This is a genomic window from Mesorhizobium sp. LMG 17147, assembly GCF_024297145.1.
Classification (GTDB): domain Bacteria; phylum Pseudomonadota; class Alphaproteobacteria; order Rhizobiales; family Rhizobiaceae; genus Mesorhizobium.
This window is the reverse complement of record NZ_JANCTC010000002.1, coordinates 111,673-219,365: the sequence shown is the minus strand read 5'-3', so window position 1 is coordinate 219,365 and position 107,693 is coordinate 111,673. Positions and strand designations below refer to the sequence as shown.

General features: G+C 62.6%; 124 protein-coding genes, 1 tRNA gene and 2 pseudogenes (1 of these 127 running past the window's edge). 58 read left to right on the top strand and 69 right to left on the bottom strand.

What is annotated here, in order from left to right:
- The first annotated feature begins 112 nt into the window (after positions 1 to 112).
- Complete coding sequence (locus NMG46_RS04915; protein WP_254816603.1) at positions 113 to 1,105, top strand: hypothetical protein; 993 nt, start codon at positions 113 to 115, stop codon at positions 1,103 to 1,105.
- A 1-nt stretch (position 1,106) separates the two neighbouring features.
- Positions 1,107 to 2,582 (top strand): FAD-dependent oxidoreductase, encoded by a 1,476-nt coding sequence (locus NMG46_RS04910; RefSeq protein WP_254816602.1) that lies wholly within the window; start codon positions 1,107 to 1,109, stop codon positions 2,580 to 2,582.
- Positions 2,583 to 2,606: 24 nt separating this feature from the next.
- Here the strand turns inward: NMG46_RS04910 and NMG46_RS04905 are convergent, their stop codons facing one another.
- Together NMG46_RS04905 and NMG46_RS04900 are read right to left on the bottom strand one after the other, a co-directional pair.
- Complete coding sequence (locus NMG46_RS04905; RefSeq protein ID WP_254816601.1) at positions 2,607 to 3,077, bottom strand: YbhB/YbcL family Raf kinase inhibitor-like protein; 471 nt, start codon at positions 3,075 to 3,077, stop codon at positions 2,607 to 2,609.
- A 49-nt stretch (positions 3,078 to 3,126) separates the two neighbouring features.
- Entirely contained in the window at positions 3,127 to 3,564 is a 438-nt protein-coding gene (locus NMG46_RS04900; protein WP_254816600.1) for a DUF2267 domain-containing protein, read from the bottom strand.
- Between the two features lie 207 nt (positions 3,565 to 3,771).
- Here NMG46_RS04900 and NMG46_RS04895 point away from each other — a divergent pair, with 207 nt between their 5' ends.
- The 4 genes from NMG46_RS04895 (at position 3,772) to NMG46_RS04880 (ending at position 6,488) form a co-directional block, all read left to right on the top strand.
- Positions 3,772 to 4,251, top strand: coding sequence for an Hsp20/alpha crystallin family protein (locus tag NMG46_RS04895; protein ID WP_254816599.1), 480 nt, complete (start codon positions 3,772 to 3,774; stop codon positions 4,249 to 4,251).
- A gap of 190 nt (positions 4,252 to 4,441) precedes the next feature.
- Positions 4,442 to 5,176: a phosphoribosyltransferase gene (locus NMG46_RS04890; RefSeq protein WP_254816598.1), complete on the top strand. Its 735-nt coding sequence runs from the start codon at positions 4,442 to 4,444 to the stop codon at positions 5,174 to 5,176.
- An 11-nt stretch (positions 5,177 to 5,187) separates the two neighbouring features.
- Complete coding sequence (locus tag NMG46_RS04885; RefSeq protein WP_254816597.1) at positions 5,188 to 5,865, top strand: dienelactone hydrolase family protein; 678 nt, start codon at positions 5,188 to 5,190, stop codon at positions 5,863 to 5,865.
- Positions 5,866 to 5,987: 122 nt separating this feature from the next.
- Positions 5,988 to 6,488: a DUF6496 domain-containing protein gene (locus NMG46_RS04880; protein WP_254816596.1), complete on the top strand. Its 501-nt coding sequence runs from the start codon at positions 5,988 to 5,990 to the stop codon at positions 6,486 to 6,488.
- A 74-nt stretch (positions 6,489 to 6,562) separates the two neighbouring features.
- On the opposite strand, the pseudogene NMG46_RS04875 reads toward NMG46_RS04880, so the two are convergent.
- The 3 genes and pseudogenes from NMG46_RS04875 to betI all read right to left on the bottom strand — a co-directional run.
- A pseudogene (locus NMG46_RS04875) lies at positions 6,563 to 6,735 on the bottom strand (aspartate aminotransferase family protein); the annotation flags it as partial.
- A gap of 27 nt (positions 6,736 to 6,762) precedes the next feature.
- Positions 6,763 to 8,064 (bottom strand): flavin monoamine oxidase family protein, encoded by a 1,302-nt coding sequence (locus NMG46_RS04870; protein WP_254816595.1) that lies wholly within the window; start codon positions 8,062 to 8,064, stop codon positions 6,763 to 6,765.
- Positions 8,065 to 8,140: 76 nt separating this feature from the next.
- Complete coding sequence (gene betI / locus NMG46_RS04865) at positions 8,141 to 8,836, bottom strand: transcriptional regulator BetI (RefSeq protein ID WP_254816594.1); 696 nt, start codon at positions 8,834 to 8,836, stop codon at positions 8,141 to 8,143.
- On the opposite strand from betI, the gene NMG46_RS04860 reads away from it, so the two are divergent.
- Together NMG46_RS04860 and NMG46_RS04855 are read left to right on the top strand one after the other, a co-directional pair.
- Positions 8,827 to 9,183, top strand: a complete 357-nt coding sequence (locus NMG46_RS04860; RefSeq protein ID WP_254817085.1) for a hypothetical protein — start codon at positions 8,827 to 8,829, stop codon at positions 9,181 to 9,183. The genes betI and NMG46_RS04860 overlap by 10 nt on opposite strands.
- A 2-nt stretch (positions 9,184 to 9,185) precedes the next feature.
- A complete protein-coding gene (locus tag NMG46_RS04855; RefSeq protein ID WP_254816593.1) occupies positions 9,186 to 9,446 on the top strand; it encodes a hypothetical protein in 261 nt (86 codons plus the stop codon).
- A gap of 42 nt (positions 9,447 to 9,488) precedes the next feature.
- Here the strand turns inward: NMG46_RS04855 and NMG46_RS04850 are convergent, their stop codons facing one another.
- The 4 genes from NMG46_RS04850 to NMG46_RS04835 all read right to left on the bottom strand — a co-directional run bounded on the left by NMG46_RS04850 (position 9,489) and on the right by NMG46_RS04835 (position 12,604).
- Positions 9,489 to 10,547 carry a dipeptidase gene (locus tag NMG46_RS04850; RefSeq protein ID WP_254816592.1) on the bottom strand — a complete coding sequence of 353 codons (1,059 nt, stop codon included), beginning with the start codon at positions 10,545 to 10,547 and terminating at the stop codon, positions 9,489 to 9,491.
- Between the two features lie 186 nt (positions 10,548 to 10,733).
- The gene (locus NMG46_RS04845) at positions 10,734 to 11,033 is read right to left on the bottom strand and encodes a GNAT family N-acetyltransferase (protein WP_254816591.1); all 300 of its coding nucleotides are present in this window, start codon (positions 11,031 to 11,033) and stop codon (positions 10,734 to 10,736) included.
- On the bottom strand, positions 11,026 to 11,661 hold the full coding sequence (locus tag NMG46_RS04840) for an alpha/beta hydrolase (RefSeq protein WP_254816590.1): 636 nt from the start codon (positions 11,659 to 11,661) through the stop codon (positions 11,026 to 11,028). The genes NMG46_RS04845 and NMG46_RS04840 overlap by 8 nt, the downstream gene beginning before the upstream one ends.
- 10 nt (positions 11,662 to 11,671) lie before the next feature.
- Complete coding sequence (locus NMG46_RS04835; RefSeq protein WP_254816589.1) at positions 11,672 to 12,604, bottom strand: VOC family protein; 933 nt, start codon at positions 12,602 to 12,604, stop codon at positions 11,672 to 11,674.
- Between the two features lie 209 nt (positions 12,605 to 12,813).
- Here NMG46_RS04835 and NMG46_RS04830 point away from each other — a divergent pair, with 209 nt between their 5' ends.
- A complete protein-coding gene (locus tag NMG46_RS04830) occupies positions 12,814 to 14,406 on the top strand; it encodes an alkaline phosphatase family protein (RefSeq protein WP_254816588.1) in 1,593 nt (530 codons plus the stop codon).
- A gap of 51 nt (positions 14,407 to 14,457) precedes the next feature.
- Here the strand turns inward: NMG46_RS04830 and NMG46_RS04825 are convergent, their stop codons facing one another.
- Complete coding sequence (locus tag NMG46_RS04825; RefSeq protein ID WP_254816587.1) at positions 14,458 to 15,816, bottom strand: PRC-barrel domain-containing protein; 1,359 nt, start codon at positions 15,814 to 15,816, stop codon at positions 14,458 to 14,460.
- Positions 15,817 to 16,070: 254 nt separating this feature from the next.
- Here NMG46_RS04825 and NMG46_RS04820 point away from each other — a divergent pair, with 254 nt between their 5' ends.
- The gene (locus NMG46_RS04820) at positions 16,071 to 16,991 is read left to right on the top strand and encodes a diacylglycerol kinase family protein (protein WP_254816586.1); all 921 of its coding nucleotides are present in this window, start codon (positions 16,071 to 16,073) and stop codon (positions 16,989 to 16,991) included.
- 58 nt (positions 16,992 to 17,049) lie between these two features.
- Here the strand turns inward: NMG46_RS04820 and NMG46_RS04815 are convergent, their stop codons facing one another.
- Positions 17,050 to 17,223 (bottom strand): hypothetical protein, encoded by a 174-nt coding sequence (locus tag NMG46_RS04815; RefSeq protein WP_254816585.1) that lies wholly within the window; start codon positions 17,221 to 17,223, stop codon positions 17,050 to 17,052.
- A gap of 143 nt (positions 17,224 to 17,366) precedes the next feature.
- On the opposite strand from NMG46_RS04815, the gene NMG46_RS04810 reads away from it, so the two are divergent.
- On the top strand, positions 17,367 to 18,893 hold the full coding sequence (locus tag NMG46_RS04810) for an HWE histidine kinase domain-containing protein (protein WP_254816584.1): 1,527 nt from the start codon (positions 17,367 to 17,369) through the stop codon (positions 18,891 to 18,893).
- Positions 18,894 to 18,949: 56 nt separating this feature from the next.
- On the opposite strand, the gene NMG46_RS04805 is transcribed toward NMG46_RS04810, so the two are convergent.
- Positions 18,950 to 19,429, bottom strand: a complete 480-nt coding sequence (locus tag NMG46_RS04805) for a hypothetical protein (RefSeq protein ID WP_254816583.1) — start codon at positions 19,427 to 19,429, stop codon at positions 18,950 to 18,952.
- Between the two features lie 10 nt (positions 19,430 to 19,439).
- Positions 19,440 to 19,766 carry a YqjD family protein gene (locus NMG46_RS04800; RefSeq protein WP_254816582.1) on the bottom strand — a complete coding sequence of 109 codons (327 nt, stop codon included), beginning with the start codon at positions 19,764 to 19,766 and terminating at the stop codon, positions 19,440 to 19,442.
- Positions 19,767 to 19,989: 223 nt separating this feature from the next.
- Between NMG46_RS04800 and NMG46_RS04795 the strand changes: the two genes are divergently transcribed.
- Positions 19,990 to 20,367, top strand: coding sequence for a response regulator (locus NMG46_RS04795; RefSeq protein WP_254816581.1), 378 nt, complete (start codon positions 19,990 to 19,992; stop codon positions 20,365 to 20,367).
- A gap of 29 nt (positions 20,368 to 20,396) precedes the next feature.
- Here NMG46_RS04795 and NMG46_RS04790 read toward each other — a convergent pair whose 3' ends face one another.
- Both NMG46_RS04790 and NMG46_RS04785 read right to left on the bottom strand, forming a co-directional pair.
- The gene (locus NMG46_RS04790) at positions 20,397 to 20,948 is read right to left on the bottom strand and encodes a sigma-70 family RNA polymerase sigma factor (protein WP_254816580.1); all 552 of its coding nucleotides are present in this window, start codon (positions 20,946 to 20,948) and stop codon (positions 20,397 to 20,399) included.
- A gap of 3 nt (positions 20,949 to 20,951) precedes the next feature.
- Positions 20,952 to 21,155, bottom strand: a complete 204-nt coding sequence (locus NMG46_RS04785; protein WP_023678543.1) for a NepR family anti-sigma factor — start codon at positions 21,153 to 21,155, stop codon at positions 20,952 to 20,954.
- A gap of 215 nt (positions 21,156 to 21,370) precedes the next feature.
- Between NMG46_RS04785 and NMG46_RS04780 the strand changes: the two genes are divergently transcribed.
- The gene (locus NMG46_RS04780; protein ID WP_254816579.1) at positions 21,371 to 22,165 is read left to right on the top strand and encodes a response regulator; all 795 of its coding nucleotides are present in this window, start codon (positions 21,371 to 21,373) and stop codon (positions 22,163 to 22,165) included.
- Positions 22,166 to 22,401: 236 nt separating this feature from the next.
- A complete protein-coding gene (locus NMG46_RS04775) occupies positions 22,402 to 22,566 on the top strand; it encodes a DUF1328 domain-containing protein (protein ID WP_023678541.1) in 165 nt (54 codons plus the stop codon).
- A gap of 107 nt (positions 22,567 to 22,673) precedes the next feature.
- Here NMG46_RS04775 and NMG46_RS29845 read toward each other — a convergent pair whose 3' ends face one another.
- Entirely contained in the window at positions 22,674 to 22,871 is a 198-nt protein-coding gene (locus NMG46_RS29845) for a hypothetical protein (RefSeq protein WP_254817084.1), read from the bottom strand.
- On the opposite strand from NMG46_RS29845, the pseudogene NMG46_RS04765 reads away from it, so the two are divergent.
- The 3 genes and pseudogenes from NMG46_RS04765 (at position 22,779) to NMG46_RS04755 (ending at position 24,682) form a co-directional block, all read left to right on the top strand.
- Positions 22,779 to 23,791 (top strand): annotated as a pseudogene (locus NMG46_RS04765) (sensor histidine kinase). The gene NMG46_RS29845 and the pseudogene NMG46_RS04765 overlap by 93 nt on opposite strands.
- Before the next feature lie 129 nt (positions 23,792 to 23,920).
- Positions 23,921 to 24,091, top strand: a complete 171-nt coding sequence (locus tag NMG46_RS04760; RefSeq protein ID WP_254816578.1) for a hypothetical protein — start codon at positions 23,921 to 23,923, stop codon at positions 24,089 to 24,091.
- Positions 24,092 to 24,436: 345 nt separating this feature from the next.
- Positions 24,437 to 24,682, top strand: coding sequence for a YMGG-like glycine zipper-containing protein (locus NMG46_RS04755; protein WP_006328050.1), 246 nt, complete (start codon positions 24,437 to 24,439; stop codon positions 24,680 to 24,682).
- 97 nt (positions 24,683 to 24,779) lie between these two features.
- Here NMG46_RS04755 and NMG46_RS04750 read toward each other — a convergent pair whose 3' ends face one another.
- The 4 genes from NMG46_RS04750 to xylF all read right to left on the bottom strand — a co-directional run bounded on the left by NMG46_RS04750 (position 24,780) and on the right by xylF (position 29,895).
- Entirely contained in the window at positions 24,780 to 26,402 is a 1,623-nt protein-coding gene (locus tag NMG46_RS04750; RefSeq protein ID WP_254816577.1) for a CHASE domain-containing protein, read from the bottom strand.
- A gap of 129 nt (positions 26,403 to 26,531) precedes the next feature.
- The gene (locus tag NMG46_RS04745; protein WP_254816576.1) at positions 26,532 to 27,332 is read right to left on the bottom strand and encodes an ATP-binding cassette domain-containing protein; all 801 of its coding nucleotides are present in this window, start codon (positions 27,330 to 27,332) and stop codon (positions 26,532 to 26,534) included.
- A 15-nt stretch (positions 27,333 to 27,347) separates the two neighbouring features.
- Complete coding sequence (locus tag NMG46_RS04740) at positions 27,348 to 28,712, bottom strand: sugar ABC transporter permease (RefSeq protein WP_254816575.1); 1,365 nt, start codon at positions 28,710 to 28,712, stop codon at positions 27,348 to 27,350.
- Between the two features lie 142 nt (positions 28,713 to 28,854).
- Positions 28,855 to 29,895: a D-xylose ABC transporter substrate-binding protein gene (gene xylF, locus NMG46_RS04735; protein WP_254816574.1), complete on the bottom strand. Its 1,041-nt coding sequence runs from the start codon at positions 29,893 to 29,895 to the stop codon at positions 28,855 to 28,857.
- Between the two features lie 284 nt (positions 29,896 to 30,179).
- Between xylF and NMG46_RS04730 the strand changes: the two genes are divergently transcribed.
- Positions 30,180 to 31,424 carry an ROK family protein gene (locus NMG46_RS04730; RefSeq protein WP_254816573.1) on the top strand — a complete coding sequence of 415 codons (1,245 nt, stop codon included), beginning with the start codon at positions 30,180 to 30,182 and terminating at the stop codon, positions 31,422 to 31,424.
- A 9-nt stretch (positions 31,425 to 31,433) separates the two neighbouring features.
- Here NMG46_RS04730 and phoB read toward each other — a convergent pair whose 3' ends face one another.
- Genes phoB through pstS form a run of 6 tightly spaced genes read right to left on the bottom strand, consistent with a single transcriptional unit; the run spans position 31,434 to position 36,645 of the window.
- Entirely contained in the window at positions 31,434 to 32,123 is a 690-nt protein-coding gene (phoB, locus tag NMG46_RS04725) for a phosphate regulon transcriptional regulator PhoB (protein ID WP_031212149.1), read from the bottom strand.
- Positions 32,124 to 32,139: 16 nt separating this feature from the next.
- Complete coding sequence (gene phoU / locus NMG46_RS04720; protein WP_254816572.1) at positions 32,140 to 32,847, bottom strand: phosphate signaling complex protein PhoU; 708 nt, start codon at positions 32,845 to 32,847, stop codon at positions 32,140 to 32,142.
- Between the two features lie 32 nt (positions 32,848 to 32,879).
- Positions 32,880 to 33,683, bottom strand: coding sequence for a phosphate ABC transporter ATP-binding protein PstB (pstB, locus tag NMG46_RS04715; RefSeq protein ID WP_254816571.1), 804 nt, complete (start codon positions 33,681 to 33,683; stop codon positions 32,880 to 32,882).
- Complete coding sequence (pstA, locus tag NMG46_RS04710; protein WP_023720929.1) at positions 33,680 to 34,531, bottom strand: phosphate ABC transporter permease PstA; 852 nt, start codon at positions 34,529 to 34,531, stop codon at positions 33,680 to 33,682. Before pstA ends, pstB begins: the two co-directional genes overlap by 4 nt.
- A gap of 3 nt (positions 34,532 to 34,534) precedes the next feature.
- Positions 34,535 to 35,524 (bottom strand): phosphate ABC transporter permease subunit PstC, encoded by a 990-nt coding sequence (gene pstC / locus NMG46_RS04705; protein WP_254816570.1) that lies wholly within the window; start codon positions 35,522 to 35,524, stop codon positions 34,535 to 34,537.
- Positions 35,525 to 35,583: 59 nt separating this feature from the next.
- The gene (gene pstS, locus NMG46_RS04700; RefSeq protein ID WP_254816569.1) at positions 35,584 to 36,645 is read right to left on the bottom strand and encodes a phosphate ABC transporter substrate-binding protein PstS; all 1,062 of its coding nucleotides are present in this window, start codon (positions 36,643 to 36,645) and stop codon (positions 35,584 to 35,586) included.
- A gap of 673 nt (positions 36,646 to 37,318) precedes the next feature.
- Here pstS and NMG46_RS04695 point away from each other — a divergent pair.
- Positions 37,319 to 37,672: a hypothetical protein gene (locus NMG46_RS04695; RefSeq protein WP_254816568.1), complete on the top strand. Its 354-nt coding sequence runs from the start codon at positions 37,319 to 37,321 to the stop codon at positions 37,670 to 37,672.
- Positions 37,673 to 37,756: 84 nt separating this feature from the next.
- Here NMG46_RS04695 and NMG46_RS04690 read toward each other — a convergent pair whose 3' ends face one another.
- On the bottom strand, positions 37,757 to 38,728 hold the full coding sequence (locus NMG46_RS04690) for a DUF2865 domain-containing protein (RefSeq protein WP_254816567.1): 972 nt from the start codon (positions 38,726 to 38,728) through the stop codon (positions 37,757 to 37,759).
- A gap of 327 nt (positions 38,729 to 39,055) precedes the next feature.
- Between NMG46_RS04690 and NMG46_RS04685 the strand changes: the two genes are divergently transcribed.
- Entirely contained in the window at positions 39,056 to 39,271 is a 216-nt protein-coding gene (locus NMG46_RS04685) for a hypothetical protein (RefSeq protein ID WP_254816566.1), read from the top strand.
- A gap of 33 nt (positions 39,272 to 39,304) precedes the next feature.
- On the opposite strand, the gene NMG46_RS04680 is transcribed toward NMG46_RS04685, so the two are convergent.
- From NMG46_RS04680 to NMG46_RS04665, 4 genes are all read right to left on the bottom strand, one after another.
- Positions 39,305 to 39,691 (bottom strand): hypothetical protein, encoded by a 387-nt coding sequence (locus NMG46_RS04680; RefSeq protein ID WP_352704433.1) that lies wholly within the window; start codon positions 39,689 to 39,691, stop codon positions 39,305 to 39,307.
- A gap of 377 nt (positions 39,692 to 40,068) precedes the next feature.
- Positions 40,069 to 40,932, bottom strand: coding sequence for a glutathione S-transferase family protein (locus tag NMG46_RS04675; protein ID WP_254816564.1), 864 nt, complete (start codon positions 40,930 to 40,932; stop codon positions 40,069 to 40,071).
- Positions 40,933 to 40,959: 27 nt separating this feature from the next.
- Positions 40,960 to 41,541 (bottom strand): VOC family protein, encoded by a 582-nt coding sequence (locus NMG46_RS04670; RefSeq protein ID WP_254816563.1) that lies wholly within the window; start codon positions 41,539 to 41,541, stop codon positions 40,960 to 40,962.
- A gap of 406 nt (positions 41,542 to 41,947) precedes the next feature.
- A complete protein-coding gene (locus NMG46_RS04665; protein ID WP_254816562.1) occupies positions 41,948 to 42,388 on the bottom strand; it encodes an SRPBCC family protein in 441 nt (146 codons plus the stop codon).
- Positions 42,389 to 42,497: 109 nt separating this feature from the next.
- On the opposite strand from NMG46_RS04665, the gene NMG46_RS04660 reads away from it, so the two are divergent.
- Positions 42,498 to 43,565 (top strand): adenylate/guanylate cyclase domain-containing protein, encoded by a 1,068-nt coding sequence (locus tag NMG46_RS04660; RefSeq protein WP_254816561.1) that lies wholly within the window; start codon positions 42,498 to 42,500, stop codon positions 43,563 to 43,565.
- A 514-nt stretch (positions 43,566 to 44,079) separates the two neighbouring features.
- Here NMG46_RS04660 and NMG46_RS04655 read toward each other — a convergent pair.
- The 3 genes from NMG46_RS04655 to NMG46_RS04645 all read right to left on the bottom strand — a co-directional run bounded on the left by NMG46_RS04655 (position 44,080) and on the right by NMG46_RS04645 (position 45,032).
- Positions 44,080 to 44,154: transfer RNA gene (locus NMG46_RS04655), tRNA-Glu, on the bottom strand.
- Positions 44,155 to 44,244: 90 nt separating this feature from the next.
- Positions 44,245 to 44,652, bottom strand: a complete 408-nt coding sequence (locus tag NMG46_RS04650) for a VOC family protein (protein ID WP_254816560.1) — start codon at positions 44,650 to 44,652, stop codon at positions 44,245 to 44,247.
- Positions 44,649 to 45,032: a fimbrial protein gene (locus NMG46_RS04645; RefSeq protein WP_254816559.1), complete on the bottom strand. Its 384-nt coding sequence runs from the start codon at positions 45,030 to 45,032 to the stop codon at positions 44,649 to 44,651. The genes NMG46_RS04650 and NMG46_RS04645 overlap by 4 nt, the downstream gene beginning before the upstream one ends.
- Before the next feature lie 26 nt (positions 45,033 to 45,058).
- On the opposite strand from NMG46_RS04645, the gene NMG46_RS04640 reads away from it, so the two are divergent.
- The 3 genes from NMG46_RS04640 (at position 45,059) to NMG46_RS04630 (ending at position 48,065) form a co-directional block, all read left to right on the top strand.
- Positions 45,059 to 46,099 (top strand): RluA family pseudouridine synthase, encoded by a 1,041-nt coding sequence (locus NMG46_RS04640; protein WP_254816558.1) that lies wholly within the window; start codon positions 45,059 to 45,061, stop codon positions 46,097 to 46,099.
- Between the two features lie 187 nt (positions 46,100 to 46,286).
- Positions 46,287 to 47,198: an RNA polymerase sigma factor RpoH gene (gene rpoH / locus NMG46_RS04635; protein ID WP_023678514.1), complete on the top strand. Its 912-nt coding sequence runs from the start codon at positions 46,287 to 46,289 to the stop codon at positions 47,196 to 47,198.
- A 357-nt stretch (positions 47,199 to 47,555) separates the two neighbouring features.
- On the top strand, positions 47,556 to 48,065 hold the full coding sequence (locus tag NMG46_RS04630) for a hypothetical protein (RefSeq protein WP_254816557.1): 510 nt from the start codon (positions 47,556 to 47,558) through the stop codon (positions 48,063 to 48,065).
- A gap of 190 nt (positions 48,066 to 48,255) precedes the next feature.
- Here NMG46_RS04630 and NMG46_RS04625 read toward each other — a convergent pair whose 3' ends face one another.
- The 4 genes from NMG46_RS04625 to NMG46_RS04610 form a co-directional block, all read right to left on the bottom strand.
- On the bottom strand, positions 48,256 to 49,128 hold the full coding sequence (locus NMG46_RS04625; RefSeq protein ID WP_254816556.1) for an MBL fold metallo-hydrolase: 873 nt from the start codon (positions 49,126 to 49,128) through the stop codon (positions 48,256 to 48,258).
- Between the two features lie 152 nt (positions 49,129 to 49,280).
- Positions 49,281 to 49,940 carry a peroxiredoxin gene (locus NMG46_RS04620; RefSeq protein WP_254816555.1) on the bottom strand — a complete coding sequence of 220 codons (660 nt, stop codon included), beginning with the start codon at positions 49,938 to 49,940 and terminating at the stop codon, positions 49,281 to 49,283.
- Positions 49,941 to 50,228: 288 nt separating this feature from the next.
- The gene (locus NMG46_RS04615) at positions 50,229 to 50,594 is read right to left on the bottom strand and encodes a cell division protein ZapA (protein ID WP_254816554.1); all 366 of its coding nucleotides are present in this window, start codon (positions 50,592 to 50,594) and stop codon (positions 50,229 to 50,231) included.
- A gap of 4 nt (positions 50,595 to 50,598) precedes the next feature.
- Entirely contained in the window at positions 50,599 to 50,871 is a 273-nt protein-coding gene (locus NMG46_RS04610; protein ID WP_006200774.1) for a DUF4164 domain-containing protein, read from the bottom strand.
- 260 nt (positions 50,872 to 51,131) lie between these two features.
- Between NMG46_RS04610 and tkt the strand changes: the two genes are divergently transcribed.
- The 3 genes from tkt to NMG46_RS04595 all read left to right on the top strand — a co-directional run bounded on the left by tkt (position 51,132) and on the right by NMG46_RS04595 (position 56,394).
- A complete protein-coding gene (tkt, locus tag NMG46_RS04605) occupies positions 51,132 to 53,123 on the top strand; it encodes a transketolase (RefSeq protein WP_254816553.1) in 1,992 nt (663 codons plus the stop codon).
- A gap of 158 nt (positions 53,124 to 53,281) precedes the next feature.
- Positions 53,282 to 54,292 (top strand): type I glyceraldehyde-3-phosphate dehydrogenase, encoded by a 1,011-nt coding sequence (gene gap / locus NMG46_RS04600; protein ID WP_023678507.1) that lies wholly within the window; start codon positions 53,282 to 53,284, stop codon positions 54,290 to 54,292.
- A 218-nt stretch (positions 54,293 to 54,510) separates the two neighbouring features.
- The gene (locus NMG46_RS04595) at positions 54,511 to 56,394 is read left to right on the top strand and encodes a potassium/proton antiporter (protein ID WP_254816552.1); all 1,884 of its coding nucleotides are present in this window, start codon (positions 54,511 to 54,513) and stop codon (positions 56,392 to 56,394) included.
- 172 nt (positions 56,395 to 56,566) lie between these two features.
- On the opposite strand, the gene NMG46_RS04590 is transcribed toward NMG46_RS04595, so the two are convergent.
- Complete coding sequence (locus NMG46_RS04590) at positions 56,567 to 57,484, bottom strand: polyprenyl synthetase family protein (protein ID WP_254816551.1); 918 nt, start codon at positions 57,482 to 57,484, stop codon at positions 56,567 to 56,569.
- Positions 57,485 to 57,563: 79 nt separating this feature from the next.
- Here NMG46_RS04590 and NMG46_RS04585 point away from each other — a divergent pair, with 79 nt between their 5' ends.
- The 3 genes from NMG46_RS04585 to NMG46_RS04575 all read left to right on the top strand — a co-directional run bounded on the left by NMG46_RS04585 (position 57,564) and on the right by NMG46_RS04575 (position 59,245).
- A complete protein-coding gene (locus NMG46_RS04585; protein ID WP_254817061.1) occupies positions 57,564 to 58,322 on the top strand; it encodes a biosynthetic peptidoglycan transglycosylase in 759 nt (252 codons plus the stop codon).
- 139 nt (positions 58,323 to 58,461) lie between these two features.
- The gene (gene rpmF, locus NMG46_RS04580; protein ID WP_006203806.1) at positions 58,462 to 58,644 is read left to right on the top strand and encodes a 50S ribosomal protein L32; all 183 of its coding nucleotides are present in this window, start codon (positions 58,462 to 58,464) and stop codon (positions 58,642 to 58,644) included.
- 199 nt (positions 58,645 to 58,843) lie between these two features.
- Positions 58,844 to 59,245, top strand: a complete 402-nt coding sequence (locus tag NMG46_RS04575) for a hypothetical protein (protein WP_254816550.1) — start codon at positions 58,844 to 58,846, stop codon at positions 59,243 to 59,245.
- Positions 59,246 to 59,255: 10 nt separating this feature from the next.
- On the opposite strand, the gene NMG46_RS04570 is transcribed toward NMG46_RS04575, so the two are convergent.
- From NMG46_RS04570 to NMG46_RS04560, 3 genes are all read right to left on the bottom strand, one after another.
- Positions 59,256 to 59,687 (bottom strand): heme-binding protein, encoded by a 432-nt coding sequence (locus NMG46_RS04570; RefSeq protein WP_254816549.1) that lies wholly within the window; start codon positions 59,685 to 59,687, stop codon positions 59,256 to 59,258.
- Between the two features lie 98 nt (positions 59,688 to 59,785).
- The gene (locus NMG46_RS04565) at positions 59,786 to 60,016 is read right to left on the bottom strand and encodes a hypothetical protein (protein ID WP_254816548.1); all 231 of its coding nucleotides are present in this window, start codon (positions 60,014 to 60,016) and stop codon (positions 59,786 to 59,788) included.
- 76 nt (positions 60,017 to 60,092) lie between these two features.
- Complete coding sequence (locus NMG46_RS04560) at positions 60,093 to 60,617, bottom strand: helix-turn-helix domain-containing protein (protein WP_254816547.1); 525 nt, start codon at positions 60,615 to 60,617, stop codon at positions 60,093 to 60,095.
- Positions 60,618 to 60,714: 97 nt separating this feature from the next.
- Between NMG46_RS04560 and NMG46_RS04555 the strand changes: the two genes are divergently transcribed.
- Positions 60,715 to 61,566, top strand: a complete 852-nt coding sequence (locus NMG46_RS04555; protein ID WP_254816546.1) for an alpha/beta fold hydrolase — start codon at positions 60,715 to 60,717, stop codon at positions 61,564 to 61,566.
- A gap of 49 nt (positions 61,567 to 61,615) precedes the next feature.
- A complete protein-coding gene (locus NMG46_RS04550; protein ID WP_254816545.1) occupies positions 61,616 to 62,272 on the top strand; it encodes a glutathione S-transferase family protein in 657 nt (218 codons plus the stop codon).
- Between the two features lie 143 nt (positions 62,273 to 62,415).
- On the opposite strand, the gene NMG46_RS04545 is transcribed toward NMG46_RS04550, so the two are convergent.
- The 3 genes from NMG46_RS04545 to NMG46_RS04535 form a co-directional block, all read right to left on the bottom strand.
- Positions 62,416 to 62,703 carry a helix-turn-helix transcriptional regulator gene (locus NMG46_RS04545; RefSeq protein WP_254816544.1) on the bottom strand — a complete coding sequence of 96 codons (288 nt, stop codon included), beginning with the start codon at positions 62,701 to 62,703 and terminating at the stop codon, positions 62,416 to 62,418.
- Positions 62,704 to 62,734: 31 nt separating this feature from the next.
- Positions 62,735 to 63,982 carry an MFS transporter gene (locus NMG46_RS04540; protein WP_254816543.1) on the bottom strand — a complete coding sequence of 416 codons (1,248 nt, stop codon included), beginning with the start codon at positions 63,980 to 63,982 and terminating at the stop codon, positions 62,735 to 62,737.
- 94 nt (positions 63,983 to 64,076) lie between these two features.
- Positions 64,077 to 64,271: a DUF1192 domain-containing protein gene (locus tag NMG46_RS04535; RefSeq protein ID WP_254816542.1), complete on the bottom strand. Its 195-nt coding sequence runs from the start codon at positions 64,269 to 64,271 to the stop codon at positions 64,077 to 64,079.
- 124 nt (positions 64,272 to 64,395) lie between these two features.
- Here NMG46_RS04535 and NMG46_RS04530 point away from each other — a divergent pair, with 124 nt between their 5' ends.
- The 3 genes from NMG46_RS04530 to NMG46_RS04520 all read left to right on the top strand — a co-directional run bounded on the left by NMG46_RS04530 (position 64,396) and on the right by NMG46_RS04520 (position 66,717).
- Complete coding sequence (locus NMG46_RS04530; RefSeq protein ID WP_254816541.1) at positions 64,396 to 65,406, top strand: NAD(P)H-quinone oxidoreductase; 1,011 nt, start codon at positions 64,396 to 64,398, stop codon at positions 65,404 to 65,406.
- Between the two features lie 132 nt (positions 65,407 to 65,538).
- Positions 65,539 to 65,679 carry a DUF1127 domain-containing protein gene (locus NMG46_RS04525; protein ID WP_023720976.1) on the top strand — a complete coding sequence of 47 codons (141 nt, stop codon included), beginning with the start codon at positions 65,539 to 65,541 and terminating at the stop codon, positions 65,677 to 65,679.
- Between the two features lie 342 nt (positions 65,680 to 66,021).
- Entirely contained in the window at positions 66,022 to 66,717 is a 696-nt protein-coding gene (locus NMG46_RS04520) for a DUF1013 domain-containing protein (RefSeq protein ID WP_254816540.1), read from the top strand.
- A gap of 60 nt (positions 66,718 to 66,777) precedes the next feature.
- Here NMG46_RS04520 and NMG46_RS04515 read toward each other — a convergent pair whose 3' ends face one another.
- The 3 genes from NMG46_RS04515 to NMG46_RS04505 all read right to left on the bottom strand — a co-directional run bounded on the left by NMG46_RS04515 (position 66,778) and on the right by NMG46_RS04505 (position 68,229).
- On the bottom strand, positions 66,778 to 67,497 hold the full coding sequence (locus NMG46_RS04515; RefSeq protein ID WP_254816539.1) for a YafY family protein: 720 nt from the start codon (positions 67,495 to 67,497) through the stop codon (positions 66,778 to 66,780).
- A gap of 18 nt (positions 67,498 to 67,515) precedes the next feature.
- Complete coding sequence (locus tag NMG46_RS04510; protein WP_254816538.1) at positions 67,516 to 67,917, bottom strand: hypothetical protein; 402 nt, start codon at positions 67,915 to 67,917, stop codon at positions 67,516 to 67,518.
- A 144-nt stretch (positions 67,918 to 68,061) separates the two neighbouring features.
- Entirely contained in the window at positions 68,062 to 68,229 is a 168-nt protein-coding gene (locus tag NMG46_RS04505; RefSeq protein ID WP_254816537.1) for a hypothetical protein, read from the bottom strand.
- Positions 68,230 to 68,433: 204 nt separating this feature from the next.
- On the opposite strand from NMG46_RS04505, the gene NMG46_RS04500 reads away from it, so the two are divergent.
- Positions 68,434 to 68,595, top strand: coding sequence for a hypothetical protein (locus NMG46_RS04500; protein WP_008873884.1), 162 nt, complete (start codon positions 68,434 to 68,436; stop codon positions 68,593 to 68,595).
- Positions 68,596 to 68,710: 115 nt separating this feature from the next.
- On the opposite strand, the gene NMG46_RS04495 is transcribed toward NMG46_RS04500, so the two are convergent.
- The 7 genes from NMG46_RS04495 to NMG46_RS04465 all read right to left on the bottom strand — a co-directional run bounded on the left by NMG46_RS04495 (position 68,711) and on the right by NMG46_RS04465 (position 75,435).
- Positions 68,711 to 69,442: an SGNH/GDSL hydrolase family protein gene (locus tag NMG46_RS04495; RefSeq protein WP_254816536.1), complete on the bottom strand. Its 732-nt coding sequence runs from the start codon at positions 69,440 to 69,442 to the stop codon at positions 68,711 to 68,713.
- 86 nt (positions 69,443 to 69,528) lie between these two features.
- On the bottom strand, positions 69,529 to 70,266 hold the full coding sequence (locus tag NMG46_RS04490; protein WP_254816535.1) for a thioredoxin family protein: 738 nt from the start codon (positions 70,264 to 70,266) through the stop codon (positions 69,529 to 69,531).
- A gap of 150 nt (positions 70,267 to 70,416) precedes the next feature.
- On the bottom strand, positions 70,417 to 71,442 hold the full coding sequence (locus NMG46_RS04485) for a class I fructose-bisphosphate aldolase (protein WP_254816534.1): 1,026 nt from the start codon (positions 71,440 to 71,442) through the stop codon (positions 70,417 to 70,419).
- 140 nt (positions 71,443 to 71,582) lie between these two features.
- The gene (pgk, locus tag NMG46_RS04480) at positions 71,583 to 72,779 is read right to left on the bottom strand and encodes a phosphoglycerate kinase (RefSeq protein WP_254816533.1); all 1,197 of its coding nucleotides are present in this window, start codon (positions 72,777 to 72,779) and stop codon (positions 71,583 to 71,585) included.
- Between the two features lie 156 nt (positions 72,780 to 72,935).
- Positions 72,936 to 73,790, bottom strand: a complete 855-nt coding sequence (locus NMG46_RS04475) for a lytic transglycosylase domain-containing protein (RefSeq protein ID WP_254816532.1) — start codon at positions 73,788 to 73,790, stop codon at positions 72,936 to 72,938.
- Between the two features lie 4 nt (positions 73,791 to 73,794).
- Positions 73,795 to 75,048, bottom strand: coding sequence for a flavodoxin-dependent (E)-4-hydroxy-3-methylbut-2-enyl-diphosphate synthase (gene ispG, locus NMG46_RS04470; RefSeq protein WP_254816531.1), 1,254 nt, complete (start codon positions 75,046 to 75,048; stop codon positions 73,795 to 73,797).
- Between the two features lie 207 nt (positions 75,049 to 75,255).
- On the bottom strand, positions 75,256 to 75,435 hold the full coding sequence (locus tag NMG46_RS04465; protein ID WP_254816530.1) for a YdcH family protein: 180 nt from the start codon (positions 75,433 to 75,435) through the stop codon (positions 75,256 to 75,258).
- Between the two features lie 239 nt (positions 75,436 to 75,674).
- Between NMG46_RS04465 and NMG46_RS04460 the strand changes: the two genes are divergently transcribed.
- The gene (locus tag NMG46_RS04460) at positions 75,675 to 75,878 is read left to right on the top strand and encodes a YdcH family protein (RefSeq protein WP_023678480.1); all 204 of its coding nucleotides are present in this window, start codon (positions 75,675 to 75,677) and stop codon (positions 75,876 to 75,878) included.
- A gap of 32 nt (positions 75,879 to 75,910) precedes the next feature.
- Here the strand turns inward: NMG46_RS04460 and NMG46_RS04455 are convergent, their stop codons facing one another.
- Entirely contained in the window at positions 75,911 to 76,714 is an 804-nt protein-coding gene (locus NMG46_RS04455) for an IclR family transcriptional regulator (RefSeq protein WP_254816529.1), read from the bottom strand.
- 128 nt (positions 76,715 to 76,842) lie between these two features.
- Here NMG46_RS04455 and NMG46_RS04450 point away from each other — a divergent pair, with 128 nt between their 5' ends.
- The 12 genes from NMG46_RS04450 to NMG46_RS04395 all read left to right on the top strand — a co-directional run bounded on the left by NMG46_RS04450 (position 76,843) and on the right by NMG46_RS04395 (position 86,218).
- Entirely contained in the window at positions 76,843 to 77,724 is an 882-nt protein-coding gene (locus tag NMG46_RS04450) for a transporter substrate-binding domain-containing protein (RefSeq protein WP_254816528.1), read from the top strand.
- A gap of 68 nt (positions 77,725 to 77,792) precedes the next feature.
- Positions 77,793 to 78,458 carry an amino acid ABC transporter permease gene (locus NMG46_RS04445; protein ID WP_254816527.1) on the top strand — a complete coding sequence of 222 codons (666 nt, stop codon included), beginning with the start codon at positions 77,793 to 77,795 and terminating at the stop codon, positions 78,456 to 78,458.
- A gap of 1 nt (position 78,459) precedes the next feature.
- Positions 78,460 to 79,110, top strand: a complete 651-nt coding sequence (locus NMG46_RS04440) for an amino acid ABC transporter permease (RefSeq protein WP_254816526.1) — start codon at positions 78,460 to 78,462, stop codon at positions 79,108 to 79,110.
- A 4-nt stretch (positions 79,111 to 79,114) separates the two neighbouring features.
- Entirely contained in the window at positions 79,115 to 79,909 is a 795-nt protein-coding gene (locus tag NMG46_RS04435) for an amino acid ABC transporter ATP-binding protein (protein WP_254816525.1), read from the top strand.
- A gap of 34 nt (positions 79,910 to 79,943) precedes the next feature.
- Positions 79,944 to 80,402, top strand: a complete 459-nt coding sequence (locus NMG46_RS04430; protein ID WP_254816524.1) for a RidA family protein — start codon at positions 79,944 to 79,946, stop codon at positions 80,400 to 80,402.
- Between the two features lie 26 nt (positions 80,403 to 80,428).
- Positions 80,429 to 81,634 carry an aminotransferase class V-fold PLP-dependent enzyme gene (locus tag NMG46_RS04425; RefSeq protein ID WP_254816523.1) on the top strand — a complete coding sequence of 402 codons (1,206 nt, stop codon included), beginning with the start codon at positions 80,429 to 80,431 and terminating at the stop codon, positions 81,632 to 81,634.
- Positions 81,635 to 81,800: 166 nt separating this feature from the next.
- Positions 81,801 to 82,748: a metallophosphoesterase gene (locus NMG46_RS04420; RefSeq protein WP_254816522.1), complete on the top strand. Its 948-nt coding sequence runs from the start codon at positions 81,801 to 81,803 to the stop codon at positions 82,746 to 82,748.
- Positions 82,749 to 82,759: 11 nt separating this feature from the next.
- The gene (locus tag NMG46_RS04415; protein ID WP_302893660.1) at positions 82,760 to 83,107 is read left to right on the top strand and encodes a cupredoxin family copper-binding protein; all 348 of its coding nucleotides are present in this window, start codon (positions 82,760 to 82,762) and stop codon (positions 83,105 to 83,107) included.
- Positions 83,108 to 83,132: 25 nt separating this feature from the next.
- Positions 83,133 to 83,693 carry a sigma-70 family RNA polymerase sigma factor gene (locus tag NMG46_RS04410; RefSeq protein ID WP_254816521.1) on the top strand — a complete coding sequence of 187 codons (561 nt, stop codon included), beginning with the start codon at positions 83,133 to 83,135 and terminating at the stop codon, positions 83,691 to 83,693.
- Positions 83,690 to 84,523: an anti-sigma factor gene (locus NMG46_RS04405; RefSeq protein WP_254816520.1), complete on the top strand. Its 834-nt coding sequence runs from the start codon at positions 83,690 to 83,692 to the stop codon at positions 84,521 to 84,523. The genes NMG46_RS04410 and NMG46_RS04405 overlap by 4 nt, the downstream gene beginning before the upstream one ends.
- Positions 84,524 to 84,647: 124 nt before the next feature.
- On the top strand, positions 84,648 to 85,145 hold the full coding sequence (purE, locus tag NMG46_RS04400; protein WP_023678468.1) for a 5-(carboxyamino)imidazole ribonucleotide mutase: 498 nt from the start codon (positions 84,648 to 84,650) through the stop codon (positions 85,143 to 85,145).
- Positions 85,142 to 86,218, top strand: coding sequence for a 5-(carboxyamino)imidazole ribonucleotide synthase (locus tag NMG46_RS04395; protein ID WP_254816519.1), 1,077 nt, complete (start codon positions 85,142 to 85,144; stop codon positions 86,216 to 86,218). The genes purE and NMG46_RS04395 overlap by 4 nt, the downstream gene beginning before the upstream one ends.
- A gap of 93 nt (positions 86,219 to 86,311) precedes the next feature.
- On the opposite strand, the gene NMG46_RS04390 is transcribed toward NMG46_RS04395, so the two are convergent.
- On the bottom strand, positions 86,312 to 86,734 hold the full coding sequence (locus NMG46_RS04390) for a lysozyme inhibitor LprI family protein (protein WP_254816518.1): 423 nt from the start codon (positions 86,732 to 86,734) through the stop codon (positions 86,312 to 86,314).
- Positions 86,735 to 86,969: 235 nt separating this feature from the next.
- Here NMG46_RS04390 and ykgO point away from each other — a divergent pair, with 235 nt between their 5' ends.
- Together ykgO and NMG46_RS04380 are read left to right on the top strand one after the other, a co-directional pair.
- On the top strand, positions 86,970 to 87,095 hold the full coding sequence (gene ykgO, locus NMG46_RS04385; protein ID WP_006203764.1) for a type B 50S ribosomal protein L36: 126 nt from the start codon (positions 86,970 to 86,972) through the stop codon (positions 87,093 to 87,095).
- A 94-nt stretch (positions 87,096 to 87,189) separates the two neighbouring features.
- Positions 87,190 to 87,789, top strand: coding sequence for a hypothetical protein (locus NMG46_RS04380; protein ID WP_254816517.1), 600 nt, complete (start codon positions 87,190 to 87,192; stop codon positions 87,787 to 87,789).
- 102 nt (positions 87,790 to 87,891) lie between these two features.
- Here the strand turns inward: NMG46_RS04380 and NMG46_RS04375 are convergent, their stop codons facing one another.
- The 3 genes from NMG46_RS04375 to NMG46_RS04365 all read right to left on the bottom strand — a co-directional run bounded on the left by NMG46_RS04375 (position 87,892) and on the right by NMG46_RS04365 (position 91,063).
- Positions 87,892 to 88,974, bottom strand: a complete 1,083-nt coding sequence (locus tag NMG46_RS04375; protein WP_254816516.1) for a nitronate monooxygenase family protein — start codon at positions 88,972 to 88,974, stop codon at positions 87,892 to 87,894.
- A gap of 215 nt (positions 88,975 to 89,189) precedes the next feature.
- Positions 89,190 to 90,620 (bottom strand): pyruvate kinase, encoded by a 1,431-nt coding sequence (pyk, locus tag NMG46_RS04370; protein WP_254816515.1) that lies wholly within the window; start codon positions 90,618 to 90,620, stop codon positions 89,190 to 89,192.
- Entirely contained in the window at positions 90,617 to 91,063 is a 447-nt protein-coding gene (locus NMG46_RS04365; RefSeq protein ID WP_254817059.1) for a DUF1036 domain-containing protein, read from the bottom strand. The genes pyk and NMG46_RS04365 overlap by 4 nt, the downstream gene beginning before the upstream one ends.
- A 285-nt stretch (positions 91,064 to 91,348) precedes the next feature.
- Between NMG46_RS04365 and NMG46_RS04360 the strand changes: the two genes are divergently transcribed.
- The 4 genes from NMG46_RS04360 to NMG46_RS04345 all read left to right on the top strand — a co-directional run bounded on the left by NMG46_RS04360 (position 91,349) and on the right by NMG46_RS04345 (position 94,282).
- Positions 91,349 to 92,146 carry an N-formylglutamate amidohydrolase gene (locus tag NMG46_RS04360; protein WP_254816514.1) on the top strand — a complete coding sequence of 266 codons (798 nt, stop codon included), beginning with the start codon at positions 91,349 to 91,351 and terminating at the stop codon, positions 92,144 to 92,146.
- Between the two features lie 26 nt (positions 92,147 to 92,172).
- A complete protein-coding gene (locus tag NMG46_RS04355) occupies positions 92,173 to 92,481 on the top strand; it encodes a DUF1244 domain-containing protein (protein ID WP_254816513.1) in 309 nt (102 codons plus the stop codon).
- A gap of 11 nt (positions 92,482 to 92,492) precedes the next feature.
- Positions 92,493 to 92,954 (top strand): cupin domain-containing protein, encoded by a 462-nt coding sequence (locus tag NMG46_RS04350; protein ID WP_254816512.1) that lies wholly within the window; start codon positions 92,493 to 92,495, stop codon positions 92,952 to 92,954.
- A gap of 146 nt (positions 92,955 to 93,100) precedes the next feature.
- Complete coding sequence (locus NMG46_RS04345) at positions 93,101 to 94,282, top strand: MFS transporter (RefSeq protein WP_254816511.1); 1,182 nt, start codon at positions 93,101 to 93,103, stop codon at positions 94,280 to 94,282.
- Here NMG46_RS04345 and NMG46_RS04340 read toward each other — a convergent pair.
- Positions 94,240 to 95,151 carry a LysR family transcriptional regulator gene (locus NMG46_RS04340; protein WP_254816510.1) on the bottom strand — a complete coding sequence of 304 codons (912 nt, stop codon included), beginning with the start codon at positions 95,149 to 95,151 and terminating at the stop codon, positions 94,240 to 94,242. The genes NMG46_RS04345 and NMG46_RS04340 overlap by 43 nt on opposite strands.
- A 94-nt stretch (positions 95,152 to 95,245) precedes the next feature.
- On the opposite strand from NMG46_RS04340, the gene NMG46_RS04335 reads away from it, so the two are divergent.
- On the top strand, positions 95,246 to 96,208 hold the full coding sequence (locus NMG46_RS04335) for an SDR family oxidoreductase (RefSeq protein WP_254816509.1): 963 nt from the start codon (positions 95,246 to 95,248) through the stop codon (positions 96,206 to 96,208).
- A gap of 63 nt (positions 96,209 to 96,271) precedes the next feature.
- Here the strand turns inward: NMG46_RS04335 and NMG46_RS04330 are convergent, their stop codons facing one another.
- From NMG46_RS04330 to NMG46_RS04305, 6 genes are all read right to left on the bottom strand, one after another.
- Complete coding sequence (locus NMG46_RS04330) at positions 96,272 to 96,430, bottom strand: DUF3309 family protein (RefSeq protein ID WP_023678456.1); 159 nt, start codon at positions 96,428 to 96,430, stop codon at positions 96,272 to 96,274.
- A gap of 98 nt (positions 96,431 to 96,528) precedes the next feature.
- Positions 96,529 to 99,705 carry an efflux RND transporter permease subunit gene (locus NMG46_RS04325; RefSeq protein ID WP_254816508.1) on the bottom strand — a complete coding sequence of 1,059 codons (3,177 nt, stop codon included), beginning with the start codon at positions 99,703 to 99,705 and terminating at the stop codon, positions 96,529 to 96,531.
- Between the two features lie 2 nt (positions 99,706 to 99,707).
- Positions 99,708 to 100,919 carry an efflux RND transporter periplasmic adaptor subunit gene (locus NMG46_RS04320; protein WP_254816507.1) on the bottom strand — a complete coding sequence of 404 codons (1,212 nt, stop codon included), beginning with the start codon at positions 100,917 to 100,919 and terminating at the stop codon, positions 99,708 to 99,710.
- Between the two features lie 385 nt (positions 100,920 to 101,304).
- The gene (locus NMG46_RS04315) at positions 101,305 to 102,435 is read right to left on the bottom strand and encodes a patatin-like phospholipase family protein (RefSeq protein ID WP_254817058.1); all 1,131 of its coding nucleotides are present in this window, start codon (positions 102,433 to 102,435) and stop codon (positions 101,305 to 101,307) included.
- Positions 102,436 to 102,461: 26 nt separating this feature from the next.
- Positions 102,462 to 103,244, bottom strand: a complete 783-nt coding sequence (locus NMG46_RS04310) for a 3-hydroxybutyrate dehydrogenase (protein WP_254816506.1) — start codon at positions 103,242 to 103,244, stop codon at positions 102,462 to 102,464.
- A 199-nt stretch (positions 103,245 to 103,443) separates the two neighbouring features.
- Positions 103,444 to 104,532 (bottom strand): citrate synthase/methylcitrate synthase, encoded by a 1,089-nt coding sequence (locus tag NMG46_RS04305; RefSeq protein WP_254816505.1) that lies wholly within the window; start codon positions 104,530 to 104,532, stop codon positions 103,444 to 103,446.
- A gap of 92 nt (positions 104,533 to 104,624) precedes the next feature.
- Here NMG46_RS04305 and NMG46_RS04300 point away from each other — a divergent pair, with 92 nt between their 5' ends.
- Positions 104,625 to 105,773, top strand: a complete 1,149-nt coding sequence (locus tag NMG46_RS04300; RefSeq protein WP_254816504.1) for a citrate synthase — start codon at positions 104,625 to 104,627, stop codon at positions 105,771 to 105,773.
- Between the two features lie 42 nt (positions 105,774 to 105,815).
- Here the strand turns inward: NMG46_RS04300 and NMG46_RS04295 are convergent, their stop codons facing one another.
- The gene (locus NMG46_RS04295; RefSeq protein WP_254816503.1) at positions 105,816 to 106,469 is read right to left on the bottom strand and encodes a TetR/AcrR family transcriptional regulator; all 654 of its coding nucleotides are present in this window, start codon (positions 106,467 to 106,469) and stop codon (positions 105,816 to 105,818) included.
- Between the two features lie 101 nt (positions 106,470 to 106,570).
- Here NMG46_RS04295 and NMG46_RS04290 point away from each other — a divergent pair, with 101 nt between their 5' ends.
- Positions 106,571 to 107,017, top strand: a complete 447-nt coding sequence (locus NMG46_RS04290) for a hypothetical protein (protein ID WP_254816502.1) — start codon at positions 106,571 to 106,573, stop codon at positions 107,015 to 107,017.
- A gap of 109 nt (positions 107,018 to 107,126) precedes the next feature.
- Here the strand turns inward: NMG46_RS04290 and phaR are convergent, their stop codons facing one another.
- A protein-coding gene (gene phaR, locus NMG46_RS04285) for a polyhydroxyalkanoate synthesis repressor PhaR (protein ID WP_254816501.1) crosses the window boundary here: on the bottom strand, positions 107,127 to 107,693 show its 3' portion. Its footprint extends 42 nt past the window's final position; the window shows 567 of its 609 coding nt (coding positions 43-609); its start codon lies beyond the right edge, outside the window; it ends in the stop codon at positions 107,127 to 107,129.

Here is a 107,693-nt window from a genome sequence, read left to right as displayed (position 1 = left end):
AGATCGTTTGGCGATATCTGGCCAGATAAACTGAGGCAGATATGCCGCATGCTCGCAATCGCATGGAACCGAACATCGGCAAAGTCTGCCGTGGAATTCGGGGCTTGGCGCAATGCTGCGTGACGTCGATTATGTCCTGCAAAAACTCGACTGGATGCGCGCCGAAGGCATCTGGCCCAACGGCTTGCGATATCTGTGGACCGATGCATTCGGGGTCGTGCTCTACGTCTCGCTTTATACGGAACTTGGCGAAGAGCGCTGGCTGGACGAGGCCGAGCGGCTGGTGGTGGATGTCGAGCGTGTGCTCGGCCGCCGGCGCGGATTGAGGATCGGCGAAGCGGCCGATCGCGACGGCCAGTATTTCCACTATCTGGCGATGTGGCTGTTCGCCCTGGCGCGTCTCGGCGATCTGAAGCCGGAATACCGCAAGCGCGGCATTACGCTGGCGCGGGACATTCACCCGGCATTTGTGGTCCCCGGCCGCGGCGTGATCTGGAAGATGCAGGAGGATTTGAGCGGTCCTTACCCCGGCTACGGCCTCGGCAGCATGGATGCCTATGACGGCTACGTCTCTTATCGCATGCTCGACGAAGAGGAACTGGCGCCCGAGATCGCGCACATGCGTGACCTGATGGAGCGCGATTGGCGCACGCTCGACGTCGACCAGGACCTCGGCCTCGGCATGATGCTGTGGCTCGCCCATTTCTCTCCCGACGAGCCGTGGGCCGAGGCCCAGACGAGGCGTTCGCTGCGAACCCTGGAAACGATGTGGGTCGACCCGCCCGGTTATTTCAGCCGCGCGCCATGGCTGCGCGATACCAAGTTCGCCTTCACCAATTACGGCGTATCGCTCGGCCTGCAAGCCGCCGGCATCTGGCCGGGGCGTGTCGATAGGCTGAATGCCTTCTTCGAGGACTGGCGCTCCGGCGACGAATACGACCGCGAGGCGATCACCTGGGTGATGGCCTGCACCTCGCGCCTTCCCGGTGCTTTTCTGACCCGGGATGGCGGGACAATGACTGAAAGAAGCAACCAAGCTCGGGAACGTTCCCCTGCTGGCGCGGTTGTCGATGGAAGTGCATCGAGACGCAAGGAGCGCGGTTGAAATGGCCATTCTCTTGGGAAAACCGGGAAGCTGTTGGGTAGCGGCAGCCAGATCCACGAACTACCCCCAGCTCGAAGGTTCGATCCGTGCGGACGCCGTTGTCGTGGGTGCTGGAATTGTCGGGCTGACGACGGCGCTTCGCCTTTGCGAGGCAGGCCGGTCGGTGGTCGTCGTTGAAGGCCTGCGCACGGGCGGCCAGGTGACCGGCCGCTCGACGGCCAAGATCACCACGCAGCATGCACTGATCTATCGTCATCTCATCGACACTGTCGGCCGGGAGTTGGCCCAAGTCTACGCCGATGCGAATTCCGCCGGCGCCCGACAGATCCGCGATTGGGTTCGCGAGTACGCCATCGCCTGCGATCTCGAGAGCAAGGACGCCTACACCTACACCTGCGATGAAAGCCGGCGCGCGGAGGTCGCGGCCGAGGCCGAGGCCGCGTGCCAGGTCGGGCTGGAGGCCGAGATCCTCGACCACGCGCCGCTGCCTTTCGAAACGGCCGCCGCGCTACGGTTTTCTGACCAGGCGCAGTTCAATCCGGCGATGTACCTGGTTGGCCTGGCGGAAGCGGTGACGGCCCATGGTGGTCGGATCTTCGAAAACAGCCGCGCCACCTCGATCGACGAGGCAAGCCGCTGGCGCATCGTCACCGATGGCGGCGCCGTTGATGCCGGGCATGTCGTCGTCGCCACCAACATGACGGTGAAGAGCCCCATCGGCATGGCGAACCGGACGCAACCGCGCTGCCACACCGCCATGGCCTTTCGGATCGACGATCCCTTCACTGTCGACGGCATGTTCATCGGCATCGACGATCCGACGCATTCCATCCGCACGGGCCACGATGCCGAAGGGCCGCTGCTGGTCACGCTCGGTCCCAAGTTCAACACCGGCTGGGACGGCGACGTGGCCAAGCGGTTTGTCGAACTGGAAAAATGGGCAAGAAAGAACCTTTCGGTCGGCGACGTCGCGTGGCGCTGGTGCAATGAGGATTATGATACGGCCGACAGAATTCCATATGCAGGCGAGCCCGATCCCGCCAAGGCAGCCGGCTTCCACATTGCCACTGGCTTCAACGCCTGGGGCATCACCAACGGGACGGCCGTGGGCGCGATGATCGCCGACCTGATCTGCGGCCGCCCGAGCCCATGGCAAAAACTCTACGATCCGGCCCGGCCCTATCCTGAGGACTTCCACAAGAACGGCCGCAGTCAATCGATCGTCTCAAGCACCCACGACATTGCGCCTGGTATGGGGGGCGTGATCGTCAGGGGAGAGGAAAAGATTGCGGCGTGGAGAGACACCGAAGGCGCACTCCAGGCGGTTTCGGCGACTTGCACCCATAAGGGCTGCACCGTAACCTGGAACACTGCGGACCACACCTGGGATTGTCCCTGCCACGGCTCGATCTTCGCGGCCGATGGTTCGGTCATCCACGGCCCTGCCCGAAAACCGCTTGCCCAGATTACGCTGTGAAGGCGGCGACCGACGCCCTCCGCGTCACGCCGGCCGTTCGTAGGTTCCGACCAACTTCGTCTCCTCCAATGCGTGTTTCTGGGCTTGCTTCCAGACCTGATGCACGCCCGCCTGTCCCGGTACGCTGAGGCTCGGCACATCAAGCGCGGCCAGCCGGAAATGGTAATGATGGACGCCATGCCCTACGGGCGGCTGCGGGCCATCGTAATAGGCATTGCCGAAATCGTTGGTGCCTTGCCTGAGTGCCGACGGACCGGGCTTGCCGTCTGCTGCCTCGGCGAGTTCGCCGGCATCGGGCGGGATGTTGAATACCGCCCAATGCCCGAAAGTCCCGCTTGGCGCATCGGGATCCAACACGACAAGAACAAGGCTCTTGGCACCATCCGGAACACCGGACCACTTCAGTGGCGGCGAGACGTTCTGGCCGTCACGCGTATACCTTTCGGGAATTTTTCCGCCTGCCGGGAACGCCGGGCTGATAAGGGTGAGTGGCATTGCTGTTTCCCCAAGAAGATTGCGACCAAGAAACCCGCGCCGGCGCCGTTCACGCCGCTTGCTGAGCTTCGGCGACGCGACTGATCTCTCCTGGCAGGGATTCCCAGACCTTGTGCATCTGTCCTTCTCCGACATGATGGGCAAGCACCTTGGACACGGCCCTGAATGCATCCTTGGAATCGACCGGACGGGTGAATTCAAGCTCCGCCTTGATCTTGGCCAGAAATTCGTCGAGCGACCGCATCTTCTCGGGAGCCTTGGAAGGTTGATATTGGTCATAGAAGGCGCCACGCACCAGAATCGGTAGCTGCGAGCCGAGGTGGGCTGCAAGATCCGGCTGCATACGGTCGCGCAGGGCGTGTAGCACCGCTCCGAGAACGTGCCAGGCGACCTGCCGATCCGGTCCAATCTCGTCCATGATCTCGTCGAGCCAGATGTTCGTGGTCTGCAGTGTCTTGTCGAATACGTCGAGTCCGGTGGCGTTCATCGAATCCTCCTTCCGTTCAAATCCGATTACGGCGGATGTGACCAAACAGTCCTACCTGCCGGTTGTTCCCCGATGCGCATTCCGCGGTTTTTCGGACCGCCTTTCCCGGCCGGCGTGCGGAACATCCTCATGGGCGGACGAGTTTTATTTGCTGTCGCCGATCACATGGCGGCGAGCGATGCAAACAGGAAAAACAGGAGAAGAACCATGGCAAACCGTGACTTGGCGTCCCGGACGCCATCGCGAAGTCTTTATCCATCCGGACGAGATCCGCTTACGTCATTCCACCGGCAGATCGATCGCCTGTTCGACGACTTCTTTGCGCCAATGGCCGAAGCGACTACGGCCGGCGATCTTTGGCCGAGCGTCGATGTATATGAAACAGATCAAGCCTATAAGGTCACCGCCGAATTGCCGGGACTCGAGCAGAAGGACGTTGAGCTCAAGCTGCGCGACAACATCCTCTCCATTACGGGCGAGAAGCGTTCGGAGCACAAGGAAGGCGTTGGCGGCCGCACCTATAGCGAACGCAGTTATGGCCGGTTTCAGCGGACCATCGCCCTGGATGCGGAGGTCGATGCCGACAAGGTACAGGCCACTTTCAAGAACGGCGTTTTGGCCGTCGAGCTTCCTAAGAACCCCGCTGCAAAGGACAAGACACGCCGCATTGAAGTGAAAGCGCGATAGTGCCAAGCTGAAGGCTGCCTGAGCAGGCGGTGCTAAACGACGAGCGCGGTACAACCTGCGGGCAAGCGCCCTAGCGCCGAGATTGTCCGTCGCCTCGGAAACGCCGGTGCCGCAGCCATCCCACGGGATGTGGCCGCAGGTTGGTGAAAGAACATCCACCGGGAAAACAGATGCACGCGGATTGAAGATCATGGCTGTCATCTTTTCAGATCGCCGCGAGGCCGGGCGGCGACTCGCCGGGGAACTCGTTCGCTTTGCCGGCCGCGACGACGTGATCGTATTGGCGCTGCCCCGAGGCGGCGTGCCGGTCGGCTACGAGGTCGCGCAGGCACTCAAGGCACCGCTCGACGTCTTCGTCGTGCGCAAGCTCGGCGTCCCCGGCCACGAGGAACTGGCCATGGGGGCGATCGCGCCCTCCGGCGTACGTGTCCTGAACGACGAAATCGTCAGCGGTCTCGCGATCCCGCCACATGTCGTCGACGCGGTCGCTGCAAAGGAGGAAAAAGAGCTTCTGCGCCGCGAGCACCTCTATAGGGCCGGGCGACCTGGACCGCAGTTGAACGGACGGACCATTATCCTTGTGGATGACGGGCTTGCGACCGGATCGACCATGCGGGCCGGAATCAAGGCGCTGCGAAAAAACCACGCCGCCCGTATTGTCGCGGCCGTTCCCGTCGGAAGCCCCGACACTTGCGAAGCGATGCGGGCGGACGCCGACGAGGTCGTTTGCGCGACGACACCAGAGCCGCTGCTTGGTGTCGGGCGCTGGTACGTGGATTTCTCGCAGACGAGCGATGAAGAGGTCCGCGCGCTCCTCGCCAGGTCCGTGCCCAAGCCTGCAGCTTCCGACAAGCCTGCCGCTTCCGAAGAGGAGTTGGCTGGGCACGCGGGCGCGGGTCCGGCGCGCGGCACCAGATCGCCATAGCGGAGGTGGATATGGACCGGCATAGCGAGCACGTCGTTCATGTTCCCGCGGGGCCTGTCACGCTCGAGGGCAATCTTTCGTTGCCCCCGGATGCTCCTGGCCTCGTGCTCTTCGCCCATGGCAGCGGCAGCAGCCGCCACAGCCCGCGCAACCGCTACGTGGCCGCAAGGCTGAACGAGGCGAACCTCGCCACCTTCCTCGTCGACCTGTTGACGGCCGAAGAGGAGCGGATCGACCAGGTCACGGCCGAGTTGCGCTTCAATATCGGACTGCTCGCCGATCGGCTGGTTGGCGTCACGGATTGGCTCGGCGCCTCGCCGGACACGTCGGGGTTGCGTCTTGGCTATTTCGGCGCGAGCACGGGCGCCGGTGCCGCCCTCGTGGCGGCGGCCGAGCGGCCCGACCAGGCCGCGGCCGTGGTTTCGCGTGGTGGCCGGCCCGATCTCGCAGCGCTCGCCCTGCCGCGCGTCCGGGCGCCGACCTTGCTCGTCGTCGGAGGCGCGGACACGCAAGTGATCGCACTCAACCGCTCGGCGCTGGTGGCGCTCCGCGGCGAGAAGGAGCTCGCCATCGTCCCTGGCGCGACACATCTGTTCGAGGAGCCCGGCGCCCTGGACGAAGTCGCGGATCTCGCTGCTCAATGGTTCTTGCGCCATCTGATTTCGGACGGATCGGCGTCGACGTCCTGACAGCCGGGGCTTGGATCACCAGTCCCGGGATCATTTGCGTCCTCAACGCGTTATGATCCTCACAAGACCGCGCGCAGCGGCAACCCGAAAGGCTGTCGCAACCCGTATGTGGGAGAAAGACAATGCCGGACAAGAAAACCATCGAGAAGGCCCGAAAGGACAAGCGCGAGGGCAAATCGCCGAGCACCCAGGCCGGCGAGTTCGTGCACGAGGAGATCGATAAAATCCGCCGCGGCGAGCACGGCGCGCGGTCGACCCAGCAGGCTATCGCCATCGGGCTTTCCGAGGCGAGGCGCGCAGGCGTAGACCTGCCCCCGCCCAAAAAGGGCAAGGTGAAGGAGAGCACGCGCAAGAGCGCCGAATACGCCTATGAGGCCGGCCAGGGCGAACGCACGCCGAAACGCCGCCCGCGGGTCTCGAAGGCCGTTTCCAAGGTGCTCGAGCACGAGCCGAAGAGCACGGCGTCGCACGAGGCGCTCTCGCAGCAGGCCAAGCGTGCGGCCTCGCGTCGGACGGCTGAGGAGCGCTCGGCCGCCGCGAAGAAGGCCGCCGAGACGAAAGGCGCCAGCGGAAGGAAGCAGGCGGCGCAGAAGGCCGCCAGAACGCGGGCACAGCACGCATAGTTCAAGGCGGCAGTTCGCCTCCTGGAACCCGATATGGCCCAAACGGCCGGCGAGATCGCCAGTGATAAACGCCTACCCCGCCAGACCCCTTCCCGGCGCAGATCGTCCATCGTGCGCGAAATGCGTTGGCGCAGGATCGACACCATGTCGTCGATCTGCTCGCGCGTGATGATCAGCGGCGGGACATGATGCACATATTGATCAGCGGCCTGACCAGCAGGCCGAGCTCGCGGCAATGCGTGTCGATCCCGCTCGGCAGCCTGATCCGCCTCGCTTATGACCCCGAAGCTCTGCTGTCGATGGCCGACTGAATAATTTTTCGGGCAGCAATGCGGCCGGCGACGATGGCGCCCTCGACATAGCCCGGAAATGACGGCGACAGCTCCGACGAGGCGAAATGGATCGGCGACGCGCCGGCGCGGATAATGCGTTCGGCATCCGTTGCCGTCACATCGACGATCAGGTCGCTGTAACCGCCGCCGCTCCAGCAATCCCCGGTCCAGTCGCGATAACTGAGATCGATAATGCCGGCCGCCTCGATACCGAGCGCCTCTTCCAGCTTTGACGTCACCTTTGCGCGTAGCGCCGCGTCGTCCAAATCCCGCCAGCGCTGCGCCAGCGGCCCGCCGATGAAGACGACAAGTGCTGCATGATCCTCGTCCCTGCTGGCATCGCAGGCAAAAAGCCCGTGCGGGTCGCGCCACATCACCATGCCGCTCAAGCCCCTGTCGCGCCAGAAAGCCTTGGGGTAGCGCACCAGCATCTTGATCACCGCGCCGCTTTGCCAGACGCCGAGCGCTCCTTCCAGCGCAGCCGGCAGCGGCGGCACGAAATCCACTCTCGAGGCCATCATCGGCGGTACGGCGACCAGTACCGCTCGTGCCTCGATCGCGCCGGCAGGCGAAACGACGCGAACCCCTCCCGGGCCGTGCTCAATGGCCTCGACAGCTGTATTCAGCCGCAGTCGATCGCCGAGATCCCGCGCAAGATCATCCGCCAGCGAATGCATGGTTTCGCCCACGAAATACTGCAGCTCCGACACCTCGTTGGTGATGCGGCGATCATTGTCGATCAAGTACCACAGCGGCAGCCTTTCCATTGCCAGGCACCACAGACCCTCGATCATCGACCGAAAGGCGGCCTTCGCATCGTCGGGATCGGCCTGGCGATCGAGCCATGCCGCGACCGTCAAGCCGGCAATAGTCGGGTCGTCCGGTGCGATCGCGTTCATCCGCTCGCGCATTCGCATCGCGGTGACGTAAGTGCGCCCGGCTTGCGCCTCGCCCATTCGCGGCTGCGTGACGAATTCGCCTGCGACATGGGTCTCGACCAATGTCTTGTCGCGCGCTCGCACCAGCGCCATCAATTCCGGCATGTCTTCGCACAGGAACTGGCCGCCGCTGTCGATCCGCTCGCCGAGCCCGTTCTGCACGGCTTCGACGCGGCCGCCGACACGGTCGCGGGCTTCGAGCAGCACGACATCGATGCCGGCGTGGTTCAATTCACGCGCGGCCGACAGCCCGGTGAAGCCGGCGCCAACGATGGCCACATCGGCTCGTTCGATCTTGAACTTCATTAGCCGGCCTTGATCTTCTCGAATGTCAGGGGCCGGATCATTGTTTTCATTGCTGGTCCACCCTCTTTTTGATGGTTCACGCCGGCCTGGCACCGCGGGCTGCGGAGTTCGGATAGTGCTTGGGGAATGCCGCAGACAGGAACTCGTTCGCGGCCTGCAGCGCCGTCTCGCGTGTGGCGTCCTCGGTGCCCATCATCAAATGCAGCCACAGACCATCCAGCATGGCGCTGAGCGCCAGCGCCATGGCTCGCGGCTCATAGGCATAGAAGCCGCTCTGCTTGAGCGCCGCGCAAAGATCGATGAAGATGTTCTGGTAGACGGCATCGCGTGCGCTGCTCAGCGCCTGATATTTCGGTCGCGATTTGGCCTCGCCCCAGAAGGCACACCAGGCAGCCAGCTTCCGCTTGTTGCAGATCGAGCGGTCGAAATCGGCCGCCACCAATGCCTGCAGCTGGCGGGCGGGATCATCGCCGGCACTTTGCAAGGCGCTGCGCCAATGCGCCGAATACTCGTCATGCATGTACCGCAAAGTGGCGACGAGCAGCTTCTCCTTGCTCTCGAAATGGAAATTGACGATGCCGCGCGACAGGCCGGCGCCGTCGGCGACGTCGGCCATAGTCGTCTCCGAATAGCCGCGCTTGGCCAATGAATCGATAGTCGCTTCGATCAGTTGAACCTGCCTTGTCTCTTTCGACGCTTTGCGGCCGCGCTTATCGGGATCGCTTTTTCGCGCCGGTTCGAAGAGGGCTTCGCGCGCCTCTGTTGTCTTCATCGGGTGATGGTCTCCAGCATCGCCGGCTAGCCGACTTCGGCCGCGAAGATCAGTGGGACGGTGTTTGCCACTGTCAAGCACCTTCTGCATGGCTGCCCATATTCGAATGTTCTCGTCGAGACTGCACCCTTATAGAAAACGACGTCGAAGGCGCCGTCGGCGAAAGGCAACGATCCCGGCACGCGGACCAGATCAGCGCCGCCGAGTCCGCCTGCAGCGGACCTTGGGTCGAGATCTACGCCAGGCGCGAGCTGCAATATCAAAAGCTGCTGAAGCGTGCCAAACTGGTGCCGCGGCTGGTCATCAAGCTCGGCCGCCGCACTGCCAATCCGCCTGCGGATTTCTGAATATGGCCGACGACATCGACAGTCACGAAATCGACGCCGAAGCCGCCGAACAGTGGCAGCTGGTCAATACGCCGCTCGGCGAAAAATGGTCGGGCCGCACGCGCTATGCCGCGGCCATGTTCTTCTACAAGCGCGGCGAGATGAGCGCTGAAACGCTGGAGGTCTACCGTATTTGTGCGAGGCTGGATTCGACCGATCCGCTGCCGATCATCCGCGACCGCGGCATTGGCCAGGACTGGCTTAAACGCATGGGTTTCGAATAGTCCGCCTCCAAACTGTGTTCCGGACAAGCCGGCATCACCCGCTTAGCCGATGGTCTTCTCCAAGATGCCGAGCCAGTTGCGATAGGCGATCTTCTCGATCAGCGCGCGCCCGAAGCCGCGCGCCGCGAAAGCGTCGAGCAATCTTGGCAGGCCGGCAACGTCGCCTATCACGGCCGGGATCATGGCGCCGTCGAAATCCGAGCCCAGGCCGACGCCGTCTTCGCCCAGCGCCTGCAGCAGCGAATCGACATGGCGCACCATGATGTCGAGGCTGGTGTCGGCGTTCATCCTGCCGTCCTCACGCAGGAACCCGGTGGCGAAGTTCAGCCCGACCATGCCGCCGGAGTCGCGGATCGCGCCGAGCTGCCATTCGGTGAGGTTGCGCGAATGGCCGCAGATCGCGTGCACGTTTGAATGGGTCGCGACCAGCGGTGCGTCACTGATCTCGACGACGTCGCGGAAGCCTTTTTCGTTGAGATGCGAAAGATCGATCATGATCTTCAGCTGGTTGCAGGCTTTCACCAGCGCCTTACCGGCATCGGTCAGCCCCGGCCCTGTGTCGGGCGACGAGGGGAAGCGGAACGGCACGCCGTGGCCGAAGGCGTTGGGACGGCTCCAGACGATGCCGAGCGAGCGCAGGCCGGCTGCGTGGAGAACGTCGAGCAGGGTTAGCTCAGAGTCGATCGCCTCGACCCCTTCGATATGAAACACCGCCGCAATCGAGCCTTGCGCCATCGCCTTCCTCACATCGCCGGCGCTGCGGCAGACGGTAAGCGCCGAAGCCCGCTCCAACCTGAACAGGATCGAGGCCATCGCTACGGTAGAGTTGAGCGCATCGGCGCGCGGAACCTCGGGCGGCAAGGGCTCGCTGTCGCTCGGCGCCAGCGGCACCGTACCGCGTTTGGATTTCTCGGCAGGCGGCGGGAAGATCGCGAACATGCCGCCGGCAAATCCGCCTTTCTTCGCGCGCGGCAGGTCGATATGGCCACCCGGTGTCCCCTCGACGAACAGCTTTTCGACGTCCGCATCCTTCGACTGGTAGAGCCTGAGCAGCGTGTCGTTGTGGCCGTCGAAGACGGGAACGAGATCGGATTCGGTCATGGGGGGCCATTCGGTTGAAGTGGTCGGGCCGCAGAAGGCGAGCCGGTTGTTGCCAATACTTAGGCAAGTCGGGCGCTCTGCGCAAATCCCGCATGTTTGCCTTGTGTTTGTACGCCGCCAATGGTCGAAGGGGCACGCGGTAAAGCCGCGCACCCTTTCTCCTGTCATTCACCGAGGGGCTGTCTCTTACCGCTTCAGCACGTCCGCCCATTCCGGATGGCGGCGGAACTGAGCATTGGCGAACGGGCAAAGCGGGATAATCGTCTTGCCCGCCGCACGCGCATCCTCGACGGCACGGGTGACCAGGCGAAGTCCCGCGCCCTGGCCGCGAAACGCATCCGGCACTTCTGTATGGTCGATGATGATCTGGTGCTCGCCGATCTTGGTGAAGGTCATCTCCGCCTCGGCACCGCCCGGCCCACGCAGGAAGTAGCGGCCCTTCGAGCCGCGGTCCTCCAGTTCAATCTCCGGCAATAGGTCAGACATGGCTTGCGGTCCTTTCATCCGACGCCACGGCGAACAACTGCCGCGCCGCCTCGATCTCGCCCGGCCGCACCTCATGGCCGCCGTCATGCCACTCGACTGTGACATCGGCGCCATCGGCGCGCAAATAGGCTTCGAGCCGCGCCGTCAAATTAGGCGGACAGATCGGGTCTCGCCTGCCGGCGGTGACCAGGATGCGGCTGCCGCCAAGGCTGCCCTTGACCTCCGGCTCGAACGGGATCAGCGGATGCATCAGCACCGTTGCGTCGAACAGCGACGGCTCGGCAAACAGCACCGATGCCAGGATGTTGGCGCCGTTGGAATAACCGAGGCCTAGCACCGAAGGTGGCTTTGCCGCCTCGACATGCGCCTTAACGAAGCCGGCCATCTTGTCCGTCGCTCGCGTGAGGTCGCCCATGTCGTAAACGCCCTCGCCGGTACGACGAAAAAAGCGTGCGGCGCCTTGTTCCGAGACATCGCCGCGCGGGGCAACGATCGTCGCTTGCGGCGCAAGATCGCGCCCAAGCGACAGAAGCTGATCCTCGTCGCCGCCAGTGCCATGGAAGACGAAGAGCAACGGTCCGCCCGGCGAACCGGGCAGCACCTTGTGAATATACGAATCCTTGCTCATAACCTTGCCCTCAGTCTTCCAGTCTCTGCAGATGCTGCTCGAGATAGGGCCGCAAATGCTGGTGTTGCGACGGCAGTTTCAGCGCCTCGCCGAGATGGGCGGTATCCTCGTCGCGATCGAAGCCCGGCTCGTTGGTGGCGACTTCGAACAGCACGCCACCCGGTGTGCGGAAGTAGATCGCCCAGAAATAATCGCGGTCGATCACTGGCGTCACCTGATAACCTGTATCGAGCAGCGCCTTGCGCACTTCGAGCTGCTTGGCCCGGTTCTCGACGGCGAAAGCGACATGGTGGACAGAGCCGGCGCCGAGATTGGCGAAGCCGGCCCCTGGCAGCGATTCGATATCGACCACATCGGCGCCGTTGCCGTTCTTCACCGCCAGCCGCCTGACGTTGCCGGATTTGTCGACCTCCTCATAACCCATGAATTTCAGCAGCTCTTCGGTGGCGCCGCCATCTTTCAGCCTGAGCGACACCGAGTGGAAGCCGCGGATCGCCTCGTCGGTGGGGATGCCACCCTTGGCCCATGGCGCACGGCTGTCCGCTCTGTCCTCGACCAGCGCAAACCCGTCGCCGTCGGGACCGGCGAACGCAAGGCGCTTCTCGCCGAACGTCTCCTCGCGGGACAGCCCGGTGACACCTTGCTCGGCAAACCGTTTCTCCCAATAGCCGAGCGTGCCCTCGGGCACCGAATAAGCGGTGGTGCCGACTTCGCCGACTCCATGGCGGCCTTTGCCGATGTTCGGGAACGGGAAGTAGGTCATCACCGAGCCGGGCGTGCCGACCTCGTCGCCGTAATAGAGGTGGTAGACGTCGGGTGCGTCGAAATTGACGGTTTTCTTGACCCGCCGCAGGCCGAGCGTCCCGGTGAAGAATTCATTATTCTGGCGCGCATCGCTGGCCATCGAGGTGACGTGATGCAGGCCCTTGACCTGGTCGAGCATGTCTGTTGCTCCTTTCCTTGTGTCGGTGCGGCCCTTGCCGCTGTCCACGCGAATATGAGCATCCGCCTCCTGGCCGCAAAGGCGGCAAACACAGAATGGACTGTGCTGTTAAAGTGAACGATGAAGCAGGTTCTGTTCACCATTCGGCAAACTGGACCGGCTTGCATAGGCGCCGAAATTGCGCTCCATGAGCGACGCATGTAGCCAGCATGAGGATACAGCGGTTGAGTGGAAAACGCCCCAACATTCTCCTGATCACCTGCGACCAATGGCGCGGCGGCTGTCTGTCAGCTGCTGGGCACAAGGTGGTAAGGACGCCGAATGCCGACGCGCTGGCTGCCGAGGGCGTTTTGTTCCGGAAGCACTATGGCGGCGCCGCACCTTGCTCGCCGGCGCGCGCCTGCCTCTACACCGGCCTCTACCAGATGAACAATCGTGTCTGCCGCAACGGCACACCGCTCGACGCCCGCCACGGCAACATAGCGCTCTGGGCGCGCGCTCTCGGCTATGATCCGACGCTGTTCGGTTATACCGACACGGCGCACGACCCGCGCACGCTGGCGCCTGGCGATCCGCAGCTGAAGAGTTATGAAGGCGTGCTGCCGGGCTTTACCGTGCGCCAGCTTCTGCCCGAGCACCAGAGGCCCTGGCTGTCATGGCTCAAGGCGCGCGGCGTCGATGCCGGCGCCGGCTCCCCCGACATCCACCGCCCGGCGGGCGAAATCCTGGAAAACGACGGCGAGATCAGCAACGCCCCGCCAGCCTATTCGAAGGATGAGACGCCGTCGGCCTTCCTGGCTCGCGAATTCATCCGCTGGGTCGGCGAGCAGGAGCACGATGCGCCGTGGTTCGCGCACCTTTCCTTCATCAGCCCCCATCCGCCCTTCATCGTGCCGGCGCCTTACAACACCATGTACGATCCGGTCGGCGGTCCGGTTTTCCTGCGTGCTGAAAGCTGGCAGGCCGAAGCAGCAAGCCACCCCTATCTCGCCTATGAATTAGACCGGCAGGAACGGTCGAAATTCCGCCCCAGCTCGGAAGGTAAGGTGCGCGACTGGAGCGACGATAGTTTTCGCCGCATCCGGGCGCTCTATTACGGCATGATCTCGGAGGTCGACGCGCAGCTTGGCCATGTCTGGCAAGCGGTCAAGGCGGCCGATGCATGGGACGACACCGTCATCGTGCTGACCTCAGACCACGCCGAGATGATGGGCGATCATTTCATGCTGGGCAAGGGCGGCTTCTTCGACGGCAGCTTCCATATTCCGCTGATCATTCGCGATCCGCGCCGCCGCAAGGCTGCCGGCAGCAGCGTCGACCGCTTCACCGAGGCGGTCGACTTGGCACCGACCTTGCTCGAGCTCACTGGGCTCGAGCTCACCGGCGGCGAAGTGCTGCCGCATCTCGACGGCCGCTCGCTGGCGCCTTTCCTGGACGCAACGGAGCCGGACGATTGGCGCGATGCGGCGCATTGGGAGTTCGATTTCCGCTCGATCGCCGATGGTGATGCAGAACGCTATTTCGGTATCGGTCCGCGTCAGTGCAATCTCGCCGTCATCCGCACGCAAAAGTTCAAATATGTGAATTTCGGGGGCGGCCTGCCGCCCTTGCTCTTCGACCTGGAAAAAGATGCCGGCGAGCTGACCAACGTCGCTGACGACCCAGCCTATCTGCCGGTGCGGTTGGAACTTGCCGAAAGGCTGCTTGCCTGGCGGGCCGAGCATCTCGACCAATCTCTGGCGCTCGCCGAATTGACGGACAGTGGCGTTGCCGGCCATGTCGCCGGCTTTCCCTCGACATAAACAAAGCCCGCGCCGTTGCCGGCGCGGGCTTCTCTGTCGGCCTGTGTGCTGCTAGCGCACGATCATGCGCTGTTTGTCGCGGTTTTGCGCATAGCTGGCCTTGTCATAGGGGGCCTGCGCTTCGAGCTGCTCCTTGGTGAAGTTCGTGTAGAGATAGCGCTTGCCGTTCTTGTCGGTCATGAATTTCAGGTTGTCCATGCCGACCGCCACCTCCTTCTCGCCGACACCGAGGAACCCGCCGACATCGATAATGACTGCATCGACCTTTTTATCGGCGCCCAGCACGATATCGCCGATCTCGCCGACGTTGACATCGTTGGCGCCGTAAACGGTCGTTCCAACCAGATCCTCGGCCCGGATCTGGCCGATCGGCATTTCAGTCAACGTCGACTTGTCGATCGACCCGGTCTTGGTCTGGTCGGCCGTTGCGGGCGCTGGGGCGTTTTGAGCCGTCTTGCCGGCCTGGTCGGCGTTATTGGTCGTCGCAGTGTTGTTGGTCGACGCGGTGTTGCTGGCCATCACGGTAGGCGTGACGGTGGCAGGCGCATTGGCATCGTTCGAAGCAGTGGATGCCGGCGCCGGATCATAGGCCTTGCGGTTGAAGTCCGGCTGCGCCTGCAGCTCTTCCTTGGTGGTTTGTGCGACCAGCCAGCGATCGCCGTTCCTCTCGGCCCACTGCGCCTTGTCGAAATCATAGGCGACGTTCTTTTCGCCGATGCCGAGGAAGCCGCCGACGCCGATGATCAGCGATTGCGCTTTGGCTTCCTTGTTGATGACGATGTCGTTTACGTCGCCGATGTTTTGGGCGTCGTCGCCGGTGCCGTTATAGACGGTCTCGCCGATGATATTGGTGGCGAGATTGCCTTCGGCGCGCTTCACTGGCTCAGCCGGCGCGGCAGGCGCTGGCGTTGTATTCTGCGCGCTGGTCGAAGCCGAAGGGGCGGCGGGTGCCGCATTATCGGCCGAAGCTGGCGGCGGAGGCGGATCGTAAGGCTTCCGGTCGAAATCCGGCTGAGCCGTCAACTCATCCTTCGTCGTTTGCGCTATCAGCCAACGGTCGCCGTTCTTTTCGGCCCATTGCATCTTGCCGTAGTCGAAGGCGACATTCTTGGTTCCGATGCCCAGGAATCCGCCGACGCCGATGACGACGGATTTTACCTCGCCGCGCTCGTCGAAGACGATGTCGCTGACGTTGCCGATATTCTGGGCATCGGCGCCGGTGCCGTTATAGACGGATTCGCCGATGATGTTGGTAGCAAGGCTGCCCTCCGCCCGTTGCACCGGAGCGGCTGGAGCGGGGTTCTCTACTGCGGGTGGTTGCGCCGGCGCCGGGGTCGTCGCCGACTGCGCAAAGGCACCCGTCGCAATCAATGTTGCGACTGCTGTCGTGGTTAAAAGGGTGCGGATCATCTTAGTGTCTCCTCGTCGGTGATTTCGTGCACGCCCTGCCCGCCTGGCGTCACTGCGGGCGCAGCGTCTTCTGCATGTTCACAACGTTGTGACCACACTGTTGTTCCGAAAAAAGCCGTGGTGCACCCGGTACGATGCCAATGGTTCTTGGATTCACCGCGCTGGTCGAAAGGAACATTTTCTCGGCCGCGCCGTTCCACTCCCGGCTGGGACCCCGTCCCGGCCGGATAGGTGCTGGAAAAAATGGAACGGCCATGCGGTTTGCAGCGGTGCTGAACAAGGACGGCGGCACCCTGCGCACCATCGATCTTGAGGCCTTCGCCAGTCGGATGCGCGGCACGCTTGAGACTGCCGGCCACTCGATCGATATCGAAATCGTTGCCGGCGAGGACATCGTCGCCACACTGGACGGCGTAGCTTCCAGGCGCGGCATCGACGCCGTGCTGGCCGGCGGCGGCGACGGCACCATTTCGGCCGCGGCAGCCCGTTTGATGAATGGGGAGAAGGCACTGGCAATTCTGCCGGCTGGCACAATGAACCTTTTTGCGCGCGGCCTCGGCATTCCGCAGACCCTCGATGCGGCGCTGAAATCGTTTGCCGACGGCGAGGTGATGGCGATTGACATTGCAACAGCCAACGGCCGGCCTTTCGTGCATCAATTCTCGATCGGCATGCATGCCAGGATGGTGCAACTGCGCCAGAAGATGGAATTCGGCTCGCGGCTGGGGAAGATGCGTGCCTCGGTGCGAGCCGCTTGGGCAACGATCAACAACCCGCCGGCGATGAACGTAACGCTGACGATCGGCGAGGCCGAGATCAAAACCCGGATCACCGGTATCGGCATCACCAACAATCTGTTTGGCGAGGGCCACCTGCCCTATGCCGATGATCCGGCAGGCGGCGTGCTGGGCATCTATGTCACCGTAGCACGGCGGCGCGGCGAATTGATCAGGTTCCTCTTTGACGTCGCCCGTGGGAAATGGCGCGGCAACGAACATGTCGAAATCCATCAGGCAAACCGCGCCGTTTTGAAAATCCATTCGACGAACAGGAAAGTTCAGGCCGTCATGGACGGTGAACTGGTAAAGCTCGATCGCGAGACGACCGTCGAAATCCATCCGCGCGCGTTGAATGTTCTCGTCCCGGCGCGCGCCGCCGAGGCAAAGGTTGCCTGACGTGGGATGCCTGATGTGGGGTTGCGTGATGCGAGCTGGCACGAGCGATGGGGAGAACCTAGCCGCTGGGGGTGTTGCTCTGTTCGGTCCTCGGCGTCTCGATCATCCAGCCGTAGATTTCGGCGACGCCCCAGGCGATAAAAGCCAGCAGCAGCGCGGCGATCAGGATACGAAGGACATGCTGACCCCGCCGCCCTTGACGGGCTTTGTTTTCAGGAATGGTTTTTGGCATTGTCTGGCTCCATATTTGGCGCCGGCAGGCGTAACTGGCGGGGCGTTGGCTGGTAACGGCCCCCCGCAGCGAAAGTTCCGGCTCTGCAAGGCGGCAAACGGGCCGGTTGGCCTGATCAATCAGAGCCGGCCACTGGGGGCATAGTGGACGACAATAGCCAGAACACGCCGGGCCTGCCGGCCGATATTCGCCGTGTGGTGGGCGCCGCGGACCGTCTTGCCGTGCTGCACGGCCTCGACGCGCTGGACAGGGCTGCCGACCCTGATTTCGATCGCATCGGCGGTCTTGCCGCTTCGGCGATGCAAACGCCTGTCGCACTGATCACGCTGGTCGACGCCGAGCGGCAGTGGTTCAAGTCCTGTATCGGCCTCGACCAGACCGAAACCGCAACCGAGACATCGTTCTGTGCCTATGCCATCGCAGCCGGCAACGTGCCGATGGTGGTGGCCGACGCGGCGGCCGATCCGCGGTTCAAAGCTAATCCGCTGGTCACCGGCGAGCATCATATCCGCTTTTATGCAGGCGTGCCGATCATGATCGACGGCGCGCTGATCGGCACGCTGTGCGTGCTCGACCGGAAGCCGCACGCACATCCCTCCTCTGTCCAGCTCGACCAGTTGTCGGCGCTGGCTGGACTCGCCGCCAGCCTGTTCACGCTGAAGGATGCAACCCGCAGCGCGGCGATCGCCAAGGCCGCGTTGGTTCGAGAGGAAAAGCGGCGCGCTATCGCGCTCGACGCGGCTTCGCTTGCCAGCTGGGCATGGGATATCCGCAGCGACATGATCGACTGCGACGTCCTGCTGCCCGAATTGTTCAACCTGCCGAAGTCGAACAGGCTGAGGGCGCGCGACATCCTGACCGCCATCGACCCGCGCGACGTTCACCAGACCGAAACATGCTTTCGCGACGCGCTGACCGGTAGCGATGACTATTTTGGCGAATACCGTGTCAGAGGCCTCGATCCGCCACGATGGGTCGCAACGCGCGGCCGCGTCATAGAGCGCGACGGCGAGGGCACGCCGACGCTGATCTTCGGCGTCAATTACGACATCACTGAACGCAAGCTAGGCGACGAACGCCAACGGCTGTTGCTGCGCGAGCTCAATCATCGCGTCAAGAACACGTTGGCAACTGTACAGGCGCTGGCCACGCAGACCGTTCGCCATGCCCGCCAGCCAAGCGAATTCCTCGGCGCCTTCAGTGCCAGGCTGCAGGCACTGGGCGTTGCGCACAGCCTGCTGTCGGACCGCGAGTGGCGGGGCATCGGCATCCGCGAGCTGGTGCAGATCGAGGTAAAGCCGTTCCAAGCCGCCGGACAATCGCGGATGGCGATCTCCGGCGCCGATGTTTTGCTCTCACCCGACCAGGCAGTCGGACTCGGGCTGATCCTGCATGAACTGGCAAGCAACGCACTGCAATACGGGTCGCTCTCGGTTTCTTCCGGAAAGGTCGATCTCGATTGGAAGGTACAAGGCAGGAAGGGTGCACGGCGTCTGTTGCTGGCCTGGCGCGAAAGCGGCGGACCGCAGGTTGCGCCGCCCGAACGCCATGGCTTCGGCTCGATCCTGATCCGCCGCAGCCTGGCCAAGGTCATTTCCAGCGAGGTGACCCATGAATTCCGGCCGGATGGCGTTGTCGCCGAAATATCGATTCCGCTCGAAGATTTGTGACGCCGGCATTTTGCGACCGGCGCCCGAATCGTTCGCCCCGAACTATCCCCTCCGAACTATTCGCGTTTGCCGGTATCCGGGTCATCCGAGCCGCGCTTCACATTCTCGCGGTAGATAGCGTAGGCAGCGAGTGCTATCGCCGGGCCGAGAATGGCGCCCAACCCGCCCTTCGCCAGGCCACCTTTGCCCTTGAGCAGCGCCGGCAGCACGGCGAGTGCCGCAGTGATGCCGATAGCCTTAATGTCGGCGTTGCGTCGCTTCGCCCGGCGCCTGGCGCGCGAGCCGGCCGACATCCGGTAGACGAGCAGGATGAGACCGGCGATTGCCAGAAAGCCGATCCCGAAGCTCAGGGAAGCTGCCATCGGCCCATAGCTGGCCGCCGCCCAGATATAAGCCGCCCCGACGAGGAAGCCGAGGCCGCACAGCGCCGCGAGCGCTGCGACCAAATAAACAATCGCAGCGACGCGCACGCGTTGCACCGCCGCAATGGTTTCGCCCGAGGCAAGGCCCGAGATCAGCGATGCAAGCATTCCCATGCGTGCAGAACTAGCGGCGCGCGAGAAGCGCGAAGAGGAATCCGACGCCTGCGGCGATCGCCAGCGAAGTCACCGGTTTTTCGCGCATATGCGCTATCATCTGCGCCTCGATGTCCCTGGCGTTGGTGCGCAAGCTATCGAAGGCTGCCTCGCCCTGGGTTCGCAACTGCTCGACGCTTTCGGCGGCGACTCGCCGCGCCGCCCCGTAGCCATGTTCGCCAGTTTTGGCCAACAGCTTGGTAAGTTGATCGATGTCGGCCTTCAATTGTGCGATGTCGGCCTCAATATCGGAATTCGTGCGGGCTTCGTTCCCGGCCTTACCTGCGGCAGTCGCCATTGCTTCACTCTCCATGATTTTGCTCGGTCGAAACGCCCGACAGACCCCAAGGTTCCGGCGCGAACCTCTTCTAACCCTATCTCCGGCAGCGCGCGTTGCAAATGCCTTGCATGGGCCGAGGCCGACGCATCCGCGCCGGCACGTCTTTTTTAAATGACAGCATGCCAAATAACGATCATGACTTCCCTCGTTTCACGATACGCATCTAAGGAGATATTGCTGCGTGCGCGCATCACTTGACGGTTTGCGGATTCTTATCCTGGAAGATGAGTTCCTGATTGCCATGGATATCGAGCAGCTTTGCCGCGACTACGGCGCGCTCAATGTGGTCATCGCCCGTGATCTGACTGAGATCGAACAGCAAGACGTTGCCGCGCAGTTCGATGTCGCCATAGTCGACCTCATGCTGAGCGGCGTTTCGACGCTCCAATTTGCTTCGCGGCTGCGTGAAGCGGGCATCCCGTTCGTCTTCGCCTCCGGCTATTCGGATACGAACGAGATCAAGAAATCCTTTCCCGGCGTCAGGCTGGTCACCAAGCCCTATTCGGGAGACGATCTCGTCGAGGCAGTGGCGGCCTGCAGGCGAACGCCTCTCTCCTGAGGCGCGGAGCGGTTCGAACACGCCGCGCTTCACGCAGCCGTCGACCCGGTTACCTGAGCCGAAATTGCGTCCGGGCCATACTCGTCTTCACCGGAGATCTTCAGGATTTCCTGCAGCCGTGTGCGGGCGCGGCTGACGCGGCTCTTGATCGTTCCGACGGCGCAGCCGCAGATCTCGGCCGCTTCCTCGTAGGAGAAGCCCGACGCGCCGATGAGGATAATGGCTTCGCGCTGGTCTTCTGGCAGCAATTCGAGCGCGCCGCGAAAGTCTTCGAGGTCAAGCTGGCCGTGCTGGGCCGGGTGAACGGCAAGCCTGGCCGTCATGACGCCATCGCTATCCTGCACCTCGCGGCCGCGCTTGCGCATCTGCGAATAGAATTCGTTGCGCAAGATCGTGAACAGCCATGCCTTCAGATTGGTGCCGGGCTGGAAGCTTTCATGCTTGTCCCAGGCCTTGACCAATGTTTCCTGCACCAGGTCGTCGGCCTTGTCGGCGTTTTGCGTCAGCGACACGGCAAAAGCCCGCAGGCTCGGGATCGAGCCGAGCAAGTCGGCCTTGAAGCCCTGGGAGACGGCCGCCATGCCTCAGTCCTTCTTTTGTACAGGTTCGGCCTTTTCCAACTGGCTGAGCAGTTGGGCGAAGCGATCCGGCACATTGTCGGAGACCAGCTCGTCGTAGTATTGTTTGAGTTTGCGGCCGATTTCCGAGTTCGGCCCAAGCGGGTCGCGGGAAGCAGCCCGGCGCCCGTTGCCAACGCCACCCATGGTAGCTTTCGTCATGTTCTTCATTCGCCCTTTTGTCCCAGCCTTAAGCCGCCCTTCAACACATAACGCAAGGCAAGCGGCAGCCTCGTCTGGTTGCCCAACCCGCCCTTAAACGCCAGCCCATATACTTAGTTCCGCATGATCGGAACTTTTTCGCAGAACCTGCGTTTTCAACCTTGGGCCCTGCGAACCGTTTTTAGCTGTAACATGCATCACGTCATATGAGGGAGACGTCCAATATGAGCCTATCAGCAACCATCGCTCCGCACCTGCCGTTCCTGCGCCGCTTCTCGCGCGCTGTATCCGGATCGCAGGAGAGCGGCGACGCGCTGGTCGCCGCAATGCTCGAGGCCATCATTGCCGATGTCGACATCTTTCCGAACGCATCGAACGACCGCATCGCGCTCTACAAGGTCTATGCCAAGCTCTTCACCTCAGTGGCCATTCGCGTTCCGCAGGAGCATGCCCAGTCAGCATGGGAACAGCGTGCCGCGGCCAATCTGAATGCAATTGCGCCTCGTCCCCGCCAAGCCTTTCTGCTGGTCGCGGTTGAAGGCTTCAGCGAAGACGAGGCGGCGGAGATTCTCGACGTCGACGAACAGGAATTCTCCGAACTTCTCGCGCAGGCGAGCAACGAGATCTCCCGCCAGGTGGCAACCGATGTGCTGATCATCGAGGATGAGCCGCTGATCGCCATGGATATCGAGGAAATGGTCGAAAGCCTCGGCCACCGCGTCGTCGGAACGGCGCGCACCCACGCCGAGGCGGTGGCGATGTTCGGCAAGACGCGGCCAAAGATGGTGCTTGCCGATATTCAGCTTGCCGACGGCAGTTCGGGCATCGCGGCCGTCAATGAGATCCTGTCGTCCACCTCGGTGCCGGTGATCTTCATCACCGCCTTTCCCGAGCGCCTGCTCACCGGCGAGCGGCCGGAACCGGCTTTCCTCGTTACCAAGCCGTTCAACCCGGATATGGTCAAGGCTCTTATCAGCCAGGCCCTGTTCTTTGACCGGCACGCGAAAGCCGCGGCATGAACAGCTAGGCCGAGTTGCCGCCGCCAGGTGTGGGATAGCCACTCCTCTTGGACCAGATGGGGCGTGACGCCGGCTTAACACACGACAGCCAACTGCTGCCTAACCTGACGAGGACCTTTTCGCACACATCGCAGCAATTCGGGCCGCAACGATTTTCAGCATCGTCTTTTTCGGGAAATGGTGGAACAAACGGAGGCGAATCACGTTTTCACCGCAGCATTGGAAGGAGATGGATCATGCTTTACTGGGCGCTCGTATTTCTAGTCGTGGCGATTATCGCCGGTGCGCTTGGTTTCGGCGGCATCGCTGGCACCTCGGCCGGCATAGCGCAGATATTGTTCTTCATCTTTCTCGCCTTCCTGATCATATCGCTAATTGCCGGCCTGATCAGACGGGCGTGAATGCCAAGCGGCCATTCAAGCGAACACTGGAAGCCGCACCCCTCAAACGGTTTCCAGCCACCGCCGGGCAGTGTCCTCCAACGGGATGCCGCTCGGCGGACCGCTTTTTAGGGCTTGATCCGCAGCTCCTCCTTTTGGAACCCATTTTTCCCTGAGCCGTTCAGCCCGACGTGGTTGAGCAAAATTGACCGATGCGTTCCAGAGTCGGAAAAATGAAAGACCGCGGCCAGAGTGATGAGATCATCGCTCCGCATCCCGCCGAAAGCGGAATGCAGCTTGGCCGAGCCCTTCTTCACGCTTTGCACAATGCCGGGGTTTCCGTTCTATACCAAGATCGCGAGATGAAAACTGTGTGGGCGCGCAACATGCGCGCACCATGGACTTCCGATGCCTCCGACAACAACGGCATCTTGCCGCCGGCGCAGGCAGAGCGTATCGGCCTGCCAAGCACGACGTCATCGTCTCCGGCAATCCTCAACATCTCGAACTCAGCGTGCCGGCCGATGATGGCGCCCGCTGGTTTCAGGTGTGGATCGACGCCGACCGCAGCGACACCGGCGCGGTGCAGGGCATCGTGACCACGATGGTCGAAACAACCGAGCAGAAACGCCGGGAGCAGACGCTGAAGGCGCTGCTGCGTGAAGTCAGTCATCGCTCCAAGAACCTTTTGGCCATCATCCAGAGCATCGCCACCCAGACAGGCCGTTATTCCGGCAGCATTGACGATTTCCTGACGCGTTTCCGGGGCCGATTGCAGTCGCTGGCCTCCTCGCAGGACCTGGTCACATCATCCAACTGGCGGGGCGCAGCGCTGCGCGAGCTGGTTTCCGGTCAGGTCGGCAGGTACGGCGCCGACCCCGTACACAGCCTGCGTTTCCGCGGCGCAAATCCATATCTCAACCCCAATGCCGCCTTGCACATCGGCTTGGCCATGCATGAGCTCGCCCTCAATTCGGTCAGCTATGGCGCGCTGTCGCGCAGCGACGGTTTCGTCGAGGTGACGGCCGATCTGACGGCAGCTTCCGCTGGCGAGCCTGCGCTGTCGCTGACATGGGCCGAAGTGATCGGAGCCAACGACAATCAGCGCAATGAGAAGCGTTTTGGCAGCGTCGCGCTTGAACGCGTCGTACCCACATCGTTGAATGGAACGGCGACACTTGAGATCACCGGGAACCGCCTCGAATACCGCCTTGTCGTTCCTCACGGCAATTTCGAGACGGATTGAACGAGCGGCGGCCGCCGCGAGAAGGCTTCTGCGCATCGCCAACTTTACCGACTGTTCACCATAAAGTCCGATCCTGTCCGACGTGTCGATCCATAGATTGAGTTTGGCACAGAATGAAAGGAATGGGCCTTGACGGCTGCCGACTTGAACAGACTGGAACAGGCCGCTCGCGTCTCGATGGGCGGTTTTCAGGATCCTGAAGCGTCCGCAGCGCCCGCGCCTCGTGCTTCGCCCCTCCGCTTCGCCGCCGTCGCGCTTATGGTCGCGATCGTCCTGACCGCCGCGTCCCAGCTGATCTGATCGAGCTCGCCTCTGCTTGACCGCTTTGAAACCACTGCCCGAGTACTCGGCCGCGCCCATTCGCGGTCGCCGACCTGTAAGGCCAAGCCCAACATCTCGTCGCCAAATGCCTTGCCGTCGATCCGGCGCCCGAGGACGACTATGACAGGATGGTCTGGAACGTGCGTCCCGACGGCACGCTCGATGCGTCCTTGGAGATTTCCGGGTTCGTGGTAGCATCGAACGGCGCACGCCCCGAAAAAGACTATCTTAATCAACAATGAAATCGTGCGGGCAAAGGCCGTACTTTCATGCTAAATGGCGGCTGGAGCTTATTAAAGTGAGGACAAAGGTGAGGATGACTCCATGCGGAAGATGATTATTGCCATGGTTGCCGTGGTTGCGGTCAGCGGCTGCACCACCACGGAAGAGAACGTGGGTATCGGCACTGTGGGCGGCGCGCTCATTGGTGGCGCTGTCGGCGGCGGCAAGGGCGCTTTGATCGGCGCCGGCGCTGGTGCGATTGGCGGTCTGCTGGTTCGCCGTCTGCAAAATGGCTACTGCCAATACAGAGATCGTCACGGCCGGATTTACACAGCTCGCTGCAACTAGTTTCGAGCTCCAGGCGAACAGCAAACGCGGAGGCAGGCCACCTGTCTCCGCGTTTGCCCTTTAAAGCGCTGTTGCGACGCGGCCCGCGAGAGGCGTTTCAGGCCGGCAGCGGAACCTTGATTTCCACGTTCAAGCCATCTTCGCGAAAATCGCGCCTGATTGTGCCATGCAATTCGCGTGTGACGTTGAGATCGATCAGTCTGGTGCCAAAACCGCTCTTTGCCGGTGTCGCGAGCTTCTTCTGACCGGCCTCGCGCCAGTTGAGAGCCAATGTCCGGGCGCCGCCACGGGCTTCGAGCGACCAGTCGACCTTCAGCGCGCCGACTGAATTGCCGGCTTCGCCATGCTTCAGCGCGTTCGTCGCCAGTTCGTGAAAGACGAGGCCGAGTGCCTGCGTCGTCTTTTCATCGAGAAGAACCTGCGGTCCCGACAGCAGCCCTTCAGGCAGCTCACTGCCGAACACCTGGCCTAGCTCGATGCGCAGCAGGTCGCCGAGATCGGCTTTCTGCCAGCGTGAGCGCGTCAGCATGTCCTGAGAAGCCGCCATCGCCTGCAGCCGGGCCGAGAAAGAAGCCGAGAATTCCTGGACGTCGGTGGTGTGCGATGCTGTCTGGCGCGCGATTGCCAGCACCCGCGTGATCGAGTTCTTGATGCGATGCTTCATCTCCTGCAGCATCAGGTCTTTTTCCAGCAGGCTCTTCTCGGTCGTTTCGTGAAGCAGCGAGATCGCCTCATAGGCCCGCTCCTGATAGCGGGCCACCAGCGCGATGGCGCCCGCAAGCAGCAGTCCGAACAATCCGAGCATCACCGGGATGGCGCGCGAGGAAGGTTGCGAGAAAGCACTTGTCGGCCTGAACAGGACGACCCACGGCCGGCCGGCGACGGTGATCTTACGGGTGACCAGCAGCCTGTCGCCGAGGCTCGAAACAGGCGGCGTTTCCGATTGGAACAGCAGGTTGTCGCTGTCAACTGTGCCGTCATAGATCTCGGTGTTGACTGGCAGCAATGGTGCCCGACTGAGCGCAGCCTGGAACAGGTCACGGGCGCGGAAGGCCGCATAAAGGAAGCCGGCAGTCGAGGATCTCGTCGCGTTCACGGCGTCCGGCGCGGTTTCGACATTGAGCCGGACGAAGACGAGGAACCCGGTAAAGGTCTGCGCGGCACCCGTATCCTTGCCGAGCTGCACGAGCCCGCTGGCGTGCTGCTGATCGTCGGCCATCGCCTTTTCGATCGCCTCGCGCCGCGCCGGCCCGGTGAACATGTCGTAGCCGATGCTGGATTGGTTGGACGGATCCAGCGGTTCGAACAGCACGATGGGCGTACGCCACGGTAAGTTCGTGTCGGGGTAGATCGGATGGCTTGCGCCGTGATCGTGCAGGATGTCGCGCTCGACCGCCGCCTCGTTGCCAGTTTTCGCCAGGCGGAGGAAACCGATGCCGCGCAGGCCGGCGAAATTATTGTCGATGTCGAGCGCGTTGAAGAAAGCCTTGAACTCGCCTTGCGAGATACCGCCATTGCGCGCGTCGAACAGCGCTCGGGTCGAACGCAGCAGCGACAGGTCCAGGTCGATGCGGCTTTCGATCCGGTTAAGCGCGTCGTCCGCCGTCGCCTCGAATTTTATGCGGGCCGCCTCCTGGGTGGCAAAATAGGCAAAGCCCGCCATCGTCAGGCTGATCAGCGCGACGGCGATAAAAGCGACGGTCGGAAACAGCTTCTTCAATTGCTGATACGTCCCGTGGACGGTTCGGCATCTTTATGGGCAAGTCCCGACGCCAACACAATGGCCAAGCCAAAGCATGGTGACGGCTGGCACATTTTGGCGGCTTGTGATTAGCCGGCTAATTCTCGTTCATGCGGCGATCTTCAGCGCGCCCGGCCCCGGAATGGCGCCGGGTGGGCACTTGCCGAGGATGATCATGCCGAGCACTTCGTCCTGGGTGACGTCGGTTGTGCGCGCCGTGCCGACAACCCGACCGTTCTTCATGACGCAGACACGGTCGGCAAGCTCGAACACGTCGTGAATATCATGGCTGATCAGGAAGATGCCGATGCCGTCGGCCTTGAGCTGCTTGACCAGTTCGCCGACCTGCGCCGTCTCCTGCGGCCCGAGTGCCGCCGTCGGCTCGTCCATGATCAGGATGCGAGCATTGAACAGAATGGCGCGGGCGATCGCCACCGACTGCCGCTGGCCGCCCGAAAGCTTTACCACCGGCTCCTTGAAGCGTTGGAAACGCGGGTTGAGCCTGCCCATCACCTTGCGCGCCTCGGCCTCCATGGCGACGTCGTCGAGCGTACCCCAGCCGGTCATCAGCTCGCGGCCGAGAAACAGGTTGGCGGCCGCATCGACATTGTCGGCCAGCGCCAGCGTCTGATAGATCGTCTCGATGCCGTACTTCTTGGCGTCGCGGGGGTTGGAGATCGAAGCCTCCTCGCCGTTGACGAAAATCTGGCCCGCATCGCGCTTGTAGGCGCCGGACAGGATTTTTATCAACGTCGATTTGCCGGCACCGTTGTGGCCGAGCAAAGCCATCACCTCGCCCGGGAAAAGATCGACCGAGGCATCGTCGACGGCGCGAATGCCGCCGAAGGCGATCGAGATGTTGCGCATGTCGATCAGCGGCGTGCCCGTGGGAGCGGTCTTGTCGGCCATGATCGTTCCTCCTCCCTAAACGCGTTTGCGATAGACGGTATCGAGCCAGACCGCGAGCACCAGCACGGCGCCGACGACGATGCTCTGCAGCGGTGAATCGATGCCGAGCAGCACCATGCCGGATTGCAGCGACTGCATCAAAAGTGCGCCGAGCATGGCGCCGAGCACAGTGCCGGAGCCGCCTGCAAGTGACGTGCCGCCGATGACCGCGGCGGCGATGACCAGCAGTTCGTCTAGCGTGCCCAGCGCATTGGTCGACGAGTTCTGCCTGGCTGACGAGATCGCCGCGGCGATCGTTGCCAGCACGCCCATGATCATGAACACCTTCATGGTCACCCAACGCGTGTTGATACCGGCAAGGTTGGCGGCTTCCGGATTGCCGCCGATGGCGAAGACATAGCGGCCGAAACGGGTACGCTTGGTGATGAAGGTCATGATCAGCCCGACCGCCACGGCCATCAGCACGGGTATGGCGATGCCATGGGCGATGAACAGCCCGCCTTCGGGAACCGTTATATTGTTGGCCGCCGCGTATCTGTTCACGATGCCGACCGGCCAAGGATAGGAATTGGCGAGCCATATGGCGCCCATGATGACAGCGCAGGTGAGGACACCGAGGAACGTCTCGGCCCAGATCGGGCGCAACGGAAAGCGGAACCGCTTGCGCTGCACCCGCCCGTTGAGCAGCATGAACACAACCGCCAGGCACGCGATAATTCCGACGATCCAGCTCCATCGCGCGCCGATCGAACCCGCCGGCCCACCGCCCATCAGCTGGAACGTGGCATCAAGCGGCGCAATCGTCTGACCGCTGGCGACCCACCATGCGGCACCCCGCCAGACCAGAAGGCCGCCCAGCGTCACGATGAAGGCCGGCACCTCGAGATAAGCGATGATGTATCCCTGGAACGCTCCGATAAGAAGGCCGAGCGCCAGGCCAATGGCCAGCGCCAGGATCCAGATCCAGGGGTTGCCGAGTTGCAGACCGATCATTCGCACCAGGAAATGCACCTGCGCAAAGCCCATGACCACGCCGATCAAGCCTTCGGCGGAACCGACCGACAGATCGATATTGCGCATGACGATAACCAGCACCATTCCGGCGGCCATTATGGCCACGGCGGAAGTCTGCACCGAGAGGTTCCAGAGATTGCGTGGCGTCAGGAAGGTCCGGCTGTCGAAGTCGAACGGATTGACGCCGAGCCGTACGCTGGAAACGACATGCAGCCCGATCCAGATGACCAACAGCGCGCCGATCATGCCGAGCATACGGGTGTCGATCTCGGTTGCCTTGAGAAACCGGGCAACGATGCCGAGCTCGGATTCCCGCGCCCGGTCTGCCGTGCTGTCGACCGGCGTGTTGGAAGTCGTGTCGGTCATCATGTTTCTCCCGCCGGGTTGCCGTCTGCCGCGGATGCCGGAAGCAGCCTAGAAGTTATCCGCCGGAAGCGGAAAAACAATTCTTTTTGAAAAAACGCCGCGGCGAGCGGCCGCGGCGTTCGGACTTCTCGGAAACGTCGGCTCAGTTGCAGACCGCAACAGTGCCAGCCGCCACGCCGGCGCAGACCTCTTCTTTCTTGATCCAACCGGCGTCGATGACGACGTTGAGGTTATCCTTGGTGATGGCCACCGGAGTCAGGAACAGCGACTTGACCGTGTTGCCGCCGGGCGTGGTGAAATCCTTCACGCCGGCAATGTCGGTCATCTGCTTGCCGTCGGCAAGCTGCGAGGCGATCTCGGCGGCGTTCTTACCGAGCTCGCGCGCGTCCTTCCACACCGACACGGTCTGTGTGCCAAGCGCGATGCGGTTCAGCGCGGCGTGGTCGCCGTCCTGGCCCGAGACCGGAACCGATCCGGCCAACCCTTGTGCTGTCAGCGCGGCGACGACGCCACCGGCGGTGCCGTCATTGGCCGCGACCACGGCATCGACCTTGTTGTCGTTGGCGGTCAGGAACTGTTCCATGTTCTTCTGAGCGTTGGCCGGCAGCCAGCCGTCCGTATAGGCCTCGCCGACATTCTTGATCTTGCCGCTGTCGATGGCCTCCTTCAGCACCTCCATCGAACCGGCAAACAGGAAATCGGCATTCGGATCGGAACCCGAACCCTTGATGAAGACGTAGTTGCCTTCCGGCTTCACCTTGAAGACTTCGCGGGCCTGCATGCGGCCGACTTCCTTGTTGTCGAAGGTCAGATAGAACACGTCCTTGTTCTCGATCAGCCGGTCATAGCCGACGACCGGGATGCCTTCGTCCAGTGCCTTCTGCACGGCCGGCCCGATGGCCGAGGCATCCTGCGCGAGGATGATCAGCGCATTGGCACCCTGCGAGATCAGGCTCTCGACGTCGGTGAGCTGCTTGCCGGGGTTGGATTGTGCGTCGGCGGAAATATACTTGTCGCCGGCGGCCTCGATGGCCGCCTTCATTGCGGCCTCGTCCGTCTTCCAGCGCTCTTCCTGGAAGTTCGACCAGGAAACGCCGATGACCTTGTCTTTCGCCTGCGCCACCGACGCCAGCGCCAGCGTCATGGCGACACCCGCCAGAATGGCGGCCGTGAATTTCTTCATCATATCCTCCCTGCGCCGCGTACGGCGTGACCAATTGCTCAACGACCAGCTTAGAAGCTCTAATTTTTTCGAGCCTCGAAAAAATACTGGCCCGATCTCCGGCTGCTGTCAACATCGATTGTGATGGATTTTGATGACTCTGCGAGTTTTTTCGAGCGTCGGAATAAACGATGACAGCGCCACCTGCATCTGACACTATTTGCCGCATCCGACACTATTTGTCGGACATTACCGACGGCTTCCGGTTCATGAGCGGCCGCGGCAACCGGGAGGAAAGCAAAACGATGTCGGTCGGAATCCGCCACGACGATTTGCGCCGGCGCAACCGGGCGATGGTGATCTCGGCGGTGCGCCGGGCCGGCCAGCCGTCGCGTACGGAGATCGCAGCCACCACCGGCCTCAGTCATTCAACCATATCGGCGATCTCCTCCGACCTGATACGGGAAGGCATCCTCGCCGAAAGCAAGGCAAGTGAGCCCGTTTCGTTGAAACGCGGTCGTCCGCAGGTCGGCCTCGCCCTCAACCCGGAAGCGGCGGCGGTGCTGACCGTGGTGTTGTCACTGAATTTCCTGTCGGCCGCCATTATCGACTATGCGGGACAGGTGGTCGCCGAGGAACAGCGCCGGCTGGACACGCTGACCATGCCGCGCGACGAGCTGATCCGCGAATGCATGGCCATCGTCCGGCGCCGGCTTGAGGACCCAGACCTTGACGTCCGCAGTGTCGCCCGCATCGCCCTGGCGATTCAGGGCATTACCGACTCCCCTGCACGCGCCATGCTGTGGTCGCCGATCACGCCGCAGACCGACATCGCCTTTGCCGACATGCTGGAAGACGAATTCGGCATCCGGGCCACGGTGGAGAACGACTGCAATATGATGGCGGTGGCTTTGCGCTGGCGCAATCCGGATCGCTATCGCGACGACTTCATCGCCATCCTGCTTTCGCATGGCATCGGTATGGGGCTTGTGCTGAAGGGCGAACTGTTCACCGGGACGCATTCCTCGGGCGGCGAATTTGGCCACATGATCCATCGTCCGGGCGGCGCGCGCTGCCGTTGCGGGCGGCGCGGCTGCATCGAAGCCTATGCCGGCAACTATGCCATCTGGCGCAACGCCAGGCAGATGAGCGAAGACAGCGAACCGGTCGCCGACGTCAGCGACGCCGACATGCGCGCTCTGGCGGCCCGCGCGCGCGAGAAGGATGGGCCGGAACGCGAGGCCTACCGCAAGGCCGGCGAAGCGCTGGGTTTCGGTCTCGGCTCGCTGTTCGCGCTGATCGATCCGGCACCGGTCGCGATGGTCGGCGCCAGTGCCGCCGCCTTCGATCTGATCGAGCCGGCCTTGCGCAAGGCAATCGCCCAGACCGCCGGCGGCCAGCACTCGGGCTCGATTTCCTTCGATACCGAGCCGAACGAATTGCCGCTGATCCGCGAAGGCTGCGCGATGCGGGCGTTAAGCTTCGTCGACCAGGAGATTTTCGCGCCGGGCGCGCAAATGAGGCCCGGCGTCAGAAAGAACGTCGCCTGACCAGGCGGGTCAATCTTCCCTGATCGCATAGCCGGCACCGCGGATGGTGCGGATGACATCCGGCATGCGGCCGTTATTGACGGCTTTGCGCAGCCGCCCGACATGCACGTCGACGGTGCGTTCGTCGATATAGATCGTCTCGCCCCAGACATTATCGAGCAACTGGCTACGCGAGAAGACGCGGCCCGGATGCCGCATCATGAACTCGAGCAGCCGGAATTCGGTCGGCCCGAGCCTGATCTCGCTCTTCTTGCGATAGACCCTGTGCGATTCGCGATCGAGCACGATGTCGCCGACCTTCAGCACGCTAGACAGCACTTCCGGCTTGGCGCGCCGCAGCAGCGCCTTGACCCTGGCCATGAATTCCGGCGTCGAAAACGGTTTGACAAGATAGTCGTCGGCGCCGGTCGAAAGACCGCGCACCCGGTCGCTCTCCTCGCCGCGCGCGGTCAGCATGATGATCGGCAGCCGCTCGGTTTCGGGGCGCACGCGCAACCGGCGGCAGAGCTCGATGCCGGAAACCGCCGGTATCATCCAGTCGAGCACCAGAAGGTCGGGCACATTCTCCTGCAAACGGATCTCGGCTTCGTCGCCGCGTGTCACCACCTCGACCTGGTAGCCTTCGGATTCGAGATTGTAGCGGAGCAGCACGCCCAACGGCTCCTCGTCCTCCACCACCATTATGCGTGGTGCGATCATCGGCTGGGCACCCCCATCATGTCACCGGTGCGGACATTGTCGTTTCGTCCTGCTTCGGACGGTTGACCGGCAATTGCTCGCCGGTCAGCACATAATACGCATTCTCGGCGATGTTGGTGACATGGTCGCCGATCCGCTCCAGATTCTTGGCGCAGAACAGCAGATGCGTGCAAGCGGTGATGTTGCGCGGATCTTCCATCATGTAGGTCAACAGCTCGCGGAACACGGACGTGTATTTGACGTCGATGCGCTCGTCGGCGGCGCGCAGCTTGGCCAACGCGGCCGCATCGCCTGCAGCATATTCCTCGATGACGCCCTGCACCTGGATGAGCACCAGCTGCGCCATCGCATCGATGGAATGCGATAGGTCGCGCGGCGTGACGCTGAGGCCGACCGCGCTCACACGCTTGGCGATGTTCTTGGCAAGGTCGCCGATGCGTTCGAGGTCGCCGGCCATGCGGATCGCTCCGACGACATGGCGCAGATCGTGAGCCATTGGCTGGCGCTTGGCGATCAGGGTGATGGCGCGATCGTCCAGTTCGCGTTGACGCGCGTCCATGATGGCGTCGTCGGAGACGACGCGCTGCGCCAGCACGTTGTCGGAATTCAACAGGGCCTTGGTCGCCCCGCCGACCATCGAACCGGCGAGGTCGGCCATGTCGCGGATCAGCTTGCTGATCTGCTCGAGATCCTCGTCGAAAGAAGCGACTGTGTGTTCGCCCATGGTCCTGTCCTCATATGCATGATCGGAACGGCTCAGCCGAAGCGGCCGGTGATGTAGTCCTGCGTGCGCTTCTCGCGGGGCGACGTGAAGATCTTCTCGGTCCGGTCGAACTCGACCAGTTCACCCAGATACATGAAGGCGGTCTGGCGCGACACGCGCGCTGCTTGCTGCATGTTGTGGGTGACGATGACGATCGTGTAGTCGGCTTGCAACTCGTCGATCAGTTCCTCGATCTTGGCCGTCGACAGCGGGTCGAGGGCCGAAGCCGGTTCGTCGAGCAGGATGACTTCCGGCTTCACTGCCACGGTGCGGGCAATGCAGAGCCGCTGCTGCTGGCCGCCGGACAGGCTCAAGCCGCTGGCGTTTAGCTTGTCCTTGACCTCGCTCCACAGCGCCGCCCGCTTCAACGCTTGCTCGACGCGGCCGTCCATCTCGGACTTGCCGAGATTCTCGTAGAGCCTGACGCCGAATGCTATGTTCTCGTAGATCGACATCGGGAACGGCGTCGGCTTCTGGAACACCATGCCGATCTTTGTCCTGAGGAGGTTGAGATCCTGCGACCGGTCGAGAATGTTCTTGCCGTCGAGCAGCACCTGGCCCTCGGCGGTCTGTTTCGGGTAGAGCTCGTAGATGCGGTTGAAGACGCGCAGCAGCGTCGATTTCCCGCAACCCGAAGGGCCGATGAAGGCTGTGACGCTGCGCTCGGGCAGCGACAGGCTGATGTCCTTCAGCGCCTTGCTCTGGCCGTAGTAGAAGTTGAGGTTCTTGACCTCGATCTTCGTCTTCTCGGTGACCGTTTCGGTCATCGTCATGTCTGGGGACAACATCTGTGTCATCTGTCCTCTCTGCGTCCAGTAAGGCTGCGGGCGAGGATGCTCAAGCCCAGAACCGTCAGGGTGATTATGAGTGCGCCGGTCCACGCCAGTTGCTGCCATTCCTCGTAAGGGCTGAGAGCGAACTGGAAGATGGTCACCGGCAGGCTGGCCATCGGCGCGTTGATATTGCTGCTCCAGAACTGGTTGTTGAGCGCGGTGAAGAGCAGCGGCGCCGTCTCGCCAGAAATGCGTGCTATCGCCAGCAATATGCCGGTGACGATGCCGGACAATGCGGCGCGGTAGGCGACCGAACGGATCACCACCCAGCGCGGCGCGCCGATCGCGGCACCGGCTTCACGCAACGCGTTCGGCACCAGGTTGAGCATGTCTTCAGTGGTGCGCACGACCACCGGAATGACCAGGATGGCAAGCGCCACGGCGCCGGCAATGGCCGAGAAATGTCCCATCGGCCGCACCATCAATTCATAGACGAACAAGCCGATGATAATCGACGGCGCCGACAACAGGATGTCGTTGATGAAGCGGACGACGGTAGTGATGCGCGAAAAGCGTCCATACTCGGCCATGTAGGTTCCCGCCAGCACGCCGATCGGCGTGCCGACGACAACGGCGATGATCGTCATCAGCAGGCTGCCCGCGATGGCATTGAGCAGGCCGCCGGCCTCGCCTGGCGGCGGCGTCATCTCGGTGAAGACCGCGAACGAAAGCCCGGCTGTGCCCTTATAGACCAACGCACCGAGGATGAGCGCCAGCCAGGCAAGCCCGATGCCGGCGGCGACGACGCAAAGCGCCATCATCACCGAATTCCTGGCTTTGCGGCGGCTGTGGAGCGATGAGGATGTCGACATCGGTCAGGCTCCCGTACGGGCGTCGATCCGCATCAGCATATAGCGGGCGGCGGCAAGGATCAGGAAGGTGATGACGAACAGGATCAGGCCGAGCGCGACCAGCGAGGAGGTGTAGAGGTCGCCGTCGGCCTCGGTGAATTCATTGGCGATAGTCGCCGAGATCGTCGTGCCCGGCGCGAACAGGGAGGCACTGATGCGATGCGCGTTGCCGATGACGAAAGTCACCGCCATCGTTTCGCCGAGTGCCCGGCCGAGGCCAAGCATGACGCCGCCCATGATGCCGATGCGGGTATAGGGAATGACCACGCGCCGGGTCACTTCCCAGGTCGTGCAACCGATGCCGTAGGCCGATTCCTTCAGCACCGCCGGCACCGTATCGAAGACATCCTTGGTGATCGAGGTGATGAAGGGCAACACCATGATGGCAAGGATCAGCGCCGAGGTCAGAAGGCCGATGCCGTAAGGAGGGCCGGCGAAAAGGCTGGATAGTCCCGGCACGCCGTGGAAGATGTTGATGATGAAGGGCTGTATCGTCGTCTGCAGGAATGGCGCGAACACGAACAGGCCCCAGATACCATAGATGATCGAGGGAATGCCGGCCAATAGCTCGACCGCTATGCCGATCGGGCGCCTGAGCGGGCGCGGGCAGAGCTCGGTGAGAAAGATTGCAATGCCGATGCCGATCGGAACCGCAATCAGGATGGCGATGGCCGCCGTTACCAGGGTGCCGTAGATCGGCGCCAGTGCGCCAAATTTTTCCGTGACCGGATTCCAGCTCTCAGTCGTCAGGAAAGAAAAACCGAAGGACGACAGCGCCTGCCATGAGCCGGCAAACAGCGAGATCGCGACACCGCCGAGGATGACCAGCACAAGGATTGCGGAAGCGCGGGTGAGTCCGCGAAATATGGCATCTGTGAGCGCGAAGCGCCGCACCGTAGCGTCCCTGGCCCGGGCTGCTGCAGATGATGGCATGGCATCGGAAGCGATGGTCATTGGGTCCTCGCGATTAAAGGCAACAGGGAGGGCGCCGTCGACGCCCTCCCTGGAGGAGATTACATCGTCGAGTAGAGCGGCTTGCCGTCGCTGCCAACGACTTCCTTGGCCCACATGGCCTTGACGCTCTCAACCACCTTGTCGGGCATCGGAACGTAGTCCAGCTCGCCGGCCATCTCGTCGCCCTTGTCATACGCCCAGGCGAAGAATTTGAGCGCTTCGGCGGTGGCCGCCGCGTCGTCCGGCTTCTTGTAGAGCAGGATCCACGTCGCCGCCGTCATCGGCCAGGACTCGGCGCCCGGCTCATTGGCAAGGATGACGCCATAGCCCGGCTGCGAGCTCCAGTCGGCATTGGCCGCTGCCGCCGAGAACGCGGCTGCGGTGGGCTCGACCTTCTTGCCGTCCTTGTTGATCATGTCGGTGTGGGTGAGCTTGTTCTGCTTGGCATAGGCGTATTCGACATAACCGATCGCGCCGCCGGTCTGGGAGACGTTGTTGGCAACGCCCTCATTGCCCTTGGCGCCGATGCCGACCGGCCATTCCACGGCCTTGTCGACGCCGACCTTTTCTTTCCAGTCCGCGCTGACATCGCCGAGGTAATAGGTGAAGTTGAACGTCGTGCCCGAACCATCGGAACGGTGAACGACCGCGATCGCTTGCGAAGGCAGCTTGACGTCGGGATTGAGCTTCTTGATCGCTTCGTCATCCCAGCTCGTGATCTTGCCGAGGAAGATGTCGGCCAGCGTCGGGCCGTCGAGAACCAACTCGCCCGGCTTGATGCCTTCGAGGTTGACGACCGGAACGATGCCGCCCATCACCATCGGGAACTGAGCCAGTCCGGACGCTTCAAGCTCGTCGCCCTTGAGCGGCGCATCCGAAGCGCCGAAGGTAACGGTCTTGGCCTTGATCTGCTTGATGCCGCCGCCGGAACCGATCGACTGGTAGTTGAGGCCAACGCCGGTGTCTTTCTTGTAGGTGTCGGCCCACTTCGCATAGATGGGGTAGGGGAAGGTGGCGCCGGCGCCGGAGATGTCCGCGGCGAGCGCGGCGGACAAGGTGAGGGTGGTCGTCGCCGCAGCCATTGCAATCGCAACGGCCGCCGAGCGGATGAAATGTCTCATGTGGCCTGCTCCTGTTCGGAATATGGTCTCTCGGCGCCATTCCTCCGGCGCCCGCTGAGGCCAATAGCCCCCGATTATTACAGTCGCATGACAGTTTCATGTCGCTCCGGTAACGTCGTCCAGCCGGGTTAAGAAGGAGCGGCCGCGGGCTTTGTCGGCATGGGCCGCGGTTTGCCGCTGGAATCAGCAGCTTGCGTGATTTCCGGCCGGCATCGTCTGCTCGGCGATCGCAGCCACCGGCTTTAGATCGCAGCCACCGGCTTTAAAAGAAAAAAGCCGGACGGGAGCGCGTTGCATGCAGCCAGAACGTGTCATGGCCGCGCCATCGCCGAAACAGGTCCGTTGGGGTAAATCTGACCCTGTTTCTTGCCGGCGGTCGCTGCTCCCGCCCGTAACTGGAGGAGCGGAACTTCGAACATCCCATTGTCGCCACTGAGCGCGGCTTTGGTATGGTGCGATCGCACCATGGCCTTACGCTGGAAGCGCTGACGAATCGCAAGTTTCTAACTCGCGCTGGACCCCCATTCGCGCCCGACTCGGCGCTCGATCTTCGAGCAAGGCCTTCGACGGGAAGCGCGACGACTTCTACTTCACGGTATCTACTCCCTTCGCCCTATTCCGCCGGTTGTCGGTTAGGCCGAAGCGGCGTTATAAGCTTGCAGGGGTATTGCTGATGTCTCGACGGATTCTGCCTGTCTTCCTGTGCCTGGCGCTGCCTCTGGGAAGCGGCTGCGCCCGCAGCTATGACGGCACCGTGATCATTCCCAAGCCGCTCGATGTTCGCCGGTTCTGGGACCGGCCTTCGCCGCAGGCGCAAGCCGAACAGTCGCAACTGGAGACCGACGTCTTTCCAGTGGCGCCGCAAACGACGAAAAGGCCGGCGATGCGCAGGAATGCAGCTTCCGTTGCAGCGCCACGGAGGAGGGCCACCAACAACCCACCCGTGCTGTCGCCGGAGCCGACGAAGGCGCTAACTTGCAGGAACGTCAGCGAGCCCGGCAAACGGGCCCGCATGGTCTGCGAATAGCCAGCCGACGTCGGTCGACGGCCCCACGCCTCGAAGCGGCTATCCGGTCAAAAGTTCGCCGTCTCGGAACATCGCCCGCCTGGGTCAGTTCGCCGGGAAAAAGGCCGGCCCGACCACTCTCACCGGCCGTGCGCCGATCGCCCTTTCGATCGACTGATGCTGGGCAGCGCCTTGCACCTCGGCAACCGGCGTTTTTGCCTCTGCAGGAACGGCACCGGCGGTTTCGATCCCGGATTCAGGAATTTCCGCGACGATGCCAAAATCCGGCTTTGCCGTCGGCAAGGGAATGATGGCGTTGGTCATGTTGGCCGGTGTCACGGTTCGTGCCCTGAGTTCGGCGACGCGCCGATAATAGCGCTTGACGTCGCAGGCCTTGAAGTTCGCGTCGTCGCGGTACCGGAACGCGGCAGGTAGCTCCACATAGGGTTTTCCTGACTGGAGCGCGACCATCTCTTCAGTCTCGCGAGTAGCGTCGCTCAGCGTGTAGAGGTCGACGCCGGCATCGTCGCAGATATAGCGGCACTGATCGACCGTTTCCTTCAGATCGTCGCTCTTGGCGAACTGCGATTTTGGCGCGGGGAAGAAATATCCGTCCGACAAGCGAACGCAAAACAGCATCCGATTGCCGCCCATTGTTGCGCCTGCGAACTGGGGTTTGGCTGCTGTGCGCTGCTGCGCCGGCTGTTTCTTGGCAGCGGGGGCGGCGCAGCCCAGTGCGACAAACCTGGCCTTCAATCCGGACGTGTCCCTGCCCGAATTCGACAGTCTGGCGATCTGCCGTTGCACCTCCGCCTTGCTGGCGACCAGGTCGGCGCAGGGGTTGAAGAAGAAGCCGGCCGTTTTCGCCGTGCATCGGCGTTGTCTCTCCAGCTTTTGAAGCGCGGCGAGTTGCCGGCGCAGTTGGGCAAGCTCGGGGCTGGTCCCGCCGCTGCGCCCCGCCGAAAGCAATTGGCTCCTGATAGCACCGCAGCTATCCGCGTAGGAGAAGGATGTGCCGAGCGCAATGACTATTGCCGACACCAGCATCAGAATCGTGAGGAGCCAGAAGCGTGTCATTGGAACGACCATTGTCCTTGTTGCACCGAGAACAGGATTTCTTTGTCGACTATGGATAAGTTCTGGCTAAATCAGTTTTATCTAATTGAAGTAGACCACGCCACCATCGGAGACTTAAGTTCTAGTGTAGTACATCCACTCGCGTGAATTCAATATTACATTTTTATTTCAAGATTGAGACGAACCGGCAGCAACGACGCCCGCCACGGCGAAATTTTGAAGCGCGCGGCTGGTTCCGCACCGCGATCAATCCGGCGTTACCGGCAGGCCGTTGCTGAAACCTTAGCCCCAGGTTCGGCGTTGGGCGGCCAAAGGAGGAGACCGAAGATGTCGATCCACTTCACTGTCGCGGGGCTGACCAGGAATCTGTTCCATTCACTTGGGCTGGACCATGAACGCGCACCAAGGCCACTCGACCACGAGCAGAGGCTTTTGCTGGAGTGCTATCTCGCTGGCCAGATTCCGGAATCGGCCTGGAGCGACTATGTCTTCGAGATGCCGGAACTGGCGCGACATGTCGAGGCCAGACGAAGCCGCCACTAGATCCGAAAAGTGGAATCCGGTTTTTGGAAAGGATCAAGGCGAAGCCTTCACTCGCGGTGCAGCCTGTTCTTGTTTGGGCGAGTTGAATTGCAGAGTGAACACCTTGCCCGGGATGCCTTGAGCCAGCGCCGGTGAAAAGCTCAACGGCAGGCAATGGTCCACGGCCGCGACCGCCGCGTCGACAAAAGCTTGGCGCGCCTTCTCCTCGCCGGCGACACGGATGGCGGTCGGCTTAGGCCGGCCGATCAGCGTGCCATCGCGCCTGAAGCTGAAGCTCAGGGTGACGGTGGAATTCCCGGCATTCGCCGGAGGGGTCCAGCACGCCTGGATGGCAGCCCCGACCTCGGGCATGGTGTTGAGCGTCGCTGCATTCGATTGACCGGTTGCGCCCACCAGCATGGCGCCTGCGATCACGATCATTCCAGCAATGCTTTTCATGGCAGGACCTCTGTCCTTGAACCGCCCTCGAGGACGGGACGAACTTCGATGGTAGGGCCGACAGCGGCGATGACAAGATGGCGGCGACGCGTTTCATCAGCCATGCAGGCGTCGTGAAACGCCGTCTGGCGCAACTTCGGCAGGGGCTGAAATAAGCAAAAGGCCGGCACGCAGCCGACCTTTGCTTCCCATCCGCGCCAGTACATCCGTGGTCGCGGGCTGGAGGTGGATTCAGTAGAAAGGGTTTAGGTTAACGAAACCTTAAGCTCCCCACATCGTGCAAACAGGGGAGATTTAAAAAATCCCCAATTCATTACCGGCTCCTGCAGACGTGCGGACGACCGCTATTGACATCTGCCTCAGGCGTTGGCCTGCGACCTCACATAGGCGATATAGCCGCGCACGTCGCCGGCCGGCTCGGCATAGGCCTTGCCGAGCTTCTTCTCGATCGCCGCCATATAGTCTTTTGCCCATTGGGGCAACGCGTAGTCGATGACGGCGAGGAACTCGAGCGTCGCCGCCAGACGGATGTCGGCGATCGACGGGTCCTTGCCGCCGATGAACGGCTTGCCGTTCCTGAAGAAGGAGTGAAACACCTCCAGCGGCTCGGCTATCGCTTCTATAGCGGCCTTCTGGGCTTCCGACTTCTTGTCGGGATGAGCGTCGCTGTGGCCGACCTCGCCGGCATATTGCGGGAAATTCAGTGCAGGATAGGTGGCGCGCGCCACATAGGGGTAGAGCGTGCCGATCAGGTAGAACATGGCGCTGTCGATCATTGCCCGCTTGGCCGGCGCCTTGGGATATAATTTCTCCAGGCCGTGCTTGTTGGCGAGATACTGCATGATGGCGCAGCTTTCCCACAAGACACCTCTCGGCAGGCCCTTGTCCTCGATCATCGGCGTAAGATGGGCCGGGTTTCGCGCCATGTATTCGGGCGAGCGCGTGAGGCCCCAAACGTCGGTTTCGGAATGGTCGAGCCCGGCGGCGCGTGCAAACACCCGAACGCTCATATTGTTGACGCTGGGCTTCAGCATGCTGAGCGTGAGCGCCGGCTTTTTCGCCGGGCTCGCTTTGGTCTTCGCGGCCTTTTTGGCGGAGACCTTCGTCGCCGGCTTTGCCACTTTCGCCGCTGACTTGGCGGCGGCTTTGGCCGCCGGCTTCGCTCCTGGCCTGGCTGCCTTGGCCGCGGGCTTCTTTGCACTCATGGTTGCTGTCTTTGCCATTATATCCTCCCTTTGTTCGGCGTGCCGTCAGTACGGATTTTTCGGTGCGCGATCCTCCGACAAGGTCGCGCGTGAGCGCTCGACAAGCGCCTGGATCGCATCGGCAAGGTGCACCTCGGCGATGTTGTAGTCGCCACGCGCGACACGCAGCTTGTGCGCCTGCATCAGCACGTCGGCATGGCTGAAGCCGGCCGGCGGCTCGAAGCGGTAGGAGGCGAGTTCGATCAGCAGGCCGAGCGGATCCTCGAAATAGATCGAGTCCATGAAGCCGCGATCCTTGACGCCGCTGTGCTTGATGCCGCGCTCGTCGAGCCGGGCGACCGCCTGCAGGAAGGTGACGCGCGACACCGCAAACGCGATGTGATGCACGCAGCCCGTATCGGTCGGCGTGCGCCGTTTCTCCGGCGTGCGGCTGTCATCGGTGAAGACGGTGATCAGCCGGCCATCGCCCGGATCGAAATAGAGATGGCTTTCGGTGGCTTTGTCGAGGTTGGGCTGCTCGAAGATGAAAGGCATGCCGAGCACGCCCTCCCAGAAATCGATCGAGGTCTGACGCCCGGCGCCGACCAGCGTGATGTGATGAACGCCTTGTGACTGCAGCTTCTGCATCTGACTCCTCCCGGCCACGCCGTCTTGCCGCCGAACGGAAGTTCGGATGCCCAGTCGCGCTTGGATCAGCGCCCGGCATGTGACCGCGCCCGGCCTCGCTCGCCTGCGCTCCGCATTCCGCATCCTGCAGGAGTGCGGCCGGAGCTTTGATGAGCGGATGCTAGTTCAATCCGAGGCGTTGCGCCAGAAGCGCTGAGTTTCAAGAACTCCAAGCAGGCGCCAAGAGCGCGGACGCCTTCGCCGAGCTCGCCGAAACGATCCGTCGCCGGCAGCTGTAATGGTGCGGCAGCCCGCAGGTCGCTGGGTTCCCGAGCAGCCGGTTTGGCGACGGCAGGTCAAAGGGGCCTCGTTGACGCATGCCGCGCCTGGTTCGGATTACCGGCATCCGTGGCCCCTTAGACGAAAATCACATATTCTCCATCGGCACATCGGGATCGACATGTCCCCCATCGGCAGTGATCTTCAGCCTTGAGAGGTAGTGCTCCCATCCCCTTCGGTGGCTGTCACGCTCCTTTGCGTTCGGCAGTCCGCTATGCGTGAAGCGGATCAGTGTCCCCGCATCCCTCGCGATCAGGTCGATCTCGACATGGCTGGAGCCGGGCGGCACGGTCTCGTTGTCTTCCCAGCCAAAACTGTAGGCAAGACGGTGGACCGGGATCACCTCGGTGAACTCACCGCGCGCCATATGGCGACCACCGACATTGACGAGGAACAGACCGCCCGGCGATGCATCCAAATTCGCTTCGGTCCCGATCCATCGCACGATCTGGTCCGGATCCGTCAAAAGCGCGAACACGGTCGCTTGTGGCGCCGCGACCTCAATCTCTGTGTAAACCGATTCCGCCATCGCTCACTCCAGGTCACATCCGCATCGAATGCCGTGCAAGCGAATATGGGGAGTTGCAAGACGATGTTCGAGGCGTAAGCATAAGCCGGTGCCGAGTGATCTTCTACCGATGCTTCTCGCAAACTCGCTTTCATTCCTTCTGGACGACGCCGCGCATATTGGCGACGGTGGCCGACTTCTATTGCAGCTCTCAACGCATTTGATGGAAGACGGCTTGCCAATCATCGCCGGCGCACTGGCGCAGGATGCTCCCGACCCGATTATCTCACGCCGCATCTGGCTCTGGCGAGCGCCTGGGGGTGAAGTGGTCGAGGCTTTGGGGATAGGCGCCGACCGCCAGAATGCCGATCCCCTGCTCGTGCTGCGGGAGTGGCTTGGCACGACGCGGGCGATCGTGTTCGACGAGCGAGCGGGCGGTGTCGCACCGACTTTGGTGTGGGCGTTCGACCATACTCCGGATGATGCGCAGTCAGAGCTGCTGCGGCAAATCTCCCGGTTTGCTGCGGCTCCGATGACCGCGCTCGCAGAACGGTCCGCGAAACGCGCATTGCTCGAAGCATATTTGGGAAAGCGCAGTGCAGCACATGTGCTCAACGGTCATTCTCGTCGAGTAAAGGGAGAGACGATCCGGGCTGCGCTTCTGTGCGCGGACCTTCGAGGTTTCACTGATTTATCCGAGGTTTATGATGCAGACGAGATCGTATTGGTACTTGATGCCTGGTTCGATTGCGTCGCCGGCGCGGTGCACGCATTTGGTGGTGAGGTTCTCAAGTTTATAGGTGATGGCGTCCTCGCGATTTTCCCGATTGGCGAGCGCGATGCAAATGCCGCATGTGACGCTGCGGTCCGAGCCGTGAAGGCTACGCGCGCTGGGATAGATCATCTCAACCAAACTCGGCGCCGCAATGGCGGCCCTGAGCTCGGATATGGCATTGGCCTGCATGTCGGCGAGATACTCTGGGGGAATATCGGCACTGCCGGCAGGTTGGACTTCACCGCGATCGGCAAGGCTGTAAATCTTGTCAGCCGCATCGAAGGGCTGTGCAAGCCGTTGGGACGGACGGTGCTCGCGTCGACAGTGTTCGAGGCAGAAACTACCGAGCGGATGATCGCCATGGGCAGTCATCCGCTCGGAGGAATAGCAGGCGCGCAAACGCTTTTCGGCTTGCCGGAATAGATCGAATGGTTGAGCGCGCCGTGGATGTGCCGTTCGCAGCATATCTTAGTATCGTGCGAAGCCATGACTGAGAGAAATTCGAACGGCAAAGAAGCTACGATACTGCAACTGGAGTATGGCGCGTTTAGAGCCCAGCCATGCGCGTCGCGCGCAGCTTCGCTGGCCGGTGCTAAGGGCCGAGTATTCCCGGCATCCACCCTTCAAGGGAGAGGCGCCTTCGCCGAGCTCGCCAAAACGATCCGCCGCCGGCAGCTGTAGCTCAGGTCGGCTCCAGGCGGTGCCGACCAGCGTGATGGACGCCTTGCGATTGTAGTTTCTGTATCTGGGTCCCCCCGCGTGGCATCGACTGCCCTGGTCAGCGCGACGTTCTGCGCGCCGCTAAGCGGTGCCTCAAGACCCATGATGCAATGCTAATGCAATCGGCTCCGCTGCGCCAGAAGCGGCAATGAGCCAAACCCGCCGCGACCTAAGGCGATGGACCGGATTGATGGTTTGCCGAGAGCTTGGAGAGACTTGGTACGCCCAAGGGGAATCGAACCCCTGTTCCCGCCGTGAGAGGGCGGTGTCCTGACCGCTAGACGATGGGCGCGTTCAAGAACCGGCGATATAGGCTGACGGCTGGGAAAAAGCAACTAGGCTCAGGGCCACTGCTCGCACAGACGAAATATCCGCTGCACGCTTATCGTTTTGGCTCAATCAGGTCCCAGAGATTTCCATAAAGGTCGGCGAAGACCGCGACCGTGCCATAAGCCTCGTGGCGTGGCGGTTCGCGGAACTCGACGCCTTTTTCGAGCATCAGCGCATGGTCGCGGGCAAAATCGTCGGTTTCGAGGAACAAAAAGACCCGCCCGCCGGTCTGGTTGCCGACGGCGTGCCTTTGCGCATCGCCGGATGCCTCGGCGAGAAGCAGCCGCGCGCCCTGCCCTTTGCCCGGCGTGATCGTGACCCAGCGTTTGCCGCCGCCGAGATCGATATCTTCGGTGAGCACAAAACCCAGCCGGTCGACATACCAGGAAATCGCCTCGTCATAATTTGCGACGACAAGCGCGACCGTGGCAATGCTGCGGTGTTCGGCAAAACCGGTCATTTGTTCCTGATCGCAAAACGGCCGACGATGCGGCGCTCGGTAATGTCATAGACGAAGATGGCGCGGCTGCCGTCGGGCAGCTCGGCGTCAATCGAAAGGTGATTGCCGGAGAGCGATTGGCTGATCACCCTGGCGCCGACCGGCAGCACGATGTCGCCGTTGACCGGTTCGCCGATCGGCACCTGGAAGTCACTGGTCAACGGCGGGGCGGCAGGCGGCGCGTTGCGCGCTTTGTAGACAAGTGCTGCTATCACCACCATAAGGGCGAGGAACAGCAGGCCGAGATTGATGGCGACGAAGCGGACGAGCTTCCTCCGCACCTTTTCGACCTCGGGGTCGAGTGGCTTTTCCTCGTCTTCGTCGGCAAGCGGCCGGGCCATGGCAGCAGATTCCGGAACTGTTTTCGATGAGCGCTCATAACGAAGAGGCCAGACAATTAATAGGGGCCGGACCGATCGTACTGGAGGCGGGCGCCGATGCCGCCGGCCAGCGGCTCGACCAATGGCTGGCGGCCAAGCTCGGCCCCGACATGTCGCGCAGCCGGGTGCAGATGCTGATAAAGCAAGGCGCGGTCAGGATCGGCGGCAGGCAGGTCGAAGAGACGAAGCGCAAGATGGCACAAGGTGACAGCGTGTCGGTCGACATGCCGGAGCCTGAACCGGCGGCGCCGCAAGGCGAAGATATTGCGCTGGACGTCCTCTACGAGGACAACGCGCTGATCGTCATCAACAAGCCGGCCGGGCTGGTCGTACATCCCGGCGCCGGCAACTGGACCGGTACGCTGGTCAACGCGCTGATCCATCATTGCGGCGACAGCCTGTCCGGCATCGGCGGCGTGAGACGGCCGGGCATCGTCCACCGCCTCGACAAGGAGACCAGCGGCGTCATGGTCGTCGCCAAGACCGACCGCGCCCACAAGGCGTTGTCGGAGGCCTTTGCCGACCACGGCCTGACCGGCGATCTCGAGCGCGCCTATCTGGCGTTGGTCTGGGGCATACCGGCAAGGCCGACCGGGACGGTCGACGCGCCGCTCGGCCGCGCCGCCGACCGGGTACGCCGTGTCGTGGTGCCGCAAGGCCGGGACGATGCGCGCCATGCCATAACGCATTTCACCGTCGTCGAGCGCTTTGGCGAGCAGCAGCAGGAATTCGCCACGGCGAGCTTGGTCGAATGCCGGCTGGAGACCGGTCGCACCCACCAGATACGCGTCCACATGGCCCATATCGGCCATCCGGTGATTGGCGACCCCGAATACGGCCAGGCTTTCCGCACCAAGGCCAATCGGTTGCCCGAGCCGCTAAAGAGCAAGGTAAAGGCGTTTCCGCGACAAGCTTTGCACGCCCGCCTCCTTGCATTTCGCCATCCCGATACCCATCTAACGATGAGGTTCGAAGCACCGATACCGTGGGACATGGAGGAACTCGTCGACGGCTTCCGCAAGCTCTGAACCAACCACCTGAAAACCTGACCGGCGTTGTTCACTTCAGCGTGACACACTGTTTCGTGTTGAACAAATGCCTGTCTTTCTGGTTTTGTTCCTATATATGTCGGTTGGCGCGAATGTGCCTTTGGCATTCGTGCCACATGCCCGCCGCGTTTCGGGGGCATCACTCCAATAGAGAGGGGGCGCTATCATGGCCCAGTCATTACCCAGTATCGTTTCCGGCGAAGGCGGTCTCAGCCGCTACCTGGAAGAAATCCGCCGCTTTCCGATGCTTCAGCCGCAGGAAGAGTACATGCTCGCCAAGCGCTACGCCGAGCATGAGGACACCACGGCTGCGCACAAGCTCGTCACCAGCCACCTTCGGCTCGTCGCCAAGATCGCCATGGGCTATCGCGGCTACGGCCTGCCGATCGGCGAAGTGATCTCGGAAGGCAATGTCGGCCTGATGCAGGCCGTCAAGAAATTCGAACCGGAGCGCGGCTTCCGTCTCGCCACCTATGCGATGTGGTGGATCAAGGCCTCGATCCAGGAATACATCCTGCGCTCGTGGAGCCTGGTCAAGATGGGCACCACCGCCAACCAGAAGCGCCTGTTCTTCAACCTGCGCAAGGTGAAGGGCAAGATCCAGGCGCTCGATGAAGGCGATTTGAAGCCCGACCAGATCACCGAGATTGCCACCCGGCTGAACGTCTCGGAAGCGGAAGTCGTGTCGATGAACCGCCGTCTGTCGGGCGACGCCTCGCTCAATGCGCCCATCCGGGCCAGTGAAGGCGAGTCCGGCGAATGGCAGGACTGGCTGGTCGACGACCACGAAAGCCAGGAAGAGATGCTGATCGAGCAGGACGAGCTGGAAAACCGGCGCGGCATGCTGTCCGGCGCTCTTGCCGTGCTCAACGACCGCGAACGTCGCATCTTCGAGGCGCGCCGCCTCGCCGATGAGCCGTTGACGCTGGAAGAGCTGTCGGCCGAGTTCGATATCAGCCGCGAGCGGGTGCGGCAGATCGAGGTGCGTGCCTTCGAGAAGGTGCAGGACGCGGTCAAGGCCGCGGCCAAGCGCCAGACGCAGGCGTTGCGCACGATTGAGGCGCAGCCGGCGGCGTAAGGCCTCCAAGAGAACCAAAAAACGGCGGCGTCAGGTAACTGGCGCCGCCGTTTTTCTAAAGCGCGTCGCGTTCGACCGGCGGCGCCTTCGCGGATCTCCGATCCGCCGCCGTAACTGCCGTAGCCTCGCCATGGCGTCCGCAGACGATCGCATTGGTAGCGGCATTACCGCAATTTCCCCCAAGCCCTGAAAACCGTAACGCTGCAAGCTGTGGCGTCGACATTCCGGCGCCGACCGGGGCATTCCATAACCCGGCGCTCGCAGCAAGTGACGCGATAACGGGCCGCTGATAACGGGCCGCTGGGGCTGCCTCAGGCAGTTGGAGCTCGTCTGTTGGACACGAAAGGGAGTATGACGATGACGATTTCCCCGTTTCTGACCGCTCTTGGATCCGAAGGTCCCCCAGCCGATCGGGCGAAAGACATGGCCCTCTATGGATGGCTAATTGGAAGCTGGGAAATGGACTCGGTCCACTATCTCGACGACGGCACAATCCAGAAATGGGATGGCGAATGCCATTTTGGCTGGGTGCTCGAAGGCCGCGCGATTCAGGACGTTTGGATCAGGCCCAAGCGCCCTGCGCCGTCCACGATGTACGGCACGACCCTGCGCATCTTCGACCCTGGAATCGATGGCTGGCACATCATATGGAACGACCCGCTCAACCGGGATCACTCGCGCCAGATCGGCCGAGCCGAGGGTAAGGACATTGTCCAGCTCGGCGATGACTCGCGCGGCCTGAAAACTTGTTGGCGTTTCACAGAGATCACTGCCAACAACTTCCATTGGATCGGCGAGGAAAGATCTTCCGAGGGCGACCCTTGGCAAATCACGTATGAACATTTAGCCCGCCGAACAAAACCCTGACGCTGAGTAAACACCTAGCTGGCGTTCTGCGCCGCTCCTCATCCGGCTGCCGCCACCGTCTTCCCGCATGGACCTATCGGATTCAAACATCGCAAAAATCGAATCAGGATCAATAACTTGGATGACCGTCGCAGAACGATGAGGGCGGCGCCAAGTTTGGGTGGCACTGTAGTGCCAGCGACCCATCTCCTCACAGGCAATCGAGCGGAAACTTCAGATAGCGCCGCCCGTTGGATTCCGGTTCCGGCAGGCGTCCGCCGTTCATGTTCACCTGCAGCGCGTGCAGGATCAGCCGCGGCATCGGCAACGTCCTGTCGCGGGCTTGGCGGAGCGCGACGAAGTCGGCTTCCGTCCTGCCGCCGGCAACATGGATGTTGCCGGCTTTCTGCTCCGCGACCGTGCTTTCCCAGCGCGCTTCACGACCGCCCGGCTGGTAGTCGTGACCGACGAACAGACGTGTCTCGTCCGGCAGCGCCAGGATGTCCTCGATCGAACGCCAGAGCCGCTCGGCACTGCCGCCCGGAAAGTCTGTCCTGGCGGTGCCGCTGTCCGGCATGAACAACGTGTCGTGGATGAAGGCGGCGTCGCCAATGACGTAAGTGATCGAGGCCAGTGTGTGGCCCGGCGAGAACAGCACTCTCGCCGGAAGGCCGCCGACCGAAAAAGTTGCGCCGTCGGCGAATAGCCTATCCCATTGGGAACCGTCGGCGGAGAACTCCGGCCAGTTGTAGATCACCTTCCACAATTTCTGGACGTCGATGATCTTTTCGCCGATTGCCGTCGGCGCTCCGGTTCTCCCCCTCAAATAATGGGCGGCGGAGAAATGATCGGCATGTGGATGCGTGTCGAGGATCCACTCGACCTCCAGCCCGCTTTCCCTGACGAAGTCGAGCAGGGCGTCGGCGTTCTTCGTTGCCGTTGCACCGGACCTTTCGTCGAAGTCGAGCACCGGATCGATGATGGCGCATTTGCGGGTCGCCATGTCGGCGACCACATACTGGACGGACCCGCTCGGCTCGTCATAGAAGCCGGTGACCTGCGACCTGGCCGATAATGCGTCCAATCCCAGCCTCCTTCGCCCCTCACCACGGCAGGAAGGATTTTCTCTGCCACGGCAAATGAAAGGCATGGTTGTCCGTCAACCAGGCGCCGTCAAGCACCCCATGCTCATAGGATCAGGAAAACCGAAAATTTCTCCGTGCCGCCCCTGCCTGCTCAGGCGGAAGGCTGCTTGGTCTTCCTGAGATATGGCAGGATCGTCTCATAGGCACCGAAGCGCTTGATGGCATCCTCATTGGAGACGGCAGCGGTGATGATGACGTCCTCGCCCTGCTTCCAGTTCGCCGGCGTCGCCACCTGGTGCTTGGCGGTCAGCTGCATGGAATCGATGGCGCGCAGGATTTCGTCGAAGTTGCGGCCCGTCGTCATCGGATAGGTGAGAACCAGCTTGATCTTCTTGTCGGGCCCGATGACGTAGACCGAACGCACCGTGGCATTGTCCGCCGGCGTGCGGCCTTCCGAGCTCTCGCCGGCACCCGCCGGCAGCATCTCGTAAAGCTTGGCGACCTTGAGATCCTTGTCGCCGATCAGCGGGTAGTTCAGCGAATGGCCGGTCGCGATCTTGATATCGTTCTGCCACTTTTCGTGGCTTTCGACGGGATCGACCGAGATGCCGATGATCTTGACGTTGCGCTTCCTGAACTCGCCTTCGAGCCCGGCCATCGTGCCGAGTTCGGTCGTGCAAACCGGCGTAAAGTTCTTCGGATGGCTGAACAATACCGCCCAGCCGTCGCCGATCCATTCATGGAAGCTGATCGGTCCTTGCGTGGTCTCCGCGGTGAAGTCCGGTGCGATGTCGTTGATGCGAAGGCTCATGGCGTGTCCCTACCTGTTTGGCTTGCCGCTGGCATTGAACGCCCCACCGGCTTGCTTGCATTTCTAACACTGCGGCGTCATCCTTCAAGTGGCTGTTGACGCTAGGATAGTGGCCGGCCTCAAAAAAAAATTTTTGTCACTTAGGCGGGAAATACAGCAGTGATTTCCGCGCTGGCGAAAAAGCACCGGAGGTTGGTTAAACGTGCAGGCATTTCCGCCGATTGTTCGGCTCATATGTTGCCCATTCCGCCGTTAAGTGGCGTCGGGTCGATGAGGCGACGCGACGCGCTACGCCTTGTTCACTGCCAGCGTCGTCGCCAGGTCTTCCATGCGCTGGGCCAGCGCGCCGAGCGCTCCGGTCAGCACGGAATCATTCTTATCGGCCTTGGTCAGTGCATCGTCGCGCGTCTTGCGCAGCGTCAGCACTTCGCTTTCCATGCCCTTGACGCGCTTTTGCAGTTCCGAAAGCTCGTCCATGACCATGATGCCGGCCATCACGGTCAGCCGCTGGTCGCCGATCTCGCCAAAAGAATCCTTCAGATGCGAGACATAGCGGTCGAAGCGCTCGGCAAGATCGATCAGATGCTCTTCCTGGCCCTCGTCGCAGGCCATCCGATATTGCTTGCCGTCGATGGAAACCGTGACTTGTGCCATTAGCCTACCTGTCCAGTACCGCGCGGATGGTCTCCATGGCTGTCACCAGCCTTCGCGACACTTCTTTGTTGGCATCTTCCAGCCGTTCGGCGCGAGCTTCGGAATTGTCGAGCTCCTGCGCCAGCCGCGAGCGGTCGGCGTTCATCCGCTGCACTTCGGCCTCGGCTTCCGAATAGTCCCGCTCGTGCTCGAGCTTGGCCGCGACGGCGTTTTCCAGCCCTTCGATGGCCTTACCCAGCCTGGCAATGACTTCCTTGAGGGTCGTTTCCCCGGTCATGGCTTTCGTCCTGCGCCCTGCCCATCACCGAATCATCCACGTTCAGAACGCGTTATCCCTGAAACATTACCCGTCGTGTGAACCGCACGTCAATAAAGCTGTCGCGACTGTCCCCTGCTAACGCTAATGTAAGTCGCGCATGGCCATCACAAGACCGGCAAAAGCACACCGATTTGTTGACTAAAAGGCCGCGCCTGCTATGTGTCGCGCACCTTTTTCAAGGGCTTTCCCAAGGCCCAAACCCCCATTTTGGAGGAAGTATGACCTCGCGCGAACAACATGACCGGATGGCCAATGCGATCCGTTTTCTCGCCATGGACGCCGTCGAGAAGGCAAATTCCGGCCACCCCGGACTGCCCATGGGCTGCGCCGACATCGCCACGGTGCTGTTCACCCGCTTTCTCAAATACGATCCGAAAAACCCGCATTGGCCGGACCGCGACCGCTTTATCCTGTCGGCCGGCCACGGCTCGATGCTGCTTTACTCGCTGCTCTATCTGACCGGCTACGAAGACATCACCATCGACCAGATCAAGCAGTTCCGCCAATTGGGGTCGAGGACGGCGGGCCACCCGGAATACGGCCATGCCGCCGGCATCGAGACGACGACCGGCCCACTCGGCCAGGGCCTTGCCAATTCGGTCGGCTTCGCGCTCGGCGAGCGCATCATGAATGCCGCTTTCGGCAAAGATCTCGTCGACCACTACACCTATGTGCTGGCCGGCGACGGCTGCCTGATGGAAGGCGTATCCCAGGAAGCCATCGCGCTTGCCGGGCATCTGAAGCTGAACAAGCTGATCGTCTTCTGGGACAACAACAACATCTCGATCGATGGCCCGGTGTCGCTCGCCGATAACACCGATCAGGTCGCCCGCTTCCAGGCGTCCGGCTGGAATGCCAGCCATATCGACGGCCAGGACCCGGAAGCGATCGCCTATGCCATCGAAGCGGCCCGCCACTCCGACAAGCCGACGATGATCGCCTGCAAGACGACGATCGGCTTCGGCGCGCCGACCAAGGCCGGCACCAACAAGGCGCATGGCTCGCCGCTCGGCGCCGAGGAAATCGCCGGCGCCAGAAAATTCTTCGGCTGGGATTATCCGCCCTTCGAGGTTCCGGCCGATATCCTCGACGCATGGCGTACCGCCGGGCGGACCGGAGTCAAGGCGCGCACCGACTGGGAAAGCCGGCTTGCCAAGGCCGACGCCAAATTGCGCGCAGAGTTCGAACGCCGCATCAGTGGCACGCTGCCGGCCAACTTCGACGCCGTCATTGGCGATTACAAGAAGAAGCTCGCCGCCGACAAGCCGAAGGTCGCCACCCGTAAGTCATCGGAAATGGCGCTGGAGGTCATCAACGGCGCCGTGCCCGAAACCATCGGCGGCTCGGCTGATTTGACCGGCTCCAACAACACCAAGACCAGCCAGACCAAGAACATCACCGCCGAGGATTATGGCCAGCGCTATGTCCACTACGGCATTCGTGAGCACGGCATGGCGGCCGCGATCAACGGGCTGACGCTGCATGGCGGCATTATCGCCTATGGCGGCACTTTCATGTGCTTTTCCGATTATGCCCGTCCGGCTATGCGGCTTGCCTCATTGATGGGCATCCGCTCGATCTTCGTCATGACCCATGATTCGATCGGCCTTGGCGAAGACGGTCCGACCCATCAGCCGGTCGAACATCTGGCAGCACTTCGCGCCATCCCGAACCACAATGTCTTCCGCCCGGCCGACGCGGTCGAAACCGCGGAATGCTGGCAGTTGGCCATTGAGTCGGAAAAGACGCCTTCGACATTGGCGCTGACCCGGCAGAACCTGCCGACGGTACGCAACGACTTCGTTGCGGAAAACCTCAGCAGCCGCGGCGCCTATGAACTTGCCGCCGCCAGCGGTGAAGCCGCGGTGACGATCTTCGCTTCGGGCTCCGAGGTCGAGATCGCGCTGGCCGCCCGCGAGGCGTTGGAAAAGCACGGCCACGCGACCCGCGTCGTCTCGGTGCCGTGCTTCGAATTGTTCGATAAGCAGAGCGCCGACTATCGCAGCAGAACGATCGGCAATGCGCCGCTCAAGATTGCCATCGAAGCCGGCATCCGCCAGGGCTGGGATCACTTCATCGGCACCGACGGCATCTTCATCGGCATGACCGGCTTCGGCGCCTCCGGCACTATCGAACAGCTCTACCCGCATTTCGGCATCACCGCCGAAGCAACGGTGAAGGCGGCGGAAGCCCGTCTGCACGGCAAATGAAGGTGAGCCCCGACCGGCAAAGGCTGGTATAGCGGTTTTGCCGGGCGGTGGCGCATTAATCGATTTAAATCCAAGCCTCGGCGGCTGGATTCTTTGCCCGTCCGCCGTTATGAAGCTGCGGACTTGATCTTCGGCCTCCAGCTCCCAGGGAGAGAACAATGACCGTCAGAGTTGCCATCAACGGATTCGGCCGCATCGGCCGCAACATCCTGCGCGCCATCCATGAATCCGGCCGCAAGGATATCGATGTCGTCGCGGTCAACGATCTCGGCCCGGTCGAGACCAACGCGCATCTGCTGCGCTTCGACAGCGTGCATGGCCGCTTTCCGCATGAGGTGACGGTTGACGGCGACCAGATCATCGTCGGCAAGGAAAAATTCAAGGTCACCGCGATCAAGGATCCGACGCAACTGCCCTGGAAGGAGCTCGGCATCGACATCGCGCTCGAATGCACCGGCATCTTCACCGCCCGCGACAAGGCCGTCGCCCATCTGACCGCCGGCGCCAAGCGCGTTCTCGTCTCCGCTCCGGCAGAGGGCGCCGACCTCACCGTCGTCTATGGCATCAACCACGACAAGCTGACCAAGGACCACATCGTCATCTCGAACGCCTCCTGCACCACCAACTGCCTGGCGCCGCTGGCGGCCGTGCTGAATGAGGCGGTCGGCATCGAAAAGGGCATGATGACGACGATCCATTCCTACACCGGCGACCAGCCGACGCTGGACACTATGCACAAGGACCTCTACCGCGCCCGTGCCGCCGCGCTGTCGCAGATTCCGACCTCGACCGGTGCCGCCAAGGCCATCGGCTTGGTACTGCCCGAGCTCAAGGGCAAGCTCGACGGCATCTCCATCCGCGTGCCGACGCCGAACGTTTCGCTCGTCGATTTCAAGTTTATCGCCAAACGGCCGACCACCGTCCAGGAGATCAATGACGCGGTGATCGCCGCTTCAAACGGCAAGCTGAAGGGCATCCTCGCGGTTACCCGTCATCCCAATGTTTCGATCGACTTCAACCACGATCCGCATTCTTCGATCGTGGCGCTCGACCAGACCAAGGTTATGGACGGCAACTTCGTTTCGGTGCTGTCGTGGTACGACAATGAGTGGGGCTTCTCGAACCGCATGGGCGATACCGCCGTCGCCTTCGGCAAGACCATCGCCTGATCGCAGAACCATCTTCTCGACCTGGAAGACGCCCGGCTCAGTCCGGGCGTTTTTCGTTGCAGCACGAACCGCTGACGCACGCTCTGCTGCTTGGGAATGCCAAAACTTTCGACGATCGGCAGCGTGGGGCAAAAAGCCACGCTGCTGCCTTGCAGCGGCCATGTCTTCGCCCCACTCTCCCGTGATGCCGGAGCATATCGACTAGGGGCGACCAACGAATGGAGCATGGTATCTATCTGGTGACGCTTGTTGGAGCAGCACTTGTCGTTGCCGCCGCGTTTTCGAGCTTGATCGCCTTCCGTTTCGGCGCCCCTCTCCTGCTGCTGTTTCTCTGCATCGGCCTCGCCACCGGAACCGACGGTCTCGGCATCCACTTCGACAACGCCCGAGTTGCTTATTTTGCCGGCTCATTGGCGCTGGCGGTCATCCTTTTCGATTCCGGCTTCGGTACGCCGCTCAACGCCTTGCGGCAGGCGGCCGGGCCGGCGCTGTCGCTGGCGACATTCGGCGTCCTTTTGACCACCGGCCTGTTCGGCGCCGCCGCCTATTATCTGCTCGACCTGACCTGGCTGGAATCCTTCCTGCTCGGTGCCGCCGTCGCCTCGACCGACGCCGCGGCGGTGTTCTTCCTGCTGCGCGCCGGCGAGATCAATTTGCGCGAGCGCGTGCGGTCCACGCTCGAGGTGGAATCCGGCACCAATGACCCGATCGCCATCTTCCTGACCATCACGCTGGTCGAGGTCATCGCCGCCAACATCCACCCCGAGGCAAAGGTGCTGGTTACCGATCTTGCCGTCGGTTTCCTGGTCAACATGGGCCTCGGTGCGGTCATCGGCATTCTCGGCGGCATGGCCATTGTGCGTCTTGTCGATCGCCTCAATCTCGATCACGGCCTGCTGCCGATCTTCGTACTGACGCTGTCGCTGATGGTGTTTGCTGCCGCCGGCGCCGTCGGCGGCTCCGGCTTCCTGGCGGTCTATCTCGCAGGCCTGATTGCCGGCAATTCCGATATCCGGGCCGTCACCATCCTCAAGCGCTTCCAGGACGGCATGTCGTGGCTGGCGCAGATCATCATGTTTCTGATCCTCGGCCTGTTCGCGACGCCTTCGCAATTTCCGGCGATCCTGATGCCGGCAGTGCTGCTCGGCCTGTTCCTGATATTTGTGGCACGGCCAATCGCGGTCTGGCTGTGCCTAGTGCCGTTCCGGCTGCCACGCCCGGAAGTCGCCTTTGTCTCATGGGTTGGCCTGCGTGGCGCCGTGTCGATACTGCTTGCCATCACGCCGCTGCTCGGCGGCCTGGACAACGGCCGCCTCATCTTCAACACCGCCTTCATCATCGTGCTGGTCTCGCTGATCATCCAGGGATGGACCGTCGGGCCGCTGGCGCGCCGCCTCGGCCTTATCGTGCCGGCCCGCCTGGGACCGCTCGACAAGGTCGAATTGGAACTGCCGGGGTCCGCCCATCATGAGCTTCTCGCCTACCGCGTGGCACCCGGCAGCCCGGTGGCGCGCGGCGAACGCATTCCGCGCTGGGCGCGGCCATCGCTTGTGTTGCGCGACGGACGCTCGATGCGCTTCCAGGATATGGGCCGGCTGGCGGCCGGCGACCACGTCTACATCTTTGTGCCGGACCGCTATCCGCGCCTGCTCGACAAGCTGTTCGCCAGCCGCGCCGTCGTCGATCCCGAGGATGCGGATTTCTTCGGCGCCTTCGCTGTCGATCCGTCACGCTCCGCCGAGGAACTGGAGACCGCCTATGCGCCGGGCCTGACCGAAGCGGAACGCAAGCTCAGCATCGGCGACCTGGTCACTACGCGGCTCGGCGGCCACGCCGAATACGCCGACCGCGTGCTGCTCGGTCCGATCGAGCTGATCGTGCGCGACGTCGACGACAAGGGCAGGATCACCGGCCTTGGCCTGTCCTTCGAGCCTTCCGCGCCGGTGGCGCGCGTTCCGGTGTTCCTCAGCGCCGGCGAAATCCGCGACCGCATCGCCGCCTTCATCCGCAACCGGCGCAAGCCGGCCGAAGCGCAGCCGGCGGCGGCCGAGCTGGAACCGGTTCCGCAGCCCGTGGCGGAAAAGGCAACTGGCGAAGGCTGACCGCTGTCGACGCTAGCCGCGGAACCCTACCGCCGAGGGCTGAAGAATGGCCCGGCAACTGGCGTGGCGAGCCATATGGTCCGACATCGCCGGAGTCGCGATCGACTGCTCCAAGTCATCTGGCCGAACAGTCGGCAATTCTCCGTGACTGTACGGCGCCATGGGGGCGCTTTTAATTGTTGCGGGCCGCTACGAACTGCGCCGCTTGTTTCAGAAGCGCGGCTTGTGCGCCAAAAGGCTCGAGCAGCGCATGAGCCTGGTCGACGAGGCCCTGGAGCTGGTCCCGCGCCCAGCCCGGTCCGTGCAGCGCGACCAGCGTCGCCTTGCCGGCCGCGGCATCCTTGCCGGTCGCCTTGCCCATCTGATGCGCGTCGGCGGTCAGGTCGAGCAGATCGTCGGCAAGTTGAAAGGCAAGCCCGATCGCCGAACCAAATTCGGCCAGCCTTTCGCGGTCGCCCGACGGCGCGCCGGCAAGGATGGCTCCCGCTTCGCAGGCAAAGCGGATCAGCGCACCGGTTTTCATCGCCTGAAGCCGAATGATGCCGGCCTCGTCCGGCCGGCTTTGTTCGGCCTCGAGATCGAGCATCTGGCCGCCGACCATGCTTCCCGCCCCGGCGGCACGGGCCAGTGCCAGCACCAGCGCTGCCCTGCGCTCGGCCGGCAGCATTGTCGCCTCGTCGGCAAGGATGTCGAAGGCAAGCGTCAGCAAGGCGTCGCCCGCAAGAATGGCGGTCGCCTCATCGAAAGCCCTGTGCACGGTCGGCTGGCCGCGGCGCAAATCGTCGTCGTCCATGGCCGGCAGATCGTCATGGATGAGCGAATAGCAGTGCACGCATTCGAGCGCCGCCGCCACGCGCAGCGCCGCCTCGCCGTCGGCTGAAAACAGTGCAGCACCTTCCATGACCAGGAAGGGACGCAGTCGTTTGCCGCCGTTCAGCACGCCATGTCGCATTGCCGCCATCAGGCGTTCCGGCCGCGCGACCTCGCCTGAAAGCGTGCGTCCGTCGAGCAACCGTCTCAGCAGCGCCTCGAGTGGAACTGCCCGGGCAATAAGTGCGGCTTCGAACGCCATTTGGTCGTCTTTCGTCATGGTCGGGAGCGGTAGCCGACACTCAGACGTTGCGCAAGAAGCCGAGCGCCATTATGCCGGGGGCAGGGAGTAGCGCGGACTGGATGGCTTGGCGGAACCGATCGTCGATCACGAAACCGAAGGGTTGGACATGGCAAGACCGAGACGCGGCAGCCGCATCGGTCTTCAACGCTGGGTCCGGCGCGGCATCGCCGTCGCCGTCGTGCTGGCGTTGGTGCCGGTGCTGCTGACCTTCCTGTACCTGCCGTCATTCGTGCATCCGGTTTCGACATTGATGCTGAAGGACCTGGCGACGTTTTCCGGCTATGAGCGGCGCTGGGTTTCCATCGACGATGTCACGCCGGTGCTGGCATATTCGGTCATCATGTCGGAGGACGGGCAGTTCTGTTTCCATCGCGGCGTCGATCTGGGCGAGCTGCGCGGCGTCGTCGACGATGCGCTCGCCGGCGAGATGACACGTGGCGCCTCGACCATCACCATGCAGACGGTAAAGAACCTTTATCTATGGTCGCGGCCGTTGGGCTCGGTCCGTAAGGTCGTCGAACTGCCGCTGGCCGTCTATTTCGATGCGGTGCTGTCGAAACGGCGGATCATGGAGATCTACCTCAACATCGCCGAATGGGGACCGGGCATCTACGGCATCGAGGCCGCCGCCCAGCATCATTTCGGCGTCTCGGCAAAACAGCTGTCGCGTCGGCAGGCAGCGCTGCTTGCCGTCACCTTGCCGAACCCGATCGTGCGCAATCCGGCGAAGCCAGGGCCGGGACTGAGGCGGCTTGCCGCGTTGATCGAGCGGCGCGCGGGCCGCGCCGGCGCCTATGTCGGTTGCCTGCGATAGTGTCAAAAAAAAACACGGCGACGCTGGCCAAAACGCCATCGGGCGTGTATAGGCAGCCGACTTTCTCAGATTCCGGCCCCTGATGTGGCCCTTTCACGAGGGCCGCCGGGGCGTTTTGACCATGTAGTGGAGCATATCCATGGCCGTTCCGAAACGAAAAACCTCTCCGTCGAAGCGCGGCATGCGCCGTTCCGCCGACGCACTGAAGGCCCCGACCTATGTCGAGGACAAGAACTCCGGCGAGATGCGCCGTCCGCACCACATCGACCTGAAGACCGGCATGTATCGCGGTCGCCAGGTTCTGGAGCCGAAGGAAAGCTGAGAGAGCTTTCGACGGTTTACAGGTTGCGAAACGACCGGCCATTGGCCGGTCTTTTTGCGTTTGCGACAACTGATCTTATCAGCCGGGCCTGACATTGTTGTTTCACGCCGTCTTTGTCCGTGTTTATCGGTCGCACGAAAATTCTTGACGGCGAACGCCGGGCGCACTCTACAAAGATCAGTCCAACCGGAGCCGCCACATGTTCGGTGCCATCCCGCTGCTGATCGTGCCTTTCATCCTCTACAATCTCGGGCTTCTAGGAATATTCGGCAGCGGCGACGATCCGTGGGCGACCGAAATGTTTTCGGTCCGGATGATGTCGGGTGGCGTGTTCTCGATGACCCTGGGCGATCTCATCGTGCTGATCGCACTGATCTTCTTGTTCGTCGAAGTGGTGAAGTCGACGCGTACGACAAATGCCTCGATCATGGACCACCTTTTGTCGACCTTCGTCTTTGTGGCCTATCTAGTCGAGTTCCTGCTGGTGAAGGGCGCCGCCCATTCTGTTTTCTTCACACTGATGATCATAGCGCTGATCGACGTGCTGGCCGGCTTTTCGGTGTCGATGCGGTCGGCCAGCCGCGACATCAATATGAATTAAGGATCCCGGCTCAGCCCGGGTCGGCGCTAAAGCCAGCCGCCTCGATGCCGGCGATGGCTGCCGTTTCGTCATTGTCGGATGTGTCGCCGGAAATGCCGACGGCGCCGATGATCGTGCCGGCCTCGTTGCGGATCAGCACGCCGCCGACGACCGGCAGGACGCGCCCGCCCGACACGTCGGAGACGCCGGCGATCAGATGCGGGCGCTCCTTGGCGAAGGCTTCCACCCGGCGCGAGCCCATGCCGATAGCGAGCGCGCCATAGGCCTTGCCGGCCGACATTTGCGGACGCAGGAACGACGCGCCGTCCTGACGCTGGAACGCGACCAGATGGGCGCCGGCGTCGAGCACCGAGACGCCAAGCGGCCTGAGCTTGAGCTCGGCACCCTTGGCAAAGGCGGCGGCGATGATTTCAAGGGCTTTGTCGAGCGTCAGTGCGGTCATGGCCGTCTCCTAAACGCGCCAGTTATCAACCGGCAGAACAGATCGCGGTGAAACTGTTTCGCGAACGAACGGAAGCAGTGGATCCAGGGAGCGCCGGCTTATTTCTTCCTGGCGCGAGGCTTCTTCACCGGCGCCGGAGGCGCATTGGCCAGGTCTTCCGCTTCCTTGGCGAGGCGCAGCGCCCGCAGCTTGTTGGTTTTGGCTTGGCGGGCGTCGCTCTCGGCGACATATTCCGCCATCGCCTTCTGGCGCACCGTGGCTGCCTCTTCCTGTTTCTTGAAACGCAAATCGGCCCGCGCACGGGCAGTGTCCTTAGAGTTCTCGACCAAGAGCGTTATCCAATCCCGTAAATTATCTTTAGTCCCTTGATAGCAGAGCCAGCCCGCAATTGGGAAAATAAGTTGGTCATGGCGCCGGATCGCAGCCGACTCGCTCCACGTTGCGGGCGACCGCCGCTTCGTATCCGGCCTGCAAGATCGCGCGGACGGTGGCTCCAGTTGGCGCGGGAGATGTGCCCAGATGCTCGTAGCGCAATTCGTTCATGAACTGCTCCCACATCGGCGGGCCGCCTTTTTCCAGAAGCTCGGCACGGATCGAGAGCTCGTCGCTGACCGGCAGCCAGACGCGGCCCCAGGCGCCGAGATGGGCAAGGATCGGCACCAGCGTAATCGCCATTTCGGTCAGGCTGTAGATCGCCTTTTGCTTGTGGGAGGGATCGCCCGTCTTGGTCAGCATGCCGAGTTCCATCAGCCGCTTCAGGCGGTCAGCGAGGATGTTGGAGGCGATGCCCTCCATCGAGCCGTTGAGCAGTTCGCGAAAGTGGCGTCTGCCGCCGAAGATGATGTCGCGAAGGATGATCAGGCTCCACCGGTCGCCGAACACTTCGAGCGACAGGTTGATGGGGCATCCGGACCGACGATCGATGTTCATGCGAATCTCCAAAAACCGGTTGCATTATTGTATCGGTTTTAATATCGTGCAACTGATTGCAAATTGCAATCAGATTGGAAGCCCACGGAGGAGAGCCATGAAAAGCGCCGGACACCCCGAAATCGTATCCCAGACCTTCGGCGACCCGGCCCATCCGGCGGTGTTGTTGATCATGGGCGCGATGGCTTCCATGCTTTGGTGGCCCGAAGCGTTCTGCCGGAAGCTGGCCGGCGAGGGTCGCTTCGTGATCCGCTATGACAATCGCGATACCGGCCGTTCGACCAAATACGCGCCGGGCGAGCCGCCTTATACATTCGACGACATGGCGGAGGATGCTATCCGCGTCCTTGACGACCATGGAATGCGAAAGGCGCATATGGTCGGCATGTCGATGGGCGGCGTGATCGCGCAGCTCGTGGCGTTGAAATACCCGTCGCGGGTCACTTCGCTGACGGTGATCAGCAGCTCGCCCTTGGGCATCGATACGTCGCATCTGCCCGGAACCACCGAGGCCTATAGGAGACATTCGGCCGAAGGCGCGAAGGTCGACTGGGCGGACCGGGGCCAAGTGGTCGATTTCATCGTTAAGGACGCGCATGCGCTCACCGGTGCGGCGCACTCTTTCGACGAGCGGCGAACACGGGCTTTCGTCGAAGAAGATTATGACCGGTCCGGCGGTTTTCTAAGTGCGACCAATCATTTCCTGCTCAAAAGTGGCGAAGATAGGAGCGGCGAGGACTGGACGGGTCGGCTGCGCGACATGAAAATCCCACTCCTTGTTATCCACGGCACCGACGATCCCATCTTTCCAGTCGAGCATGGCGCCGCTCTTGCCGACGCGGTCGCCGGCGCAAGGCTGCTTCGGATCGAGGGCGGCGGCCACGAGCTGCATCCCGACGACTGGGCCGCGATCATCGATGCCATCGTCGCCCACAGCCAGGCCAGATAGTTACCCGACCCCGACACCGCGAGAAAAACAACCCAAGGAACGACAAACAATGTCCCTGATTATGCACCTTCATCCACTGGCCTCCTTCTGCTGGAAACCGCTGATCGCGCTCTATGAGAACGGCACGCCATTCACATCCGTCGTTGTCGATCTCGGCAATGAACAGTCGCGCGCGGCGTTTCTGAAATTGTGGCCGCTCGGCAAGATGCCGGTGCTGCGCGATGAAGCGCTGGACCGGACCGTGCCGGAATCGACGATCGTCATCGAATATCTCGCCGCGTATTATCCTGGGCCGGTCGAACTGATCCCCGCCGATTTCGATCTCGCTCGCCAGACCCGGCTCGCCGACCGCTTCTATGACTTCTACGTCCAGGAACCGATGCAGAAGATCGTTGGCGACCGGCTGCGGCCGGAGGGCAAGACCGATCCGTTCGGCGTCGAGCAGGCCCGCGCCCAGCTGCGCAGCTCCTACGCCATCATTGAACAGGACATGCAGTCGAGGACATGGGCGGTGGGTACGAGCTTCACCATGGCCGACTGCGCTGCCGCCCCCGCGCTGTTCTACGCCAACAAGGTCGAGCCGTTCGGAGACGAATATCCTGCGATCAGGCGCTATCACGACCGGTTGCTGCAACGCCCCTCGGTTGCCCGTGTGATCGAGGAAGCGCAGCCTTATTTCAAGCTCTTCCCCTACAACAATGGCTAGAGTGGTTCATCGTTTCACGGAAACGCCGAACCGCTCTATCTCTTTGTTTTTGCGCAATTCCGGACGGAAAACCGTTTCACACTTTTCCTGGAGTTGCTTTAGGCCCGAAGCTCCATAGTTGCTCGACGCGCTGACGACGCCCCTCAGCTTCCGGATGAACCGAGCTGCTCCGCATCCCAGAACTGGTCGAGCCAGATGTTGAGCTTCAGGAAGCCGGCGTTGCTGACTGTATAGACGCGTCTGGTGCCTTCCGGCTTGGCGTTGACCAGCCCGGCATCAAGCAGCACCTTCAGGTGCTGCGAAACGGCCGGGCGGGACACCGGCAAGCCGGATGCCAATTCGTTGACGGTCTTCGGTCCGCGCCGGAGCTCTTCCAAGAGATGGCGCCGGTTGGGATCGGCAATCGCCATGAAGGCGTCGGAAAGCATCATGCCTTATTTGTGGGGCAAAGCGCCTCGAATCTCAACCGTCGGTTTCAGCTTTTCTGCGCGGGTCGAGCCGCAACGCTTCCGGCGTTACCGAGCGATCGGCCGGCTGGGTCTTGAAGGCATCGCGGCCTTCGATCGGCACCGGCGCGCGACGGCTGATGCGCAGCAGCGTGTAGCCGGCCAGGCAGAGATGCGCGAGCGCAGTGGCCAGGAACAGCCCCTCCGGGCGCATCCAGCCCATCAGGCCGGCGGCCAGCAGCGGACCGATCATCGTGCCGAAGCCATAAAGCAGCAGCAGGCCGCCCGACACTTTGACGAAGTCCTCCGATCGCGCATGGTCATTGGCATGCGCCACCGCGATCGAATAGAGCGTGTAGGCGAAGGCGCCGTAGGCGGCGGTGCAGACGATGACGAAGACGCCTGAGCGCGGTTCGAACAGGAAGATGGCGATGGCGAACAGCGCAGCGCCGAAAGCCGCGCCCGCCAGCACGAAACGACGGTCCGTCGTGTCGGAGAGCCGCCCGGCCGGAAGCTGCATGGCGGCGCCGGCGATGACCACCAGGCTCATCATCAGCGCGATCTCGGCCGTCGAGATGCCGATGCGCGCTCCATAGACGGCGCCAAGCGTGCCCCAGGCGCCGTTGGCGATGCCGATCAGCACGCAGGCGATCGCCGAGACCGGCGAATTGACATAGAGACCTTTGACGTCAAGCGACACGTCCTGCAGCGGCTTGGGGTGCGACGCCGTCGAGACCGCCGTCGGGATCAGCGACAGGCAAAACAGAATGCCGGTGATCATGAACAGCGACGCCGATTTCACATCGCCGCCGGCAACGATCATCTGACCACCCATGATCGAGGCATAGGTGACCATCATGTAGAGGCCGAAGACGGTGCCGCGGTTTTCGTTGGTGGCCTTCTCGTTGAGCCAGCTCTCGATGACCATGAAGGCGCCGGCCATGGTGAAGCCGGTGAAGGCGCGCAACAGGATCCAGGTATATTCGTCGATGATCAGGCCGGTGAGCAGTGCTACGATCGCCCCAGATGCGGCAAAGGCGCCGAAAGCCCTGACATGACCGGCGCGGCGCACGATGCGTGGCGCAAAGAAGCAGCCGGTGACGAAGCCGCCGGCCCAAGCCGTGCCCATCAGGCCGAGCGATGCCGTCGAGAAGCCCTCCACCTGGCCGCGCAGCGGCAACAGCAGACCGTGCAGTCCGGATGCCGCCAGCAGGAACGCGGTGCCGCGCAGCAGCGAGAGAATCGGTCTGTAGCTTGCGAACATTTTCAATCCGGCTGGGGTTTAAGGCACAAGCCTGGAGACAGCGGCATTCGGGCTTTTCGGCGGCGTGCCCGAGCTTTTAGAATTACCGGCAGCACTATCCGCGGCGAAACAGTGCCTCTGCCGCCGACTTGGTGGAGCCTTTGGTCTCGAGCTCGGCTTCCAGCCGCGCGATCTCGTCGCGCAGGATGCCGATCCGCTCGGACAATTCATCGACGGAAAGCAGCGACAGATCCTGCCCGATCTCGTGCGGGCGCGCTTTCTTCTTGGGTTCGTCGTCGAAGATCGCCATCGTCGCTGCTCCGTGATTGCCCATTTGCCTGATTTGCCAATGAGCATACATAGGGCAAGGGTATGGATGCAAATGGCGGGCAAGGGCTGGCACGAGAAACCGGCGAAGCACGACGGGAAAATTCATGGCGAACGCACAGAAAATTCCGGCCAAGATGATGGCGATCGCCATATCGGAACCGGGCGGGCCGCGGGTGCTGAAACCGGAAACCCGCGACGTGCCGGTTCCGGGTCCCGGCGAGATCCTGATCCGGGTGCGTGCCGCCGGCGTCAACCGGCCGGACGTGCAGCAGCGCAAGGGCGCCTATCCGCCACCGCCGGGAGCATCGGATCTGCCAGGCCTGGAAGCGGCGGGCGAAGTCGCCGCCCTCGGCGACGAGATATCACGCTGGCGCGTCGGCGACCGGGTCTGTGCGCTGACCGCGGGCGGCAGCTATGCCGAATATGTCAGAGTGCACGCCGGCAGCGTGCTGCCGCTGCCCGCCGGCTTTACCTACACCGAAGCGGCGGCGCTGCCGGAAAACTACTTCACCGTTTGGCACAATGTCTTCGAGCGCGGCAGCCTGAAGAGCGGCGAGACGCTGCTCGTGCATGGCGGCTCGTCGGGTATCGGCACGACGGCGATCCAGCTTGCTGCCGCTTTCGGCGCCTATGTCATCACCACCGCCGGGAGCAAGGAGAAATGCGACGCCTGCCTCAAGCTCGGCGCCGACCGGGCGATCAACTACCGCGAGGAGGACTTCGTCGCCGCAGTCAAGGAGGCAACCGGCGGCAAGGGCGCCAATGTCATCCTCGACATGGTCGGCGGCGACTATGTGGCGCGGAACTATGAGGCTGCAGCCATGGAAGGCCGCATCGTCCAGATCGCGACGCAGGGGGGAGCGGTGGCGAGCGCCGATTTCTTCAAGATCATGGCAAAGCGGCTCGTGCATACGGGATCGCTGCTCAGGCCACGCACCGTGGAGTTCAAGGCGGCAGTTGCGGCGGCACTGGAGGCGCAGGTCTGGCCGCTGCTCGGCACGCGCAAGGTTGCGCCGGTGATGGACACGATCTTCCCGCTCAAGGAAGCCTGGCGGGCGCATGAGCGGATGGAGGAGGGTGAGCACATCGGCAAGATTGTGCTCGATGTTGCCTGACTCCCGGCAAACAGGCTGAACGAAAGCTTAATGGTGCAATGCAACAAACGCATTGCGGCCATGCAAAAGCGTCTGTTCAATTTTTCATCGCCGATGCCTACTTACGCGGCATCGAAACGATGGAGGACTACCATGAACCCGATCCGCGCTTTCCGTAACTGGCGCATGTACAACGAAACCGTGCGCGAACTGAACCGGCTGAACGCTCGTCAGCTCAACGACCTCGGCATCAACCGCGGCGACATCGAGAGAATCGCCCGCCAAGGGCTTTGATCTCGAGCACGATCCCGCCCGAAGACCGGGCGTTGCTTTTCCGCAACGCCGAGCCGCGGTTCGGGATCGAGCCTTAGAAGCCAGAGCCGCAGCAGACGGATTTCCGTCGCCGGTTCCGAGCCCGCCCGACCTTGGTCTGGCGGGCTTTGTCTTTTTGAAGCTTTCGACTGCATGGCGTCATCTGCCGATCCCGTCGCGGTCTGCCGGCCGTCCTTGACACGCGCCTCCCAAAAACATTGCGAAACGGCGAGCGAGCGGTTATATAGACCGCGATTTTCCCATTTTGGTGGCTCTAAACCACCGCCCGCGCGGGAACGCGGGCGAACGAGAAGGATTTTTGTGATGGCCAATACGCTGCTGATGCCAAAGGCGACCGCCGTCTGGCTGGTTGACAACACAGCGCTCTCCTTCGAGCAGATCGCGCAGTTCTGCGGACTGCATCCGCTTGAGGTCAAGGCGATCGCCGACGGCGAGTCGGCGCAAGGCATCAAGGGCATGGACCCGATCATGACCGGCCAGCTCACTCGCGACGAGATCGCGCGCGCCGAGAAGGACCCCAACCACCGACTGAAGCTCTCCGATCCCAAGGTGCGTGTGCCGGAATCCAAGCGCAAGGGTCCGCGCTACACGCCGCTGTCGAAGCGCCAGGACCGGCCCAACGCCATCCTCTGGCTGGTGCGCAACCATCCCGAGCTCAAGGATGCGCAGATTGCCCGCCTTGTCGGCACGACGAAGTCGACGATCGACCAGATCCGCGACAGAAAGCACTGGAACTCCGCCAATCTCCAGCCGATGGATCCGGTGACGCTCGGCCTGACGTCGCAGATCGACCTCGATATGGAAATCAACCGCGCCTCGCGCGGCCGTGAGCAGGCGCAGCCGGTCGGCGATACGCTGCTGCCGGCCGCCTTGACCGAACGACTGGTGCCGGCGCCGGAAAAGCCGAAAGACGAGGACCAGGAACTCGACGCCAACGCCGTCTTCGCCAAGCTTTCGGCGCTAAAGTCGAAGGACAAGGATGCCGACGAAGAGGAGTAGGCATCTCGCATCCAAAACAAAACGCCCGCTTTCAAGCGGGCTTTTTTGTGATCTTCCGTGTCAGCTCCGCGCCGCTCGGTCCGGCGCCATGCCGTAATCCTCGCTGCGCTCCACCGCGCGATAGAAATCGGCGAGCTGCTTGCCGCGCTCCGGCTTGAAGGTGCGGCCGGCGATGACCACCGAGGCGATGCGGTCGATGCGGAAAGCGCGGAAATCGCTGCGCATCTCGCACCAGGCGACCAAGGTCCACACCTTGCCCCAGAACCACAGCCCGAGCGGGCGGATGTCGCGCGCCGTGCTGCGGCCGGCCTCATCCGAATAGTCGATGGTCAGCACCTGACGTTTCTCGATGGACCGCTCGATCAGGTCGATGGCTTCGCGGGCGGCATCGCTTACCACCCACATCGGCGTGTGGATCTCGGTACGGGCGATGCGGTCCTTTTCGGCGTCGGGCAACACGGCGCCTATCTTGACCAGCGCCTCGTCGGCGGCTCGTGCCATGGCCGCGCCGCCAAAGGCGCGCACCATGCGGGCGCCGGCGACCAGCGCGACGATCTCGTCACGCGTGAACATCAGCGGCGGAAGGTCGAAACCCTCCCTCATCATGTAGCCGACACCGGCCTCGCCGTCGATCGGCACGCCGGTCGACTGCAGGTCGGCGATGTCGCGATAGATCGTCCGCTCGGAAACCTCGAGCCACGTGCCCAGCTTCTGGGCAGTGACCAGACGGCCACCACGCAGATGCTGCACGATCTGGAAGAGCCTGTCGGCGCGGCGCATCGTATGGACCCTCGGCGTCTATCGTTCCAGCCCTTCGCGCTTGCGCTGCGCGGCGACGAAGGCCGCGCCGAAGGACAGTTTCCTCGTTGTCGGCATGCTTGCGTCGAGCACCCGCGAGAACGGCGCAATGTCGCTCAGCGCCATGCCACGCTCAAGATCCTCGTTGGCGGCCTCGGCGACGGTGCTCAGATAATAGCCGATGGTGACCGGACATGTCACCTCGGCACCGTGCTCGATGGCGAGAACGGTGCGCAAAGCGCGGATATCCATGCCTCTGGGGATGGAGCGGATGAATGCATCGACCTGGCGAGCTGTAGGAACCAGCATCGGCTGCCCTTCGACGACGTCGCCGAGGGTGCGTGGCGACGGTTTTATGCCGTTGATGCCAGGCATTTTCAGCCTGTCGCTCCAGCTTTTCATCGATCGTCCTCTCAGCCATCCGTCTCCGGCGGCCATCGCAGCACTATGGCACGAGCCTCCTGACACCATACTGTCAGGAGGCTTCAGCATGCCCATTTCAGCTCGTCGCCAGGTTGCATCCAAACGCCACCCAGAAAGCTTGCCTCAATTGCCGCCATTGCGGCGGTCGCCATACATGTCCGGCCAACCAATATCCTTGCGGATGTCCGCCGGCAGGGTATTCATGAACCGCTGGGTGCGGATCTCATTGCGCATCGTCCGGATCTTGCCGACATAGTGCTGCACGCTACGCAGAATGGTAAAACCGTTCATGGCTGGTCTCCTCTCTTTCGATGCAGGCACTATCGCACACCCCTGCTGACAGCAGTCTGTCAGGAGGGTGCGTCTCTCCTGACTGGCGTTTTTGATTTGTCGACCGAAGTGATCAGGCAGTGCTGAAAAGAGGCCTGCCGCACTGGAAAGACGGCGATCGCGGAGCCGCTTTGACAGCCAGCCGCGATGCTGATCAAAGGCGGCATGTCGAAACTTCTCGCGCTCGTCATCATCGCCATGATGGTCATCCAGCTCATCAAGCCGCTCGGCTGGCCCGGGCTGAAGCGGCGCAGCGATTTCTGGAAGCTGGCGCTGCTGGCGATGGCGGCGATTTCGATTACGGCGGTGCTCGGGCACTGGACGTGATGCATGTCGCGCAAAGTGTGCAGCGGTTTTGCGACAACGACATGCATGGAAACAGGACCTGAAGCACGTCGGATGAGGCCAGTCGAACGCGACGCGCTTTAGTGCCGGCGGCCCGCTACGCGACGCCCGGTTCGTTGCCGAGCACCAGGCTGACCAGATGTTCCGCCCAGGCTCGGTAGCCGGCTTCCGAAGCATGAAATCCATCCGACGCAAAGCCGGCCTCGGCATCGGTGATCGGCAGGCGGGGCGCCGGTATGGCGCCGCGCTCGAGGCAAAGGCGCGCGCCCATCCGGTTCATTTCGACGGCACGGATTTCGAGAATCTTGCCGAGCAGCGGCGGCATCGCCGGCGCCCGGGTGAACTCAAGCACCGGCGACCACACGACGCGCGCCTCCGGCCATTTGGCGCGCAGCGCGTAAAGCAGGCCGCCAAACTCGCGCTTGAACCGCGGTACCGAATGAAAATTCTTGGTGTCGTTGGTGCCGATGGCCAGCACGATATGCGTCCACGGATCGGCCGACAGATTGGGCAGCACATGATCGCGGATCTGGCCGGAGGTTGCCGAGTTGAAGCCGGCTGCCCGCCAGCGCACGATGCGGCCGGTGCGTTGCGCAATCAGAACGGCCAGTTGCGCGGCCAATCCGTTTTCCGAATTGCCGATGCCTACCGAGGCGGCGGAGGAATCGCCAAGCACCAGAACCGAGATTGCCGGCGTCAGGCCAGATATCTCGTGCATGACCGGACCTTGCGCCGGCAGCATGCGGGTAGTGCGGCGACGCACGCCAAGTCCTTCCCAGACATAGACCGGAAAGGCGAACCAGGTGAGAAGGGTCGGAAAGCGCCGCATGGCAAGTCCCTTTTAGGGCATAGCGAACAGCACTTAGCGCATGTTGCATTGGAGGTGAACGACCTTACAATGACACCCTTGCCGCCTCAATGGCAGCAGTCATGTGTCCCGGATTGATCTTCGTACTCGTCATGCAGCCGTACCCAGTCGACGAGGCTATGATGCGGGCCGGTTTCGTTGCGACCCTTCGGCGTCAGGTCGAGATAATGATAGGCGCCGATCAGCGGATCGCCGCCTCGGGAGCGCAAGACGAAGGTCAGGAAGATGTCGCCCTTCTCGTCGCGATAGAACACGCTGGCGCCGGGAAGGTCTTTCGAGTTTCGCGCACGCCGCTCGAAATTGTAGGTCGTATCGCCGGCCGCGATCTGCTTGTCCGTGAATGACACCTGCATATCGAAGTTGAAGTCCGAGGCGTAGGACGACACCCAGTCGAATTTCCATCCCATACGCTGCTTGTAGGGCAGCAATTCGGCCAATGGCGCCCGCGCTACCACGACAAGTGAGACATCGTGGTGCCTGAGATGCTGGTTGGCGCCGTCGATATGATCGGCAAGGAATGAGCAGCCTTCGCAGCGATAATCGGCGCCCGGCCCGAACATGAAATGGTAGACGATCAGCTGGCTGTTGCCGCCAAACAGGTCGGGCAGTTTCTTTGGCCCTTGCTCGGTCTCGAAGACGTAGTCCTTGCGGATCTTCAGCCACGGCAATTCGCGGCGTTCGGCGGCGACACGATCGCGAAAGCGCGTCAATTCCTTTTCGCGCGCCAGATGCGCCTTGTGCGCCTGAAACCAGTCTTCCTGCGAAACGATCTTGTTGTTTGGCATAGGTCTGCTCCTCTTTTCACGGAGGACGTTCGGCAGCGAGCAATACCGACACCCGGCTGCATTTCAGTTGCAAGAAATTGCAGCCCTTGCTGCTTTCAAACAAAACCCGGGCACGTAGCCCGGGTCGGGAGAAACGCAAGATGTCTTCGGTCAGGCGGCTTGCTCAAGCGTCGGCTGCCATTGTCCAAGCGCCGCCAGATGGTTCATGTGGGCGCGATGGGCGAAGGCGGCCTGCGCGGCGGCGACGTTCGCTGCCTTGCCGCCCCAGGCCTTCTGCGGAGCGGCCTGCAAGGCGCGGCCATAGGAGAAGGTCAGCTTCCACGGATGCGGGCCGATGGCGTTGATGGCATTGAGGTTGGCGGTCGCCTCCTCGTCCGATTGTCCGCCCGAAAGGAAGGCGATGCCTCCAATCGCCGCCGGCACCGTCTCGCGGAACAGTTTTATGGTCTTTTCGGCGACTTCCCCGGGGCTGCTGACCTTGCCCGATTTCTTGCCGGCGAGGACCATGTTCGGTTTCAGGATGGTGCCTTCGAGCGCGACGCGGGCCGCATAGAGCTCGGTGTACAACTTTGTCAGTGTCGCCTTGCTGATCTCGTAGCACGTGTCGATGTCGTGGGCACCGTCCATCAGCACCTCCGGCTCGACGATCGGCACGATGCCGGCTTCCTGGCAAAGCGCGGCGTAACGGGCGAGCGCATGGGCGTTCGAGGCGATCGAGGTGGCGGAAGGCACGCCCTTGGAAACATCGATGTCGATCACCGCGCGCCATTTGGCAAAGCGGGCGCCGAGCTTGTAGTAGTCGGCGAGGCGTTCGCGCAGGCCGTCCAGGCCTTCGGTAATGGTGTCGCCGGGAAAGCCGGCCAGAGGCTTGGCGCCGGCGTCGACCTTGATGCCGGGGATGGCGCCTGATGCCTTGATGATGTCGACGAGCGGCGTGCCGTCGGCGGCCTTCTGGTGGATGGTCTCGTCATAGAGGATGACGCCGGAAATGTATTTGGTCATTGCCTCGCTGGCCCGGAACATCATCTCGCGATAGTCGCGCCGGCTGTCGGCGGTCGACTCGACGCCGATGACGTCGAAGCGTTTCTTGATGGTGCCGGAGCTTTCGTCGGCCGCCAGCAAGCCTTTGCCATCGGCCACCATCGCGGCGGCAATGTCCTCGAGACGTTCGCTCATCGTGCTTCTCCTGAAAGAATTGATCCACGCCCAGCAGACCACCAGAGCAACGCAGGTTCAAGTCGAACCATTTCGTCAAACAAGCGCGAATCGATTGAAAGTCGCGGGCGCACTCCTTCGCGCTGCTCTTGCGGTCGCACTCAGCGCTTCAAGACGTCGACGCCGGGCAAGGGCTTGCCTTCCATCCATTCGAGGAAAGCGCCGCCGGCCGTCGATACATACGTAAAATCATCGCTGACGCCGGCATGGTTGAGCGCCGCCACCGTGTCGCCGCCGCCAGCGACCGAGACCAGTCTGCCGGCCTTGGTGCGCGCTGCCGCGTGCCTGGCCGTCGCCACCGTTGCGTGGTCGAATGGCTCGATTTCGAAAGCGCCGAGCGGCCCGTTCCAGACCAGCGTCGCGGCGCGATCGATCCATTCGGCAATGGTCTTCACGGTTTTTACGCCGACGTCGAGGATCATGCCGTCGGCCGGCACGTCTGCTATGGCGACGGTCTCGTTGGCGGCGCCGGCCCTGAACTCCCTGGCGACGACGCCGTCGGCGGGCAGGATGACGGCGCAGCCGGCCTCGGCCGCCTCGATCATGATCTGCTTGGCGGTGGTCGCGAGATCATGCTCGCACAAGGATTTCCCGACGTCGGTGCCGCGCGCCGCTAGAAACGTATTGGCCATGCCGCCGCCGATGACCAGCGCGTCGACCTTCTTCACAAGGTTCATCAACAGGTCGATCTTGGTCGAGACTTTGGCGCCGCCGACGATGGCGACAACCGGGCGGGCGGGATTGCCAAGCCCCTTTTCCAGCGCATCGAGTTCGGCCTGCATGGTGCGCCCTGCGAAGGCCGGCAGCACATGCGCCAGCCCTTCTGTCGACGAATGGGCACGGTGCGCAGCAGAGAAGGCGTCGTTGACGAAGATGTCGCCGTTAGCGGCGAGCTTTTCGGTGAAGGCTGGGTCGTTCTTCTCCTCGCCCTTGTGGAAGCGGGTGTTCTCGAGCAGCAGCACGTCGCCACCGTTCATGGCAGCAACGGCATTTGCGGCCTTGTCGCCGATGCAGTCGGCGGCAAAGCCGACGGGGCGGCCGAGCACGTCCGCCGTCGCCCTGGCGATCGGTTCGAGCGAGAATTCGGGCGCCGGTCCATCCTTGGGCCGGCCGAAATGGGCAAGCAGGATGACCTTGGCTCCCTTGCCGGAGAGCTCGGCGATGGTCGGCGCAATGCGCTCGATGCGGGTGGCGTCGGTGACCTTGCCCTCGGTGACGGGAACGTTGAGGTCGACACGCACCAGCACACGCTTGCCGCTGATATTGCCGATGTCGTCCAGTGTCTTGAAGCCGGCCATGCTGATCCCTTTCGCGAAAAATCGCGGGGACCTTAACCCGCATCGACGACGATGCAAGACCTGGCTAACGGTTCGCCGAAAATATGATTCACGTGTCGAGGACGAAGTGCCCACGGGGAGCAAGATGGCAGCAATGGCGCGAAACGCACATATCGCTTACCGATTGCGCACCACGATGCATGCGCCGCCCACGCTGTGCAGTTTCTGGCAAATATCGTCGGCCTTGGCTTTGGTGTCGGCGCCGATCCGCACCGCATAGATGCCGCGTCTGCCGATCGGTGTGCGTACCCGGCTGACCACCGGATCGCGACCGCTGAGCAAGGCTGGAAACCGGCGCTTCACGTTGCTCCACTGATTGAGCGCCGCGGCGCGACGGAAATTGCCGGCCACCTGCACGCCCCACGGCTTGATGTTGATCGACGACATCGGCACGGTTCTGGACATGATCACCGGCAGCTCGCGGCAAGCGGCAGCGAAACTCGCCTTCTTGTCGAGCGGCCGGATGACGCCGGCATACGCGGCATCGGTGAACCTGTCGGCCGGCTCGCCCATAACGTCCAGGACGTAGCTTTCGGTCTCCATCGGGAGGAATCCACCGGAATTCAGCCAGCGCGTCACCCGGCTCTCGCCAGCATTGTAGGCTGCGGCGGCGAGGCCCAGATTGCCAAAGCCGGTCTTCATTTCGGCGAGATATTTTGCCGAGGCCGGGATAGCCTGCTCGATATCGAACGAATTGGCGAGCCCGCGCATCTTGGCGGTACCCGGCATGAATTGGGCGATACCCTCCGCGCCGACGGGGCTGACCGCGTTGGGATCGAAACGACTCTCCTTCCAGATCAGCCGGGCAAAGAAATCCCGGGGCAGGCCGTTCTGGTCGGCATGCGTCTCGATAAGATCGCAAACTCGATCGATCAGCTTCTGCTTGGCGGGCCGCGGCGGATCGGCCTGGACGGCCGCCGCCCAGCCCAGCCCGGAAATGACAACCAGCGTCGCCCCAAGCAAACGCCGCATCGAACTACTCCGCCGCGGCTTTGCCGTGTTGCCCAAACCGCCGTTCGATGTAGTCGGAAACCATTTTCTCGAAATCCGCGGCGATCGACGGGCCGCGCAGGGTCGCCGCCTTCTTGCCGTCGACGAACACCGGGGCGGTCGGCGTCTCACCGGTGCCGGGCAGCGAAATGCCGATATCGGCGTGTTTGGATTCGCCCGGACCGTTGACGATGCAACCCATCACCGCGACCTTGAGGTTCTCGACGCCGGGATATTGTTCGCGCCACACCGGCATGTTCTTGCGCAGGTCGGCCTGGATGTTCTGGGCAAGCTCCTGGAACACGGTCGAAGTTGTGCGCCCGCAGCCCGGGCAGGCGGCAACGATCGGCACGAACTGCCGGAAGCCCATGGTCTGCAACAGCTCCTGCGACACCTGCACCTCGCGCGTGCGGTCGCCGTTTGGCTCCGGCGTCAGCGAGATGCGGATGGTGTCGCCAATGCCCTGCTGAAGCAGGATGCCCATGGCCGCGGACGAGGCGACGATGCCTTTCGAGCCCATGCCCGCCTCCGTCAGGCCGAGGTGCAGCGCATGGTCGGAACGGGTGGCAAGCTCGGTGTAGACGGCGATCAGATCCTGCACGCCGCTGACCTTGGCCGACAGGATGATTTTCTCGCGGGCAAGGCCGATCTCTTCAGCCATTTCGGCCGACAGGATTGCCGACCGCACGATTGCCTCGCGCGTCACTTCCTGGGCGGTCAGCGCAAAGCCCTGGGCCTGGTTGTCGTCCATCAGCCGGGTCAGCAGCTCCTGGTCGAGCGAACCCCAATTGACGCCGATGCGTACCGGTTTGTCGTATCGGATCGCCATCTCGACGATCGCGGCGAACTGCCGGTCTTTCTTGTCCTTGAAGCCGACATTGCCGGGATTGATGCGGTATTTGGCCAGTGCCTCGGCGCAGGCCGGGTGGTCGGCCAGGAGCTTGTGGCCGATATAATGGAAATCGCCGACCAGCGGCACGTCGATGCCGAGTCGTTCCAGCCGCTCGCGGATGGCCGGCACGGCGGCAGCGCTTTCGTCGCGATCGACGGTTATGCGCACGATCTCGGAGCCGGCGCGATGCAGCGCCGCCACCTGTGCGACCGTCTGATCGACATCGGCCGTGTCGGTGTTGGTCATTGACTGGACGACGACCGGCGCGCCGCCGCCGACAATCACGCCGCCGACATCGACACCGACCGACCTGCGGCGTGGGAAGGGTGAGGAAAAATATCCGGTCATGCCGGCTGCCTTTAATCTTGAAGGTCCGGGCATGAGGTGGAGGAGCAAAGATGGCTTGTCAATGGCGACTGGCGCGCAGGCCTAGCAAATCGGAAATGACAAGACGGCAGCTTGCCGCAAATCCACAGGCGTTTCCGGCAGCATAGCGATATGCCACCGGAAAGAGACGCGCGCCGGGCGGCGCGCGCTTCTAGTCCTGGAAGGGCTTCAGTGCGTCGTCGGTTTCGCCTTCAGTTTTTCAATCTCGTCCTTGAGCGCCAGCTTGCGCCGCTTGAGATTCACGATTTCGAGGTCGTCTACCGATGGATGGGCCATCGCATCGTCGATTTCCCGTTCGATGTCGCCGTGTTTCCGCTGCAGCTCATCAAGATGGGATGCAAGAGACATGATTGGTTCTCCCTTTCATGGTTTCCTCGATTGCAGCCGCCAAGGCACGTCCACCGCAGGCTCGCTTCTGTGACGGCATAATGACAGTGTGCCACCATCGAGCACCGATGTCGAATGCTGCGTGGTAGCATTCCACGACAATGTGAAATGTGGTATGGGCTGCGCGCCGGTGCAAGAAGGCCCCGGTCCCGCCCAATCAGGCCCAGTGTTTGGGCGCCGCAGACGTGCAGACGGTAAAAATGTCCGATCAGGAACAGGCGGATATCCGCCTCGAATATTCCCGGCTGAAGCAGGAACACGCCGATTTCGACGCGGCCATCAATGCGATGATCGCCATGAATTGCGACCCGCTGCAGATCCAGCGCATGAAGAAAAAGAAGCTTTTCCTGAAGGACAGGCTGATGGCGCTGGAAGACAAGATCATTCCAGACATTATTGCTTGAACGAACGCCGGCGCCGGCCTGCTGGAAAAGCGCTATGCCGCGATCGAAAGCCGTGCGGCGCGCTCGCGCAACAACGCTATCAGATCGTCGGTCTTTTCGCTCGAAGTATCGATCGGAACCACCAGGCACATCGTCGCCTCGACCCTGCCCGGCGCTGAAAAGACCGGCGCGGCCAGGCATTTCGTGTAGGCATCGACAAGGCCGGAGGTGACGCAGTAGCCGGCCGATTTGGCGACGGCGATGTCGGCTATGAAATCGTCGAGCCGCAACCTGCGGCCGTCCGGCAGCACGAGATCGTCTTCCGAGACCATATCCTCGATCGCCGCCCTGTCGAACCCGGCGAGGAGCAGCCGCCCGGAAGCTGTCCAGGGAAGCGGTATTTGCAGACCCGTCGCCGAACTGATCCTGAATGGCCTCGTTCCCGGGCTTGAATGGACGATGGTGTAGCGGCCGCCTTGCAGCATGCACAGCTCCGAGGTCTCGCCGGTCTCGCGCGACAGATGGTCGACTTCCTGGCGCCCTCGCCTGAGCAGGTCGTTGCCCCGCACATAGTCCATTCCGTAGAGATAAAGCTTCTTTCCGAAATAGACCCGATTGCCGTCTCCGGCCATCTCCAGCAGGCCAGCGTCGACCAGCGAGCGCACCAGCGTATAAGTCGTCGAACGCGGCGCGTTCACCCCCTTGGCAAGGTCGCCAACGCCGATCGCGCGCTGTGTCGTGTGGAGAAACTCCAAAATCTGGAGAACTCGGTTGAGACCCTTCTCCCGAGAGCCCGAGGTCTTGTCTTCGTCCAGTCCGACGTCCGGTCGAGCGGCCAATGCATTGCCATCTTGCATTATCGATCCCTGATGTTAATCTGTCTTGTACAGAGTACAGGCGTCTCTTGTAAGAGACAATTACATCAGTTGCAACCGATGCCTGTATCGCTGGTCCAAAGGGGAACACAACACGAAAGGAGGTCGCCGTGAACGACACATCCAAAAGACGTGAATTTCTGAAACTGGGAATGGCCGGGCTTGCAACGGCCGGAGTGATGAGCGCCGCTACCGCGGTCGACGTTCAGAAAGCGGCGGCCCAGGCAGCGCCGGACAGCCTGCTGCGCACCGTCCTCGAGCGCGGCAAGGTGATCGTCGGCACCGGCAGCACCAATGCGCCCTGGCATTTCGAGAACGACGCCGGCGAACTGGTGGGCATGGACATCACCATGGGTCGCATTCTCGCCAAGGGGCTCTTCGACGACCCGACCAAAGTCGAATTCGTCATGCAGGATCCGGCTCAGCGCATTCCGAACGTGACCACCAACAAGGTCGACATCACCATCCAGTTCATGACCATGACCGCCCAGCGCTCGCAGTTGATCCACTTCTCCAGGCCCTACTACGTCGAAGGCATCGCCTTGCTGACCCTTCCGAACGCCGAGAACAAGACCTTCGACAAGCTGCTTGCCGCCGGCTCGGCGACCCGGATTTCCATTCTGCAAAACGTCGATGCCGAGGCAAATGTGCATATCGTCCTTCCGGAGTCGCAGGTGATGCAGATAGACACGCAGGCCAACGTGCTGCAGGCCCTGGAATCCAAGCGCGTCGACGCTGCCGCGGTTGATCTGTCAACGGTCCGCTGGCTCGCCTCGCGCAATCCGGACAAATACTTCGATGCCGGCAAGAGCTGGTTCTCGATGCTTTATGGCGCCGCACTGCGGCAGGGCGACCTCGACTGGCTGACCTTCGTCAACCAGACCTTCACCATCGCCATGTTCGGCCATGAAACGGCACTCTACGACGCTGCGTTCAAGGATTATTTCGGACAGGAGCCGCCGGCCCGCCATCCCGGTTTCCCGGTCATCTGATGCAAGCAGGCGGAAGGACAAACGTCCTTCCGCCCCCCTCTCATCACAGCCCTCTATGACGGGGATGCATGGGTTATACCCTCAACTTCAACCTGATCTGGCGGCATTTCGACAAGCTCTGGGGCGGACTGCTGTTAAGCCTCGAACTGGCCGTCATCTCGATCGCGATCGGCATCGTCATCGGGCTCGTTCTGGCGGTCTGGTATGTATCGGCCGGACGTGCGGTGCGGACCATCATCGCGGCCTATGTCGAGTTCATCCGCAACGTGCCGCTGATCCTGCTCGTCTATCTGGTCTTCTACGGCCTGCCGACGGTGGTCGACATTGCCTACAGTGCGCAAACCTCATTTGTTGCCACGCTATCGCTCTACAGCGGCGCCTACCTGGTCGAGGTGTTTCGCTCGGGGCTCGAGGCGGTGCCGCGCGGACAGCTCGACGCCGGCAAGGCAATCGGCCTGACGCCATGGCAAAGGCTGCTCCACGTGCGCCTGCCGACGATGCTGCGCATAACCCTGCCGGCGCTTTCCAACACATTCATATCGCTCTTCAAGGACACGTCCGTGGCATCGGTCATCTCGGTACCCGAGCTCACCTACGGCGCCCAGTGGATCAACTTCAACACGTTCCGCATTGTCGAGGTCTATCTGGTGGTGACGGCGATGTACCTGTTGACCGGCTATGCACTGCTTTTCGCGTTGCGGCTGGTCGAGCGCCGGTTCAAGGCGGCGCGCTGAGATGCTGAGCCAGATCATTTACGCCTTGCCGTTCCTCGCCGAAGGCTTTGCCGTGACCTTGTGGGTGTCGCTGCTGGTCGTGGTGTTATCGCTCATCGCCGGCGTGCTGATGGGCGTCGGCCTTGTCTACGGCCCGGCTCCGCTGCGCTGGGCAGTGCGCATCTTCAGCGACACCATACGCGGCATTCCGATCCTGGTGCTGATCTTCTTCGTCTATTACGGCCTGCCCGCGGTGGGGCTGCATCTGGAATCCTTTTGGGCGGCCGTACTCGCCCTCACCCTGTTCAAGACCGCACAGGTGGTCGAATATCTGAGGGGCGCCGTCGGCTCGATTCCCAAGGGTCAGTCCGAGGCGGCGATGGCGATCGGACTGACCTTTCGCCAGCGGCTGGCCTACGTCATTTTTCCGCAGGCGTTCAGACGCTTCCTGCCACCCTGGATAAATGGCGTGACCGACGCGGTGAAGGGCAGCGCGCTGGTCTCGCTGCTCGGCATCACCGACCTGATGCAGGCAATCAACCAGGTCATCGGCCGCACCTATGAGGCGATGCCGCTCTACATTCTCGGTGCGCTCGTCTACTTCGCCGTCAACTACGCCCTCTCCTTGGCCAGCCGGCGGCTGGAGCAGCGTTTCTCCTTCATCCGGGAATAGCAAGATGTCCAATGCCCCGCACCAGAATCCGGCACTTCTCGATGTCTCCGAGGTTTCCAAAGCCTTTGGATCCGTCGAGGTCCTGCGCTCCGTCAGTCTCAAGGTGACACGCGGCGAGGTGGTGACTGTCATCGGCCCTTCCGGCAGCGGCAAGACCACGCTGCTGCGCTGCGTCAACTTCCTGGAGAGCTACGACAGCGGCTCGATCCGTATCGATGGCAAGGAGGTCGGCTATCGCGAGACGGGAACACGCCAGCGACGCAGCGAGCGCGACCTGGCGGCGATGCGAGCCGAGACCGGAATGGTGTTCCAGAGCTTCAATCTGTTTCCGCATTTGACTGCCGCCGGCAACATCATGCTTGGCCTGCGCAAGGTGCGCGGCAAGAGCAATGCCGAGGCCCGCACCATTGCCGAGCACTGGCTCGGCCGGGTCGGCCTCGCCCACAAGGCCGATAGCCTGCCGGCCGAGTTGTCCGGCGGCCAGCAGCAGCGCGTCGGCATCGCCCGCGCCGTGGCGATGGAGCCGAAGATACTGCTTCTCGACGAGATAACTTCGGCGCTCGACCCCGAACTGGTTGGCGAGGTGCTCGAGGTCGTTCGCAGCCTCGCCGAAGACGGCATGACGATGCTGATGGTCACGCATGAAATGGCTTTTGCACGCGATGCATCGAGCCGCATCGTTTTCATGGCGGACGGCGGCGTCAGCGCCGTCGGACCACCCGCCGAGATTCTGGCGGCGGGGTTCGACAATGAACGCCTTCGCAGCTTCCTGGCGCGATTTCGCGCCTCGCATTTTTGACATCGGACGGCGAAAGCTGTCGCAAGGAGCTTTTATGACGCCTTACATCCGGCTCGCGGAATTGGGCCTGACACTGCCCGAGCCGCCGAAGCCCATCGCCAACTTCGTCACCTACGCCGAGAGCGGACGGCTGATCTTCCTCTCCGGCCAGGGGCCGTTGCGCGCCGATGGCGCGCTCTGCACCGGCAAGGTCGGCGACGACGTCAGCGTTGAAGAGGCCTATGGGCATGCGCGTCTGACCGGCCTGAACCTGCTCGCCGTCATGCATGCGGCGGCCGGCGACCTCGGCCGCGTCGTGCGCGTCGTCAAGCTGCTTGGCTTTGTCAATGCGACGCCGACATTCAGCGAGCACCCCAAGGTGGTGAATGGCTGTTCCGATCTTTTCGCCGCCGTCTTTGATAAGATCGGCGGACATGCCCGCTCGGCAATCGGTGTCGGCTCGCTGCCGGGCAACATCACAGTTGAAATCGAGGCGGTCGTCGAGATCGCCTGAAATCGTTCGAAACAGGATCTGCAGAGATGACGACCTATGCCGCTGACCGTTCCAACACGACAATCCGCGAACGGCTTGGCCTTCGCCCGATCATCAACGTTTCCGGTACGATGACGGCGCTCGGCGCTTCGATCATCGTGCCAGAAGCGATTGCCGCAATGTCGGAAATCGCCTCGCAATGGGTCGAGATGGACGATCTGCAGCGCGCCGCAAGTACTGTGATTGCACGCCTCACCGGCGGCGAGGCCGGCTTCATCACCGCGTGCTGCGCCAGCGGCATAACCATGGCGATTGCCGGCGCGATGACCGGAACCAGCCTTCTCGCGATCGAGCGGCTGCCGGACGACACTGAGGGCCTCAAGTCGGAGGTCATCGTCCAGCTCGGTCACATCGTCAATTACGGCGCGCCGATTGACCAGTCGATCCGGTTGGCCGGGGCGAAGACAATACCCGCCGGCACGGTCAGCGTGACGCAGGATTATCATGTGCGCGACGCGATCCGCGACCGCACCGCAGCCGGCCTCTACGTAGTTGCGCACCACACGGTGCAATACGGCATGCTGTCGCTCGAGGAGTTCTGCGAGATCTGCCACGCCAAGGGCGTGCCGGTGATCGTCGACGCCGCCTCCGAATACGACCTGCGCGGCTTTCTCGCACGCGGCGCCGACATCGTCGTCTATAGCGGGCACAAGTTCCTCAGCGGACCGACAAGCGGCATCGTGACGGGGCGCAAGGATCTGGTGCGGGCCGCCTATCTCCAGAACCGCGGCGTTGCGCGCGCCATGAAGGTGGGCAAGGAGAGCATTGCCGGCACCATGGCGGCCCTGGAAGCTTGGGAGCGGCGCGACCACGCCGGCATCCGTCAGCGGGAGGAAGCCGCCCTGCATCTGTGGAAAGACGCATTGCAAGGACTGCCCGGTATCGCCGCGCATATCATTCCCGATCCGACCGCCAATCCGCTCGACCGCCTGCAGGTGTTTGTTACGCTTGAAAGCAGGTTCACCGCCGCCGGCCTTGCCTCGGCGCTGGCGGCGGGCTCGCCCCCCATCATCGTGCGCAACCACGAGGTCGAGCGCGGTCACTTCTTCCTTGATCCGTGCAACCTGCACCCCGGCGAGGCGGAGATCGTCGCCGAGCAGCTTCGCGCCGTGCTGACCGCGAAGGAGCGTCCTGCGGATGCGATGAAACCCGCTCGCAAGCAGTCCGCCGGGGCCTTGCGCTGGCCGGACTAGACATCGCCAGAACGTGGTCGAGCCAGTGCCTTCCAGCGCCGGCTTGGCATCGGGCCAGTGCGCCATCACGGCACTGTGAATGACTTTTTGGTCGTCGGGCGGAATAAACCACCACGCCCATTGGTCTCCCAAGCAGACGCCATTTCCGGCGTTGCAGGAGACCGGTATGACCCACCACCACGACAATGAAGCTGACGGCATTAGCCGCCGTCATGCACTGGAATGCATGATCTGGGCCGGCACGGGAGTGCTGTGGACGATTTCGGCCGGCGTGCCGGTTTCGCTCAGCCTGCTCGGCGCGGCGCAAGCCGCAGAGGCCTTGGCCACCGGCTTCACTTTCCTTCAGATCTCCGACAGCCACATCGGCTTCGACAAGGCTGCCAACCCGCACGCCATCGACACGCTGAAGGAGGCCATCGGCAAGATCCAGGCGTTGCCGCAAAAGCCCGCTTTCATGATCCACACCGGCGACATCACCCATTTGTCGAAAGCCGCGCAGTTCGACAACGCTGCCCAGATCATCGGCGGCGCAGGCTTCGACGTACATTATGTGCCCGGTGAGCACGACCTGATCGACGACGGTAATGGCCAGGCCTATCTCGACCGCTACGGCAAGGGCACCAAGGGCGCCGGCTGGTATTCGTTCGATCAGAACGGCGTCCATTTCATCGGGCTGGTCAACGTCGTCAACCTGAAGGCTGGCGGGCTGGGCAATCTCGGCGCCGACCAGTTGGCATGGTTGGCCGATGATCTGAAGGCGGTCACCGCCTCGACGCCAATCGTCGTCTTTGCCCACATCCCGCTATGGGCTGTTTATCCCGAATGGGGCTGGGGCACCGACGACGCGGCGCAGGCCTTGGCCCTGCTCAAGCGCTTCGGCTCTGTCACCATACTCAACGGCCATATCCACCAGATCATGCAGAAGGTCGAAGGCAACGTTACCTTCCATACCGCGCGCTCGACCGCTTTCCCGCAACCGGCGCCGGGCACCGCAGCCTCACCCGGGCCTATGACGGTACCTGCCGGCCAGTTGCGCAGCCTGCTCGGCACGAGCAGCGTGACGCTCAAGCAAGGCGGGCAGGACCTCGCCATCATCGACAGCACGCTGGCTTGAGGAGAAATGCGATGATCCGCTTCCCATCCCGCGTCTTGGTCGTATCCCCTGTCCCGTTCGGTTTGGCGGCGATCCTGATAATGGTTGCCATGCCACTGAACGCAGCAGACCAGCCAATGGTCAAGATCGAGAACTTTGCCTTCACACCGGCGGTGCTGACGATAAAGCAGGGCACTACCGTGACCTTCGAGAATGACGACGACATCCCGCATCTGGTGGTCGCCAACGATGCCTCGTTTCGCTCCAAGGCGCTTGACACCGGTGACACATATGCCTTCACCTTCACCAAAGTGGGCGACTATGCCTATTTCTGCGGGCTTCACCCGCACATGCAGGGCAGGATCACCGTCGCTCCGTGAGGATTTTCGGAAGGTTCTGCCCGGGATGCCGGGCGATGCGACGGTGTTGAACCACGAGGCCGCGACCGAGCGCTTTCGCGAGGTGGTTCTGCCCCATCTCGCGGATGCGCTTGCGCTTGCCCGCTGGCTGACGGGCAACGCCGCCGATGCGGAGGATGTGGTGCAGGAGGCCTGTTTGAAGGCGCATGCGGGCATCGCCGGCTATGCCGGCGGCAATGCGCGCGCCTGGCTGCTGGCGATCGTGCGCAACGCCTCTTACTCCTGGCTGGCGCGCAACCGGCCGCGCAGTGTCGTCGCCGTCGGCGACCTGAGCGACCTCGATGACGTGACGGCTGCATATGTCGCCGGCCTGCCGGATACGGATAATCCTGAGGCAAGCCTGATCGCCAAGGCCGACACGGCCGCACTCGAGGCGGCGATTGCCGCGCTGCCGCACCAATTTCGCGAGACTGTGGTGCTGCGCGACGTCAACGGCCTCAGCTATCGCGAGATCGCGACGCTGCTTGGCGTGCCGCTAGGCACGGTGATGTCGCGGCTGGCGAGGGCGCGCGGTCTGCTTATATCCCAACTTGGGAGGGCGCCATGAGCGCGCACAACGATGGACTGCCCGATGACCCGGCGGGCGTGGCGCTGATGATCCATGCCTTGGTCGATGGCGAGCTCGACGCAGCAGCAGCATTGGCTGTCGAGCGACGCATCGCGGCCGACCCGGCGCTCGCCGCCGAGCATGCCCGCATCGTTGCGCTGCAGACGGTCGTCAGCGGGCTGCCGAGGCTCGATGTCCGTGAGGATTTCAAGGCTCGCATCGCTGCAATCGGGACAGCCGGTATGGAGAAAGCGCTGCCGGGGCCGGCGCCCGCCGCTCGAGTGCCGCCGGCACACAGAGCCGTGCACCGATTTGGCGCGTTCGACTGGCGCGCGCTGGCGGCGTCGATCGTCGTTACCGCCGTGCTGGCCAGCGGCGCGACGCAGTGGATGATGCTGAGCAGGGCGCCCGACAGCTTTGCGGCCGCGGTCGCCAACGGCCATCGCCGCAGCCTGCTGGCAGCCGGCCCCGTGGACGTCGTCTCGTCGGACCGGCACACGGTCAAACCCTGGCTGGATGGCAGGGTCGGCCTGTCGCCGCCGGCACCTGACCTTGCCAGTGACGGCTTCGCGTTGCTCGGCGGCCGGGTCGAGGTGATCGCCGACCAGCCAGTGCCGGCACTGGTCTACAGGCACCGCGAGCACCTGATCACTCTCGTCGCCGCGCCCGAGGAAACCGGCTCGACAGCCGGACCGGTCGATCTTTCTGCTGGTGGCTTCTCGCTGGTCCACTGGAGCGACAGCGCCTTTTCCTACTGGGCGATTTCCGATACCGAACGGCCTGAACTTGACGACTTCGTCAACCGCTTCCGAGCAGCGGCCGCCCGATGACAGACCGCCCAAGTCCATGTGCGTAGCCACGGAGACGTTACAAGCGGCTTTGCCGTTTCCGGCCATCCTTGCGGCTCCCCTCGATTTCCGCTAATGCGCGCCTTTGCCGCCGGAGAGCAGAAGCTTGGACGATCACCGCGCCGACGTCGCCATCATCATGGGCAGCCAGTCCGACTGGGCGACGATGCGCCACGCCGCCGAAACGCTTGAGGCGCTTGGCATTCCGCACAAGCGCCTGATCGTCTCGGCCCATCGCACGCCCGACCGGCTCTATGACTTCGCCAAGGGCGCCAAGGCGGCCGGCTACAAGGTGATCATTGCCGGTGCCGGCGGTGCGGCGCATCTGCCGGGCATGACGGCGGCGATGACGCCGCTGCCGGTGTTCGGCGTGCCGGTGGAATCAAAGACGCTGTCGGGCCAGGATTCGCTGCTATCAATCGTGCAGATGCCGGCCGGCATTCCGGTCGGCACTTTGGCCATCGGCAAGGCCGGCGCTGCCAACGCTGCCCTTCTCGCCGCCGCGGTGCTGGCGCTGAGCGACGAAAAGCTCGCCGCCCGGCTGGATAGCTGGCGCGCCGCGCAGACCGCCAAGGTGGCCGCCGAGCCCACGGACGCGCCGTGAGCCTGCCGGCGGGATCGAGCATCGGCATCATCGGCGGCGGCCAGCTCGGCCGCATGCTGGCGATGGCCGCGGCCCGCCTCGGCTACCGCATCGTCGTGCTGGAGCCGCAGCCGGATTGCCCGGCGGCACAGGTCGCCAACCGGCAGATCGTCGCCGCCTACGACGACGCGGCCGCGCTTGGCGAGCTGGCTGCGGCCAGTGCCGTCGTTACTTATGAATTCGAGAACGTTCCGGTCGCGGCTGCCGCGGCACTTGCCTCTACGGTGCCGGTCTATCCGCCGGCACGCGCACTGGAAGTGGCGCAGGACCGGCTGGCGGAAAAGAAATTCCTCAACGGTATCGGCATACCGACCGCGGATTTCAGTCCCGTCGACAATGACGAGGAACTGACGGCTGCGCTGAAACAGTTCAACGGCAGCGGCATATTGAAGACGCGCCGCATGGGTTATGACGGCAAGGGCCAGCGTGTCTTCCGCAACATGGAAACAGGCGGCTTTGCCGGCACTTGCGAGGCGATGGGCAACGTGCCGTTGATCCTGGAATCCTTTGTCACCTTCGAGCGTGAGATTTCGGTGATCGCCGCGCGCGGCAGCGACGGCTCGCTCGCCGCTTACGATCCAGCGTGGAATGTCCATCGCAACGGTATTCTGCACAGCTCGACGCTGCCGGCCGGAGTAGAATCCGAGACGGCGGCTGCGGCTCAAACGGCGGCGGCAGAGATCCTTGCAGCGCTCGACTATGTCGGCGTCATCGGCGTCGAATTCTTTGTCCTTGCCGACGGTTCGCTGTTGGTCAACGAGATAGCGCCGCGTGTCCACAATTCCGGCCACTGGACGGAGGCCGCCTGCACCATCTCGCAATTCGAGCAGCACATCCGCGCCGTCGCCGGCCTGCCGCTGGGAAATCCCGCCCGGCAGTTCGACTGCGTCATGGAAAACCTGATCGGCGACGACATCCGACGCGTTCCTGAGCTGCTCGCCGAGCCTGATCTGATGCTGCACCTCTATGGCAAGGCCGAGGCGCGGCCCGGCCGCAAGATGGGCCATTTTACGCGCGTGAGCCGCCGCAGCTAGAGCATGATCCCGAACCGAAGGTCCGCGCTAGCGAAAAGTGGAATCCGGTTTCGGAAGAGAGATCATGCTCAAACACAAAGTTAGAACCTACGCTTACTGGATGTCGCCGCTCTCGTCCTCGTCGGGGCTGGCGCAGCTCACATCGCCTTCTGCGCAGGTCGAATCGGCGGTGAGCTGCTTGGTGCGATCGTCGGTCAGCCGCGTCAGGCATTCCGATATCAGCATCGGATAGATCGAGCCGCCTTCGCTGTCCGCGGCGGAATAGAGGCATTCCGCGTCGCGAAAAGCGATCCAGGCGCGCTGCGCCGTCTGCAACAGCTTGCTGGCTTTTGCGTCACTTCCGCCGATGAGATCCTGGTAGGCCTTGTTGAGCTTGGCGTCGGCGGATTTGTAGTCCGCGTCGGCGCAGATGTTCATCATCTGCTGGCTGTCGTCGTTGCGGTCGCATTCCTGCGCATGGGCAACAGAGCCTGCCGCGAGGACGACAAGACAGGCGGACACAAGAATTCGGCGCATGACGATCTCCAATTCGCAACCGCATCATTCCAGCCGTCGCAAGCCTGCGCAATGCCGCAAGGCGCCAGTGCCGGATATTTGACGATACGAAACGGTCCGTATCGTTTAGGCAACGCGCTTGCGGTTGACACGGGCAACGCTCCTCGTCTATGAGCCACGCACAGTTCAAAGGCGCGTCTGTGGGCGCGCCTTAATAATTCGGCCCGTGACCGGGCCCAGACCGACGGGCAAGACCATGAAAATCAAGAATTCGCTCAAGGCGTTGAAGGCGCGTCACCGCGACAACCAGCTGGTTCGTCGCAAGGGCCGCATCTACATCATCAACAAGACCGCGCCGCGCTACAAGGCGCGCCAGGGTTGAGTTTTCGACGGAGGCTGCGCGCCTCCGTTCGCATGATACGACTCTCACGCTAAATTCAGTTTGACGATCCGGCGTCGGGGGATAGATTCCCGCGATGCGGTTTCTTTTTGCATTTTTCACGGCTTTCCTCGTGTCCAGCGCTGTCTCGCTGCCGGCGTGGGCTGAAGATCCGACCACGACTCCGCCGACAGCACCTCCGGTCGTCAAGACGAAACAGGCGCGGCTCGATCAGCTGTTTGCCGATCTCAAGCGCGAACGCAATGAAAAGGCGGCCGAGCGCATCGCCGGACGGATCGGCAGCGAGTGGTCCCAGTCGGGCAGCGCCTCTATCGACCTGATGATGCAATGGTCGCAGAAGGCGATCGAAAACCAGAAATTCGATGTCGCGCTCGATTTCCTTGATCAGGTGGTGACTTTGCAGCCGACCTATGCGGAAGGCTGGAACCGGCGCGCCACTGTTCATTTCATGATGAAGAACTACGGAAAATCGATGGCGGACATCGACCGCACCCTGCAGCTCGAACCACGCCATTTCGGCGCGCTTTCGGGCCTTGCTCAGATCATGGCCGAAACCGGCCACAAGCAGTCGGCACTTGAAGCCTGGCAGCGCGTTCTCGGCATCTACCCGATGATGCGCAGCGCCCAGGACCAGGTCGCCGCACTTTCCGAGGAGCTTGCCGGCGAAGGCATTTGAAGCCAGTAGGGCAATAGGGGAGTAAGGCAGTATGTGAGTGGTGTAGATTGCACTGCGGAACGCATGCCCCCTACTCCCCTACTCCCCTACTCCCCTACTCCCCTACTCCCCTACTCCCCTATAGGCCCGATCTATGCCGCTTGCTTCCGTGACGAGTTTCTCCACAAGCGCGGCGGCCGGCATCTGACGCAGCTTCGCAACGCCCTGCCCGGCCCAAATGGGCAAGAAGTCAGCCCGCTTGCTTTCATCCTTTGCCATCGAAAGCGGCATGACCAGACTCGCCTGTAGCGGAAACGCCAGCGCAGCATCTTCCTCACCAGCCATTTCCATCACAAACCGGTTGCGCACCGCGCGCGCTGGGCGGCCAGTGAAGCAGCGAGTCACCGACGTGCTCTCGTCGTTGGCCGAGCGCAATGCTGCGCGATAGACTGGCTGCACATTGGCTTCAGGACAGGCCAGGAAAGCCGTGCCGATCTGCACACCAGATGCACCAAGTGCAAAGCTGGCAGCAATGCCGCGACCGTCGAAGATACCGCCGGCGGCAATTACAGGCACCCGCACGGCATCAACAATCTGCGGTACGAGGGCCATGGTGCCGGCTGTGCCGATAGCAGGGTCGCCAGTGAATGTGCCGCGATGCCCACCGGCCTCGTATCCCTGGGCGATAATGGCGTCCACCCCTCCTGCCTCAAGCTGGCACGCTTCCGAGACGGTAGTAGCCGAACACAAGACAGTACAGCCAGCCGCTTTCAACTGCTGCACAATTGCGGTGTCGGGTAGGCCGAAGTGGAAGCTGACCACCTTCGGGCGCAGCTCAAGCACAATTTCGAGACGCTCACGATCGAAGGTGGGGAAGGGCTCGCCCGGCTCGGGCACGGGTCCGAGGCCGACCTCCTCATAGCAGCCGCGAAGGCGGTCGCGCATAGTTTGGGCAGCCGCATCATCGCGTGCCGGCGCCGGGTGCGCAAAGAAGTTGACGTTGACCGGACGATTGGTGGCGTGCTGTGTCGCCGTGAGCTGCTCGCGGATAGCCGCCGCAGGCAGAATACCGCATCCGAGCGAGCCTAGTGCCCCGGCATTGCTGACCGCCGCCGCGAGTTCCGGTGTGGTGACGCCGCTCATCGGCGCCTGGATTATCGGGTGCTCAATGCCGAGGAGTTCCAGAAGATCAGTGCGCATCCACATTGGATCACCCTCCTCTTTCTCCCGGAAGAGATTAGCTTAACTGACTTCCAGCTCAAGTCGGACAGGACCTTCGAACCGCTTCGCGGCCGGCTACAGGCCGATGCAAGCTGGCGGCGTTCGGCGTCGATCCTAACCCAGCTGCCGTCGATGCACCGGGCTGGCGTCGTGTTTACGACGCGCCATGCAGCCGGCCCATCCGGCAGCCGCCGCCGACATTAGCGTCCGACTTCCGATCCGACATAGGCGATGCGCAGCATGTTGGTCGAACCGGGCGTCCTGAGCGGAACGCCGGCCGTGATGATGACGCGGTCGCCGGGCTTGCCGAAACCTTCGTCGAAGGCGATGCGGCAGGCGCGATCGACCATGTCGTCGAGGTCGATGGCATCGGGAGAAACGACGCAATGCGTGCCCCACAACAGCGACAGTCGCCGCGCCGTGTTGAGGATCGGCGACAATGCGACGATCGGCACTTGTGGCCGCTCACGCGCGGCGCGCAGGCCGGTTGTACCCGAGGCGGTGTAGGTGATGATGGCCGACAGCTTCAGCGTCTCGGCGATCTCGCGGGCAGCAAGCGAAATGGCGTCGGCGCCTGTCGCTTCCGGTTCCGAGCGCTGCGCGTTGATGATGCCGGCATAGGTCGGGTCGGTTTCGACCTTGGTGGCGATCCGGTTCATCATCGCCACCGCTTCGACCGGGTAGGCGCCGGCAGCGGACTCCGCCGAAAGCATGATCGCGTCGGCGCCTTCAAACACGGCGATCGAGACGTCCGAGACTTCGGCGCGGGTCGGCACCGGCGCGGTGATCATCGATTCCAGCATCTGCGTGGCAACGACCACAGGCTTGCCGGCGCGGCGGGCGGCGCGGGTGATCTGCTTCTGAATGCCAGGCACGGCTTCGAGCGGCATCTCGACGCCGAGATCGCCGCGGGCGACCATCAGCGCATCCGAAAGCTCGATGATCTCGGCCAGCCGGGCGACGGCCTGCGGCTTTTCGATCTTGGCCATGATCAGCGCCCGGCCGCGCGCGATCTTGCGCGCTTCGGCCAGGTCCTCGGGCCGCTGCACGAAGGACAGCGCCACCCAGTCGACGCCGGTCGCCAGAACCGCGTCGAGATCCCGGCGGTCCTTTTCCGTCAGCGCGCCGACCGGCAGGTCGGTGTCGGGCAGGCTGACGCCCTTCTTGTCGGAAATGGTGGTGCCGGCGACGACGGTGCAGACGATCGCCTTGCCGTTGCTGCTGACCGCCTTGAGCTCGAGCTTGCCGTCGTCGATCAGCAGGCGATGACCAGCCTCGACCGAACGCAGGATTTCGGGATGCGGAAGGTAGACCCTCTTCGAATTGCCGGGCTCGGGATTGTCATCGAGCGTGAAGGTCTGGCCGACGGTCAGCACTTCTTTGCCGTTGGCGAACTTACCGACGCGCAGCTTTGGCCCTTGCAGGTCGGCGAGAACGCCGATCGGCCGGCCGACCGCCTCCTCGACGGCACGAATGCGGCCGACAAGCGTCCGCATCAATTCATGGTCGGTGTGGCTCATATTGATCCGGAAAACGTCGGCGCCGGCTTCGAACAGCTTCTTCAGCATCTCCTCGGACGAGGAGGCCGGACCGATGGTGGCGAGGATCTTGACCTTGCGGCTGCGTCTCATTGACTGTTTGTTCCCGGGGCGGCTGCAGCGCCATCCGTTGCGGGCTCGTCAGTCAGCTGGACCATCCAGCTTGCCTGCTCGCCCGTGTCATATTCCTGAAATCCGGCGCGCTGAAAGCCCCGGGCGACGCAGTCGGTAACGCCGGCAATCTTGAACTCTTTTTCGGCCACGCACATGTTGATCGGGCCATCCCAGCGTCCGCCGCGCTCGGCGTCTTCTGCATAAAGATAGTAAAACCTTGATGACAACGGTCCCTCGATCAGCGTCTTGCAGCTCGATCCTTCGATGTGCCACCAGCCTTCGGTGATCCAGCCGGCCTTGGCGCGATAGCCGATGCCGACGCCTACCAGGTTCTGCGTGGCGTTGCAGACCCGGAAATCGGCCCGTGCCGGCGAGGCCGTGATCACCGCGAAAAGGCCCATTGCCGGTATCAGGAGCGGCATGGCCAAGGCATGGCGCACACGCAGCCTGCCGGCGAAACCCATCCTGAAACCCCTCAAGAACCACATTTGCATCTCTCAACGCCCCTTTTCGGAAAAGTCCGTACGCATGTCAACGCGCCGATCTGTCCAATTCCAATCGATTTAGAAGGCTCCGGCGCGCTTGCGGTCGCCCCCACTCAGTTTTTTGCAGAAACCGTGGCTAAACAACGGCATTGCGCAAGCGTTCTCTTCGTGGAATGACGATACCACCCTCCCAGGAAGCCCGCGAACAGACCTTTCCCGCCGATGACCCGATCCACAGTTTTCGCGCCTTTCGACATTGTCGAAGGCGACCGCAAGCGCGGCATGGTGCTTTTGGCCGATCACGCTCGCCGCGACCTGCCGGAGGAATATGGCAGCCTTGGCCTGCCAGCGGCGGAGTTCGACCGCCACATCGCCTACGACATCGGCGTCGAGACTGTAACCCGCGAACTCGCAAGTCTGCTCGGCGTTCCGGCGGTGCTTGCCAATTTTTCACGGCTGCTGATCGATCCCAATCGCGGCGAGGACGATCCAACGCTGATTCGCCAGCTCTATGACGGCACCATCATCCCGGGAAATTATCCCATGGCGCCGGAGGAACGCGAAAGACGTCTGGACCGCTTTTACCGCCCCTATCATGATGCCGTCGGCGCCATGATCGCCTCGGTGGCGCAAGCGTCCGCGCAGGCACCTTTCATCTTTTCGGTGCATTCCTTCACACCGACCATGCAGGGCTTCGTGCGGCCGTGGCACGTCGGCATATTATGGGATCTCGACGATCGCGTTGCGCGGCCGCTGATCGACATGCTCGCCAAGGACAAGAGCCTCATCGTCGGCGACAACGAACCCTATGACGGCGCACTGCGCGGCGATACCATGTTCAGGCACGCCATCGTCAACGGATTTGCCCATGCGCTGCTCGAGATCCGCCAGGACCTGATCGCCGACCTTAAGGGTGCCCTCGACTGGGCCGAACGGCTGGCGCCGATCGTTGACGCGATCGATCGACGTGCCGATATACATGCGGTGAAAATATTCGGCTCGCGCACCGGACCGGTGTGACGGAAGGCCCAAGGGACGCCAAAGACATGACCGAACTCAGCGACGAACAAAAGCGCGATTTCGAAGCCGCTGCCTTCCGCCGGCTGGTTGCGCATCTGCGCGAGCGTTCCGACGTGCAGAACATCGACCTGATGAACCTCGCCGGCTTCTGCCGCAACTGCCTGTCCAACTGGTACCGCGATGCGGCGCAGGCCGAGGGTGTCGAACTCAGCAAGGAACAGTCGCGCGAGATCATCTACGGCATGCCCTATGCCGAGTGGCAGGCACTGAACCAGATCGAAGCCTCCGATGCCAAGAAGGCCGAGTTCGAGGCAAGGCGCCCCAGGGATCACTAGGGGAGGAGGCCGTGCCTAAGATTGACGTTGCCGACGTGCCCGGACGCAAGGGCTCATCCTATCCACCGCCGTTCGATGCACCTTGTGCCGAACGCGTGCGGCAGCGGCTGGGCAACGCAGGCGGGCTCACCGACTTCGGCATCAATCTCATGCGCCTGCCGCCGGGCAACTGGTCGAGCCAGCGCCACTGGCATTCGCACGAAGACGAATTCGTCTACGTGCTTGAAGGCGAGCTGACGCTCGTCGAAGATGCCGGCGAGACGGTGCTGCGCGCCGGTGACTGCGCGGCCTTTCCGAAAGGATCAGGCAACGGCCATCACATGATCAATAAATCGGGCGCGATGGCGATCTATCTCGAAGTCGGTTCGCGCTGGCCCGACGACGTCGCCACCTGCTCCGACATCGACATGATGAGCACCAACGTTGATGGCCGGTTTGTGCACAAGGATGGCGCGCCTTATCCCGAGCCGTAAGGATTTCGAAGTGGACCGCCGAGATGGTTGGCCGACGCGAGAGGACGTAGCGTCTGGTCCAAGCACTTTCGGCGAACAGCGCTTGACTGTGAATTGAATCGATCTAATTTGCCGCGCGAAGCCATTTCCGGACCGGATTCTACCCGATGGACGCGCAGAAAATGACGCAGACCGCGATTCGTGGACGCTGGGCAGTGGCCGGCATCTTCCTCGCCAATGGCTTCCTGACCGGGAGCTGGGCGCCGCAGATCCCGGTGTTCCTCACCCGGCTGGACATCAGCAAATTCACGCTCGGCCTGTTGATTCTGTTGTTCGGGGCCGGGGCCGTAACCGCCATGACCTGGTGCGGCCATCTGATCTCGAAGCATGGCTCGCGCACTGTGCTGCGCTGGTTCGGACTTGCCGGCAGCTTCGGCCTGTTGGTCGTGGCTCTGGCCCCCAACGTGCCCTTGGCGGCAATCGCCATGTTCATCTTCGGCGGTTCGATCGGCGGCATGGACGTCGCCATGAATGCCAATGCAGTGGCAGTCGAACGGCGGCTGTCCCGTGCCATCATGTCGTCCTCGCACGGCTTCTGGAGCCTTGGCGGTTTCGCTGGCGGCGCTTTGGGCGGTTTCGCCATCCAGAACTACGGTCACCTCGCCCATGCGACGGTGGTGACGGCTCTTGCCTTTGCCGTCATCGCCGTAGCGATCCGCTACCTGATCGCCGAGGACAAGCACCCAGCCCCCGAGCACCACAAATTCGCGCTGCCGGCAAACCCGCTGGTCTATCTGGTTGGGCTGATGGCACTGCTGACGATGATCTCCGAAGGTGCGGTGCTCGACTGGGCGGCGCTGTATCTCAGGCAGGAGCTCGGCGCCGATCTTGCCATCGCAGGCCTGGCCTACGCCGCCTTTTCCGGTGTCATGGCCGTCATGCGCTTCCTTGGCGATGGCGTCCGCAACCGTTTCGGTGCCGTTACAACGTTGCGTGCCTCGGCTCTTGCCGCTGCTGCCGGCATGCTGGTGGGCGGGCTGGCGCCCTCGCCGTGGCTCGCCATTGCCGCCTTTGCCTTTTGCGGCCTCGGCATTGCCAACATGGTGCCGATCATCTTTTCGGCCGGCGGCAACCAGGAAGGCATGGCGTCCGGCACCGGCATGAGCGTCGTCACCACAATGGGTTACTCAGGCATTCTGGTGGCGCCGTCGGCGATCGGCTTCATCGCCGAACACTCGAGCTTCGGCCCGATCTTCGTCGCTCTGTCCGGGCTGCTGATCGTCGTGCTGTTGATGGCCGGCCTCGCTCACCGCGCTGAATTTGCTGCCGAGCCAGCACCGGCTGAATAGCGCTTGAGCTCTTCGTAGAGGAAATCCGCGACGCGGCGGATGCGGACGCTGGAACGCACGTCGCGGTGCATGGCCAGCCACACCGGCAGCGTCGGCAGCGGGAGACCCGGCAGCACTGTCTCGACCAGCGGATCACGGTCGGCGAGCGGCTCCTGGCCAAAGCCGATGCCGTTTCCCGCCCGCACTGCTTCCCACAGCACGATCTGATTATCGGTCCTGAAGCGGAAGGCATTGCGGGCAAGCGGGACGCCGAACTGGGCAAAGCCGCGAATGATCTCATCGCTGCGATCGAAGCCGACCAGATCATGGCCGGCGAGATCGCGGGCCTCGCGCGGACGGCCACGCCGGTCGAGATAGGATTTTGCCGCGCAGGCGCGGAGCGGAATGTCGGTCACCTTGCGCGCGACCAGTTCATTCTGCGCCGGCTTGACCATGCGAATGGCGATATCGGCATCGCGACGCAGCAGATTCTCGACCTGGTTCGAGGCGACGATCTCGACCTCGATGCCCGGCTCCTCGAAACCAAGCCTCGCTGTGATTTCCGGCAGCACATAGGCCGCCACCACTTCGCTGGCGGCAATGCGCACCGTACCCTCTATCGCCTCGACCGATCCCAGCGCCAGCAGCGAAAAGGCGCTTGCCTGCTCGCTCACCGCACGACCCTGTTCAAAGAGCGTGCTGCCTGCTTCCGTGAGCGCATAGCCACGCCGCCCGCGCCGGAACAGGGTGACGCCGAGCGCCTGTTCCAGCTCGGCGATGTGGCGGCCGAGCGTCGGCTGGCTTGCGGCAAGTTTTCGCGCGGCGGCCGACAGGCTGCCGGTCTCCGCCACCGTGACGAAACTCTTGATCAGATTCCAATCGATATCCATTCAAAATTGAATATCAGATCGCCATCATTAGTCAATTTTCATTCGCTTGCGAAGAGACCACAACAGGGTCTCAACACAAACACGGAGACGAACAATGACCAAGATCGCAATTCTCGGCGCCAACGGCCGGCTCGGCCGCACGGTGGCCAAGGCCTTCCTCGATGCCGGCTACGATGTCCGCGCCGTCACCCGCGGCGGCAAGGTGCCGGCCGAGCTTAAAGGCGCCACGGCAATCGCCGGCGACGCGCTCGACCGCAACGCGCTGATCCGCGCCACCGAAGGCGTCGACATCATCTTCAACGGCCTCAACCCGCTCTACACCGACTGGGGTAAGTGTCTGCCGATGGCGGAGAACGTCATGGCTGCCTGTCGGGCGAACGGCGCACTGCATCTCTTCCCGGGCACCGTCTACAATTACGGCTCGCCGATGCCGGCGGTGATCGCCGAAGACACGCCGTTTCGCCCGACGACGGAAAAGGGCCGCATCCGCGTCGCCATGGAAGATCTGTTTCGCCGCGAGGCCGACGCGGGTCGGGTGCGCACGATCCTGCTGCGCGCCGGTGATTTCTTCGGCGGCACCGGCAGCGGATCGTGGTTCGATCTGGTTGTCGCCGCCAAGATGACCAAGGGTATCTATACGGCACCAGGACCGGTCGATCTCGTGCATGAATGGGCCTATCTGCCCGACCTGGCCAAGACCTTCGTCGGGCTGGCTGACAATCTCGACAAGCTCGGCTCATACGAGGCGCTGAATTTTCCTGGCCATGCGGTGACCGATCTGGACATCAAGGCGGCCGCGGAGAAGGCGCTCGGGCACGCGCTGAAGCTGACGAAGATGCCGTGGTGGGTGCTGCGCGCCGGCAGCCCGTTCGTGGCGATGTGGCGCGAGATCGTTTCGATGTCCTATCTCCGCTTCGAGCCGCACCGGCTGGCTTCAGCCCGGCTGGAAGGCATTATCGGTACGATCCCGCACACGCCGCTGGAAGATGCAGTATCGGAAGCGCTTGAGGATATCGGCGTCGCCACAACCAAGCCGGTGCAGCAAGCTGCCCAATAAGGAAGTTGAAAAAGACGGATGGTCTGACGGTCATCCGCCGCTTGTCCGGACCAATGATTGCGCTCAGATCCGGCCCATCAACAGCAGCACCAAGACAACGATCAGGATGACGCCGACGATGCCGGATGGGCCGTAACCCCAGGACCGAGAATGCGGCCACGCCGGAACCGCGCCGATCAGGATAAGAATAAGAATAATGATGAGAATGGTGCTGATCGTCATCAGAAAATCCTCGCTTTGAGGTTGCAATGACGAAACAATGCAGAAGGCCGCCCATTGTTCCCGGGCGGCCTTTGCTTGATCAGGGCAGCAATCGGACTCTATTCGGCGGCCTTCGGGAAGGCGATCGCCGGTTCGGCGCCCAGATCGGCCCCCAGGCCTTCCGAGGAGATCTCGGCCTTGCGACGGCCCAACAGGCGACTGAACCAGCCACGGCGCGCACCGGGTTTGACCTTGGCGCGCGTGAACACCATCAGCATCGACGGCGTTACCACCAGCGTCAGCACGGTGGCGAAGGACAGCCCGAAGACGATCGCCGAGGACAGCGAAATCCACCATTGCGTCGACGGCGCGTTGATCGTCGTCTCGTGGTGGAAGATTTCGAGGCCGAGGCCGAAAGCGATCGGCAGCACGCCAAGAATCGCCGACACTGCCGTCAGCACCACCGGGCGGGCACGTTCGCGGCAGGTCTGCAGAACGGCTTCGTATTTGTCCCAGCCCTCTTCGCGCAATCGGTCATAGGTGTCGATCAGCACGATGTTGTTGTTCACCACCACGCCGGCCAGCGCAATGACACCGATGCCCGACATGACGATGCCGAATGCCTGTCCCGTCAGCAGCAGCCCGAGGAACACGCCGATCGTCGCCATGACCACGCAGGACAGCACCAGCCAGACGCTGGTGAACTTGTTGAACTGCGCCAGAAGCACGATGAAGATCAGGAAGATCGCCGCACCGAAGGCTTTGCTGAGGAAGGCCCCGGCCTCCGCACTGTCCTCATTCGAACCGGCAAGCTTCCAGCGAATGCCGCTGCCGAGGTTCATGTCGGCGACAGCTTTGGTGACCTCCTGCTGGACGGCAGCCACCTGGGCGCCGGCTGCGACGTTGGCCTGGACGACCACCGTTCGCGCACCGTCGATGCGGTTGAGGATACCGACCGTGGGCTCCGGCTTGCGCACGACGAAGTTCGAGATCGGCACCGAGCCTTGCGCGGTCTGCACCCTGAGTTCGTCGAGCGTCGACAGCGTGCGCCGATCCTCGGGCAGGCGCAGCCTGATGTCCACCGCATCGTCGGCGCCGGCGGGCCGGTACTCGCTGAGCTTCAGCCCGTTGGTCACCAATTGCACGACCGTCCCGACCGCGGTCGGACTGATGCCGTACTGCGCCGCCTTGGCGCGATCGACTTCAAGCGCCCAGTCGACGCCGGGCGGCGCCAGACCGTCGGAAATATCGATGACGCCGGGCACCTTGGCAATGCGCGCGGCGACGGCGCGGGCTTTGTCGTCAAGGCCCTTCGGATCGACGGCCGAAAGCCTGATCTGGATCGGCTTGCCGGTGGGCGGGCCGGCTTCCGGCACGCGAACCTCGACGTCGACACCGGGAATGCCGGCCATCACGCCGCGCAGTTCGTCCAGGATTGAGTTCGCCGATTTGCGCTCCCGCCAGTCGACGAATTCGTACTGGATCACGCCAACCACATCTTCTGGGACATCCTGGCCGCCGCCCTGCGTCTTGCCGACACGGGTATAGACGGACTTCACGCCCGGCCAACCGAGCAGCCGATTTTCCGCCGTCTTGGTGGCCGCATCCATTTCGGCAAGCGAAAGATTGCCGCGGGCGTGGACATAGAGCAGGCCGTAGTCAGGTTCGACATTCGGGAAGAATTCGACGCCGGCGCCGAATTTCGAATAGGCGTAGCCGACGCCGAACAACAGCGCCACAGTGAGGACAAGCACGGTGATGGGATAGTGCACCGCCTGCTTGACCACGGCCATGTACCAGCCGTCGCGATTGTCGTCGGGGTGATGGGCCGGCGCCTTGGCAAATATCGCGCCCAGCGTCGGTGCGAAAACCAGCGCATAGAGCATCGAGGCCGAGAGCGTCACGATCAGCGTGATCGGCATATATTTCATGAAGTCGCCGATGATGCCCGGCCAGAACAACAGCGGCGAGAAGGCGGCAATGCGCGTCATCGTAGCCGCGATGACCGGGCCGGCCATGCGCTTGGCGGCAAGCGCGAACGCCTCTTGCTTCGGCATGCCCTCGCTCATGCGACGCTCGGCGAATTCTGTGACGATGATGGCGTCGTCGACCAGCATGCCGACCGCCAGGATGAGGCTGAACAGCACGATCATGTTGATCGTGTAGCCCATCATTGCCAGCAACAGGATGCCGATCAGGAAGGATGAGGGGATGGCCAATCCGATCAGCAGCGAGGCACGGCCGGACAGCGCGTAGAGGATAACGATGAACACCAGGATGACGGCGATCATGACGTGGTTCTGCAGGTCGCCGAGCAACTGGTTCACGAAAACGGACTTGTCTTGCGTGTAGGTGACGTGCATGCCCTCCGGCATCGTCTTGATGAAGGCGTCGGACACCTCCCTGACCTTGCCAATCGTATCGATCAGGTTGGAGCCGATGCGCTTCTTCACCTCGATGGCAATCGCCGGCTTGCCGTCGAGGCGGGTAACCGTCTCGGCGTCCTTGAAGGTCGAGCGGATGGTGGCGATATCCTTGGCCTGCACCACGGCATTGGGTCCGGCGACGACCGGAAGCGCCGCCACATCCTCTGGCGTCTCGATAAGCGACGGCACCTTGACTGCGTATTTGCCCTCGGACCCTTCGATATTGCCGGCGGCGACAAGACTGTTGGAAGCGCCGACCGCACCGATCAACTGGTCGAGCTGCAGCCCGTAGGAAGACAGCTTCATCGGATCGATGACCACTTCGACGAGGTCGTCGCGCGCACCCTGCAGCGAGCCCTCGAGCACGCCAGGCACTTCCTCGATGCGGTCGCGCAGCTCGCGCGCCGCCGCCGTCAGCACGCGCTCGGGCACCTCGCCCGACAGCGTCACGACCAGGACGGGGAACTCGGAGATGTTGACCTCTGAGACCACGGGCTCCTCGGCCGCTTGCGGCAGGTCGGCCTTGCCGTCCTGCACCTTGCTGCGCGTGTCCTGCAGCGCGGTGGCGAGATCCGTCTGTGGCTGGAATTCGACCAGCACATAACCGCCCCCCTGGAAGGCGGCCGAGCGCATCTCCTTGAGGCCCTTCAGGCTCTTCAGCTTGGCTTCCATCGGCCGCAGCAGGAGGCGCTCGGAATCTTCCGGCGAGATGCCCTGGTAGATCAGGCTGACATACATCATCGGAATCGGAACGTCCGGTTCCGCTTCCTTCGGCGTCGACTGGTAAGCAACCGCACCGGCAAGGATGAGAAAGACCAGGACCGAAATGGTCAGCCGGGCATTGCTGATTGCAAGTTTGACGATGTCCATGATTATTGTGTCCCGGTCGTCGCTTCGCCCAACAGCTTTTGGATGGTCGCCTGGTCCGCTTCGACCGGCTTGACCATTTCGCCTTCCTTCACCAGCTCCTGGCCGGCGACGATGATGCGGGCGTCGGCCGGAATGCCGCCGAGCACCAGGCCGGTCGGCGTGTCGTCGACCAGGTCGATCGGGAAGAACACGACCTTGTCGTCCTTGTCGACGGCGCGGATGCCGAGGTCGCCCTTGTCGCCGAGCGTCACCACCGAGCGCGGCAGCATGACGGCGTCGGTCGGCTGGGCGCTGAGCGCGATTTCGGCCGTCATGCCGGCCGGTACGGAACCATCTGCATTCGGGATGGCGACTTCGACCCGGAAGGTACGGGTTGCCGAAGATGCATCCCGGCTGATGTAGCGCACGATGCCCTCGACGTTCTGGCCGCTGACCAGACGCACATTCGCCTTGTCACCGATCTTCAGATAGCCGAGATCGCGTTCGCTGACCTCGCCGCGCGCAATCACCGGGTCGAGGCTGAGAATAGTAGCCACCTCGCCGCCCTGCATCACGGAACTGCCAAGCTCCACCGGCACCCGGTCGATAACGCCGTCGAAGGGCGCCTTCACCTCGTTGCGGTCGAGTTCGGCTTGCGCTGCGTCCAGTTGCGACTTGGCCAGCGTCAGGTTGGAGCGGGCTGTATCGAGCTGCAACTTGGGCAGATTGCCGGTTTTCATCAGCCGCAGGGCAGCAGCCAGCTCTGCCTCACGCTGCACGACAAGCTGTTTGGCATTGTCGACCGCCGAGATTTTTTCCTCGGCGGCAAGCATCAGGATCAGGTCGCCGGTCTTGACGTGCTGACCCTGCTTGACCGGCAGCTTGTCGATGACGCCGGCGACGCGTGTCGCCAGGACGGCGCGCTTGTCGGCTTCGGTCAGTCCGGAAATGCGGATAGCGCGTGCATAGGTGCGCCGCGGCGGGGTTATGACCGCGACCGTACGTAACGGCGCCTTGGGCTGTTCCGCCTCGGCAGTCCCCGGCTTGGCAGCCCCCTGTTCGCCAGTTTGGGGCTTGCCTGCGTCGGCTGTCTTGGGCTGTTCGACCTCTCCTGCCTTGGGCTTGTTGTCGGCGGACGCGCTGCCGACGGACGAGAACTCGCCTGTCGCCATCCAGCCGGCGAAACCGATGAGCACAACAATGGCTGCAAGCTTGTGAAACCTGAATTTCGGCATCGTTATTTTTCCAGTGCGCGGGGTTCGGCCAGGCCGCATCTTCTACTTGGGGCGCGTCGCCGATATGGGTGCGCGCGAGGCCGTATTCAAATTGCCGTGATCGGCGAAGCGCGCTTCTACCTCAAAGTTGCGGCGCAATATAGTCAGAAAAGTTGATGGATTGTTGCTTTGTTCGCAAAGATGCGGCTGCAGCATCGGCTGTTGATCGCCAAAACAGCGGTATGGCAGCAAGTGTCAGGATAATCGGACAGATTGCGATGTCATCTGCTTTGCGGAGGAGCGAGAGCAATCCCAGGAAAAGTGTGAAACGGTTTCCGTCCGGAATTGCGTCAAAACAAAAAGAAAAAGATAGAGCGGTTCGGCGTTTCCGAAAGGATTGACCGTTCTAGGCCGGACGGCGGGCGGCCTCGGGCTGCTTGCGCGCCGCAAGAAACTCCTTGACCCGGCGGCCCGGCGCGGGCCCGCGTACCGGCTTCAGGCCGTCATCGAGCTCGCTGGACAGATCGATCGTCGGCCGCTTGCCGACGGCGTCGTAATTTTCTTCCAGCCAGTCACTGGCCGCGGTGCGGCCGAGGTCGCGCAGATAGGCAAGGAACGCCCATTCGGCATTGACCTTGGAGGATGCCGACAAATCCTTGAACGCTTCGTCGGCATCGATGCGGTGCATGCGTATGTCGCGATATTCGCCGTGCGGCAGTCGGCCGGCGGCGATCAATTCCTTGACGAAGGCGATCGAGCGGAATTCGCGCAACAGCCCGGCATTGAAGGTGATCTCGTCGATGCGGTTTTGAATCTCATTGGCGCTCTTCGGCGTCCCCTCGCGGACCACCGGATTGATCTGAACCAAAAGCACGTCCTCGGTGGCCGCCGTCTTGAAGAACGGGAACAGTGCCGGGTTGCCGCCATAACCGCCATCCCAATAGGGAACGCCCTTGATCTCGACGGCACGGAACAATTGCGGCAAGCAGGCCGACGCCATCACCGTGTCGAGGTCGATCTCGCCATCAGAGAAGACCCGCAACTGGCCGGTCTCGACATTGGTAGCGGAAATGAACAGTTCAATCGACTTGCAGGCGCGCACATTGTCGAAATCGATCTCACGTTCGACCACGTCGCGCAGCGGATTGATGGCGAGCGGATTGGCGACATAGGGCGAAAATACCCGAGACATCGTATCGAACAGGAAATAGCCGGGCGTGTTCTCGATCGACCAATTGCCCCAGGCGACGTCCCAAGGCATGCGCTGCACCGGGCTGAAGCGGCCCTTTGCCGCCACCGCACGCCAGAAATCGTCGAGCTTGCGCCGCGCACCCTCGACGCCGCCGCGGACAAAGCCGTCGGCCAGCGCCACGGCATTCATGGCGCCGGCGCTGGTGCCCGAAACCGCCGTTATATCGAGGCGCCCGTCCTCCAACAGCCGATCGAGCACGCCCCAGGAAAACGCCCCGTGCGAGCCGCCGCCTTGCAGCGCGATGTTGATCTTCTTTGGCTCTTCCACCTTGCCGTTTTTCGGCATGGCGTGGCCCTTGACCGCTGGATGGCTCACTGAGCGGTCCAGCCGCCATCGACAGAGATGTGCGTGCCGTTGATCTGCGCCGCCGCATCCGAGCATAGGAACACTGCCGCCGCCGCAACCTGCTCGACGGTAACGAACTCCTTGGTCGGCTGCTTTTCGAGCATGACCTCGCGGACCACCGTCTCGCGGTCCATCTTGTTGGCCTTCATCTGATCGGGGATCTGCGCCTCGACCAGCGGCGTCAGCACATAGCCCGGACAAATGGCATTGCAGGTGATCTTGTCGCGCGCCAGCTCCAGAGCGACAGTCTTGGTCAAGCCCATAATGCCATGCTTGGCCGAGACATAGGCCGACTTGAACGGCGAGGCGACAAGGCCGTGGGCCGAGGCGACGTTGACGATCCGGCCGCCACCAGCCTGTTTCATCAACGGAATGGCGGCGGCAATGGTGTGGAAGGCCGATGACAGGTTGATGGCGATGATCGCATCCCACTTCTCGATCGGGAAGCTTTCCACCGGCGCGACATGCTGGATGCCGGCATTGTTGATCAGGATATCGACCGAGCCGAATGCCTCGGCTGCCTTCGCCACCAAAGCCCGGCACTCGGCCGGCTTCGACATGTCGGCTTTGACATAGGCGGTCCTCACCTTGTGGTGCTTCGCGATCGCGTCTGCGATGGCGTGGTCGTCTGCGGTATCGGAAAAGGAATTGACGACGAGGTTGCAGCCTTCGGCCGCGAGCGCGTGGGCAATGGCCAGGCCGATGCCCGAGGTAGAACCCGTGACGATGGCGGTTTTTCTGGTAGTCAAGGCTGGCTATTCCTTTGAAGTGGGTTCCCGCGGAACCATGTTGCACTGCAGCATATAGGTTCTCTGCCATCCAAGAACAGCGGATGTGTGGAGCAATGACATGAAATTTTTGTCATGAGGACCTCTCTTATCTCGACGAGAGAGGTGTCCAGCACCGGCTATTGCGACCGGCTTCCGTAAGTATGCGAGGGAAAAATCCTCAGGCGACGAGGTCTGGGACCGGCCCGATATAGCGCGACTGCGGCCGGATCAGCCGTCCGCTCGTCTGCTGCTCGCGCGCATGGGCAATCCAGCCGGCGACGCGCCCGGCAGCAAAGACATTGGTGAACGCCTCTTTCGGAAAGCCCGCCGCTTCCAGCAGAAGTGCTGTGAAGAACTCGACATTGGTCTGGAGCGAGCGCGACGGCTTGGCGATGCGAAGCACTTCGAGCGCCGCTTGCTCCACGCTCTCGGCAAACGCCAGCCGGTGGCCGGCTTCGCCCTTGGCGCCGAGTTGCCGCACCACCGCTTTCAGCACGTCGGCACGCGGATCGCGCACGCGGTAGATGCGATGCCCGAAGCCCATGATGCGGCGGCCGCGCCCGATCTCGTCACGCAGCCAGCCGGCGGCGTCGCCATGCGCCTCGATCGTGTCCAGCATCTCGATCACCGGACCTGGGGCGCCGCCATGCAGCGGCCCCTTGAGCGCTCCGAGCCCGGCCAGCACCGCCGAAGTAAGCCCGGCCTGCGTCGAAGCGACCACGCGCGCGGCGAAGGTCGATGCGTTGAGGCCATGGTCGCAAACCGTCACGAGATAGGCATCGAGCGCCTTCGTCAATTTGGGCGAGGCCGCAATGCCAGTCAGCATCCGCAGCATGTCGGCGGCATGATCGGCCTTGCTATCAGGCGCAATCGGGCTTTCGCCGCGCTGCAAGCGCAGCAAGGCCGGCGTCAGCACGGCAGGTGCCGCAACCAGCCGCAGCGCGTCCGGCAATTTGCCGCCGTCCGGCAGCAGCGCAATGCCGGCGCGCATCGCGCTGAAGATATCGAGGGATGCGAGAAACGGCAGCAAGGGTTCGATCTGCTTGAACACTTCGCTGCGCGCCCGACCGATCGCGTTCGCCAGTTCCTTGTCGCCGGGAAGATCGTCGAAAAAGCCATCGAACAGCAGATGGACCACCTCGGCGTATTTCCAGCGGCCTGCCAGTTCGGGCAACGAATGGCCCCGGATGGTCAGGCGGCCGCCAAGACCGTCAACATCGGAGAGCACCGTTTCCGCCGCCACCACATCATCGAGCCCATTCGCCATTGGTTTTCTCCTTGACCCTTTCCGCGCGGTAGATAAGGGTTGGCGACTGGATCATCAATCTTGATCAACAGAATCAACATGACAGGACTGACATGACGGAGTGGCTGACGCGGGACGAGGCCCTGGAGCGTCTCAAGGTGCGCGCCCAGACGCTCTATGCCTATGTCAGCCGCGGGCGCATCGGCATGCGGCCGGACCGGGCGGATCCACGCCGTAGCCAGTATCGCGCCGACGACATCGCGGCGCTGGCGAGCCGCCGGGCGCGCGGCCGAAATCCCCAGGCCATCGCCGAAAGTGCAATTGCCTGGGGTGAGCCGGCGATAGCCACCACGATCTCGACCGTTTTGCACGGCCGCCTCGTCTATCGCGGCCAGGATGCGGTTGCACTCTGCGAGGCTGCCACACTGGAGCAGACGGCAAATCTGCTTTGGGCATCTGACGCACCAGTGTCGTTTGTCTCGGCGAGCCGCCACGGCAACGGCGCAACTGGCCGGCCAGCCGCCTTCGTGGAATTGGCCGCGTTGGCGGCCAAGGGCCGGCCTTCGCTCGGCCGCCGATCAGCTTCGCTCAACCACGATGCGGCCGGCGCCATCGCCGCCCTGGCCCAGGCGCTCGGCGCGATTCCCGGAACCGGTGCCGTGCACGAAAGGCTGGCGCGGGGATGGTCGCTCGATGCGGCCGGCGCAGACTTGATCCGCCGCTCGCTCGTACTGTTGGCCGATCACGAATTGAACGCATCGACCTTCGCCGCACGGGTCGCCGCGTCCACCGGCGCACCTGTTTCGGCCTGCCTGCTTGCCGGCCTCGCCACGCTCTCCGGTCCGCGCCATGGCGCCGCCGCGGAGGCCGTCATGATATTGGGTGAGGATGCGCAGAGATTGGGGCCGGAGGCGGCCGTCGGACGCTGGCTCGGTCACGACATGCCACTGCCCGGATTTGGCCATCCGCTTTATCCCGAAGGCGATCCGCGCGCCGAACCTTTGCTGGCCGCTATCGATGTCGATGATGGGCTGCTGCGGCTTTGCGATGCGGCCTTTGCGGCAACGGGCATGCGCCCGAACGTCGATTTCGCCTTGGCTGCGCTGACGCGCAGCCTCCGCTTGCCGTCCGATGCGCCGTTCCGTCTGTTTGCGCTCGGCCGCAGCGTCGGCTGGGCCGCGCATGCCGTGGAACAGGTGACAAGCAACGGCCTGATCCGGCCACGCGCCCGCTACCAGGGACCGCTGCCGGAGTTCCATTAGCTGGCGGCGCAATCCCGGGCCCTTTTTTGGGTGCTGGCGGATTTAAGCTTTAGATAGAATGGTCATACGGCTCATGAAAAGTCGGAGAGCCCGCTGCGCGGCCAGGGCTGGCGGCTCGGACGGATGCCATTCCCGGAAATGACCATCGAGCGCCATGCGTGCCAACCCATACACGAGTGCACGCGCGGCAAGCACAAGATGATCAAAGTCGATGTCGGGAGCAAGCCGACCGTGTTGTTGCGCTTGCGTCAGCAAGTCGATCATCCTCCGCCGAATAGCCTCATTCTGATGACGAAGGCTGTCCGACGCTTCAAAATCAATTAGTGTTCTGGAACTGATGATCTGGAAATGCGTGGGGTTGGTAATTGCCCATTCCAGATAGCCTTGTCCGATTGCTTCGAAAGCCTCAATGGGATCTGCGCTGCCGATTTTCGACTGCGCCTTGGCAACAGCCTCTGTCAGCCGATCCATGGCTTGTTCGGCGACCGCGGTTAGCAACGCTGTTTTCGATCGAAAATGCCGGAATGGTGCGCCGGGTGAAACGCCAGCACGTTTTGCGGCTTCGCGTACGGAGACATGCTCGGCTCCCCGTTCCTCGATGATCTCCACGGTTGCCGTGATCAAGGCCTCGACAAGATTGCCGTGATGGTATCGCTTGGCATGTCCGGCTTCGTCGGAATCAGTACTCTTGGTCATCTCAGCCAAATAGCACGAGAGCGGAATGTAAACACTGATTATTTCCCTTGCGTTCGAGCCCTGCGTATGTAATCAATGTTTACATCGCAACGGAGGTTACCATGTTTCGCATCACCGCAACGACTGCCCTCGCTTTCTCCTTATTGTCGCTCGTGTCTGCCGAGGCCGAGGATCGGCCCACCCTGGAAATCGCCTGGCCGACCGCCGGTTCAGTTGTCGAACTGGGCAATGCTCCTGAGAAGGCGATAGGCGTCGTCGTCAGGAGCAACTTCAGGCTGCTCCCTGCGGGTGAGTGTGGGGAAATCAGCCAATGCGGCCACGTGCATATGAAGATCGATCCCGACGGAGACACCTGCAACGTCCCCGGCAAGCCGTACAACAGCATGAACAGCGACTTTGGCGGTGACCTTATCAAGGCCCGTTTCGGCCATTGCCCGAATGCCGCCGGCAGACACGTAATCGGCGTGCTTCTTGCCGATGATCATCACCGGCCCATTCTAGTAGACGGCAAACCTGTTACCGCTCTGGTGACGGTGACCACGAAATAGAGCATGCCACGAGGCATAACATGGATGACATCTCCGCCTTTCGAGACGAAGATGTTTTATCACACGGTCTGCTAAAGGAAGTTTCGGCCGGCACTTCGCCAGCCGGCAATCAGGACATCGTGTCGAGCTTGCGCTGCATCGCGGCGATCTGCTCCTTCAGTTCCTGAAGGTCGTCGGGTTTTTCCGGTGTTTCCTTCCTGGCCGGTTCGGCCGGCGCTGCTGCCGGCGCAGAGCCCGCAGGCGGGAACGGTGTGAACAGCCGCATGGCGTTCTGGAACATTTCCATGTTGCGCCGCGTCTGCTCCTCCAGCACCTTGATCGGCGTGGCGATCTTCATCATGTCCATCGGCGACTTGCCGAGCGCATCTTTCATCTGCTCGCGAAAGCGTTCCTGCTCCTTAGAGAAGGCCAGCATCGACTGCTCGAGAAAGCTCGGCACGATCATCTGCATCTGGTCGCCGTAATAGGCGATGAGCTGACGGAGGAACGGGATCGGCAGCATGTTCTGCCCGTCCTTGTTCTCCAGCTCGAAGATGATCTGGGTCAGCACCGGATGCGTGATGTCGTCACCGGTCTTGGCGTCCTGGACAGTAAAGTCCTCGCCTTTTTTGACCATTTCAGCGAGATCCTCGAGCGTCACATAGGTGCTGGTGCCCGTATTGTAGAGACGGCGATT

Coding starts and splice junctions, on each gene's coding strand:
- NMG46_RS04915 (WP_254816603.1), top strand. CDS start 113: ATGCTGCGTGACGTCGATTATGTCCTGCAAAAACTCGACTGGATGCGC.
- NMG46_RS04910 (WP_254816602.1), top strand. CDS start 1,107: ATGGCCATTCTCTTGGGAAAACCGGGAAGCTGTTGGGTAGCGGCAGCC.
- NMG46_RS04905 (WP_254816601.1), bottom strand. CDS start 3,077: ATGCCACTCACCCTTATCAGCCCGGCGTTCCCGGCAGGCGGAAAAATT.
- NMG46_RS04900 (WP_254816600.1), bottom strand. CDS start 3,564: ATGAACGCCACCGGACTCGACGTATTCGACAAGACACTGCAGACCACG.
- NMG46_RS04895 (WP_254816599.1), top strand. CDS start 3,772: ATGGCAAACCGTGACTTGGCGTCCCGGACGCCATCGCGAAGTCTTTAT.
- NMG46_RS04890 (WP_254816598.1), top strand. CDS start 4,442: ATGGCTGTCATCTTTTCAGATCGCCGCGAGGCCGGGCGGCGACTCGCC.
- NMG46_RS04885 (WP_254816597.1), top strand. CDS start 5,188: ATGGACCGGCATAGCGAGCACGTCGTTCATGTTCCCGCGGGGCCTGTC.
- NMG46_RS04880 (WP_254816596.1), top strand. CDS start 5,988: ATGCCGGACAAGAAAACCATCGAGAAGGCCCGAAAGGACAAGCGCGAG.
- NMG46_RS04870 (WP_254816595.1), bottom strand. CDS start 8,064: ATGAAGTTCAAGATCGAACGAGCCGATGTGGCCATCGTTGGCGCCGGC.
- betI (WP_254816594.1), bottom strand. CDS start 8,836: ATGAAGACAACAGAGGCGCGCGAAGCCCTCTTCGAACCGGCGCGAAAA.
- NMG46_RS04855 (WP_254816593.1), top strand. CDS start 9,186: ATGGCCGACGACATCGACAGTCACGAAATCGACGCCGAAGCCGCCGAA.
- NMG46_RS04850 (WP_254816592.1), bottom strand. CDS start 10,547: ATGACCGAATCCGATCTCGTTCCCGTCTTCGACGGCCACAACGACACG.
- NMG46_RS04845 (WP_254816591.1), bottom strand. CDS start 11,033: ATGTCTGACCTATTGCCGGAGATTGAACTGGAGGACCGCGGCTCGAAG.
- NMG46_RS04840 (WP_254816590.1), bottom strand. CDS start 11,661: ATGAGCAAGGATTCGTATATTCACAAGGTGCTGCCCGGTTCGCCGGGC.
- NMG46_RS04835 (WP_254816589.1), bottom strand. CDS start 12,604: ATGCTCGACCAGGTCAAGGGCCTGCATCACGTCACCTCGATGGCCAGC.
- NMG46_RS04830 (WP_254816588.1), top strand. CDS start 12,814: ATGAGGATACAGCGGTTGAGTGGAAAACGCCCCAACATTCTCCTGATC.
- NMG46_RS04825 (WP_254816587.1), bottom strand. CDS start 15,816: ATGATCCGCACCCTTTTAACCACGACAGCAGTCGCAACATTGATTGCG.
- NMG46_RS04820 (WP_254816586.1), top strand. CDS start 16,071: ATGCGGTTTGCAGCGGTGCTGAACAAGGACGGCGGCACCCTGCGCACC.
- NMG46_RS04815 (WP_254816585.1), bottom strand. CDS start 17,223: ATGCCAAAAACCATTCCTGAAAACAAAGCCCGTCAAGGGCGGCGGGGT.
- NMG46_RS04805 (WP_254816583.1), bottom strand. CDS start 19,429: ATGGGAATGCTTGCATCGCTGATCTCGGGCCTTGCCTCGGGCGAAACC.
- NMG46_RS04800 (WP_254816582.1), bottom strand. CDS start 19,766: ATGGCGACTGCCGCAGGTAAGGCCGGGAACGAAGCCCGCACGAATTCC.
- NMG46_RS04790 (WP_254816580.1), bottom strand. CDS start 20,948: ATGGCGGCCGTCTCCCAGGGCTTCAAGGCCGACTTGCTCGGCTCGATC.
- NMG46_RS04785 (WP_023678543.1), bottom strand. CDS start 21,155: ATGAAGAACATGACGAAAGCTACCATGGGTGGCGTTGGCAACGGGCGC.
- NMG46_RS04780 (WP_254816579.1), top strand. CDS start 21,371: ATGAGCCTATCAGCAACCATCGCTCCGCACCTGCCGTTCCTGCGCCGC.
- NMG46_RS04775 (WP_023678541.1), top strand. CDS start 22,402: ATGCTTTACTGGGCGCTCGTATTTCTAGTCGTGGCGATTATCGCCGGT.
- NMG46_RS04755 (WP_006328050.1), top strand. CDS start 24,437: ATGCGGAAGATGATTATTGCCATGGTTGCCGTGGTTGCGGTCAGCGGC.
- NMG46_RS04745 (WP_254816576.1), bottom strand. CDS start 27,332: ATGGCCGACAAGACCGCTCCCACGGGCACGCCGCTGATCGACATGCGC.
- NMG46_RS04740 (WP_254816575.1), bottom strand. CDS start 28,712: ATGACCGACACGACTTCCAACACGCCGGTCGACAGCACGGCAGACCGG.
- xylF (WP_254816574.1), bottom strand. CDS start 29,895: ATGAAGAAATTCACGGCCGCCATTCTGGCGGGTGTCGCCATGACGCTG.
- NMG46_RS04730 (WP_254816573.1), top strand. CDS start 30,180: ATGTCGGTCGGAATCCGCCACGACGATTTGCGCCGGCGCAACCGGGCG.
- phoB (WP_031212149.1), bottom strand. CDS start 32,123: ATGATCGCACCACGCATAATGGTGGTGGAGGACGAGGAGCCGTTGGGC.
- phoU (WP_254816572.1), bottom strand. CDS start 32,847: ATGGGCGAACACACAGTCGCTTCTTTCGACGAGGATCTCGAGCAGATC.
- pstB (WP_254816571.1), bottom strand. CDS start 33,683: ATGACACAGATGTTGTCCCCAGACATGACGATGACCGAAACGGTCACC.
- pstA (WP_023720929.1), bottom strand. CDS start 34,531: ATGTCGACATCCTCATCGCTCCACAGCCGCCGCAAAGCCAGGAATTCG.
- pstC (WP_254816570.1), bottom strand. CDS start 35,524: ATGACCATCGCTTCCGATGCCATGCCATCATCTGCAGCAGCCCGGGCC.
- pstS (WP_254816569.1), bottom strand. CDS start 36,645: ATGAGACATTTCATCCGCTCGGCGGCCGTTGCGATTGCAATGGCTGCG.
- NMG46_RS04695 (WP_254816568.1), top strand. CDS start 37,319: ATGTCTCGACGGATTCTGCCTGTCTTCCTGTGCCTGGCGCTGCCTCTG.
- NMG46_RS04690 (WP_254816567.1), bottom strand. CDS start 38,728: ATGACACGCTTCTGGCTCCTCACGATTCTGATGCTGGTGTCGGCAATA.
- NMG46_RS04685 (WP_254816566.1), top strand. CDS start 39,056: ATGTCGATCCACTTCACTGTCGCGGGGCTGACCAGGAATCTGTTCCAT.
- NMG46_RS04680 (WP_352704433.1), bottom strand. CDS start 39,691: ATGATCGTGATCGCAGGCGCCATGCTGGTGGGCGCAACCGGTCAATCG.
- NMG46_RS04675 (WP_254816564.1), bottom strand. CDS start 40,932: ATGGCAAAGACAGCAACCATGAGTGCAAAGAAGCCCGCGGCCAAGGCA.
- NMG46_RS04670 (WP_254816563.1), bottom strand. CDS start 41,541: ATGCAGAAGCTGCAGTCACAAGGCGTTCATCACATCACGCTGGTCGGC.
- NMG46_RS04665 (WP_254816562.1), bottom strand. CDS start 42,388: ATGGCGGAATCGGTTTACACAGAGATTGAGGTCGCGGCGCCACAAGCG.
- NMG46_RS04660 (WP_254816561.1), top strand. CDS start 42,498: ATGCTTCTCGCAAACTCGCTTTCATTCCTTCTGGACGACGCCGCGCAT.
- NMG46_RS04650 (WP_254816560.1), bottom strand. CDS start 44,652: ATGACCGGTTTTGCCGAACACCGCAGCATTGCCACGGTCGCGCTTGTC.
- NMG46_RS04645 (WP_254816559.1), bottom strand. CDS start 45,032: ATGGCCCGGCCGCTTGCCGACGAAGACGAGGAAAAGCCACTCGACCCC.
- NMG46_RS04640 (WP_254816558.1), top strand. CDS start 45,059: ATGAGCGCTCATAACGAAGAGGCCAGACAATTAATAGGGGCCGGACCG.
- rpoH (WP_023678514.1), top strand. CDS start 46,287: ATGGCCCAGTCATTACCCAGTATCGTTTCCGGCGAAGGCGGTCTCAGC.
- NMG46_RS04630 (WP_254816557.1), top strand. CDS start 47,556: ATGACGATTTCCCCGTTTCTGACCGCTCTTGGATCCGAAGGTCCCCCA.
- NMG46_RS04620 (WP_254816555.1), bottom strand. CDS start 49,940: ATGAGCCTTCGCATCAACGACATCGCACCGGACTTCACCGCGGAGACC.
- NMG46_RS04615 (WP_254816554.1), bottom strand. CDS start 50,594: ATGGCACAAGTCACGGTTTCCATCGACGGCAAGCAATATCGGATGGCC.
- NMG46_RS04610 (WP_006200774.1), bottom strand. CDS start 50,871: ATGACCGGGGAAACGACCCTCAAGGAAGTCATTGCCAGGCTGGGTAAG.
- tkt (WP_254816553.1), top strand. CDS start 51,132: ATGACCTCGCGCGAACAACATGACCGGATGGCCAATGCGATCCGTTTT.
- gap (WP_023678507.1), top strand. CDS start 53,282: ATGACCGTCAGAGTTGCCATCAACGGATTCGGCCGCATCGGCCGCAAC.
- NMG46_RS04595 (WP_254816552.1), top strand. CDS start 54,511: ATGGAGCATGGTATCTATCTGGTGACGCTTGTTGGAGCAGCACTTGTC.
- NMG46_RS04590 (WP_254816551.1), bottom strand. CDS start 57,484: ATGACGAAAGACGACCAAATGGCGTTCGAAGCCGCACTTATTGCCCGG.
- rpmF (WP_006203806.1), top strand. CDS start 58,462: ATGGCCGTTCCGAAACGAAAAACCTCTCCGTCGAAGCGCGGCATGCGC.
- NMG46_RS04575 (WP_254816550.1), top strand. CDS start 58,844: ATGTTCGGTGCCATCCCGCTGCTGATCGTGCCTTTCATCCTCTACAAT.
- NMG46_RS04570 (WP_254816549.1), bottom strand. CDS start 59,687: ATGACCGCACTGACGCTCGACAAAGCCCTTGAAATCATCGCCGCCGCC.
- NMG46_RS04560 (WP_254816547.1), bottom strand. CDS start 60,617: ATGAACATCGATCGTCGGTCCGGATGCCCCATCAACCTGTCGCTCGAA.
- NMG46_RS04555 (WP_254816546.1), top strand. CDS start 60,715: ATGAAAAGCGCCGGACACCCCGAAATCGTATCCCAGACCTTCGGCGAC.
- NMG46_RS04550 (WP_254816545.1), top strand. CDS start 61,616: ATGTCCCTGATTATGCACCTTCATCCACTGGCCTCCTTCTGCTGGAAA.
- NMG46_RS04545 (WP_254816544.1), bottom strand. CDS start 62,703: ATGATGCTTTCCGACGCCTTCATGGCGATTGCCGATCCCAACCGGCGC.
- NMG46_RS04540 (WP_254816543.1), bottom strand. CDS start 63,982: ATGTTCGCAAGCTACAGACCGATTCTCTCGCTGCTGCGCGGCACCGCG.
- NMG46_RS04535 (WP_254816542.1), bottom strand. CDS start 64,271: ATGGCGATCTTCGACGACGAACCCAAGAAGAAAGCGCGCCCGCACGAG.
- NMG46_RS04530 (WP_254816541.1), top strand. CDS start 64,396: ATGGCGAACGCACAGAAAATTCCGGCCAAGATGATGGCGATCGCCATA.
- NMG46_RS04525 (WP_023720976.1), top strand. CDS start 65,539: ATGAACCCGATCCGCGCTTTCCGTAACTGGCGCATGTACAACGAAACC.
- NMG46_RS04520 (WP_254816540.1), top strand. CDS start 66,022: ATGGCCAATACGCTGCTGATGCCAAAGGCGACCGCCGTCTGGCTGGTT.
- NMG46_RS04515 (WP_254816539.1), bottom strand. CDS start 67,497: ATGCGCCGCGCCGACAGGCTCTTCCAGATCGTGCAGCATCTGCGTGGT.
- NMG46_RS04510 (WP_254816538.1), bottom strand. CDS start 67,917: ATGAAAAGCTGGAGCGACAGGCTGAAAATGCCTGGCATCAACGGCATA.
- NMG46_RS04505 (WP_254816537.1), bottom strand. CDS start 68,229: ATGAACGGTTTTACCATTCTGCGTAGCGTGCAGCACTATGTCGGCAAG.
- NMG46_RS04500 (WP_008873884.1), top strand. CDS start 68,434: ATGTCGAAACTTCTCGCGCTCGTCATCATCGCCATGATGGTCATCCAG.
- NMG46_RS04495 (WP_254816536.1), bottom strand. CDS start 69,442: ATGCGGCGCTTTCCGACCCTTCTCACCTGGTTCGCCTTTCCGGTCTAT.
- NMG46_RS04490 (WP_254816535.1), bottom strand. CDS start 70,266: ATGCCAAACAACAAGATCGTTTCGCAGGAAGACTGGTTTCAGGCGCAC.
- NMG46_RS04485 (WP_254816534.1), bottom strand. CDS start 71,442: ATGAGCGAACGTCTCGAGGACATTGCCGCCGCGATGGTGGCCGATGGC.
- pgk (WP_254816533.1), bottom strand. CDS start 72,779: ATGGCCGGCTTCAAGACACTGGACGACATCGGCAATATCAGCGGCAAG.
- NMG46_RS04475 (WP_254816532.1), bottom strand. CDS start 73,790: ATGCGGCGTTTGCTTGGGGCGACGCTGGTTGTCATTTCCGGGCTGGGC.
- ispG (WP_254816531.1), bottom strand. CDS start 75,048: ATGACCGGATATTTTTCCTCACCCTTCCCACGCCGCAGGTCGGTCGGT.
- NMG46_RS04465 (WP_254816530.1), bottom strand. CDS start 75,435: ATGTCTCTTGCATCCCATCTTGATGAGCTGCAGCGGAAACACGGCGAC.
- NMG46_RS04460 (WP_023678480.1), top strand. CDS start 75,675: ATGTCCGATCAGGAACAGGCGGATATCCGCCTCGAATATTCCCGGCTG.
- NMG46_RS04455 (WP_254816529.1), bottom strand. CDS start 76,714: ATGCAAGATGGCAATGCATTGGCCGCTCGACCGGACGTCGGACTGGAC.
- NMG46_RS04445 (WP_254816527.1), top strand. CDS start 77,793: ATGGGTTATACCCTCAACTTCAACCTGATCTGGCGGCATTTCGACAAG.
- NMG46_RS04440 (WP_254816526.1), top strand. CDS start 78,460: ATGCTGAGCCAGATCATTTACGCCTTGCCGTTCCTCGCCGAAGGCTTT.
- NMG46_RS04435 (WP_254816525.1), top strand. CDS start 79,115: ATGTCCAATGCCCCGCACCAGAATCCGGCACTTCTCGATGTCTCCGAG.
- NMG46_RS04430 (WP_254816524.1), top strand. CDS start 79,944: ATGACGCCTTACATCCGGCTCGCGGAATTGGGCCTGACACTGCCCGAG.
- NMG46_RS04425 (WP_254816523.1), top strand. CDS start 80,429: ATGACGACCTATGCCGCTGACCGTTCCAACACGACAATCCGCGAACGG.
- NMG46_RS04420 (WP_254816522.1), top strand. CDS start 81,801: ATGACCCACCACCACGACAATGAAGCTGACGGCATTAGCCGCCGTCAT.
- NMG46_RS04415 (WP_302893660.1), top strand. CDS start 82,760: ATGATCCGCTTCCCATCCCGCGTCTTGGTCGTATCCCCTGTCCCGTTC.
- NMG46_RS04410 (WP_254816521.1), top strand. CDS start 83,133: ATGCCGGGCGATGCGACGGTGTTGAACCACGAGGCCGCGACCGAGCGC.
- NMG46_RS04405 (WP_254816520.1), top strand. CDS start 83,690: ATGAGCGCGCACAACGATGGACTGCCCGATGACCCGGCGGGCGTGGCG.
- NMG46_RS04390 (WP_254816518.1), bottom strand. CDS start 86,734: ATGCGCCGAATTCTTGTGTCCGCCTGTCTTGTCGTCCTCGCGGCAGGC.
- ykgO (WP_006203764.1), top strand. CDS start 86,970: ATGAAAATCAAGAATTCGCTCAAGGCGTTGAAGGCGCGTCACCGCGAC.
- NMG46_RS04380 (WP_254816517.1), top strand. CDS start 87,190: ATGCGGTTTCTTTTTGCATTTTTCACGGCTTTCCTCGTGTCCAGCGCT.
- NMG46_RS04375 (WP_254816516.1), bottom strand. CDS start 88,974: ATGTGGATGCGCACTGATCTTCTGGAACTCCTCGGCATTGAGCACCCG.
- pyk (WP_254816515.1), bottom strand. CDS start 90,620: ATGAGACGCAGCCGCAAGGTCAAGATCCTCGCCACCATCGGTCCGGCC.
- NMG46_RS04365 (WP_254817059.1), bottom strand. CDS start 91,063: ATGCCGCTCCTGATACCGGCAATGGGCCTTTTCGCGGTGATCACGGCC.
- NMG46_RS04360 (WP_254816514.1), top strand. CDS start 91,349: ATGACCCGATCCACAGTTTTCGCGCCTTTCGACATTGTCGAAGGCGAC.
- NMG46_RS04355 (WP_254816513.1), top strand. CDS start 92,173: ATGACCGAACTCAGCGACGAACAAAAGCGCGATTTCGAAGCCGCTGCC.
- NMG46_RS04345 (WP_254816511.1), top strand. CDS start 93,101: ATGGACGCGCAGAAAATGACGCAGACCGCGATTCGTGGACGCTGGGCA.
- NMG46_RS04340 (WP_254816510.1), bottom strand. CDS start 95,151: ATGGATATCGATTGGAATCTGATCAAGAGTTTCGTCACGGTGGCGGAG.
- NMG46_RS04335 (WP_254816509.1), top strand. CDS start 95,246: ATGACCAAGATCGCAATTCTCGGCGCCAACGGCCGGCTCGGCCGCACG.
- NMG46_RS04330 (WP_023678456.1), bottom strand. CDS start 96,430: ATGACGATCAGCACCATTCTCATCATTATTCTTATTCTTATCCTGATC.
- NMG46_RS04325 (WP_254816508.1), bottom strand. CDS start 99,705: ATGGACATCGTCAAACTTGCAATCAGCAATGCCCGGCTGACCATTTCG.
- NMG46_RS04320 (WP_254816507.1), bottom strand. CDS start 100,919: ATGCCGAAATTCAGGTTTCACAAGCTTGCAGCCATTGTTGTGCTCATC.
- NMG46_RS04315 (WP_254817058.1), bottom strand. CDS start 102,435: ATGCCGAAAAACGGCAAGGTGGAAGAGCCAAAGAAGATCAACATCGCG.
- NMG46_RS04305 (WP_254816505.1), bottom strand. CDS start 104,532: ATGGCGAATGGGCTCGATGATGTGGTGGCGGCGGAAACGGTGCTCTCC.
- NMG46_RS04300 (WP_254816504.1), top strand. CDS start 104,625: ATGACGGAGTGGCTGACGCGGGACGAGGCCCTGGAGCGTCTCAAGGTG.
- NMG46_RS04295 (WP_254816503.1), bottom strand. CDS start 106,469: ATGACCAAGAGTACTGATTCCGACGAAGCCGGACATGCCAAGCGATAC.
- NMG46_RS04290 (WP_254816502.1), top strand. CDS start 106,571: ATGTTTCGCATCACCGCAACGACTGCCCTCGCTTTCTCCTTATTGTCG.